The 115,343-nt window shown below is 37.6% G+C and carries 104 protein-coding genes, 16 pseudogenes and 1 riboswitch (2 of these 121 running past the window's edge); of the genes and pseudogenes, 19 read left to right on the forward strand and 101 right to left on the reverse strand.

Features of this window, described 5'->3' with window-relative positions; translation table 11 throughout:
- The 46 genes and pseudogenes from OEI98_RS10115 to OEI98_RS10335 all read right to left on the reverse strand — a co-directional run.
- Nucleotides 1-1,522 carry the 5' portion of a recombinase family protein gene (locus tag OEI98_RS10115; protein ID WP_266037655.1) on the reverse strand. 47 nt of this gene lie to the left of the window's left edge, so 1,522 of the gene's 1,569 nt are visible here — the first part of the coding sequence; the start codon lies at nucleotides 1,520-1,522; its stop codon lies off the left edge, out of view.
- The gene (locus tag OEI98_RS10120; protein ID WP_266037657.1) at nucleotides 1,485-1,976 is read right to left on the reverse strand and encodes a recombinase family protein; all 492 of its coding nucleotides are present in this window, start codon (nucleotides 1,974-1,976) and stop codon (nucleotides 1,485-1,487) included. The genes OEI98_RS10115 and OEI98_RS10120 overlap by 38 nt, the downstream gene beginning before the upstream one ends.
- Nucleotides 1,940-3,508, reverse strand: a complete 1,569-nt coding sequence (locus OEI98_RS10125; RefSeq protein WP_266037658.1) for a recombinase family protein — start codon at nucleotides 3,506-3,508, stop codon at nucleotides 1,940-1,942. The genes OEI98_RS10120 and OEI98_RS10125 overlap by 37 nt, the downstream gene beginning before the upstream one ends.
- A 61-nt stretch (nucleotides 3,509-3,569) precedes the next feature.
- Nucleotides 3,570-3,788 carry an SHOCT domain-containing protein gene (locus tag OEI98_RS10130; protein ID WP_012208274.1) on the reverse strand — a complete coding sequence of 73 codons (219 nt, stop codon included), beginning with the start codon at nucleotides 3,786-3,788 and terminating at the stop codon, nucleotides 3,570-3,572.
- 53 nt (nucleotides 3,789-3,841) lie between these two features.
- A complete protein-coding gene (locus tag OEI98_RS10135) occupies nucleotides 3,842-4,846 on the reverse strand; it encodes an N-acetylmuramoyl-L-alanine amidase (RefSeq protein ID WP_093751237.1) in 1,005 nt (334 codons plus the stop codon).
- Nucleotides 4,843-5,262, reverse strand: a complete 420-nt coding sequence (locus OEI98_RS10140) for a phage holin family protein (protein WP_094045273.1) — start codon at nucleotides 5,260-5,262, stop codon at nucleotides 4,843-4,845. The genes OEI98_RS10135 and OEI98_RS10140 overlap by 4 nt, the downstream gene beginning before the upstream one ends.
- Nucleotides 5,263-5,349: 87 nt before the next feature.
- Entirely contained in the window at nucleotides 5,350-7,818 is a 2,469-nt protein-coding gene (locus OEI98_RS10145; RefSeq protein WP_266037665.1) for a glycosyl hydrolase family 18 protein, read from the reverse strand.
- Complete coding sequence (locus tag OEI98_RS10150; RefSeq protein ID WP_266037667.1) at nucleotides 7,815-8,399, reverse strand: hypothetical protein; 585 nt, start codon at nucleotides 8,397-8,399, stop codon at nucleotides 7,815-7,817. Before OEI98_RS10150 ends, OEI98_RS10145 begins: the two co-directional genes overlap by 4 nt.
- A 79-nt stretch (nucleotides 8,400-8,478) precedes the next feature.
- Nucleotides 8,479-8,622, reverse strand: a complete 144-nt coding sequence (locus OEI98_RS10155) for a hypothetical protein (RefSeq protein ID WP_228378971.1) — start codon at nucleotides 8,620-8,622, stop codon at nucleotides 8,479-8,481.
- 193 nt (nucleotides 8,623-8,815) lie between these two features.
- On the reverse strand, nucleotides 8,816-9,010 hold the full coding sequence (locus OEI98_RS15135; protein WP_003520677.1) for a hypothetical protein: 195 nt from the start codon (nucleotides 9,008-9,010) through the stop codon (nucleotides 8,816-8,818).
- A gap of 10 nt (nucleotides 9,011-9,020) precedes the next feature.
- Complete coding sequence (locus tag OEI98_RS10160) at nucleotides 9,021-11,543, reverse strand: phage tail protein (protein WP_266037669.1); 2,523 nt, start codon at nucleotides 11,541-11,543, stop codon at nucleotides 9,021-9,023.
- Nucleotides 11,544-11,547: 4 nt separating this feature from the next.
- The gene (locus OEI98_RS10165; RefSeq protein WP_058258362.1) at nucleotides 11,548-12,321 is read right to left on the reverse strand and encodes a distal tail protein Dit; all 774 of its coding nucleotides are present in this window, start codon (nucleotides 12,319-12,321) and stop codon (nucleotides 11,548-11,550) included.
- 13 nt (nucleotides 12,322-12,334) lie between these two features.
- Nucleotides 12,335-14,520 (reverse strand): annotated as a pseudogene (locus tag OEI98_RS10170) (phage tail protein).
- A gap of 27 nt (nucleotides 14,521-14,547) precedes the next feature.
- Nucleotides 14,548-14,739, reverse strand: coding sequence for a hypothetical protein (locus OEI98_RS15140; protein ID WP_323053745.1), 192 nt, complete (start codon nucleotides 14,737-14,739; stop codon nucleotides 14,548-14,550).
- Entirely contained in the window at nucleotides 14,736-15,119 is a 384-nt protein-coding gene (locus OEI98_RS10175) for a hypothetical protein (RefSeq protein WP_003516030.1), read from the reverse strand. Before OEI98_RS10175 ends, OEI98_RS15140 begins: the two co-directional genes overlap by 4 nt.
- Nucleotides 15,119-15,718, reverse strand: a complete 600-nt coding sequence (locus OEI98_RS10180) for a major tail protein (RefSeq protein ID WP_003516029.1) — start codon at nucleotides 15,716-15,718, stop codon at nucleotides 15,119-15,121. The genes OEI98_RS10175 and OEI98_RS10180 overlap by 1 nt, the downstream gene beginning before the upstream one ends.
- A 5-nt stretch (nucleotides 15,719-15,723) precedes the next feature.
- Nucleotides 15,724-16,068 carry a hypothetical protein gene (locus OEI98_RS10185; protein WP_004400082.1) on the reverse strand — a complete coding sequence of 115 codons (345 nt, stop codon included), beginning with the start codon at nucleotides 16,066-16,068 and terminating at the stop codon, nucleotides 15,724-15,726.
- Nucleotides 16,065-16,496, reverse strand: coding sequence for an HK97-gp10 family putative phage morphogenesis protein (locus OEI98_RS10190; protein WP_003516027.1), 432 nt, complete (start codon nucleotides 16,494-16,496; stop codon nucleotides 16,065-16,067). The genes OEI98_RS10185 and OEI98_RS10190 overlap by 4 nt, the downstream gene beginning before the upstream one ends.
- Before the next feature lie 16 nt (nucleotides 16,497-16,512).
- Nucleotides 16,513-16,848, reverse strand: a complete 336-nt coding sequence (locus OEI98_RS10195; RefSeq protein WP_204614525.1) for a head-tail adaptor protein — start codon at nucleotides 16,846-16,848, stop codon at nucleotides 16,513-16,515.
- A gap of 2 nt (nucleotides 16,849-16,850) precedes the next feature.
- Entirely contained in the window at nucleotides 16,851-17,159 is a 309-nt protein-coding gene (locus OEI98_RS10200) for a head-tail connector protein (protein WP_004400079.1), read from the reverse strand.
- Nucleotides 17,160-17,180: 21 nt separating this feature from the next.
- A pseudogene (locus tag OEI98_RS10205) lies at nucleotides 17,181-18,382 on the reverse strand (phage major capsid protein).
- A 13-nt stretch (nucleotides 18,383-18,395) separates the two neighbouring features.
- Entirely contained in the window at nucleotides 18,396-19,121 is a 726-nt protein-coding gene (locus OEI98_RS10210) for a head maturation protease, ClpP-related (RefSeq protein ID WP_266037683.1), read from the reverse strand.
- Nucleotides 19,060-20,382, reverse strand: coding sequence for a phage portal protein (locus tag OEI98_RS10215; RefSeq protein WP_266037685.1), 1,323 nt, complete (start codon nucleotides 20,380-20,382; stop codon nucleotides 19,060-19,062). The genes OEI98_RS10210 and OEI98_RS10215 overlap by 62 nt, the downstream gene beginning before the upstream one ends.
- Nucleotides 20,379-22,029 (reverse strand): annotated as a pseudogene (locus OEI98_RS10220) (terminase large subunit). The gene OEI98_RS10215 and the pseudogene OEI98_RS10220 overlap by 4 nt, the downstream one beginning before the upstream one ends.
- A gap of 54 nt (nucleotides 22,030-22,083) precedes the next feature.
- Complete coding sequence (locus OEI98_RS10225; RefSeq protein ID WP_266037688.1) at nucleotides 22,084-22,278, reverse strand: DUF5049 domain-containing protein; 195 nt, start codon at nucleotides 22,276-22,278, stop codon at nucleotides 22,084-22,086.
- A 3-nt stretch (nucleotides 22,279-22,281) separates the two neighbouring features.
- Nucleotides 22,282-22,749 carry a gamma-glutamylcyclotransferase family protein gene (locus tag OEI98_RS10230; protein ID WP_013782360.1) on the reverse strand — a complete coding sequence of 156 codons (468 nt, stop codon included), beginning with the start codon at nucleotides 22,747-22,749 and terminating at the stop codon, nucleotides 22,282-22,284.
- Nucleotides 22,750-22,810: 61 nt separating this feature from the next.
- On the reverse strand, nucleotides 22,811-23,710 hold the full coding sequence (locus OEI98_RS10235; RefSeq protein ID WP_266037693.1) for an amidoligase family protein: 900 nt from the start codon (nucleotides 23,708-23,710) through the stop codon (nucleotides 22,811-22,813).
- A gap of 141 nt (nucleotides 23,711-23,851) precedes the next feature.
- Complete coding sequence (locus OEI98_RS10240) at nucleotides 23,852-24,082, reverse strand: DUF4314 domain-containing protein (RefSeq protein ID WP_013782362.1); 231 nt, start codon at nucleotides 24,080-24,082, stop codon at nucleotides 23,852-23,854.
- Nucleotides 24,079-24,414 (reverse strand): DUF6329 domain-containing protein, encoded by a 336-nt coding sequence (locus OEI98_RS10245; RefSeq protein ID WP_023062550.1) that lies wholly within the window; start codon nucleotides 24,412-24,414, stop codon nucleotides 24,079-24,081. Before OEI98_RS10245 ends, OEI98_RS10240 begins: the two co-directional genes overlap by 4 nt.
- The gene (locus OEI98_RS10250) at nucleotides 24,407-25,099 is read right to left on the reverse strand and encodes a virulence factor (protein ID WP_013782364.1); all 693 of its coding nucleotides are present in this window, start codon (nucleotides 25,097-25,099) and stop codon (nucleotides 24,407-24,409) included. Before OEI98_RS10250 ends, OEI98_RS10245 begins: the two co-directional genes overlap by 8 nt.
- 116 nt (nucleotides 25,100-25,215) lie before the next feature.
- Complete coding sequence (locus tag OEI98_RS10255; RefSeq protein ID WP_266037702.1) at nucleotides 25,216-26,469, reverse strand: site-specific DNA-methyltransferase; 1,254 nt, start codon at nucleotides 26,467-26,469, stop codon at nucleotides 25,216-25,218.
- 5 nt (nucleotides 26,470-26,474) lie between these two features.
- Nucleotides 26,475-27,773, reverse strand: a complete 1,299-nt coding sequence (locus OEI98_RS10260) for a site-specific DNA-methyltransferase (RefSeq protein WP_058258374.1) — start codon at nucleotides 27,771-27,773, stop codon at nucleotides 26,475-26,477.
- A gap of 156 nt (nucleotides 27,774-27,929) precedes the next feature.
- Nucleotides 27,930-28,481: a P27 family phage terminase small subunit gene (locus OEI98_RS10265; protein WP_003515999.1), complete on the reverse strand. Its 552-nt coding sequence runs from the start codon at nucleotides 28,479-28,481 to the stop codon at nucleotides 27,930-27,932.
- A gap of 119 nt (nucleotides 28,482-28,600) precedes the next feature.
- Nucleotides 28,601-28,960 carry an HNH endonuclease gene (locus tag OEI98_RS10270; RefSeq protein WP_004400055.1) on the reverse strand — a complete coding sequence of 120 codons (360 nt, stop codon included), beginning with the start codon at nucleotides 28,958-28,960 and terminating at the stop codon, nucleotides 28,601-28,603.
- Between the two features lie 131 nt (nucleotides 28,961-29,091).
- Nucleotides 29,092-29,322 (reverse strand): hypothetical protein, encoded by a 231-nt coding sequence (locus OEI98_RS10275; protein WP_004400054.1) that lies wholly within the window; start codon nucleotides 29,320-29,322, stop codon nucleotides 29,092-29,094.
- 126 nt (nucleotides 29,323-29,448) lie between these two features.
- On the reverse strand, nucleotides 29,449-29,904 hold the full coding sequence (locus tag OEI98_RS10280; RefSeq protein WP_004400053.1) for a hypothetical protein: 456 nt from the start codon (nucleotides 29,902-29,904) through the stop codon (nucleotides 29,449-29,451).
- Nucleotides 29,905-30,010: 106 nt separating this feature from the next.
- The gene (locus tag OEI98_RS10285) at nucleotides 30,011-30,298 is read right to left on the reverse strand and encodes a VRR-NUC domain-containing protein (protein WP_004400052.1); all 288 of its coding nucleotides are present in this window, start codon (nucleotides 30,296-30,298) and stop codon (nucleotides 30,011-30,013) included.
- Between the two features lie 299 nt (nucleotides 30,299-30,597).
- Nucleotides 30,598-31,365 (reverse strand): hypothetical protein, encoded by a 768-nt coding sequence (locus OEI98_RS10290; protein ID WP_266037708.1) that lies wholly within the window; start codon nucleotides 31,363-31,365, stop codon nucleotides 30,598-30,600.
- Nucleotides 31,347-33,152 carry a hypothetical protein gene (locus OEI98_RS10295; RefSeq protein WP_266037710.1) on the reverse strand — a complete coding sequence of 602 codons (1,806 nt, stop codon included), beginning with the start codon at nucleotides 33,150-33,152 and terminating at the stop codon, nucleotides 31,347-31,349. The genes OEI98_RS10290 and OEI98_RS10295 overlap by 19 nt, the downstream gene beginning before the upstream one ends.
- The gene (locus OEI98_RS10300; protein ID WP_004400050.1) at nucleotides 33,149-33,574 is read right to left on the reverse strand and encodes a DUF4406 domain-containing protein; all 426 of its coding nucleotides are present in this window, start codon (nucleotides 33,572-33,574) and stop codon (nucleotides 33,149-33,151) included. The genes OEI98_RS10295 and OEI98_RS10300 overlap by 4 nt, the downstream gene beginning before the upstream one ends.
- A 15-nt stretch (nucleotides 33,575-33,589) precedes the next feature.
- Nucleotides 33,590-34,387 carry a phage antirepressor gene (locus OEI98_RS10305; protein WP_004400049.1) on the reverse strand — a complete coding sequence of 266 codons (798 nt, stop codon included), beginning with the start codon at nucleotides 34,385-34,387 and terminating at the stop codon, nucleotides 33,590-33,592.
- A gap of 4 nt (nucleotides 34,388-34,391) precedes the next feature.
- Nucleotides 34,392-36,314 carry a bifunctional 3'-5' exonuclease/DNA polymerase gene (locus OEI98_RS10310; protein ID WP_004400048.1) on the reverse strand — a complete coding sequence of 641 codons (1,923 nt, stop codon included), beginning with the start codon at nucleotides 36,312-36,314 and terminating at the stop codon, nucleotides 34,392-34,394.
- Between the two features lie 57 nt (nucleotides 36,315-36,371).
- Entirely contained in the window at nucleotides 36,372-37,124 is a 753-nt protein-coding gene (locus OEI98_RS10315) for a hypothetical protein (RefSeq protein ID WP_004400047.1), read from the reverse strand.
- Nucleotides 37,125-37,245: 121 nt separating this feature from the next.
- The gene (locus tag OEI98_RS10320) at nucleotides 37,246-37,647 is read right to left on the reverse strand and encodes a hypothetical protein (RefSeq protein WP_180367002.1); all 402 of its coding nucleotides are present in this window, start codon (nucleotides 37,645-37,647) and stop codon (nucleotides 37,246-37,248) included.
- Between the two features lie 4 nt (nucleotides 37,648-37,651).
- A pseudogene (locus tag OEI98_RS10325) lies at nucleotides 37,652-39,114 on the reverse strand (DEAD/DEAH box helicase).
- Between the two features lie 267 nt (nucleotides 39,115-39,381).
- The gene (locus tag OEI98_RS10335; RefSeq protein WP_004400045.1) at nucleotides 39,382-41,301 is read right to left on the reverse strand and encodes an ImmA/IrrE family metallo-endopeptidase; all 1,920 of its coding nucleotides are present in this window, start codon (nucleotides 41,299-41,301) and stop codon (nucleotides 39,382-39,384) included.
- Between the two features lie 162 nt (nucleotides 41,302-41,463).
- Here OEI98_RS10335 and OEI98_RS10340 point away from each other — a divergent pair, with 162 nt between their 5' ends.
- From OEI98_RS10340 to OEI98_RS10350, 3 genes are all read left to right on the forward strand, one after another.
- Nucleotides 41,464-41,670, forward strand: a complete 207-nt coding sequence (locus tag OEI98_RS10340; RefSeq protein WP_004400044.1) for a helix-turn-helix domain-containing protein — start codon at nucleotides 41,464-41,466, stop codon at nucleotides 41,668-41,670.
- Nucleotides 41,671-41,770: 100 nt separating this feature from the next.
- Nucleotides 41,771-43,696: a DNA methyltransferase gene (locus OEI98_RS10345; RefSeq protein WP_004400043.1), complete on the forward strand. Its 1,926-nt coding sequence runs from the start codon at nucleotides 41,771-41,773 to the stop codon at nucleotides 43,694-43,696.
- A 2-nt stretch (nucleotides 43,697-43,698) separates the two neighbouring features.
- Nucleotides 43,699-46,281, forward strand: coding sequence for a DEAD/DEAH box helicase family protein (locus OEI98_RS10350; RefSeq protein ID WP_004400042.1), 2,583 nt, complete (start codon nucleotides 43,699-43,701; stop codon nucleotides 46,279-46,281).
- A gap of 242 nt (nucleotides 46,282-46,523) precedes the next feature.
- Here the strand turns inward: OEI98_RS10350 and rlmD (OEI98_RS10355) are convergent.
- A pseudogene (gene rlmD / locus OEI98_RS10355) lies at nucleotides 46,524-47,887 on the reverse strand (23S rRNA (uracil(1939)-C(5))-methyltransferase RlmD).
- Between the two features lie 173 nt (nucleotides 47,888-48,060).
- On the opposite strand from rlmD (OEI98_RS10355), the gene OEI98_RS10360 reads away from it, so the two are divergent.
- The 6 genes from OEI98_RS10360 to OEI98_RS10385 all read left to right on the forward strand — a co-directional run bounded on the left by OEI98_RS10360 (nucleotide 48,061) and on the right by OEI98_RS10385 (nucleotide 50,947).
- Nucleotides 48,061-48,477, forward strand: a complete 417-nt coding sequence (locus tag OEI98_RS10360; protein WP_003870937.1) for a HutP family protein — start codon at nucleotides 48,061-48,063, stop codon at nucleotides 48,475-48,477.
- A 71-nt stretch (nucleotides 48,478-48,548) separates the two neighbouring features.
- Nucleotides 48,549-48,695, forward strand: coding sequence for a hypothetical protein (locus tag OEI98_RS10365; RefSeq protein WP_004400040.1), 147 nt, complete (start codon nucleotides 48,549-48,551; stop codon nucleotides 48,693-48,695).
- 12 nt (nucleotides 48,696-48,707) lie between these two features.
- Nucleotides 48,708-49,835 carry a sodium ion-translocating decarboxylase subunit beta gene (locus tag OEI98_RS10370; RefSeq protein ID WP_004400039.1) on the forward strand — a complete coding sequence of 376 codons (1,128 nt, stop codon included), beginning with the start codon at nucleotides 48,708-48,710 and terminating at the stop codon, nucleotides 49,833-49,835.
- A gap of 90 nt (nucleotides 49,836-49,925) precedes the next feature.
- The gene (locus OEI98_RS10375; protein WP_003868343.1) at nucleotides 49,926-50,099 is read left to right on the forward strand and encodes a spore coat associated protein CotJA; all 174 of its coding nucleotides are present in this window, start codon (nucleotides 49,926-49,928) and stop codon (nucleotides 50,097-50,099) included.
- Nucleotides 50,100-50,103: 4 nt separating this feature from the next.
- On the forward strand, nucleotides 50,104-50,361 hold the full coding sequence (locus OEI98_RS10380) for a spore coat protein CotJB (protein WP_004400038.1): 258 nt from the start codon (nucleotides 50,104-50,106) through the stop codon (nucleotides 50,359-50,361).
- 13 nt (nucleotides 50,362-50,374) lie between these two features.
- Nucleotides 50,375-50,947 (forward strand): manganese catalase family protein, encoded by a 573-nt coding sequence (locus OEI98_RS10385; RefSeq protein ID WP_266037732.1) that lies wholly within the window; start codon nucleotides 50,375-50,377, stop codon nucleotides 50,945-50,947.
- Nucleotides 50,948-50,963: 16 nt separating this feature from the next.
- On the opposite strand, the gene OEI98_RS10390 is transcribed toward OEI98_RS10385, so the two are convergent.
- From OEI98_RS10390 to OEI98_RS10400, 3 genes are read right to left on the reverse strand one after another with little or no spacing between them, the layout of a single operon-like run.
- Nucleotides 50,964-51,464, reverse strand: coding sequence for a YbaK/EbsC family protein (locus OEI98_RS10390; protein ID WP_006569951.1), 501 nt, complete (start codon nucleotides 51,462-51,464; stop codon nucleotides 50,964-50,966).
- Nucleotides 51,433-53,856, reverse strand: a complete 2,424-nt coding sequence (locus OEI98_RS10395; protein ID WP_074592877.1) for a homocysteine S-methyltransferase family protein — start codon at nucleotides 53,854-53,856, stop codon at nucleotides 51,433-51,435. Before OEI98_RS10395 ends, OEI98_RS10390 begins: the two co-directional genes overlap by 32 nt.
- A gap of 13 nt (nucleotides 53,857-53,869) precedes the next feature.
- The gene (locus tag OEI98_RS10400; RefSeq protein WP_004400036.1) at nucleotides 53,870-54,781 is read right to left on the reverse strand and encodes a methylenetetrahydrofolate reductase; all 912 of its coding nucleotides are present in this window, start codon (nucleotides 54,779-54,781) and stop codon (nucleotides 53,870-53,872) included.
- 63 nt (nucleotides 54,782-54,844) lie between these two features.
- Nucleotides 54,845-54,949, reverse strand: a riboswitch (SAM riboswitch).
- Between the two features lie 499 nt (nucleotides 54,950-55,448).
- Between OEI98_RS10400 and glgP the strand changes: the two genes are divergently transcribed.
- Entirely contained in the window at nucleotides 55,449-57,074 is a 1,626-nt protein-coding gene (gene glgP, locus OEI98_RS10405; RefSeq protein WP_004400034.1) for an alpha-glucan family phosphorylase, read from the forward strand.
- Nucleotides 57,075-57,119: 45 nt separating this feature from the next.
- Here the strand turns inward: glgP and OEI98_RS10410 are convergent, their stop codons facing one another.
- A complete protein-coding gene (locus OEI98_RS10410; protein WP_004400033.1) occupies nucleotides 57,120-58,475 on the reverse strand; it encodes a glucose-6-phosphate isomerase in 1,356 nt (451 codons plus the stop codon).
- Nucleotides 58,476-58,566: 91 nt separating this feature from the next.
- Nucleotides 58,567-59,070: a hypothetical protein gene (locus OEI98_RS10415; protein ID WP_004401534.1), complete on the reverse strand. Its 504-nt coding sequence runs from the start codon at nucleotides 59,068-59,070 to the stop codon at nucleotides 58,567-58,569.
- Nucleotides 59,071-59,181: 111 nt separating this feature from the next.
- Between OEI98_RS10415 and OEI98_RS10420 the strand changes: the two genes are divergently transcribed.
- Nucleotides 59,182-59,679 carry a nitroreductase family protein gene (locus OEI98_RS10420; RefSeq protein WP_004401536.1) on the forward strand — a complete coding sequence of 166 codons (498 nt, stop codon included), beginning with the start codon at nucleotides 59,182-59,184 and terminating at the stop codon, nucleotides 59,677-59,679.
- Nucleotides 59,680-59,697: 18 nt separating this feature from the next.
- Complete coding sequence (gene pepT, locus OEI98_RS10425) at nucleotides 59,698-60,924, forward strand: peptidase T (RefSeq protein ID WP_004401542.1); 1,227 nt, start codon at nucleotides 59,698-59,700, stop codon at nucleotides 60,922-60,924.
- A 15-nt stretch (nucleotides 60,925-60,939) separates the two neighbouring features.
- On the opposite strand, the gene OEI98_RS10430 is transcribed toward pepT, so the two are convergent.
- The 9 genes from OEI98_RS10430 to OEI98_RS10470 all read right to left on the reverse strand — a co-directional run bounded on the left by OEI98_RS10430 (nucleotide 60,940) and on the right by OEI98_RS10470 (nucleotide 68,894).
- Complete coding sequence (locus OEI98_RS10430; protein ID WP_004401544.1) at nucleotides 60,940-61,719, reverse strand: alpha/beta hydrolase family protein; 780 nt, start codon at nucleotides 61,717-61,719, stop codon at nucleotides 60,940-60,942.
- A gap of 72 nt (nucleotides 61,720-61,791) precedes the next feature.
- Nucleotides 61,792-62,730: a DUF1848 domain-containing protein gene (locus OEI98_RS10435; protein ID WP_003871324.1), complete on the reverse strand. Its 939-nt coding sequence runs from the start codon at nucleotides 62,728-62,730 to the stop codon at nucleotides 61,792-61,794.
- Nucleotides 62,731-62,821: 91 nt separating this feature from the next.
- Nucleotides 62,822-64,384 carry a citramalate synthase gene (gene cimA / locus OEI98_RS10440; protein WP_004401546.1) on the reverse strand — a complete coding sequence of 521 codons (1,563 nt, stop codon included), beginning with the start codon at nucleotides 64,382-64,384 and terminating at the stop codon, nucleotides 62,822-62,824.
- A 77-nt stretch (nucleotides 64,385-64,461) separates the two neighbouring features.
- Nucleotides 64,462-65,898, reverse strand: a complete 1,437-nt coding sequence (locus tag OEI98_RS10445; RefSeq protein ID WP_266037752.1) for a sensor histidine kinase — start codon at nucleotides 65,896-65,898, stop codon at nucleotides 64,462-64,464.
- A 39-nt stretch (nucleotides 65,899-65,937) separates the two neighbouring features.
- A complete protein-coding gene (locus tag OEI98_RS10450; RefSeq protein ID WP_083331657.1) occupies nucleotides 65,938-66,633 on the reverse strand; it encodes a response regulator transcription factor in 696 nt (231 codons plus the stop codon).
- Nucleotides 66,634-66,656: 23 nt separating this feature from the next.
- Nucleotides 66,657-67,442 (reverse strand): lantibiotic immunity ABC transporter MutG family permease subunit, encoded by a 786-nt coding sequence (locus tag OEI98_RS10455; protein WP_074592949.1) that lies wholly within the window; start codon nucleotides 67,440-67,442, stop codon nucleotides 66,657-66,659.
- Nucleotides 67,442-67,942 (reverse strand): lantibiotic immunity ABC transporter MutE/EpiE family permease subunit, encoded by a 501-nt coding sequence (locus tag OEI98_RS10460; RefSeq protein WP_266037756.1) that lies wholly within the window; start codon nucleotides 67,940-67,942, stop codon nucleotides 67,442-67,444. Before OEI98_RS10460 ends, OEI98_RS10455 begins: the two co-directional genes overlap by 1 nt.
- The gene (locus tag OEI98_RS10465) at nucleotides 67,939-68,199 is read right to left on the reverse strand and encodes a hypothetical protein (protein ID WP_266037758.1); all 261 of its coding nucleotides are present in this window, start codon (nucleotides 68,197-68,199) and stop codon (nucleotides 67,939-67,941) included. The genes OEI98_RS10460 and OEI98_RS10465 overlap by 4 nt, the downstream gene beginning before the upstream one ends.
- Nucleotides 68,196-68,894 carry a lantibiotic protection ABC transporter ATP-binding protein gene (locus OEI98_RS10470; RefSeq protein WP_074592948.1) on the reverse strand — a complete coding sequence of 233 codons (699 nt, stop codon included), beginning with the start codon at nucleotides 68,892-68,894 and terminating at the stop codon, nucleotides 68,196-68,198. Before OEI98_RS10470 ends, OEI98_RS10465 begins: the two co-directional genes overlap by 4 nt.
- Nucleotides 68,895-69,154: 260 nt before the next feature.
- Here OEI98_RS10470 and OEI98_RS10475 point away from each other — a divergent pair.
- A pseudogene (locus OEI98_RS10475) lies at nucleotides 69,155-70,206 on the forward strand (MATE family efflux transporter); the annotation flags it as partial.
- Between the two features lie 92 nt (nucleotides 70,207-70,298).
- Nucleotides 70,299-70,421 carry a hypothetical protein gene (locus OEI98_RS10480; RefSeq protein ID WP_266040735.1) on the forward strand — a complete coding sequence of 41 codons (123 nt, stop codon included), beginning with the start codon at nucleotides 70,299-70,301 and terminating at the stop codon, nucleotides 70,419-70,421.
- Nucleotides 70,422-70,584: 163 nt separating this feature from the next.
- On the opposite strand, the gene OEI98_RS10485 is transcribed toward OEI98_RS10480, so the two are convergent.
- Nucleotides 70,585-71,628: an IS30 family transposase gene (locus OEI98_RS10485; protein ID WP_266037134.1), complete on the reverse strand. Its 1,044-nt coding sequence runs from the start codon at nucleotides 71,626-71,628 to the stop codon at nucleotides 70,585-70,587.
- 106 nt (nucleotides 71,629-71,734) lie between these two features.
- Here OEI98_RS10485 and OEI98_RS10490 point away from each other — a divergent pair.
- A pseudogene (locus OEI98_RS10490) lies at nucleotides 71,735-71,995 on the forward strand (transposase); the annotation flags it as partial.
- Here the strand turns inward: OEI98_RS10490 and OEI98_RS10495 are convergent.
- The 6 genes and pseudogenes from OEI98_RS10495 to OEI98_RS10525 all read right to left on the reverse strand — a co-directional run.
- Nucleotides 71,994-72,662 (reverse strand): annotated as a pseudogene (locus OEI98_RS10495) (ISLre2 family transposase); the annotation flags it as partial. The pseudogenes OEI98_RS10490 and OEI98_RS10495 overlap by 2 nt on opposite strands.
- A gap of 211 nt (nucleotides 72,663-72,873) precedes the next feature.
- Nucleotides 72,874-73,672: pseudogene (locus OEI98_RS10500) on the reverse strand (ExeA family protein).
- 17 nt (nucleotides 73,673-73,689) lie between these two features.
- Nucleotides 73,690-75,014 (reverse strand): annotated as a pseudogene (locus tag OEI98_RS15145) (DDE-type integrase/transposase/recombinase).
- 136 nt (nucleotides 75,015-75,150) lie between these two features.
- Nucleotides 75,151-75,732, reverse strand: coding sequence for a DUF6431 domain-containing protein (locus tag OEI98_RS10515; RefSeq protein ID WP_074592986.1), 582 nt, complete (start codon nucleotides 75,730-75,732; stop codon nucleotides 75,151-75,153).
- A 141-nt stretch (nucleotides 75,733-75,873) separates the two neighbouring features.
- Nucleotides 75,874-76,161: pseudogene (locus tag OEI98_RS10520) on the reverse strand (UPF0236 family transposase-like protein); the annotation flags it as partial.
- A gap of 116 nt (nucleotides 76,162-76,277) precedes the next feature.
- A complete protein-coding gene (locus tag OEI98_RS10525; protein ID WP_266037770.1) occupies nucleotides 76,278-76,730 on the reverse strand; it encodes a hypothetical protein in 453 nt (150 codons plus the stop codon).
- 81 nt (nucleotides 76,731-76,811) lie between these two features.
- Here OEI98_RS10525 and OEI98_RS10530 point away from each other — a divergent pair, with 81 nt between their 5' ends.
- Nucleotides 76,812-78,446 carry a transposase gene (locus tag OEI98_RS10530; protein WP_266037773.1) on the forward strand — a complete coding sequence of 545 codons (1,635 nt, stop codon included), beginning with the start codon at nucleotides 76,812-76,814 and terminating at the stop codon, nucleotides 78,444-78,446.
- 174 nt (nucleotides 78,447-78,620) lie between these two features.
- On the opposite strand, the gene OEI98_RS10535 is transcribed toward OEI98_RS10530, so the two are convergent.
- The 6 genes from OEI98_RS10535 to OEI98_RS10560 all read right to left on the reverse strand — a co-directional run bounded on the left by OEI98_RS10535 (nucleotide 78,621) and on the right by OEI98_RS10560 (nucleotide 82,654).
- Complete coding sequence (locus tag OEI98_RS10535; protein ID WP_266037774.1) at nucleotides 78,621-78,854, reverse strand: helix-turn-helix transcriptional regulator; 234 nt, start codon at nucleotides 78,852-78,854, stop codon at nucleotides 78,621-78,623.
- Between the two features lie 527 nt (nucleotides 78,855-79,381).
- A complete protein-coding gene (locus OEI98_RS10540; protein WP_266037775.1) occupies nucleotides 79,382-80,665 on the reverse strand; it encodes an IS110 family transposase in 1,284 nt (427 codons plus the stop codon).
- Between the two features lie 338 nt (nucleotides 80,666-81,003).
- Nucleotides 81,004-81,480: a hypothetical protein gene (locus OEI98_RS10545; RefSeq protein WP_074592971.1), complete on the reverse strand. Its 477-nt coding sequence runs from the start codon at nucleotides 81,478-81,480 to the stop codon at nucleotides 81,004-81,006.
- Between the two features lie 110 nt (nucleotides 81,481-81,590).
- A complete protein-coding gene (locus OEI98_RS10550; protein WP_209442476.1) occupies nucleotides 81,591-81,797 on the reverse strand; it encodes a hypothetical protein in 207 nt (68 codons plus the stop codon).
- Between the two features lie 107 nt (nucleotides 81,798-81,904).
- On the reverse strand, nucleotides 81,905-82,486 hold the full coding sequence (locus OEI98_RS10555; protein ID WP_074592972.1) for a histidine phosphatase family protein: 582 nt from the start codon (nucleotides 82,484-82,486) through the stop codon (nucleotides 81,905-81,907).
- 30 nt (nucleotides 82,487-82,516) lie between these two features.
- A complete protein-coding gene (locus OEI98_RS10560) occupies nucleotides 82,517-82,654 on the reverse strand; it encodes a hypothetical protein (RefSeq protein ID WP_167353657.1) in 138 nt (45 codons plus the stop codon).
- 281 nt (nucleotides 82,655-82,935) lie between these two features.
- Here OEI98_RS10560 and OEI98_RS10565 point away from each other — a divergent pair, with 281 nt between their 5' ends.
- The 3 genes from OEI98_RS10565 to OEI98_RS10575 all read left to right on the forward strand — a co-directional run bounded on the left by OEI98_RS10565 (nucleotide 82,936) and on the right by OEI98_RS10575 (nucleotide 85,311).
- Nucleotides 82,936-84,288, forward strand: a complete 1,353-nt coding sequence (locus tag OEI98_RS10565) for an MATE family efflux transporter (protein ID WP_004401556.1) — start codon at nucleotides 82,936-82,938, stop codon at nucleotides 84,286-84,288.
- A 63-nt stretch (nucleotides 84,289-84,351) separates the two neighbouring features.
- Nucleotides 84,352-85,038, forward strand: a complete 687-nt coding sequence (locus tag OEI98_RS10570) for a Crp/Fnr family transcriptional regulator (protein ID WP_004401564.1) — start codon at nucleotides 84,352-84,354, stop codon at nucleotides 85,036-85,038.
- A 78-nt stretch (nucleotides 85,039-85,116) separates the two neighbouring features.
- The gene (locus tag OEI98_RS10575; protein WP_004401566.1) at nucleotides 85,117-85,311 is read left to right on the forward strand and encodes a DUF2892 domain-containing protein; all 195 of its coding nucleotides are present in this window, start codon (nucleotides 85,117-85,119) and stop codon (nucleotides 85,309-85,311) included.
- A gap of 112 nt (nucleotides 85,312-85,423) precedes the next feature.
- Here OEI98_RS10575 and rlmD (OEI98_RS10580) read toward each other — a convergent pair whose 3' ends face one another.
- The 27 genes and pseudogenes from rlmD (OEI98_RS10580) to ubiB form a co-directional block, all read right to left on the reverse strand.
- Nucleotides 85,424-86,791 carry a 23S rRNA (uracil(1939)-C(5))-methyltransferase RlmD gene (rlmD, locus tag OEI98_RS10580; protein ID WP_074666188.1) on the reverse strand — a complete coding sequence of 456 codons (1,368 nt, stop codon included), beginning with the start codon at nucleotides 86,789-86,791 and terminating at the stop codon, nucleotides 85,424-85,426.
- A gap of 71 nt (nucleotides 86,792-86,862) precedes the next feature.
- A complete protein-coding gene (locus OEI98_RS10585) occupies nucleotides 86,863-88,977 on the reverse strand; it encodes a glucan 1,4-alpha-glucosidase (protein ID WP_266037788.1) in 2,115 nt (704 codons plus the stop codon).
- Between the two features lie 175 nt (nucleotides 88,978-89,152).
- The gene (locus OEI98_RS10590; RefSeq protein ID WP_003868327.1) at nucleotides 89,153-89,569 is read right to left on the reverse strand and encodes an acyl-CoA thioesterase; all 417 of its coding nucleotides are present in this window, start codon (nucleotides 89,567-89,569) and stop codon (nucleotides 89,153-89,155) included.
- 51 nt (nucleotides 89,570-89,620) lie between these two features.
- On the reverse strand, nucleotides 89,621-91,372 hold the full coding sequence (gene pyk, locus OEI98_RS10595) for a pyruvate kinase (RefSeq protein ID WP_003870519.1): 1,752 nt from the start codon (nucleotides 91,370-91,372) through the stop codon (nucleotides 89,621-89,623).
- Between the two features lie 22 nt (nucleotides 91,373-91,394).
- Entirely contained in the window at nucleotides 91,395-92,360 is a 966-nt protein-coding gene (pfkA, locus tag OEI98_RS10600) for a 6-phosphofructokinase (protein WP_003868325.1), read from the reverse strand.
- Nucleotides 92,361-92,436: 76 nt separating this feature from the next.
- Nucleotides 92,437-92,634 (reverse strand): hypothetical protein, encoded by a 198-nt coding sequence (locus OEI98_RS10605; RefSeq protein ID WP_003868324.1) that lies wholly within the window; start codon nucleotides 92,632-92,634, stop codon nucleotides 92,437-92,439.
- Nucleotides 92,635-92,717: 83 nt separating this feature from the next.
- Nucleotides 92,718-96,153: pseudogene (locus OEI98_RS10610) on the reverse strand (DNA polymerase III subunit alpha).
- A gap of 10 nt (nucleotides 96,154-96,163) precedes the next feature.
- Complete coding sequence (locus OEI98_RS10615) at nucleotides 96,164-97,471, reverse strand: DRTGG domain-containing protein (RefSeq protein WP_003870521.1); 1,308 nt, start codon at nucleotides 97,469-97,471, stop codon at nucleotides 96,164-96,166.
- Nucleotides 97,472-97,521: 50 nt separating this feature from the next.
- Nucleotides 97,522-97,788, reverse strand: coding sequence for an HPr family phosphocarrier protein (locus OEI98_RS10620; protein WP_003870522.1), 267 nt, complete (start codon nucleotides 97,786-97,788; stop codon nucleotides 97,522-97,524).
- A pseudogene (gene whiA / locus OEI98_RS10625) lies at nucleotides 97,788-98,742 on the reverse strand (DNA-binding protein WhiA). The gene OEI98_RS10620 and the pseudogene whiA overlap by 1 nt, the downstream one beginning before the upstream one ends.
- Nucleotides 98,743-98,847: 105 nt before the next feature.
- Nucleotides 98,848-99,081, reverse strand: coding sequence for a hypothetical protein (locus OEI98_RS10630; RefSeq protein WP_003868318.1), 234 nt, complete (start codon nucleotides 99,079-99,081; stop codon nucleotides 98,848-98,850).
- Between the two features lie 91 nt (nucleotides 99,082-99,172).
- Nucleotides 99,173-100,896 (reverse strand): annotated as a pseudogene (locus OEI98_RS10635) (glycoside hydrolase family 13 protein).
- Nucleotides 100,897-100,909: 13 nt separating this feature from the next.
- Entirely contained in the window at nucleotides 100,910-101,710 is an 801-nt protein-coding gene (locus OEI98_RS10640; RefSeq protein ID WP_266037799.1) for a helix-turn-helix domain-containing protein, read from the reverse strand.
- A 99-nt stretch (nucleotides 101,711-101,809) separates the two neighbouring features.
- Complete coding sequence (locus OEI98_RS10645; RefSeq protein WP_004401584.1) at nucleotides 101,810-102,886, reverse strand: 2-hydroxyacyl-CoA dehydratase; 1,077 nt, start codon at nucleotides 102,884-102,886, stop codon at nucleotides 101,810-101,812.
- Nucleotides 102,883-103,871: pseudogene (locus OEI98_RS10650) on the reverse strand (acyl-CoA dehydratase activase-related protein). Before OEI98_RS10650 ends, OEI98_RS10645 begins: the two are co-directional and overlap by 4 nt.
- 480 nt (nucleotides 103,872-104,351) lie before the next feature.
- Nucleotides 104,352-105,245 carry a sugar ABC transporter permease gene (locus OEI98_RS15150; RefSeq protein ID WP_006569393.1) on the reverse strand — a complete coding sequence of 298 codons (894 nt, stop codon included), beginning with the start codon at nucleotides 105,243-105,245 and terminating at the stop codon, nucleotides 104,352-104,354.
- A 1-nt stretch (nucleotide 105,246) separates the two neighbouring features.
- Nucleotides 105,247-106,167 carry a carbohydrate ABC transporter permease gene (locus tag OEI98_RS10660; protein ID WP_006569394.1) on the reverse strand — a complete coding sequence of 307 codons (921 nt, stop codon included), beginning with the start codon at nucleotides 106,165-106,167 and terminating at the stop codon, nucleotides 105,247-105,249.
- A 45-nt stretch (nucleotides 106,168-106,212) separates the two neighbouring features.
- A complete protein-coding gene (locus tag OEI98_RS10665; RefSeq protein ID WP_004401593.1) occupies nucleotides 106,213-107,457 on the reverse strand; it encodes a maltose ABC transporter substrate-binding protein in 1,245 nt (414 codons plus the stop codon).
- Nucleotides 107,458-107,513: 56 nt separating this feature from the next.
- Entirely contained in the window at nucleotides 107,514-109,094 is a 1,581-nt protein-coding gene (locus OEI98_RS10670) for an alpha-amylase family glycosyl hydrolase (RefSeq protein WP_004401594.1), read from the reverse strand.
- A gap of 184 nt (nucleotides 109,095-109,278) precedes the next feature.
- Complete coding sequence (locus OEI98_RS10675; RefSeq protein WP_074665985.1) at nucleotides 109,279-110,253, reverse strand: gluconeogenesis factor YvcK family protein; 975 nt, start codon at nucleotides 110,251-110,253, stop codon at nucleotides 109,279-109,281.
- Nucleotide 110,254: 1 nt separating this feature from the next.
- Nucleotides 110,255-111,108 (reverse strand): annotated as a pseudogene (rapZ, locus tag OEI98_RS10680) (RNase adapter RapZ).
- A 7-nt stretch (nucleotides 111,109-111,115) separates the two neighbouring features.
- On the reverse strand, nucleotides 111,116-111,847 hold the full coding sequence (locus OEI98_RS10685; RefSeq protein ID WP_004401596.1) for a PHP domain-containing protein: 732 nt from the start codon (nucleotides 111,845-111,847) through the stop codon (nucleotides 111,116-111,118).
- Between the two features lie 12 nt (nucleotides 111,848-111,859).
- Complete coding sequence (murB, locus tag OEI98_RS10690) at nucleotides 111,860-112,765, reverse strand: UDP-N-acetylmuramate dehydrogenase (RefSeq protein ID WP_003870536.1); 906 nt, start codon at nucleotides 112,763-112,765, stop codon at nucleotides 111,860-111,862.
- Nucleotides 112,766-113,218: 453 nt separating this feature from the next.
- Nucleotides 113,219-113,359: a hypothetical protein gene (locus OEI98_RS10695; RefSeq protein ID WP_208638255.1), complete on the reverse strand. Its 141-nt coding sequence runs from the start codon at nucleotides 113,357-113,359 to the stop codon at nucleotides 113,219-113,221.
- 129 nt (nucleotides 113,360-113,488) lie between these two features.
- Nucleotides 113,489-114,352, reverse strand: a complete 864-nt coding sequence (locus OEI98_RS10700; RefSeq protein WP_019907865.1) for a patatin family protein — start codon at nucleotides 114,350-114,352, stop codon at nucleotides 113,489-113,491.
- A 15-nt stretch (nucleotides 114,353-114,367) separates the two neighbouring features.
- Nucleotides 114,368-114,937, reverse strand: a complete 570-nt coding sequence (locus OEI98_RS10705) for a TetR/AcrR family transcriptional regulator (RefSeq protein ID WP_004401599.1) — start codon at nucleotides 114,935-114,937, stop codon at nucleotides 114,368-114,370.
- Nucleotides 114,938-114,966: 29 nt separating this feature from the next.
- Nucleotides 114,967-115,343 carry the end of a 2-polyprenylphenol 6-hydroxylase gene (gene ubiB, locus OEI98_RS10710; protein ID WP_266037823.1) on the reverse strand. The gene runs 1,300 nt beyond the window's last position, so 377 of the gene's 1,677 nt are visible here — the last part of the coding sequence; its start codon lies off the right edge, out of view; the stop codon is at nucleotides 114,967-114,969.

Below are 115,343 nucleotides of genomic sequence, written 5' to 3' on the forward strand. Positions count from 1 at the left end.
GATTATCATCGAAGACCGTTACTTTCTCAATAAGTTTCCTTACCAGCTGCTCATCATATACCTTCAGCCGGTTGGACTGCTCACTCAAGAATTCTGTCATCTCAGCAATCCTCTGCCTTCTTCCTTCACGCTCTGCATTTTCAACCAGTGCATTTTGCCTTAGTTCCCGTAAGCGATATATCTCATCAGCCACTTCGTTATAATCATTCTTGGATTTTGCTTGTTTAAGAAGCTCCTGCTGCAAGTCATTCAATTTTACATCAACGTCATCGGTAGCATTATCGCTTTCCGCATTAAGCACGGTAGCTATATTATCTTGCAACGACTGGAGGAAAGATTCTTTGTTGCCTAGAAGTTCATTGATAGCTTTTATAACCGCAGTCTGCAAAGTTTCTTCATTTATTGTAGGGGAAGTGCAGTCAGATTCCTTTTCTTCCAGGCGGCTGACACATCGCCATACGATAGACTTATAACCTCGATTGTTCCAATGTACCCTTCGAAATATTTCATGACAGTTGCCGCAGAAAACCATCTGTGATAAAGGATGCTTATTGCTATAGTTTCTCTTCTTTCCGTTCTTACTTATATGCACACATCTTCTTTTGACAAGTTGTTCTTGAACTTGCATAAAAATTTCACGCGGGATTATAGGCTCATGGCTGTTTTCTACATAGTATTGTGGAACTATACCGTTATTAGGTACCCTTTTCTTTGATAAAAAATCTACCGTATAGGTTTTCTGCAGCAGCGCATCACCGATATATTTTTCATTTCTCAAAATCTTATTGATGGTACTGGTATGCCATCTGGGATTGCCTGCACCCGTCAGAATTCCGTCAGCCTCCAAACCCCTAGCTATCTGTAGCATACTGGAACCTTCAAGATATTCTCTGTAAATGCGTTTGACGATCTCAGCTTCTTCAGGTACGATAACTAAATTGCCATCCTTATCCTTTGTATAGCCAAGAAACCGGTTGTGATTGATATGGATTTTTCCTTGCTGATATCGGTACTGAATACCCAGTTTTACATTCTGGCTTAACGATTGGCTTTCTTGCTGTGCCAAAGATGCCATAATGGTCAACAGGATTTCTCCTTTGGAATCCAATGTGTTTATATTTTCCTTTTCAAAGTAAACCGGAATATTTTTTTCTTTAAGCTGCCTTATGTACTTTAGGCAGTCCAGCGTATTTCTTGCAAACCGGCTGATAGATTTCGTAATTATCATATCGATTTTGCCCTGCATGCATTCTTCTATCATCCGGTTAAATTCTTCACGCTTTTTCGTGTTAGTTCCGGTAATACCTTCATCTGCAAATATACCAGCTAACTCCCATTCTGGATTGCTTTTAATGTAATTTGTATAATGCTCGATTTGCGCTTCATAACTGGTTGCCTGCTCCTCGCTGTCCGTAGAAACACGACAGTAAGCTGCTACCCGAAGCTTAGGTAATTCCTCTGCATTTGCACTATTCCCAATTCGCTTACGGGCAGGAATTACCGTAACATTCCTGGTTATCATCTAAAATCACCTCGCTCTTAATAAGACTATAAGCATACTCTGCCTGCTGAAATGGATCATCGTATAGATTATCCGGCATTGAAGCATGAAACTTATAATTCAGGCATTTCTTTTCATTTCCTTTATGTTCATAAATCCTGCCAAGCGCCTCAGCTCGCCTGCGTCTTTCCAGTTGTGCTTTTTCGAATGTGTCCTTGCTGATAATTGGCGGATAAAATTTGTCCTCAACATACCGTTTATCTGAAAGCATTCTTGTAACAGATGTGTGGTAACGCTTAATACCTGCTTTTAGTGCCGCTTCGCTTAAAGAAAGCCCTGAAAGATAAACCTTAAATAGCTTCTTAATTTTAACTGCTTCCTCTTCATTAATTACAGCCCTGCCGTTTTGAATGGTATATCCAAAAGGTATATGGCTCATCATTTCACCAACCTTTCCCTTAAGTTCAACCCGCATTTCATTTTGAAACCTATTTCTTCTTGTGAAAACACAATAATTTCTTCAATAAAATCCTCAAATATTTTGCTATCGAATGCATCAATCTGCTTTTCAGCTTTCGTTGCAAATTTAAGAAGCTTTTCTACCTCAACAAGGATAGTCTGACTCCCATCGATTGTGCGTTTTATGGCTTCTTTTTGTTCTTTTAATATGGCTGCTTCTTTGAGCAGCTCATTTTTCTGTGTATTAAAAAGAGCGGGTTCCAGGTATCCTTTGGCCATAAGTCCCATAATCACCTGAACTCGCTCTGTATTTTCTTTGATTTTTGCTTCCATCTCCTGAATCTTTGTTATGTTATCTGAGCAATTTGTTTTCTTTAAGCTTTGCAACAATGGTCTTAGAATGAACTTATGACCGAAAATAAGCTTATTAATCATAACAACGAAGGCCTGATGGATCGCATCCTCTCTGACAAACTTCATGGAGCAGCTTGATGCGTCCTTTATATGCTTTGTGCAGCACCATGCAATATATTTACGGTCACCGCTGCCATGAATTCGACGCTTAAAACTGCTGCCACATTCTGCGCATTTGATTTTCCCAGAGAAAGGGTAGCGTTTTTGATACTTGCTGCTTCCCTTAATTACACCTTTTTCTTTTCCTCTTTGCCTTAATATCTCTTGGGCAGCTTCAAACTCTTCATGGGATATGATGGCTTCATGATGAGCTTTTATCATGTATTGATCTTTTTCCCCACGATTATAATGCCGCTTAAAATTCTCATCTGTATAGGTTTTTTGCAGAAGGACATCCCCAGTATATTTTTCATTGCTTAAAATGCCGCGGATAGTTGTCGCTGTCCAGTGTGAACCTCTCTTTGTTGGGATTTTATCCGAATTTAGCCCATCTGCAATTATCTGTGTGCCTTTACCGTCCAAAGCCTCGGAAAAAATCCGCTTTACGATTTCAGCCTGTTCTTTATTGATAAATAGCTTTCCATCCACATAATCGTAACCATAGGGAGGATACGAAATTTTGTATGTTCCGTTTTGGAACCTACGTCTGATAGACCACTTACTATTTTCTGCAATGGATAATGACTCGTTTTCTGCAAGACTGCTCAAAATTGTCAGCACCAATTCGCCTTCCATGCGCTGCGTGTTTATATTCTCTTTCTCGAAATAGATGAAAACACCGAGATCGGTAAGTTTTCGCACCATTTCAATGCAGTCGGTTGTGTTTCTGGCAAATCTGCTGACTGACTTGGTTATAATAAAGTCAATTTTCTTGTTTTCGCAATCTGCAAGCAGTCTCAAAAGTCCAGTTCGGTTTTCCTTTTTTGTGCCTGATATGCCTTCATCATAGTAGATCCCTGCAAACTCCCAATCAGGATTTGCTTTTATATAGGATTCATAATGGTCTTTTTGTGCTTCCAGGCTTGCCATTTGTTCATCACTGTCTGTTGAAACCCTGCAATAAGCCGCTACCCTCACCTTTGGCTTGAAAGCTTGGAGAGCATTGTTTCCATCAATCCTTGTTACCTTTCTCACTGTTTTCACCTCCTTTGGGTATGTGACATGTTACCTCTGTGTGCCGCTAATAGCAAGCCAATTAGGCCATAAGCTGTGCATACATCGGCGAGAAAGTTTTGCGGTTCAATTTGTCGATTTTGTTGAATTCTTCTTCTGAAATCAGTCCCGCCTTAAGCATCCTCTGCAGAATTTTGTATGCCCGCCAGTAATCAACCTCTCTTTGAATTTCCTCCTGTGTTATCTTTGTATAGTTCGTTTCCTGCGGGTTATATGGTAAATGATTAGCCGCCTCTATCATTCAAGCACCTCCTATAAAGACTTAGGACAGCCGCGATTGGCTGTCCTTTATCGTTATTCCGGCAATTTGAGAACTTGTCCGGGGTAAATAGTATCTGAAGTCAGGCCATTGAGTTTCTTAATCTCCGGAAATCTTGTTCCTCTACCGAGTTCTTTTTCCGCTATTCTCCATAAGGTATCGCCTTTTTGCACTGTATAGGTTCTATTGCCCTTGTTATCAGGAATGCTGTTTACAATTACAAGGTTTTCTTTTGCTACCCAAGTGTTTATGCCTGCGATTTCTTGACCACCGGATTTCTTAACCTTTTTACCAAGCAATACACATTCTTTGCCGCCTTTTATGACCGGCTTGCCTTTGTATAAAGTCTGTGTGACCCTGTGGTAATAGTCATTTTTGACCCACGTTGGAACTTCCACACTGCCGGGGTAGTAATTCTTTACACTGACCTTAAACTCCACCATATCTCCAATTCCAATATCAGTATTGATATCTGTACTGTTCTCCAGCGCTTTTTTTACTGCTTTACGGAAAGTGTCCATATTCTCCCCATGCTTGGGAAACCAGTGCATCACATCAGCATGGTTGCTGGCAATACCGAGCTTATATCCTTCGGAGTGGCAGATGATGTCATTCTCATTAAGACCGTACTTCTTGCAGAGCATAACGCAGAGTTCAACAGCATTCTGCCACGCTTTACGGAAATAATCTTCCTGCTTTGCTGCATCATAACCCACCATTACCGACCCGGATTTATACGAAAACCCAGCAGGCTCACAGATTTCAAAGCCAATATGGGTATTGTTGGCTGCTCCTCCCGCATGCCACCCGCGATGATCCCAAGGCAGGTATTGCCAAACCTCTTTATCGTCTACAAAAGCGTGAACACATACCTGCCTGTTTATTTCACCGGCCTTGTAAGATTTGTTCCAACGGGAAAACCACTCAGCCGCCATTACACCCGGCACAGCCGTCGAATGTACCATGATTCCTTTAGGCGTGATTTTGCGGCCTGCTGTATAGCAATCGTTTCGCGTCATGTATTTTGTAAAAAGCTTCATTTCTTTTCATCCTCCTCATTTGAGCGGCCATGCAGTTGTTCCAATGCGTTCTTCAGCTTTTCAGGAATGGGCAGTCCTATATGTGCTGCATTCTCAAGAATTGAAACTCCTTCATTACTTAGGTAAAAGAAAATCACTGCTGTCCGAATTGCCCCGCCATTGCCGAGCACCTGGCTGTCGATTATGTGTCCCACACCCACAAGTACAAAAATAAGTACCTTCTTAAAGATGCCCTTGGCCCCGACTTCACTCGAAAGCTTTTTGTCTACAATGGCACACATCACGCCGGTCACATAGTCAATGGCCACAAAAGCGATGAGCGCATATAAAAATCCATCCAGCCCTCCAAGAAACCAGCCAAGAAATCCGCCAATAGCAGTAAAAACCGCCTGCACCCAGTTCCATACTGTTTTCATTGTCTTAACCCTCCGTTCAACTTGAATTTTGCATATAAAAAAGCGCCCTGCCTTAAAGCAAAGCGCTGAATATATAAAACTTCTAATCTATATTTGCTTCGGAAGCGCTTCCCACAGCCGCATATCCTCCTGCCCAAGCGACCAGATGGCTATACCTCGCAATTTCCATCGATAAGCCGCTTCGTTTACCCAGTAAACAAGGCTATCCACATCCTGGTAATACAGAATAGAAAAACCATCCGCATCTCCGAGAAAAAGTCGGGATATCCAGATATTGATGTCTTTTGGTATAACTTTTACTTCATAGTCATTACCGCAGGAAAGCGTCAAAAGCTGCGAGTGGAAAAAATCATAATCCATCGAAATGTCCTCATTGCGAGTTGCCGATTCCTCCACATCGCTATTTACTGAAAACACCTGAAATTCATCATCCCACGTGACACCAGTGCGAGCAAGCCTGCCAAAGCTGGTTATAGTTCCGTCCGGAAGCTCCACATCAAAACGCTCGTATGGTTCATATGCCCACGCATCGCCCAGCCGCAGCAGCTCGCATACCGTCCGGTTGTCCGAGCAGTACCCTGCATAACCACTTCCACCGTTTACATTCACTGTGAAGCGCAGGGTTGAAGCTGCACCGGAATATACTCTTACCTTATTGCCGCGTTTTCGCATCTCTATAGTATACATATTCGGATTAGCACGAAGATCGGCATCTGCAGTTTTTGAGAAACTGGCGGAGTAGCTGCCAAGCAAGGAAGTACCTTGATAAAGCTCGACTCTTTGCGTGTCATAATTTAAGCAGCAGAAAATATCACCAAGGAATACCCCAGCCCTTCCGCTGCTATTTTGAGGGAAGGCCAGCCTTGCCCGGATATGAATATCGGAAAACCCGTCGTATTTCCATGCAAGTTTGCCATATCCCTCAAGCTGGGAATATGGACGGTTTTCTGTGCTGTCTGGGTCTTGCCAAACATCCCATTCGCCATCCAGCACAGTCCAGTAGTTTTCAGGCAGGATGTTCCTGTCTCGAAAATCCTCATACCAAATAAGCGCCGAGTCGGGTTTTCTTCGCAACATTTCAAAGGTCAGTTTAAACCCTCGATCCGGCTCAACCATCACACCATTTACATCCTTGAACCGACGAGGAGAGAGCATAAAGCTGGCTTCACCGGCAAAGGGATACTCCGAAAATCCACTGCAAACCCTAAAACCGTAAAACTGGACTCCCGGCACACCACCACTTATGCTGACAGCATGCGTTCCCTCTTGGAGAAATACACCTTTTGCAAGTGTCAACCAGCAAACTCTTCTCCAGTATGGCCACCATAAACGGTTCTCGCTGAAAGTCTTTGATATACCATCAAGGGAAACGATAATCGCATTTTTGTCCCAGTAAGGAAAGCAAAGCTGTACTGCAATATCGTAATATCCCGCTTCTCTTATCTCAAAACGGTACTCTGCTGACGCCTGGTCATCTCCAAGTGAGGCCATCTCATCAGTAATAATGACATTTCCTTCGTATTCATCCGGAACTCCGTTCCTGTCAATATAAATGGTTCCGAACTCCGATTTCTGCTCCTTGCCATAGCTTGTCAAATATCTTCGCCTGTTGTAAACCCCTTTTAGCAGCGGATATTCCCAAGATACAGCATCCCATCCTTCCATATAGTCATATACATGAGGAAGAGCCCAAGGTACTTTGTTATAGTCATCCCAGTAAGCCACAATTGGAATAAACGGCTGGGGCGGTGCATCGCCTGTGAAATTGTAAACCCCAGTCATCCAGTATTTTGCCGCATAGTAGGTATTAGACACTCCTCGATAGGTTATTCCGAGGTTTTCAGGTGTATCATGAATCCTCCAGTTCCAGCCATAAGCAGGCAACCCCATGAATATCTTGTTGGGTGACATAACGGAAACAGCATAATCATATATGCCCTCAAGCCAGTCACGAGGAGATACCGGGCCGGGAGCAGAGCCCGCCCATGCCATGCCATAGCTCATGATAGCGGCGGTATCGCAATAGTCGTTAAGATCGGCATAAACACACCAGTTTTCACCGCCCACTGAGCCTTGAACGCCGGTCATACCCGGAAGGCAGATGTTGACAAGCTTTGTTGCATCATAAGACTTAACTGTATTGTATATATCCCTAAATAAAGCATTCGCCGCATCCTTGTTTTCATAACCTCCACCGCGCTCAAGGTCAATATCTACCCCAGCGCACCATGGATACTTGTTCATTATTCGGATGATTTCAGTGAGAAACTTATCCTTTGCACCGTTTTCGTTGTTGCGAAGTGTAGTAAAAATATTGGCTATTCCATGATTCATAATAGTGAGCAGCCACTTAATGTGCGGCCATTTCTGAATATACGGAAGCATGCTGCTGATGCTGGTACCGGTTTCAGTGATTGTACCTGTTGCGTCAACCTCAAAAGTAAAAATGCCTACCGTATCAAGGCGGTCGCCATAGTCTCTAAGCGCTTCATACATTCGGGCATTTCCCATAAAACTCCACACCATGCACCGTTTGCCTTTTAAGAAATCCCTCACAACCGATCACCGCCTTCCTGCATCTCCTGAAATTCAAAGAGCAACCGCGCCGATTTTCTCTCTTCCAGTTTCACTGTATGTTTGCTGTCCCATGCCGCAGAATATTGATAAAACCCATCCTTAGGAGTCTGACTTCCGTTTTTTAGGCATTGGCGGGTGGAAGCCTTGAGTGTCAGCTCATCGCCTGCGTTAACCGAGTCAAGAAACCTTACCTTATGCGCGCCCATACCTTGGGATATTTCAATACTTCCTGCGGCCATATCCTGTATAGGATAGATATAGCAGTCAAGACCAGCAGAAGTTTTACCCAGGTTGAATAAAATTACAGTCTCCGCTGTTCGCACCACACCGTTATAATGCCGGGGCGGAACTGGCTGCCCGTTTTCCTGCATTTTCGTTAGCATTTTGCTCGTGTGGACGGTATAGCCTGTCAACTGATCTCCATCCTGAAGCTGCAGGTCGGTGAAATATATAGTTCCGGTACAATCTGTGATCATCAGACGAACTGTGATACTGACCACGCGCATTTCTTTCTTAATCATTAACGTTTCTGCGAACCTGATAAAGCTGTTTTTTGCCATCGTCAACACTCCAGATAAAATAAAAAAGACCGCTGATGCGATCTCTTATAACAAAACTGAATTAATTTTTTACAATGCCTTATTCTTTAGGAGTTATATTATTTAAAGCTTCTATTAAATCTTCTCTCGTTACAATCATTTGACATATCTTTTTTGATGCTTTCCCATCTTCAGTAGGCGTCGCCATTACATCCAGAGTAATGAATTCGCCACCTTGTAACATCGATGTGTTTTTGTAAAACTTTAAATACCTCCCAGAGATTTGACATTCTACATGCAATGGTCCAAGGGAGTTTTTTCGGCGTTGTGAATATGTTATTGGAAACTGTTTAATTTTATTATTATCCAACTTCGGCACATCCTTTCAAAAATATAAATCAAACAAATTATACCATATTAATACCTCCTGCTCCTATTTATCCGTCCAATGTCCACTGAATTTCGCATACATGCCCGATCCATCCAGTGGAAACCGAACCGCCCTGAAGCAATAAGTCTGTAAAGTACACTGTGCCGGTGCAGTCAGTGACGCACAGCCTGATGGTGATAGATTTGACTCTGCTGATACTTTTGGGAGAAATACTGTGTGCAATCTGATTGAAATATGCCATATCATCACCCTCAAATCAGGTCTATAAATCTTGTTTCTGTTGTACCGTCCTCGTATTCAATGACTATCTCAACACCAACTTGGCCGTTTTCGCCCTTTTCAAGGTTTTCGGAAGCAATCTGCGCTGAAAATGTATAGCTTTTACGTGTTGCTGGGTATACCGTCTGTGACAGACTCTTTGTCATACCAGGTACACCAACAGCCTTGAAGGAAGCAGTTCCCGAAACACCATTCTCAGTATCCACTTCAAAGCCGGAATTGACCCAGTAGGCAAAACCATCATCCGCTCTGGAATTGCGCAGATGGTTGAATGGTACCATATCTTTAATTTCCTGACGGTTTATCAACTCTGCTGAGGACAGCGCATCCGCTGCCTTGTCCCACTGTGCTGAAGAATCGCCGAGTTCCCGCAGTTTAGTTGAAAGCTCAATCACTGTTTTCCATGGCTCCTGCAAGTTATACTGCCTTCTCACAACACGAGTCTTTACCAAAAGGCCTAGTTCCTTATCGTCTACCGTTACAATATCACCCAGTTTCCATGCTTCGTGCTCATAACCGGTTAGCGCAGATAAATCCATTGCAGACAGTACATAAGAAACGCGAGGCTTCGAATATTCTGCAAGCCGCATTTTTGCATATTCCAGCATCTGATACGGATTTGTAAACGACGAACAATCAAGCGTCGACACCCTCACTTCACTGGAAAAAGTGTAATCTTCCACGTATTCCTTACCTCCATTAATTGAAGCGAAGGTCAATCCGTCCTTTCCATAAGCATAGAGCCTTGTCACTAATTCACGTGTATCGACTACCCGCTGAATACTTTTCAAATTCTTTCTATATGAAAAAAGCGCTCCGCTATCAGTACCACTAAAAGTCAAAAGGTGTACCTGGCGGTTGGCGCTGTCAAACACCAGATCGCCGCCATAAATATTCTGTACGGTGCGAAGGATGGATAAGGCATTTTTTTCTGTACACTGCCATGTCCGTTTCGTAGTGACAGTAACATTTCCTACTGTCCAACCTGTACCCAAAAGTGCATATTGCATCGGAACATCTGCAGTATCTGCATTGAATTCTCTAGGTTCTTTTTCCGCACTGAAAGACAGATCGTAAAATACCGCTTCAGCATATACTTGCGTAATAACACGCCCATCTTCGCTTTTATTGTCCGTTAAGGTTCGGATCCGGTAAATGTCATTTACGATTTGCACTTGTTTTTCATTTTCCAGTGTGCTTCTTTTTGGATCATGGAACGGAAGCTTGAATTCCAGCGTATCCGCGCCGTTCACCTCACCAGTGACAATGATATCAAAGGCATTTTCAAGAACAGCTTCCCATGCTCCGTTTTTGTCCAAAATCACAGGACGGGCAAAGCCTAATTTCTCATAGGGCGCTTTCGGTATATCATGAAGCTGTATTTCCAGAAGTTTTGGCGTCCTCAACGGATCGCTGCTGGTAAGGGTAACACGGAACCTTATATATTGCCGATTTGGCGATTGAAGTTCACCGCTGGTTCCCACAGCCTGCCATGCAGACCATTCTTCAAGATCATCGCTTGTGCTGGTCTCTACTAGAGACACTGAAGTAACACCTGCAGTATATTCGCTTGTCACAGCTACACGACCGCTGCCCGATAATGCACATGGAACCGCCCTTGTATAAAGTACGCCACTTGCAGGATACTCGCCATCTGTTGCTTTAAGGGTGACTGCGCCAGGCTCTGCCAAAGCATCTACATCCGAAGACGCATCCCCACCGTTTGCATGTAAAGACGACTTAAAATATAACAGCAAATCATCAGCTGTAAGCTGTGAGTCCGTTTCCAGAAACCAGTCGTCGAAGCCTCCGGCATAGTAGTAGGTATTTGCATGCATCCCCATAATAATGTCTGCTATACATTCCCGATTCAGCTCTCCCGAAAAGGAACGCACAGGCGACACCCAGGTTGCCCCGTCGCTGCGATCGCATATGATGTTCTGTACCTTTTTGTTGCTTACTTCAATGATGGAGGCGATAAAATACCAGCCGCCGTTTTTCAAGGTAATGGTAGCTGTTTCACTCTGGTCGTAGATTAGTGTGCCGTAGGAGTTATACAACATAAGCCTAAGTCTCCCTTGATAAAGTGAAACATAAAAAATTGGCTGACCTGGTCCTTGGCGGGTATTGAATATGGGTATATATGTCTGGCCGACCGAATAGGTGGTAGGATTAATCCAACCGCCTACAACAATCTTTTCGCCCAGATTGCTAAAGAAACTCCCATCATTTTCTGCTATAAGATGGGTCTTTTCAGAAGTCGGATTAACAATATTTTGCCTGAAGTATCTTCCGAATCTTCCAGCAATAAGGTTTGCCGATGTCCCTGACCAGCCAGAGATGGTAAAATGTCTGCCATGTCCCGATGAGTCTATAAGCTGAAGATTTTCGTCTGGTGTTTTTTCATTAAATCGCCATAAAGCAGACGTCCTTGATGTTACAGGAAACTCACCGGTAAAATCCTCTTGGCTCGTTAGAATTGATTTTATCGCCATGTTATCACCTCCATCTGCTTTTTGCCTGTATTTTTAACTCAGTAAAGGTCGCGTTTTCTGCGGCAATCTCAATATGATTAACACCTTTCCTGAGAATTGGAAAATTCAGATCCTGCAGGCTGGGAAGGCCATTTCTCAAGGTTCCGCCTGTTTCATCAATAACCTTAGCTGTTACCATGCCGGAGTCGACAATCAGAGTTTCACCTTCAGATAATGAGCCAACAATTCTCAATTCCTCGTCGTTCGTAATAAGCGAAATATAGCTTGATGAAGACATTGATATTAAACCCTTCAATAGATAAACCGGATTGGAATCCGCATTTCCTTTAACCCTCTCCAGCTCATGAAGACCTGTTTCAGAAAGAACAAATACCTCATCTTCCAACGCATAAGCATATGGGTCGGGACAAACAAACCGAAGTTCAAAGCTGCCCGCTGTCCGCAGTAATCGCTCACAGTCAACCGCTTCTGATAAGCGAGCCATGAAATATCGGTCGGGCAAATCATCTATAACAAGTTGTTTAAGCCCGTTTTCCGGATTTAACCATTCAGCAACATTATCAAGAACCGATACAAGATCGGCAAAACTGCGCTGGGGAAGCACACTACAGCTAATTATTATGTTTCGTTCTGATATATCGCAGCCAAAATCTGCAATACCTGCTTTGCCCGGCACAGTTTCAAAGGAATTGCGCAGGGCAGGGGAGACCTGCCATTTAGTAAGTCTTGCTCGTATTTTCATACTTTGCGACGATATTCCATTGTAGATAAATCCCATATGCTTCCCTCCATTACGCTGTTATAAAACGTCCCTGCGCCCTTGAACCTGTCTGCATCAGGTTATATAACTCCTGTGAAATCCTACGTATGTCTTCTTCACCACGAACAATCATCTGCTGCACCACAACAAGCGGCCCGGAAGCTAAACCGCTAAATCCGCCTCGTCCACTTACATTAATGTCAGGAGAAACATTAAAGTCTGTCGGCACTGCATTTTGCATATCGTCCGCCACTCTGGCCATAGCTTTGTCAAATCCCTCACCAATACCCAGTGCCATATTGCCGCCAATGCCTTCAAAAACAGTGGACGGAGATCTGATTCCGAGGAAATTTTTTACTCCATCAACAATACCGGAAAAGAAACCGGAAACCTTATCCTTAATCCAGCTACCAAGGCTTTTAATACCTTCCCAGATGCCTTTTACAATGTTCTTACCAATCTCAACTACTGAAACAACCGCCTTGCCCAAACCTTCTATAATAGCCGCAACAATCTGAGGTAAAGACTTTACTAGTTCTGGAATGGCTTTCACAAGCCCGGCAGCAAGCTGTACGATAAGAGTAATTCCTAATTCTATGATCTTCGGCATATTGTTCGTCACAAAGTCAATGATTGTTGTAATTATCCTCGGCAGTGCTTCAATTAGTTCTGGCAATGCATTTAAAAGTCCCTGCGCCAGTCCCTGAATCAATGTAAAAGCAGCTTCAAGGATTTTGTCCATATTATCCAGCAGCCCTTGCACAATGGTGATCACTGCTTGAACCGCTGCTGGAATTAGCTCCGGTAATGCTTCTCCAAGCCCCATTACCAACGCTGTGATTAGCTGCACCGCTGCATCAATGAGTAAAGGCAGGTTATCAATGAGTGCTCCGACAATGGTCATGACCGCATCTACTGCTGCTGGAATCAGCTCCGGCAACAGGCTCAAGAGAGTTTGAAGCACCTGAGAGAACAATTCAGTTACAGTTTGCAACAGCACGGGAAGCAGATCTTTGACTGCTGAGATAATCGCACCGGTTGCCTCCGGCAGAGCAGCCACTATATTTTCCAAAACCGGTACGATATTTTTAACTACAGCCTGAAAGGCATCCACAAGATTTTGTGTTAGGTTCGTCATATCAGCGTTCGCATTGCCAAGTCCTGCTATAAACGAACTTAGAGAGGCTTGTAAAAGACCAATGGAACCGCTGATGGTCTGGGTAGACTCTCTTGCGAAGTTGCCAGCATACTGTTCGGTTTTTTCTAAAAACATCTGCATGGCAATCTCGGCCTTTTCGGCATTGGTTGCGCTATTCCATGCAAAGTCCAGTCCTTTTGCAAGAGCATAAGCTTCAATGGTAGTGGCGTTCATGGCGACACCCAGATTATCCATCATGGTAAAGTTACCCTTGGCTGCGCCAGCGATGGATTCCATGGCAGTCTGCATGTCAATACCCATAACCGAAGCCATATCTGCCGCCCGTTGCATGGCCTTCTCAGTAAGCTCCAGACTTTTTTGCTGATCGACACCAGCACCCTGAAACAATGCGCCCATTTTGTTGGCGGTGGCAAGATACTCGGATTGAGACAAGCCCAGATTCTTGTAGGCTTCTTCTCCCGTTTTTTGGATACGTGTAGCATATTCGCCAAACACAGCTTCAGAACCGCCAAGGTTCTGCTCAAGCTCACCAAACTGCTCCACGACCTCTTTTCCCAGCTTGATGGCAGCCGCGCCGCTGCGGCCGCTGCAGCACCCATAGCCGCGCCAACACCTTTAAGAACGCTGCCCAGCTTCTCAAATTTCAAGCTGGATTTTTCGGCGTTGTCTCCACTTTCCTTCAATTCGTCCCCAAGCTCGTCTGCACTTTCAGCAGACTGTTCGAGCTCGCGCTCCATTTTGTTCAGTTCGGCTTTTGCATTATTAAGCTGTATTTGCCACGACTGAGTACGTCTGTCGGTTTCTCCGAAAGATGAGGCGGCATTGGCAAGCGCTTTCTCCAAAGTAGCAATTTTTTCTTTCTGCAATTCGATCTCTTTGTTAAGCACCTTGTTTCTTGCAGTAACAGCTTCAACTGATTTATCTTGCTTATCAAACTGAGATGCGACCAGGTTCATTTCGCTACCCAGTACCTTAAAACTTTGGTTGATCTCGCGAATGGCGTTTTTAAATTCCTTTTCGCCTTCAATCCCGATCTTCAAGCCAAAATTGTCTGCCACATAACCGCCTCCTTTCCTGCAAAATTTTTAAATTCCATAAGGTATCACATCATCAATGGTCAGCATGCGCTTCGGTTTAGACAGTCCTAAAAACTGCTTATGGCACTCCCATAAATCAAGCAGGTACCCAATAGGCATTAGCCATACTTCATCCTCTGAACGGTTGAGCTGGACAGTACCGTAATATAGAAGCCGAGTGAACAATTCCTCATCGCTCACTCGGCCGGTGTGTTTTTTAAGTCATCCTCACTTTCAACGTTTCTTTTGGTACCCTTGAACATTGCTTCCATGATAGCGTCTTTATATGCTGCCAGTTCCAAAGGAGATGTGAGAAGTTCCACTGTCTCTTCAGTCAGGAGTTCACGCTTATCCTGATTTTTAAGGTTGTGTATCAAAATGCTCTGGTTAGCCAGCAGTGTAATCAGCCATACCACTTCGTCAAGAGCCATCTCGAAGTTCTCGGTTTTCATCAGTTTCGTGCCGAGGTTTTCAAGACCGCCGTACCTTTTTGCAATCTCCTTTGTCGCTTTAGTGGTTAGAATAAGCTGATATTCTTCATCGCCGATTTTGATAATCGCGCTTCTGTCATTATCCTGCATCATTCACTGCCTCCTCCCACAGCAAATACCGGCTCATAAACTTCCGTATACCAGCCGGTAATAGTTTCAGGCGATACACCGGGATCGTCTTCGCTGACCTCTGCCTTCCAAGGGTGCTTTCCCTGGCCATCTGGTTTGTTACGTCTCATGACTGTCCCTTCAATGGTGGGTGTCGAAAAGGTAATGCTATCACCTTTCGTTTGGAGATTTGTAGCCGGGATTCCGAATTTAACCCTGTAAAGCCAAAAATACCTGTACTTGCCGTTAGCTTTCTTGGCTCTAAAGCCGATTGCCACAGGCGCGCCTCCATCCTCGCTGGTGGAAATCAGCACCTTATTGTCATCAAGGGTGGCTCCCGTCAAAACCTCAGCAGCGTCTACTCCGATATCTGCAACACCAAGAGTCAGTGTGCCGCTTTGAAATTCCTTGACCACTTCTGCCGCCCCGTCATCGGCATAAAGTGTCGCCTCTGCCAGCTCCACAGAAAGCTCTGCCGTAATAGCCTTAGCCAGCGGAACAGGCGTGGCGTATGTCTCTTCTCCGTTTTCATTCTCAGTTATTTTGGCATAATATAACCTGTCCAGTCCGATTGTGGCCATGTTTTTCATTCCTCCTTTACTTCATATTCTTTTGCCACATCAATGGCATAGTGGTGATAGCCGGTATCGTCCTCATGGCCTATATACCGCCTGTCGGTAATGGTAAAGCCTGCTTGAAGCAATGTGTTCACTATTTCGTTTTTACGGGCAGTGTAGTTTCCCTTTATAAATAAAGACAACCTTACCTCCTGGGTTTCTACCTGAGGCTGGTTGTCTGCAAAAACTTCAAATGTATCTGTCATCGGAGTAATGACAAGGTACTCATCTGGCGGTACACCGCTAAATACCCCGGTTTCAATGGGGATACCCAAACCATCCAATAACGAGTTTAATTCTGACAATATGCTCATATACGACCCAGCTCCTGTTCCAGTCTTGACTTCATTACTTCGATGCAGGACTTCCTTGTAGCTGATTTTGCCGGTTTCAAAAAGGGCCTTGGAGGCTGCCCGGACTTACCATACTCAATAATATTAGCAATCTTCGCATTGCTTTCCCCATCCTTCCTTGGTTCAGTAAAGCCGATTTTTATGTTGTGGTTTCCATCCCTGTCCTGTTTGGCAGGAGAGAGTCCCAAAGCATTTACCAATTCACCGGTTGCTCTGGACGGATATTTAGTGCCACTCCCGATAACTGACTGAAGATTGGACTTCACTTTTGAAAGAACCACTTCCCCGCCTGCTTCCAGCACCTTAGGTATGATTTCGTCTGTTCTTTCTCCAAGTCTGGATAACTTGAGCAAGAACTCTTCCGGCATTTTAACTTCCACCTTAGCCACGTTGCAGCTCCCCCTTTTATGCTTTGCTTGATTTCACTTTTTCCGCAAGCACCTCAATATACATTCCGCGTCCCTTCACATCCTCTACACTGATAATGTTGTACCTGCCATCGCTGCAAACGAGTACAAGATCTGTGGTAACTTCCAGGTTAGGTATCTTACGGAAGCGGAACAGGGCAGACGCCTGCGAAAACGCCGCCCTGTTTGCCCATTTTTCACTGCCATGCCTATCTTCCTTGTATGCCCTTACCGAAGCAAGAATGACATCATCTTTTTCAGTAAAACCCTCACTATCCTTAACCGGCTTGACTGAGATAATGTCCACGAAAGTTTTCATTTTCCCAAAGCCCATATTTACACCTTCCAATCCCGGTCGAGCCGCAGCAATAGATTAACTGTATTCCATACCTGCTGTCCTGCCTGCACACTATCCCCAAAAAAGCCAGCCGTCGAGCCATCCCTGCTTTCATAAAAATGGCTCGACAGCATAATGACAGCCTGCTCAGTAGTAGGCGGCATGGGGTTTTCGGCATAATATCCTTCCGGCTTTTTCTGGTAACTTTCCGCATAGGCCACTGCGGCTTTGATATACTCTTGTAAAAGTGCGTCATCTTCGCTGTGCTGCAATATGAGGTTTGCTTTAACCTTCTCCAAAAGTTCCATGCCGCGGCACCTCCGTTTTCATTAAGCTGATTTCTGCTGCAGTATCTTGACTGCTTCAGACAGTACCAGCTTGCCATCTACACGTTGGGTTGCCATGAATCCAACTTGTCCGGTAGCAGCATACAACTCATTAAGCCGCTTAAAAACCCTGCCCTGACGGTCTGCCACCCAGTAATAAGAAAAATCGCCGAATACAATCGTTTTTGCTCCGGCGGCAATGGCTGGCATGAATGCAGAAGTTTTAACTGGACGATTGAGGATAGTATCCGGTGTTCCAGCAGTTACAGAAGGCTGCCAGAGATACTGACCGTTGTTGTCTTTGAGCTTCCTTATAGCTTTAATTGTCGAATCATTCATAATGAATACAGCGTTCCTGCGGTACGGAGACTTTAGGCTGTAGAACAAGTCCATGATCTCGTCAAGGGTAATGGCTGTTGCACTCGCCGCGGTTACTCCTATCTCGCCACCGCCGTTATCCGCCAAGATACCGGTTGGCTTGCCAGATCCGTCGCCGATAAAAAATGCTTCCTCCTCTTTTGCTCCGATTCGGCGGGCGAATTCTTTGGCTATATACTGTTCAAGGTTAAATACACTGTCGTTTAACAATTCCTCTGACACCTTGATCATAGTAGCCAGCTTATATGCGCCGATGGATACCTGTGCAAAGGAGTCATCGCTTTCGGGAATCTGGCCTTCCTCATCCACCCAGGATGCAGTACCCTTGCTTGCCACCACAGGAATTTTCTTGTCACCGCTGGACGTGGTAATAACATTGGCAATCTGCCTAAAGATATTCTCCTCCTCCAGTGCTTCCACAAGAGTACGCTCAAAGTCGTCGGGAACAAGATATCCACCTTCGGTGTCCTCTCCAATCTGCAGGCGTTGTGTACGTCATATTTGCGCCTGCCGCGCATCATGTTCCAGAAAGACTGCCTGTACTCATCGCTGGCAAGTCCGATTTTTTCACTGTTGCCAGATATGGAAGTGGGTTTGTCTGTAATAGGAATATTCAACGGTTTTGACAATTCCAAATCTATGGCAGCCTGACGTTCGAGACGTTCTATTTCTTTGCCCAGCGCAATAACGTCGGCTTCCATTTTTTCATAAGTCGCGGTGTCCTCCGGTGAAAGCAGTCCGTCGTTCCCGCGTTTGCTGTCGAGGAAAGCTTTAGCAGCTTCCCATACTTTAGCGCGTTTTTCACGCAGTTCCAGTATTTTGCTCATAATCAAATCCTCCTTAAGGTTTTAATAAAAAAAGCCGCTTTTCAAGCGACTCAATTGGTGTTCCTTTTGGTTTCTCTTTTGGTTTAAGCTTTTGCAGGATGGAATTTGTTACTGCCTGCCTGCTGAAGATCATTCCTCCTGATACTTCAAATTCGGATGGGAATGATTCATCCTCCATAAACAAGATTCCATCGGCAAAGCCAAGTTCCACCGCTTTTCTTGCGTTAAACCAGCTTTCTGCATCCATTAGGTGCGATATTTTTGCCCGGGAGAGTCCGGTTTTCAGTTCATAAGCGTTGATTATGGATTCCTTTATTTCTTCCAGCATTGCGATAGCTTTCTCCATTTCTTCTGTATCACCGATGGCTATCGTCATAGGGTTGTGAATCATCATCATGCTGACTGGTGACATAAAGACGTCACCTCCGGCCATGGCTATAACCGAAGCGGCGCTGGCTGCAATACCGTCAATCTTTACCGTCACTTTGCCTTTGTAATCCATAAGCATGTTGTAAATCTGGCTGGCCGCAAATACATCGCCGCCCGGGCTGTTGATCCAGATCGTTATGTCTCCCTCTCCGGACAACAGCTCCGATTTGAACTGTTTGGGGGTCACTTCGTCTCCCAGCCAGCTTTCCTCGGCTATGGGGCCGTCAATATATAATGTCCGGCTGCCATCATCGTTTTGTATCCAGTTCCAGAAGCGGCGAACCGGTTTTGGTTTTTGTGATTTGTTCAACTTTTGATCCCTCCGTTTCAGCATTGTTTTGGCCTGCAAATGCACCTGCATCGGCAAGCCTGGTCATGTTACCGTTAACAAGATACAGATCTCCGCTCAACTCCGCCGGAATCCGGTTCATGTCCTCAAGCTCGCGGATATCGTTAGCAGACATCCAGCCGTTCTGTCGAGCTACAGCATAACCATTCATGCGGCTTGCATAATCACCGCGCAGAAGGCCATCTACATTGAATTTGACAAAGTATGCCCGCTTCTCTGATGGTAAAAGCAGCGCTTTTTGGAGAGCCTGTTCCCAACGCACCACCCACGGGTCAAGCGTGTATTTAACAAATTCCAGAGATTGCTGTTCGATGTTTGAAAAGCTTGACTTTTCAAGATCTCCAACCATATGGGGAGGTACTCGGAATATCCGAGCAATTTCATTTATCTGAAACTTTCTTGTCTCTAAAAACTGTGCCTGTTCGGGTGGAATGCCGATTGGTTGAAACTTCATTCCCTCTTCCAGAACTGCAATGCGATGAGCATTGGCACTTCCTTGATAAACAGCGTTCCAGCTTTCCCGCACCTTTGCCGGATCCTTTAGTACACCGGGATGTTCCAGAACGCCACCCGGATTTGCTCCGTTGGCAAAAAAGGATGCACCATACTCCTCACAGGCAATAGCCATGCCTATGGCGTTCTTGGCCATAGCAATAGGGGAGTATCCGATCAGTCCGTCAAAACCGAGTCCCGGGATGTGAAGAACCTCATCACTTCGTAGGTATATAAGGCCTGCTTTTGGATTAACCCTACTCTCATCGCTGTCGCGCCGATAACTGTAAAACAGTTCTCCGTTTGGAGCCCTGTCTACCGTCATTTTGTTTGGCAAAAGTGGATAAAGCGCCAGCACTCGTCCAGAACCGTCCCTAATAATTTGAGCGTAAGCATTTCCCCATAAAAGAAGATGACTCATCAGTGTTTCCCGGAACACGAATGAAGTCATCTCAGGGTTTGGTTCGTCATGGAGCAGGTAATATAGCGGGTGAGTCAACGCTTTTTCTTTTCCACCGTCTTCCTTGTATCGGTATACATGAAGCGGAAGCCCGGCAATTGCTTCTGCAAGTATCCTTACACAGGCATACACCGCCGTTGTCTGCATGGCCGTCCGCTCATTGACAGCCTTTCCGCTGGATGTGCCGCCGAAGAAAAAGCTATATGCATTACCGAACAGGCTGTTTTTCGGCTTATCCCTTGCTTTGAACAAACGGGAAAATACACTCATATAATCAACAGCCCCCTTTCATCATAAATTGATCCGTTGCGTTCATCCCCGTCATGCCTTAACGCGGTCAAGCGCCATAATTAACGCTACCGCACCATCTATTCTCTCGGTGGACTTTTCTTTATCCGGCTTAATGTTTCCGGCGGGATCGGTTTTGACATAGATATTGTCCATCATCCACCGCAGTACTGGATTACCACCATGGGCGATGCGTTCTTCCAATGTCAGCTTCATCAACTCTTTTGTAGGCGGGGACATATCCTTGAAGCCTTGACCGAATGGAACAACCGTAAAACCCAAAGCCTCGAGGTTTTGCGTCATCTGAATTGCGCCCCAGCGGTCAAAGGCTATTTCCTTAATGTTATATTTCATTCCGAGTTCCTCAATAAAGGTTTCGATAAAGCCATAATGCACGACGTTACCCTCAGTGGTATATAAAAAGCCTTGCCTCTCCCAGACATCATAAGGCACATGATCTCTCCGCACACGCTGATCAATATTCTCCTCCGGTATCCAGAAAAAAGGTAGAATCTGATATTTATCAGATTCATCAAGCGGTGGAAACACCAGCACAAAGGCGGTAATATCGGTAGTAGATGACAGGTCAAGTCCTCCGTAACAGGTTCTGCCGCGCAATTTTTCTGCATCAACAGGAAACGCACACTTATCCCATTTATCCATTGGCATCCAGCGCACCGATTGTTTCACCCACTGATTTAAGCGGAGCTGACGGAATAAATTTTCCTCTGCAGGATTTTGCTTGGCATTTTCACAAGCCACCCTCAATTTTTCGATGTCGACTGTAATGCCCAGTGACGGGTTAACCTTTCTCCATACCTTTTCACTTGTCCAGTCATCGGTATCGGCTGCGCTGTAGATAACAGGGTAGAAAGTCGGATCTATCTTACGCCCTTGAAGAATATCCTCAGCCTTTTGGTGCACTTCCCAGCAGATGGAATTGCGGTCTGTGCCAGCAGTTGTGATCAGGAAAAACAGCGGTTGTTTTCTTGCATCACCAGATCCGTGAAGCATTACATCATAAAGATCCCTGTTTGGCTGAGCATGAAGTTCGTCAAATACCACACCATGGACGTTTAGGCCATGTTTTGTATATGCCTCCGCTGAAAGCACCTGATAAAAACTGCCTAACGGTTTATAAACCAGCCGCTTCTGTGACAACATTGGTTTAATTCGAGATTTTAATGCCGGACACTGTTCCACCATATCTACTGCAACGTCGAAAACAATGGATGCCTGCTGACGATCAGACGCACATCCGTAAACCTCGCCGCCATGCTCGAAATCACCGCAGGTAAGATATAAAGCAATTGCCGCTGCAAGTTCGCTCTTACCCTGCTTTTTTGGAATTTCTATATAGGCAGTGTTAAACTGCCTGTATCCGTTAGGTTTCAAGATTCCGAATATATCCCGGACAATCTGTTCCTGCCAGTCAATTAATTCAAAAGGCATTCCATACCATTCACCCTTGGTATGCTTCAGGCAGTTTATAAAAGTAACAGCGGCATCCGCCGCTTCCTTGTCATATCGAGAACCTTCCGCCATAAACTTGGTTGGTTTATACCGTTTTAACTTCCGCAGCTTTGCCGCCTCCTTTCCTAAAATTGAGCAAGAAAAAAGGAACCTCATGGATGAAGTTCCTCTCTAAAGTGGATTTCTATGAAACTTGTTACGTTATAACCGTTATCGTTTGCCTGTCAGGATAAACTCGGCATATTCTTTCTTGTGTTCATTAAGAAATACTACTAATTCATAAAACCCCATTTTATATGCCTCTTCCTGTACTCTTGGCAAGTCAAACATATTGCAGGCACCGCTGTCCCGTATGGCCATAATCTGCCGATAAATCTTACCAGTTATCAGATTCTCGTTACCCATGTCCTACACCTCTGACTTCTCTGCCGCTGAAATTGAATCTCTTACCGCTTTATTGAGAAACGAAATATCAAAACCCGCATCTATATAGCCCTGCCGAATCACCTCGTAATAGTAACGACCCGGTGCTCCCAAAGGTCTACCTTCATTCATGATATACACCATTGCGGGTACCCACTGCCCTTTGAAACGTACCTTAACCGTTTCTTTCCGGTATAGATGCGGATAACCTTCATATCTGTCCAGCGCCTTCTCATCATTAGGCATGATTCTCCAAAGCAGTACCGGTACACTTTCACCTTTTTGTTTTTCTATTGTCGCTACTGCGCCGCCATTCCCTCCTCTGAATAACAGCCGGTATCCTGTGAGTTTTGCACTCCCCAGCACTTTTGCCGTTGGGCAGCGGTATGCCATCTGCCTTAAGTTCAGATTGCTTCCGTATGCTAAATATATGGTTCCTTTTTCTTTGCTCATCGTATCATCCTCCTTGTATTTACCAAGGCAGAGGCGGAGATCCACCCCTGCGCTTGTCTATCTATGCTGCCCGAAACCGCCATGCTGCGTTACCATCAAGGTGTTTGCAAAGATGCTCCCGGCAGTTTTTGAACTCATCACCAATAAGTCCTATGCGGTTGAGATATGTCCGCATGGCAAACTTCTCATTTTCAACCTGTGGTTTCTTGCTGGAAGCACATTTTTGGGTTAATGCCTGATGGTTTAACGCAAGGGCAAGCACTATGTAGCTTCTAATTTTTCCCGCATGAAGTTCGCTGTTAAAGCCTCGAAGCTCAATTGTCCCATTGCCGTTAAAAAAGCTGTGCAGGTTCAAAAAGTGGTATCTGCTATTATGGTAATGGGTGCTTCGGCTTTCGCTGTAACCCTCGTACCAGATGCTCTCAATCGCCGCCATGGTTTTGGGCTTACGCCGATTCATCTTCTCAACCAGTGCCGCATCCATCTTTTTACAAAACCGCATCCTGTCCGGCTCAATCTGCAATGCTTTATAGAAAAGGTCATTCTTGCTGGCGATAATGTTGATAAAATTACGGATGCTTCGCGGAGTGTGGTCTGCACCGTCTATATGGATATGAATTCCACAGCTTGTGTTTGCAAAACCTCCAGCCTTGCGAAGCCTCCTTATCAATTCCTGCAGGGTTTCAATGTCTTCGCGGTATGTCAGTATCGGGCTTACCAACTCGACGCTATATTCCCGGCCAGCCGCCACAATCCTGCCGTTTTCCTTTTTCTGAGTCCGGATGCTCCCGTCGCTCATGAATTTCCATATCCGTCCATCCGGTGCAATAACCTTTTGGGTATCGTAATAATCTCCGCTGGATTCAACCCTCCCTCCAAGAAAAGCTGTTGCAGTTTTTGCCGCTTGTTTTCTTGTAATCCCCGTCAATTCTACCTCGATTCCAAATCTCGTTGTAAGCATTGCGCTTTTTCCTCGCTTTCTCTGTGTTTTTTGCCCTTTGGCAGTGTACATTAGGCCATTGAAAACACAGGATAGCAAGGCAATTCTGCGTGAGTTTTCACTGGATTTTGAACAATTTTACACATCTTGAATTGTGTACATTTACAGCTTTCTGATCACATCTATACCATAGGCTACACCCAAAGAAGAACCGCAGTCCCAGTTGATATGAACAGTTCCGATATCATCCACGAAAGATACTGTTCCTTGGTCTCCCGGTTTCAGCTTAGAATACGGATCATCCATGCAGATAAGCTCAACACGTGTTCCCGGCGGATACTGCTCTTTAATGCGAAGGACTGTTTCTTTTGAAGGGAAGCCTCTTGCACTCATAGTTCGTCCTCCTCTCCAGGATAATATGCGGCATACTTTGGGTAATCTCTACCATCCGGCATTACCAACACTCCATCAGACCGTCCCCGCTGCTTAACCAGCAGGCAACGCCACACTCCATCCTCATTAACGTGACAAAGCCCTTTATTTTCCTCAATGAAAATGCGATCAACACATAGGTCGGCAACGAAGTTATCATAATCAATCTTTGATAGCTCGATAGTTTTTACAACTACAAATCGTTTCCTCGTCTCATACCGATGCGGCACTTTTAAATCCTCTATTCTAAACGGATGCTTGACAAAGAAGGCGGTGCTATGAAAATCATTCATTTTCGTCCACCGCCTTTGCTCTGCCTTTCCGATACGCCCCGTTACCGGACAGCCTTGAAAGTAACACCTTGCGTTCAGTTTTGAAGTTATCACCTATAAACCCCAACCTAAGCAGGAAACAGCGAAAAGCATATTTTTCATTATCTGTTGGTTTTTCTTTTCGTAGTACTCGCTTCTGTAATTTTGCCTGTTCTGCCATCTGCTTTGCCAGCGTTATATAGGTCTGCACTTCATCAGCATTTAAAGTCGCGTTCCAGAAAGGGAAGGAAATCTCATCATTTTCAGCTAAGACTACAAGTTCCCCCTCAATCAACATCGCCTTCTTTATCAATGTCTCTTTGCTGGCCAGCATATTATTTAGGTTTTCAAGGCTAATCGCGCTAAAGCCCTCCAACGAAAGAGTAATTGTCATGGTTCCCTCTGCTGAAAAGCCCTCCACATTCAACGTGTCAATAACTGAACGGATGGTTTTTATTTCATTGAGACTGATTTTCGGTGAGTGAACCACACTGTCCCTGTCAATCGTCCAACTGCCAGCAGATTTTTCGTCTTTAATCTCATACAAAAACTCCGGTGCTCCGGCATAGCGCACCTGGCCTTCAAGGGCTTCAGCTATGACCGAGGCAATGGCTTTTCTCTCCTGACCGACAATCTTCTGTGAAAAGCGAAAGCTGTTATTGCTCATGCCATACACCTCCCCTCAAATAAGCTAAAACATTTTTGATTCCCATAAAAAATCCCACCTTTACTTTTTGGTGGGGTACATTAACGCTCTGTTTTGAGGGGAAAGCAAGGACATTTTTAATCAATCTGTGTTTCCGCGTAAGGTATTTTTTCACTACCTGTTACCAAAAATACTGAATCTGCGCCAAATTGTGAAACATAGCGCTTTACAATCACATCGCAGTATTTCGAGTCAAGCTCCATCATATAACAAACCCGCCCGGTCTGCTGTGCCGCAATCATTGTCGTACCAGAACCACCGAACAGGTCAAGAGTTAAATCTCCAATATGGGAACTATTGAGCATTGCCTTTGCTACAAGCGATACCGGCTTCATGGTAGGGTGCTCCTCCGATACTTTAGGACGGGGTATCTCCCAAACATCTGACTGTTTACGGTCTTTAAGCGGGCAAAGGCGTGTTCCTTCAAGCCAACCATACCAGATCGGCTCGTACTGGGTATGATAGTCCTTTCTTGATAGTACCAAGCTGTCTTTTTTCCATATAATTGTGCTCGACCAGTGATACCCTGCCTCCCGCATGACGTTCATCAAACTGCCCCATTCCTGAGCACTCATTACCACATAGGTCATGCATCCGGCTTCAGAAACCTCTTTCATGCATTTAAAAGCGCGCAATAAAAAAGCGCCGAATTCTTCGGTGCTCATATTGTCATTTAGAATTTGTCTTGGCTTCCAGCTTGGATGCCTGGTATCTGAACCGTAATCAACATTCCATGGTGGGTCGGTGAAAACAAATCTCGCCTTTTGTCCGTTCATCAGCTTTTGCACATCTGAAAGCATGGTGCTATCACCGCACATCAGACGGTGGCTGCCAAGTACCCATATGTCGCCCTTTTTGGTAACCGGAGTTTTAATCTCTGCAATTGCCTTTTCTGTATCGAAATTATCCTCTTTGACATTAGCGGCTGTTTTATCACGGAACAACTCATCAATTTCCGTAGCATCAAACCCGGTAAGAGAAACGTCAAAACCATCTTCATTTAAATCCATAAGCAGATCGGTCAAAAGCGGAATATCAAACTCACCACTGATTTTATTCAGCGCGACATTGAGCGCCTTTTCCCGCTGTTCATCCAAATCAACTACAACACAGTCGATCTCCTTATACCCCAAAGCTGTAAGTACTTTATAACGCTGATGTCCGCCGACAATATTCCCGGTGCGTTTATTCCATATGACCGGCTCTACATATCCAAACTCTTCAATAGACCGACGTAATTTTTCATATTCAGGGTCACCAGGCTTTAAATCTTTCCGCGGATTATATTTAGATGGTTTTAGTTTTTCTGTTGGTATTTTCAGTATATCCATAAATCTTAACCCTCCAGTTTGATGGCTTTTTCACCGGTGAATTCCTCCCAGCGCTTAACAGCTAAATCACAGTAAACAGGGGATAACTCCATTGCGTAGCATTTACGCTCGGTCTGTTCAGCCGCAATTATAGTAGTTCCGCTACCAGAGAACGGCTCAAGCACAATACCGCCTTTGTCGCTGTGCATTTTGATGCACCGCCATGGAAGCTCCACAGGGAACATTGCAGGATGCTCCTTGTTTGCCCGTACAGTGGTCATCTCCCATATCCCAGCATAACCCCATTTCTTGCGTTCTTCCTTTGTAAGCCGTTTCACAAATTTATAACTGTGTCCCGCAAAGGCTGAAAGCCATACATATTCCTGATCGTTATATTCCTCAACTTCTCCTTTATTGCTGAAGGCTGAAATATACTCATACTGCTGAACCGGCTTGTTTGAAACAAGATGATAGGGTCCTACGCCGAAATTTTGCCCTTGCTTCTTCCAAATGCGGATCCAGATAGGGCGGTAACCGTTTTCCAAAAACATGTTCACACTGTAAACACTGGTGGGTTCAATAAACTGAGAGCCGGTGGCATAGAGATCACCTAAGTTCCAGCAGACAATATCTGCATACCTGCACAGGTTTCTAATCACTGGGCGTACTGTCTCGAACCATGGTTCAATCCCTGCCTTTTCATATTCTTTGCCTACCCCATATGGAGGGGAAGTCACTGCCATCTGTGCGTGACACCCTTCCATCAACTTCTCAAAATCCTCATCCTTCGTAGAGTCGCCGCACATCAAACGGTGATTTCCAAGAAGCCAGATATCGCCCCGCTTCGTTACCGGCTCGCGCTGCACAATTTCCTCATGCGCTTTATCTATGTCAAAGCTGTCTTGTATCGCCTCTTTGGAGTACCATCGGTTAAGCAGTTCGTCTATTTCAGAAGCGTCAAACCCTGTAAGCGAAACATCAAATGCACCTGCGTCCAACTCAGCCATCAGTTCAGCCAGTTTATTCTCGTCCCACTCTCCCTGAATCTTATTAAGAGCAAGATTAAGCGCTTTTTCTCTCTGCAGGTCAAGATCCACTACAACGCAATCTATCTCTGTCTGTCCCAAGTCCAGCAAAACCTTTAAGCGTTGATGCCCGCCTACCACATTACCTGTTTTTTGGTTCCAGATAACAGGCTCCACATAGCCAAATTCCTCTATTGACCGTTTTAGCTTTTCATATTCCTTATCGCCAGGTTTTAAATCCTTGCGCGGGTTGTATGCTGCTGGATTAAGTTTTTCAACAGATATTTTTTGTATGTTCATGCTGCATTCTCCTGTTCAATATTTTCTTAAGACCCTTTTTTGCGCCCTCACAATCTCCGTTTATTACTTGTCCCCGCAGAGTCTTAAACTGCTGCTTCGTTAAATGGTCTTTATATTTTCTTAGTTCCCTAAGAAAGATTGAATTTGTTTTATGCATCAGCCACCCCTCCTGGCTGTCAGTAGTTTTTCCATAACATCATCGTGAGGAGTAGCCCCCTTGTATTCGGTAGCACAGTTTTCCCGCACGACTTGATAAATTTGATACCACAGGTTATTGGCCTGTTTCATAAAGCTTTGACTCATAGCCACATAAGGTGACGGGATGGCATTGCCAGTTGTCGGATGCTTAGCAAGAAAGCCAAATTCAGTGATACATTCCTCGCACTGGATCCACCGCGCCACACTCTGGGCATATTGCTCTATAAGCTGCGCAGGGATAAGGTGAACACACCTGCGTTCCTTAAGCCACTGCCATGTTTTTTCGTATATTTCCACCGCCAGTGTTGTTTTTCCATTCTTCTGCTTTGCAGCAAGATAATCCCTCGGTGGCGGCATGCTCTCTCCTTCCAGTTCCGCAGCATCCGTAAACTCCATTACCATGAGCTTTCGTCTGCCGGGGTTTCCTTCCAAAATCTTATCCGCCAGAGGCTTTTTCTTCTGTCCTGCACCGATACGTGCCCCGCCGCGGTTGGTACCGTCCTTTGCCATACACATCACCTCGATTCATGTAAAAATAAACAGGGGATATACCCCGTTTGAAACTGCGATTTTTCGCGCGTGACCCCCGCCCGTTGCACAAAACTGCTTCACCAGAGATTTTGACCCCCCTACCGTCTTGCCCATCGTTCTCCTTCGCGAGCAGTGATCGATGAGTGACATTGTTTGCACAGGCTCATAAGGTTATTGTCTGCATTGGTTCCGCCTTTGGATAAAGGGATAATATGATGTACCTCTTCGGCTGGTGTAAGCCTTCCGTACTTTTGGCACTCCTCGCAAAGCGGATGCTCTGAGATATATCTGTCCCTGATGCGTTTCCATCTCCGGTCATAGCGTTTTCTTGTTTGGGGATCTCGTTCGTATTTGTTGTAATAAGCATCCATTTGCCTTTGATGCATGTCACAGTACCTTCCGTCCGTCAGTTCAGGACAGCCGGGAAAGGAGCAAGGCCTTTTTGGTTTTCTTGGCATCTGGCCACCTCCTTTACGTATAAAAAAGCCCTCACAGGTTCATCCCATGAAGGCTTATCCATAACTTTTCACAATACCATTATATTTGGTTTTTTACTGAATTTCATCTCATAAAAATCTCATCTGGAATACTAAACAGAACATTTACTTTTTGCCCATGGCATCTTACCGTTATAATACTTATCTGAAATATATCTCTGCATATCGGGTGGTAAAGCTGCAAGCAAAAGATAAGCCTTTTTTCTATCTTCCTCTAACTCCTGGGTGCTTTTATAGAAGGAACATTTATCTTGCAAGCACTTGTGTACAGTCAGGATATTGCAGCCATTCCTTCCGATACTGCCAAAACAATTATCGTACATCTTTCTTCACTCCCGTTTTATGTCATAAGAAAAAGCCCCGAAGGGCTTATGCGTTTTAATGTCATTTTTTCACGATATCATTATATATTGGATACCTGTGTTTTACATCTCATAAAAATCTCATTACTACTTCCCGTATAAAAGCAGTGCCAGATGATTAAGTGCCTTGTCCTTCCTGCGGTACACCTGTGCTCTTTCAAGAAACAGCTTCTCTCCGATGTTTGCTACAGCTTCTGTCTTGCTCACATCATTAACAAAAAATTCTGTCAGTATAAACTGTTCTTCCTCCGACAGGGCTTCCCAAGCAGGCTTGAACCACTCCATATATTCTAATGCTCGTCTGTAACGTTCTTTCAACACATCAATCTCGTCAAGGCAAGCAGCAAGGCGTTCTTCGCCACTTTTGGGATTGTGTTTGCCCGGAACTCCGGTAATCTTTGCACTATGAGGGCTTGTCATACGGGTTTCAACTTCATATATATCCTCATCACTGTGTTCAATAATGTACTGCATGCTGCTGTAATCTTTCAAAGCTTCAACAGCAGCTGCTTTTTTATCTAAATACTGCCATGCAATCAGCATATCGCACCTCCAAAAAATCAAGATAAAAAACCTTGATCTTTGAAGCAGTGTGCTTATTTGCGTTGCTTTGCAGTGCTTGTTTCCTTGTTCGTTATGTCTTCGTTCTTTATAGAAGGCCATGCTTTTCCAGAATAGCCTTCACCTCATCTACCGAATGGACAACCGCTGCCACACCTCCGGCACTGAGGATTTTCCTTATAGTTGCTTCCTGCAGTTTTGTTGTCTTTCCCGATGGGGTTTTTACTTCAAAAGCTAAAAACCGTCCATTTACACAGGCAATAATGTCTGGTATTCCTGCTGTCCCGTACATACCGCCATGTTCCTTCCAACAGAAACACCCCGGTACTGTCTTTAAGTACCGCAGGATTTTAGTCACAATACTCTTTTCAGACATAACCGCTTATCCTCCAAAAATGTTACCTTTTCCCCTCTTGTTACCCCGGTATTTCTAAAAAGGTAACTTCTCAAACCCGCTTTACAAGCGCATTTGCGGATTTTGTTACCTTGTTACCTCTTTTTTGGGGTAGGTATAGACACAAATATTTATATTTTTTTATTTTTTATTTTTCAAAAAATAATTTCATCTCTCGCGTATATATAAAGTTGAGGTAACAAAGGTAACATAGGTAACAAGTGGCTATTCATCAGCGTTTCGGGTGTTACCTTTTTGTTACCTTGTTACCTTTTTTGAGGTTAAAGAGGCTCAATATCTGTGATCTCAAAGCCGCTCACATCGCATCGCTCTTTCAATATCGAAAAATCAAGAGCCCACGCTTTCTTAGTTTCGTTCCCGAAACGCATCGTTTTATTACTCTCTATAAAAAAGTCACTTTGCCTCAATTGCTTCAGAAACTGGTTATACGGAAGACATTCACCTGTGATTGCATAATCGCGTCTGTACTTGGTATAGCGGTCATATACATCACAGAAACGAATCCCGATAACCTTGCCATCTTTATCAAAAGTGTAGTCTTGATTCGGAGCCAGTTTCATCCGGGCCATGATTTCCAGGGTCTGTTCTACAATGGTCTTGTTATTGCTGCCGCCATCCAGCAAGTACTCCTGCACACCGTTTTGAAGATATCGAATACATGCCCCTTTGTTAATGGGAAATACTTCAGCCCACGTTACATTAAGGAATTCACACAGTTTGTTTACTAGGCTCAATCCGGCATAGCAACAGGCGAGATTATTGACGATACGAGATGGAAACTCATCAGATATCTCTGACTTTGCTTCCTCATACCACTTCTCTGCCTCAGCAACCGATACTCTGAGTGCTATATCCAGCAGGCTCCGACCGAAGCTGCCAAGCAGATCCGCTTTTGCACACAGCTTATAAAATGCTTGTCTATGGCTGGCTGGTTTTAAGTCCTTCTTGCTGAATAGCAATTCTATGCTCCGTTCTCTGATGGCCGCTTCATCCGGCGATTCCTCACCAGCTACAATAATAGGTGCCAACAGTTCATAAGTAACAGCACTTTGATCCGCCTACCGCGGACACCTTCATGGCCGTCATATGCATCTCGAAGATGGTTGTATAAGGCATTTAGCCTTAACTTATCTATCTTTGAAGGCTTGAACTCATCCATCAACTGCGGTATCAGATTCGATGATGCAGATTCCTTCATCAGTGTAAATGCAGTAACCTGTGTAGCCGCGCGGATTTTACTGCACGAAAATACCGGCAGAATAACCCGCTCCAATGTATTACTTTTTCCGCTGCCTTGTTCTCCGACAAGCAATAAATGAGGAAACTTGATGCCTGATTTTTTAAGATGCGGTTTAATAAAGCATCCGGCCACCCAGGCCATTACTGATACCGTTTTTATGGGTTCGTTATAGCTGAGGAGCCATTCACCAAGTATAATAAGCTGTTCCTTTGTCAATGGCTCAAAGATTAGGATATCGGTTGTTATGCTTTTATACTTATCAAGCTGCACGATATCTTCAACAATGTTGCCTCCGGCTTCAATGGCACCATCCGTTGAAACATATACCATCCGCCCGCCATGCTCATAAATCCCAAGAGCCTTGACCCCTGTTTTCCTTACCCACTCCATTTCGGATATATAACCTTTCAGCAGTTCCAAATCTCCTTCTGAGCCAAAATAGCCTAAGGATATTGTCCGGCGGTTCAAGATATTTTTAAACTTTTGGATGTTATTGAAGTCGGTAGTCATAAATGTCTGGCGGTATATTTCATCACGTATTGTAATAAGATCAGCAGTCATTTGCGTTTCATCTTCTGATACAATCATCTCCACCGGCTGAATGATAAAGTTTGTTATAGGATACACACTTTCGCCTCTGGTGCGGTAATACCTGCCCTCATGTTCAAAGATAACTGACTCGCTTTCGCGGCTGTATACGTTCTCTGTGACTTCAATGGCCTTATCCAGTGTCTCCTGCCCATATGTTGCTCCACTTGCATGATGTACCGTATCCCACTTTTCCCGGAATAACCCGGAATTTCTAAACAGCCTGTCCATCTGCTTTTTGTTTTTGCCTGACCAGAAAGCTAGCATACAGCAAAGAGCAAGGTCGGCTTCGGACTGGCTCGGATACCCTGCTTCCTGCCATTTTCCTTCCCATAGCAGATTAAATTCCTTATGGTTTTCGGCTGTCCGGGCTTTCTCCAGAATTTCTTCGTCTGTAAGCGGCTCTAGCTTAACCACCTTACGGTCTTTCTTGCTTTTTCCTCTCCGCTTTTTACTTTTGATATAATTCTCATGTATCCAGGCCAGTGCCCCGTTATCTTCAGCAATGTAATCAGGAGTCCCTGGCAGTCGCTCGCCAGTCATTGTGAAGTATCTGCTGTGGGCATACATTTCAACGCCGGTTTTAGTGTTTTTATTGCCCTTGGCGGGCATCTCCCCTTTATAGAAAATATGAAGCCCAGTTCCTGAAGGGCTGATTTCCGTATAGGACGGAAACCGCTCAAGGATATCCTTGGCGGTATCGCTTAATTCCCCAGTGTTTTTGTCGCGGCAGTGATCTATGTCTATCCCCACTAAACCTCCGCTTTTTGCGAATACAAAACCTAATCCGGTATAGAGATATTGTTCTTTTGCCGCAATCGCATCGTCAAGGGTCGACCAGTCGTTTGGGTTAGTGCTTGAGGCTTTTCTACCGGTTAAGGGATTGTAAGGGATTTTACTGTCTCTTCCGTCCTTTGTGTTTGGTTCCAGACGCCAGCAGATCCATTGCTTCCGGTTTGCCAATTCTTTAGGGAATGAGATGCTCACTTACACTGCACCTCCTCGCATCGTTCATTAAAATACCGAATCGGAATGCTGCGCTGCTTTGCCTTTTCAATCTCAATGGACATCCCTTTAGTAATTTTTCTGCCAAATACCCACACTTCTGAGCACTTTGACATCAATACCATGCCAAAGAACAATCCCAGATTTCGCATCTGTTCATCATCGTCATCCATAAACTGCGGAAACAAGAGGTGCGGAGCAATAGGTATGCAATTCCTGCTCACTGCAAATCGGCAGTACCCCTGAGCCTTACGGATATTACGTTCTATATCACCAGCATATGGGCTGCAGATAAATACCATCGGTCTGTAAGGCGCTTTCCTGGCCTCTCGCTCAATCCTAAGCAATGCTTCATAAGGTGTGGGGTCGTAATATCCTTCCGCGTTAAACTTGCTGATACTCATGGTATTACCCCCTGCCTATGCGCTTTTTTGTTCACGTTCGATTACAGGCAATATACCTTTCTTGTTTTTAAGAAGGTCATAGATAAATAGCCTTCCTTTTTGTGTCCAATATGTGTGCATTACGCTTCTTTCTGCATCAATAGCATGAGTCTTGGACTGCGTGTATCCTTGATCGGCGTACTCCTGATATAAAAGCCAGCAGTTTCCCATTTTGTACTGTACTCCGAGCTCATGAAGCAGCTTATTGAAAGCGCGGCCAGACATTCCGTAATCCTTGGCAATCTTGCTGATCGGCACAAGGCTTTTATTTTGCAATATGAGATCATAATAGCTCGCTTTGGGCTTCAACTCACTGATAATCTGTTTGTTCTTTGCATTCTCTATTTCTAATGCTTTCCGTCTGTCGCGTTCTGCCTTCAGTTCAGAGAAAATCCTGATACCATATTCAGGATTGGAAATCATCTCTTCGATAACTTTATCTGTAGCATAGACTCCATGTTTTCTTATCGTAGGCAGCACTTCATCAAAGACCCATCTCTCAAAGCGTTCGGCTGCAGGAAGTTGGGATTTAACTATCAGTCTGAACAAATCACCTTCAGGAATATAATTTATGTTGATGGTTTTTTCAGGATTTTGCGGATGAGGTACCTCACGTTTTGTTAGGTACTTACAATGATCTATTACTGCCTTGTGTGGGTTACTGTATCCCAGCATCCTTGCACAATCTGTTGCAGGGAAGTATTCCTTTCCATCAATAACGAGTACTTTAAGTTCGCCAAATTCTGTATTCTTAAAAACCTGTAAATTATTCATAACATCAATCCTCCATTTCTTTCATTTCTCCAAAATTTCTCCCTACCGAAGCCTCTGCCACAATAGGTACATCAAATTCAGGGAAGGGTTGTGTTTCCATACACTCTTTTATAAAAACAACTGCTTCGTCCGCCTTGTCTTCCGGTAATTCAAAAACCAGCTCGTCATGTATCTGCAGTATAGGTTTCAGCCAGAGCCTTTCGGGAAGTCCACTGATGATGCGCCCACAGGCAAGCTTTAGAATATCTGCCGCTGTACCTTGAATAGGTGTATTTAATGCGCACCGCTCGGCAAAGGACTTCTTGCCCCAATCTGATGACCGAATTCCTAGCAGGTATCTTCGCCTGCCCAGCCATGTTTCTGTATAGCAGCTTTCAGCTGTACGCTTTTTAACTTCATCTTGCCATCGGACAAGACCGGGGTATCCGGATTTCAAGTTTTGAATGATGGTCTCACATTCGGACAAAGTTGGGTTCAGCCCAGCTTTAAATTTAAGTGTTCTCTGTAAGCCAGTAGGAAACAGGCCATAGAACACACCGAAATTGCAGTTTTTTGCAATGGTCCTGCGCTCTTTATAATGTGGAGCATTTTTGTCTGCTGCCTCTTCAAAAGGAATGCGGTAAATAACAGAAGTGGTCTGAGCATGGATATCACCGCCAGTACGATAGGTTTCCAGCATACGTTTGTCCCTGCAATAAAACGCTCCGACGCGCAGTTCTATCTGTGAAAAGTCAAGGGATAAAATAGCCTTTCCTTCCGGTGCAATAATAAATTTCCGTACGCCTATTGGGTCATTGTCTTTCCGCGGGCAATTCTGCATATTCGGGTTTCTTGACGCAAATCTGCCTGTCTCTGTCCCCAATGGTATAAGGTCCGGATGAATCCTGCCGGTATCCTCATCAATAAATCGAAGATACCCGTCTATATAGGTGGATTTGAGTTTTCCCCACTTGCGGTATTCCTGCACCAGTTCAAATAAGCGAGCAAGTTCAGGCCTGTTGGATTCACACCATCCTTTTAATAGGATCATGGTTTCATCATCGGCAGCTTCCTGATGTTTTGCGGTCGTTTTCATTACCGGAAGACCGAGATCCACAAAAAGATATTTTTTAAATGCTGAAGTTGAAGCATTTGCCCCAATCTCTACATTGCCGATAATTCCGGTAATCTCTTTTCTGATACTGACAATCTTTTCTGCGGCTTCCGCTTGTTTCTTCAGCATGGCTGACTTATCCACCAATATGCCGTTATACTTCATTATCCCGACATATACTGATGTAGGCGATTCTACCTCTTCCACAATAGTTCTGTGTTTGGGTAAAAATCTATCAAACCACTGATTGAAAACATGATACAAGCGAAGAGTGTAGTCGCTGTCAGCACAAGCGTAGCGGACAGTCTTCTCATCCTGAGGGTTCAATTCATCGAAAAACCGACCTTCAGTAACCGTTGAGAATTCTGTCATTTCTGCTTTGCAGAGTGCAGGTGCAAGCGTTTTTAATCCGCTGTCAGCAAGACTTCTGAACTCCCACTTGCTTTTTAATGTAAGTTGTGATGCTGCAATCGTGTCATAGCAAGGCTTTTGAAGGACGATACCTCTTGCGTAAAGGAACATAGACTCAAAAGCCAGATTATGAGCAACTTTTATTACATCTTTTGATTCGAATAGTAATTTCAGATAATCCCATATTGCCGCCTGGTTCTCTGCATTTCGCCCGCTACGATGTTTAAGTGGAACATATATAGCAGTCCCTTCTGATACTGAAAAACTGATTCCTGTAATATCTGCTCTATGAGCATCCAGAGCCGCACTTTTATCGTTCCTCCATTTATCGCGGGGTGACGTTTCAAAGTCGAAAGCAAATAAGACAGTGTTTTTCAGATACTCTTTTATTTCAGACAGCATATAAACACATTTGTATCCCATGCGGTTCTCCTTTCTGCCCTATCGGAGATAGAAGTTACTCTCCGATAGGGCCTTTGATCACTTAAGCGGCTCAGTAATTTCACCTGATTCAGGGTCTACATTTATTACCTCTTCACCGGCAGGTTCAGTATCATGGCCGACTCGGGTACTGAATGCTTTGACCTGCTCGGATAGCTTGGATATCAACACATATTCGTCAGCGGTCAGATCCCGATCTACAGCAAACTGAGCCTGGGAATAGGTGATACCGCTTGAGTTAGTCGCCTTTTTCAATGAAAAGCGGGTAACAACGCTGTTTGATTTTTTGCCTTTTGAAAGCAGCCTTTTGATGTAGCGGGAAAACTCTTTCAACGATCCTGTTGGCAATGAGAGTATCAACGGGAAAATCTCCCCTTCACGCAGTACATATATCCTGCGGCGGTTCTTGCAGGCTTTGCTGCCGTTTTCCCCCGAACCGAACTGATTATATGGGCATTTGGCACAGCTTCCTCCGGGGTCTCCTTCGCCGGTTATACCATCAAAGCTTCCGCAATCCGGTGGGTTACTGCCTCCGGTATACTTGTCCTTGTAGTATGCATAAAGTGGATGATGATAAAGGATTACCGCTGAGAATTCCTTGACAGTATCAGGTTCTCCGGGATTTTCCCCGGGCACTTCGAATACTGTGCTGCCTGCGGACGGGATTTTTATGCGTTCAAAAGTCATGTCAAGACCGTCAAGTTCTGATGCCATTGCCTCGTCAAGATTGAAATTAGCGAGCTGAAGAAAACCTGTATTTTCGTTAATAGTTACGAGTTCATTGTTTTTCATGCTTTTATACCTCCGTAATTATGAATTTGGAATGTAATCTATATCATTGTTCTTTGAAGCATTGTTCTTCGAACAGTTATTCCTTGAACATTGATATTGGAGCATTGCTTTCTGAAGCTATTTACCTTGCTGCTTTCCGCACAGTTACTGTTGTCTTTTCGAAGACATTCACAAGGCCTTTCAGCCAGTCCGGAAGCTCGTCCCCATTCTCCGCAATCTGTTCTTTAACAAATGCTGACAGGGAATTTGCATTTACTGTTTCATAGATGAGTTCTCCAAAGCCTTTACTGCGTAGTGCGTCAAACAGTTCCTCCTTCATGCCTGCGGCAGCACTGGCTCTTGTTGTCGTTGAAAGGCAGAACATTGTTCCTGCTCTTGTGAAGTTTTGCGTCTCACTGCTGATCATCAGCTCAGACAGACGGTATTCGACCTCGTCAATCTCCGCATTTATGCTTTTCAGTTCCTCTTCAACAGCCTTCTTTGCCTCGCGCAGCTCCTTAAGACGGTCAGCAAGTTCAAACATCGCATTATTGCTCACAGCTTTCACCTCCCTCTGGGGCAAAAGGATTTGCTCCTTTGCGGTAGTCGTCTATCAGCATTTTTGCAAGATCTGCCTTATTGCGCAGAGCAGTCAGGATTTTTGAGTCTACAGTACCCTTGGCGATAAGGTAGATATATGTGCAACCGTTCTTTTGTCCAACTCTATGGATACGGGCTTTTGTCTGCTCGAAATTCGACATGGAATAATCAAGGGAGTAAAATACCATTGTGCTTGCAGCGGTTAGTGTAATGCCGAGTCCAGCGGTTGCAATCTGGCCTACAAACACCATGCAGTCAGGATCATATTGAAACCGGTGGACTTGCTCTTGGCGATCCTTAGTTGCACCATAAATACACGCATAACCGATGTTCTTCTTCTCCAGCAACCTGCATATGGCATGAATTTCAGGGATAAACCTTGCTATAACAACCAGCTTATGTCCTTCTTGAATACTGCTTTCAAGGATATCTTCAAGAGCTTTCAACTTGGCATCACTGACTTGCTCGATTTTCCCACCGTCATCGCTTCCGATGAAGCCGCCGGTTAATTGCGAAAGACGAAGCAAGCGTGTCAGTATGTTTGTAGCTGTTACTTCTCCTGCTGACAGCTCAGTATAGCTTTGTTTGACAAGCTCTTTATATTTCTTTAAAGTGACAGGCTCAAGCTCAATATGGCGAATAATATCGGTGGTTTCCGGCAAATCCAGACACTCCGCTTTGGTCGCCCGGAATGCAATGCTGTGAATCCTTTTCATCAAATCCTGTTCCATTGATTTTTTCAGCACTGGCGTATGGTTGCCATAGCCAACCATGTTGAAATACCGGTTTCGGAATGCATAGAAGCTATTTCCAAAGATACGAGGATCAAGAAACTTGTACTGGCTGAATACATCTATGGCTTTGTTGGTTATAACCGTTCCTGTCAGTAGGAGCCGATACTGGGCAAGCAAGCCCAATCGGTGCATTGCTTTTGAAACCGCTGTATTATGAGTTTTAATTTTATGTCCTTCATCGGCGATGATAATGTCAGGATGCCAGTTTGCCAGTTCCTTTTCCATTCTCCATGCAGATTCGTAGTTGACTACCACCACATAGACACCTTCGCCAGTTAAAAATCTTAGCTGTTGGATTTTCTTTTGAATCATGCCATTAAGGACTATAAGCTGATATGGGAAATCTGCGAACCGTTTAAACTCGTCTTCCCACACTCCCAGAATGGAAAGTGGCGCAACAATCAGCACACGTTTTATTCTTCCTGCAGCAAGCAATGCTCCTATAATGGCGATTGAGACAAGAGTTTTCCCGGTGCTTTTCAGCCCATTTCCATCAGGAGCGCTGCACCCCATCCGGAAATGGCAGAAACACCACCACCCTTCAAAAGCCCAAATAGACTGCAGATGAAATTGAAAGCACGAATCTGATGCTTGTATGGTCTGCCCTTTATGGGCATTGGAATTATTGACAGCGTTTTTGCATTGTTCATAGAGTCTTGCATCTTATATCCTCCATCCTTCAATTTTGAGGGTTGGCCAACTCTCTGACTTAATGCTACTTGAATTGTTAAAGCCTGTCTGGACATCTAAAGTCCATGTTTTGGGCAAAAAATAGCCATTATGCAGTAAGGTTTTTGCGCCTTTTTTGCATAATGGCTTAAAATCTCATTATAATAGCCGGTTTAAAATATAAAAAGTTGGACTTCAGAAGTCCAACAATTTTTTTAACTTATCATTTCTTTATATGCCTTTGCACAAAGAGGGGAAAGTCCCAAGGCTTCCAAAACTTCATTGCATTCATATATTGAATGCCCTCTATACGAATGGATAAGCTTTTTATACGCCAATTGCTGTGGAGTGTTATTGAGAGTATATCCGGCAAGCCTTAATATCTCTTCACTGTATGTAGGGCTAAGCTCCAATCCGATGCAGATTGCAACAACAGTTTCTAAAGTTGGATTGTTAAGTTCATTATTTTTTATTCTGTCATATGTTTTTCCTGAAAGCAAAGTCTTTTCTATAAAAACAACCTTATTGTAGCCTTTCCTTTTGATATGTCCGTATACCGCTTGGGAAAATGTCTGGGTTGTACGGCTCAAATGCTGACCTTCCTCGACGAATTCTTCGTGAAACTTCTTTAGCTCTTCTGAACGATTAAATACTTCCATATTATGCTTGTCCGGATTAAATGTCGGCACTCTGTTATAATCCGGTGTAGCTTTACGGAACATTATAGAATCGAGGTATACTACAATGTCCATTTTTGAGGCTTTATTTAATTTTAAATCAAACAGAAGACAGCATTCATCTACATGCAGTTTTGCATAGTCCGTAAGATCAATGCTTCCATTTTCTAACCTTTTAATGTATTTGGAGTCGTTAATAACGTAATGACCGTCAACATAAATAAAATTACCGCTGTCTATAATCTTTGCGAATTCCGGATTTGCATAGTATTCAAAAAAAGAATCACTTAGACTAATACTGTATGTTTGATTCTTATGTAACGAGTCTGCCTTGAATGAATAATTGCTGATAAAATGGTCATCTACGTAGGTATATACACCTTCAACTTCCTTATATCCAAGGTCAAGCATCCTTATTTTGGCTGCTATCCTTGACACCTGGAAGAAGTCAGCTAATTCATACACGACATTTTCCATTATATTTAGCCTGTCGTGAGTACCAAAAAGGAGCTCATTCTTTTTAATTAGCTCCTCAATCTTTTTAATGGTCATTGATTTAGGCATAAGGATGCGAGGTGCTATTCCGTTAGCATGCCATTCCATCCAGTCTTCTGGCGTCCATTGCTTTTTGTATTTAGTTGTTTCGTTTACTCTGCAGCTTATGAGTAAAGCATCGCTGTTATATGTCTTAACTAACTCATGGTATTTTCTATGCTTATACCAGTGAACACACTCATGAATAATGGTATTGTTCATGCACCCTATGTTTCGCATGAAATACACATTAGGATCCACGAGAATTGTTCCTCTTGAAACTTCCAAAGGCTTATATGCTCTTTCATTTCTGTCGTAATATTCTATCGTACAATCTCCAAAAACTATTTGACCGAATATAGTGAAATGCTTTGTTAACTGGATTTCCTTAACCTTAAGCCCCATTCTTTTCACTACTTCGTCTACCGGAATAGGTATAGGAGTACTTAATGCTTCCGGGCAAAATTCACTTAGAAAATCGGTAGCAACATCGTCAAACTGTTCCTTTTCTATAATTGGCACTAGATACTCAGACAGTCGGCCTAATTTGCTTTCTCTGTACTTGTTGTATATTGAAACAGAGTTGATTTGAAAATTCTGAATTCCGTCATCAAGGTCAGCTCTGCAGGAGATACGGAACCATTGTTCTATACCATCAGTCTCGCGATTCCTTCGTACTGTTTCTGCAATTTCAACTTCGGCAGAAACAATTACGTCAAATAAAATACTGTTACCTGGCGAGTCGGTTATGTCTAACGTTATGATGTCAAAATCGGATAATGCTGCTTCATCCGGTGATTGCACATGGTATGAATTGGATTCAAGCTTATCCGGGTTGTCCTCAATATACTCGGACAATTCGTCAAAGATTTCATTATAATACATGTTTGCAATAACATCTCTGAACGAGCTGACACTTGCCATACCGTACCTCCCTGATTACATATCATCATTCTAGACCAAATATTTCCTTATGTAAATTATAGCATGAATTTCGCAAAACACAATAATTAATTTGCGGACTCAAATTTTTATTGTGTTTTAGCTTACTTTATGATATTCTTTATAGCGAGCGAGGTGACAATTATGGCCGTAAGCTATAAAAAGCTATGGAAGCTTCTTATCGATAAAGATATGAAAAAGAAAGATTTAAGAGAAGCGGCTGGTATTAGTACATCTTCTATGGCAAAACTGGGTAAAAACGAAAATGTTACGACCGATGTGCTTGTGAAGATTTGCAAGGCATTAAAGTGTGATATTTCCGATATTATGGAGATTGAGCCAGATGAATAGGTAGCAACAGCTTTTACTTAATAGTTAAGCAACAATGACGCTAATTGAATTATTATGAAAAAACATAAATTAATAAAATTTTTAAAGTGAGGTTATAAAGATGTATAATCAATTTTTTAATACTGTTCTTGAAGTACTAAAACAGGATCAACGTTTTTTTACTGATAACGGGGAATTGCTTCGCAATTCCGTATACGAGGCAGCAATGCAAATGGATTCAAAACTCATTAAATTGCTTTTATCTAACGAAGAAACAAAAAAGCGCTTTTTTGCCGACGTTGAAGGTGTTCTCGTTTTTGATAAAGTCGGCTTCGGTTGGGTTATCAATAATAGGCAATTCTTGCCTGACTCATATACTCGTTATAAAAATAAAATTGGTCTTGTAAATAGCCGGGATGAGTACATATCTACCTCAAAGGATGTTGTACTCGTTTTCCCTTATAAAGATTGCGTTCTTGAAGGAGGACAAACGAAAGAAGATCAAAAGCGTGATGAGATATTCTATAATGAAACACTTGCACCGGATGAAGTGGACAGGCTTCTTTATCCTAAGGTGTTCACAAATGCAAAACGTTATACTGCTGACGGAGAAGAATCGATTACAGAGTTTAAAGATACCGATAACCTTATAATTAAAGGTAACAATCTTCTTGCTATTGCTTCATTATTGAAAAGATATGAAGGCAAAATACAGTGTATTTATATCGACCCACCTTACTATTTTAATGAACGCAAAGAAGATGACTCATTTAAATATAATACCAATTTCAGCTTTTCAACATGGTTAGTCTTTATGAAAAATCGTCTTGAAATTGCCAAAAGACTGCTCGCCAAGGGCGGAACTATTTGGATAAGTATAGGTGAAGATGGAATGCATTATTTGAAAGTGCTTGCAGACGATATTTTCGGAAAAGAACATTTTATTGGTACTATTCCCCGAAGAACCAGACATGGAAAGTCAGATGTTCCTTTTAACTTTTCACAAGATTTTGACTGGTTACTTTGTTACACCAATGTTGATGATAAAAATACCCCTGTTGGTAGAACTGTCGAGCGAAAGTATTATATTACTGATGATTACCCCGGTCAACCATGGCGACTTGCGGATTTAACCAAACAAACTACAGCAAGCGAGAGAGCAAATTCCTATTTTACCATTGTAAATCCAAAAACAGGAGAAGAATATCCGCCAAGTGAAAAAAGGACTTGGTGTATTACGAAAGATACCTTTGATTATTACTATCAAAAAGGGGCAATTGTTTTTCCGGGGGATTACGATTTCCTCAACATAACCAAACCATATATGCGTAAATTTAAAAGCGAAGATGATGCAGCAGGAAAACTATCCGCGGTAATTTCAGATTTTCAAATACAAGATTTTCTTAAAGTATTGTTTGGCGATGCAAAAAACAAAGATGGTAATAACGAAATTGACGCTATGTTCGGACGTGAAGAATTTAGTTACGCAAAACCTGAGAATTTAATAAAAGCTATTATTGAGGTATCAACAAAAGAAAATGATATAGTGCTCGATTTTCATTTAGGCTCCGGTACGACTGCTGCGGTCGCACACAAAATGGGCAGACGCTATATAGGTGTAGAACAAATGGACTACATAGATACTATTACAGTAGGAAGGCTAAAAAAAGTCATTGAAGGAGAACAAGGCGGAATATCCAAAGATGTTAACTGGCAAGGTGGAGGCTCTTTCGTGTATTGCGAGCTTGCAAAACTAAATCAAAAATATGTTGATCGCATACAAATCGCTGAAAATGATAAAGAGCTTGCTGATATTTGGCGTGAAATAAAAAAGACCGGTTTTATAAGCTGTTATGTAAATCCTAAAGACATTAATCCTGAAGCAGAGGATTTTAAATCTCTCTCATTTGAAGAAAAAAAGCGTTTATTTGTGGAGTTGCTAGATAAAAATCAACTTTACGTTAATTACTGTGATATTGATGATGAAGATTATAATATTTCAGACGCTGACAAGGCATTTACAAAAAGCTTTTACGAGGGGGTATAATAGTGTACCTATACGAGCAAATCGAACAAGCAAAGAATTTTGGAGCATACAAAGAATTACCAAAATACATTCCTGATAATCTGAATCCATCTTTTGAATTACGCCCGTATCAAAAAGATGCTTTTTGTAATTTTATAACATATTTTGAAAATGAAGCACTTTGTAGAAAGCCAACACAGACACTTTTTCATATGGCAACCGGTAGTGGAAAAACGCTAATTATGGCAGGACTTATGCTATATCTTTTTAAACAGGGATATAGAAATTTTCTATTTTTTGTAAATCTATCTAATATAGTACAAAAAACATTCTTAAATCGTACTTCATCGAAGTATCTTTTTGCTGATGAAATTAATATTGATGGAGAAAAAGTTAAAATTCGTGAAGTTAATAACTTCCAAGCAAGCGATCCGAATGCGATAAATATTTGCTTTACAACTATACAAGGGCTTCATTCAGATATATGGTTTGTCAAAGAAAACTCTGTTTCTATAGATGATTTTCGTGATAATAAAATAGTTCTTATATCGGACGAAGCCCACCATCTCAATGTTGATACTCGCCGCGGCAACAAAGAAGAAATTGAAAATTATAGGAGCTGGGAAAGTACAGTTAAGAGTATTTTTGAAATGAACAATCAAAATGTATTACTCGAATTTACTGCAACATGTGACCTTGCAAACGAAAATATAAAACGCGAGTATGAGAACAAAATAATATTCGATTATCCTCTAAAAAAATTTAGAGACGATGGATACTCAAAGGAAATACGTACTATGCGTTCTGACATATCAATTATGGAACGAGCATTACAGGCGATAGTATTAAGTCAATACCGCTTAAAAATATTCGAAGATTTTCGCATAAGATGTAAACCAGTCGTTCTATTTAAGGCTAAGACTATTGCTGAAAGCAAAGCGTTTATGAAAGAGTTTATTGATACCATAAAAAATCTGAATGGTTCAGTACTAGAACGACTGGCAGATATTACGGAAATAGATACTATGAAAAAGGTTTATTCGTATTTTGAAAAAAACGGAATAACCTTTGAGCAATTAGCACAAGAACTAAAAGAAGCTTTTGGGGAGGATAAGTGTCTTTCAGTTAACGAAGATGCTGAGGCCGAAAAGAATCAAATAATTGTCAATTCGCTTGAAGATGCTAATAATCCTTACCGAGCAATTTTTGAAGTAAGAAAACTAGATGAAGGTTGGGATGTACTAAATTTGTTTGACATTGTACGTCTTTATGAAACTCGAGATGCCAAGAATGGCATCCCCGGGAAAACGACAATAGCAGAAGCACAGCTTATAGGACGAGGAGCAAGGTATTATCCGTTTAAGTTGGAAGAATGGCAGAATAAATATCAGCGAAAATTCGATAAAGATTTGGATCACCCCCTTCGCATCTGTGAGGAACTATATTATCATTGTCAAAACGAATCTCGTTATATTGCCGAATTATATAGGGCGCTAAAAGAAATTGGTATCGATATGGAAAACACAGTCACTAGAACATATAAATTAAAGGATGAGTTTAAGGCAGATCCGCTTTATCAGCAAGGATATGTATTCTATAATGAAAGACTAATAAAAAGCAGATCAGAAGTTACCGGTCTTTCACCTACTATACGCAATCATACATATGATGTCACTATTGCAACTGGACGAGCAGCTGAGGATACATTAATGTTAGGCGAAGAAGGAACAAAAGAGAGTTCGGTAACAACATACACTAAACATACATCTTTTGCTGAAATAGCGAGGATTAATTATTCGATAGTACATCGAGCTCTTCGTAAGTATGATGTGTTTAAGTTTAATAGACTAAAAAGCTATTTCCCACAATTAAAATCTATTAACCAATTTATCTTTGACGATAAGTATCTTGGAAATGTAAAAATAGATATTACATCAAGATATGAGGATCCTTCACCTGCTATCCTTTATGTGGCTTGCGTCAATGTTTTGAAAAAAATAGCTACTTCAATCTCTAATATTGAAGAAACTTATGAAGGTTCTAAAACATTCATGGCAAAATATATCCGAGAGGTATTTAAAGATAAGCGGGTAAATTATACTAATCCTACCGATGGAGGCTTAGGTGTTTCACAAAACGATAATACTGTTCCTATGGCCTGGAAACTTGATTTATCTAAAGAAGATTGGTTTGTGTTTGAAGATAACTATGGAACATCGGAAGAAAAAGCATTTATTGCGTATTTTAAGCAGTATGTCGATAAACTAAAAGCTAAGTATGATAAAGTTTATCTAATACGAAATGAACGTCAATTAGCAATATATTCTTTTGATGGTGGTGAACGCTTCGAACCAGATTATCTATTATTTTTACATTCGCCTAAAGTTAATGGGTATGAGCAACTACAGATATTTATTGAGCCGAAAGGTACCCACCTTGTCAAAAATGATAGTTGGAAAGAAGATTTTTTATTGCAACTTGAGTCAAATGCGATTCCTATAGTTAAATTTGCAGACGACAATAATTACAGGATTTGGGGATTCCATTTCTTTAACAGGGATTTAAGACGTAAAGAGTTTGATGAAGATATGAACCGACTTTTATAATATATCGCATTGATATAAGTTATTGATAAGTTTTTATTTGATTTACATCCATCCTGTATCCTCAACCCCCTGTAAAAAAGGTGGTTATCTAATCTGGTAACTCAACTATTAATTTTCAGGGTGGTTGATATGTTCCCGCAAACAATAAAAATAAGGGTTTCCTGACATTGCCACATCCGGCAGATCGGCCTCGAGAAAAACTAAATGTCTGGAAGCCCTTTATTTACAAGCTTTTCAGTTTTTTATTTTTCAACTCTTGACATCAATGTCACGCACTCAACGTGATAGGTATGAGGAAACATGTCTACACATTTTACTTTTTTCACTTTATATACATCTTCACTGAGGGTTTTTAAATCCCTTACAAGAGATTCAGGATTACACGAAACATACACTATTTTTTCAGCGTTAAATTTCACAATGTCTTCAAGCGCTTTTGGATTGATTCCAGACCTTGGGGGGTCTACAATTACTACATCAGGTTTTTCTTTTATCTCCTTTAACTTTTGAGATACATCGCCAGCAATAAAAGTGCAATTTTCAAGGCCGTTTAGCTCAGCATTTTTTCTTGCTGACATAACTGCTTCTTCTACTAGTTCTATCCCAATTACCTTTTTAGCCATTGGAGCCATAATTATGCCTATGGTTCCTGTACCAGAGTACAAATCAAAAACTATTTTGTCAGATACATCTCCTGCAAATTCCCTCACTGTCTCATAAAGTTTTTCTGCTCCGTATGAATTAGTTTGAAAAAAAGAAAATGCACTTATTTTAAATTTTAAATCCAAAATCTCTTCTATGAGATAATCTCTTCCATATAACACTTCCAATCTTTCGCATACTACAGCATCTGACCAGGAATCGTTTTGAGTATGTAGTACACCTACAAGCCGACTTTCAAAATTCGCATTTTTATATCTTTCAATAAGCTCTGTAAAGTCATGTTGCAACTGTGTTGTCGTCACAATGTTTAACAAAATCTCTCCTGATTTTGATGCCTTTCTCACAACCAAATGTCTCAAAAAACCTTCATGAGTCTTTTTGTCATAAAAAGGAAGTCCTTTTTTATTGCATAATCAAAAGTAAGATTTAAAGCTTTGAGAAAATCATCTTCAACAATATTACATTTGTCTGTCATGATTACCTCATAAAATCGACCTTTTCTATGAAGTCCTAACGCCGCATTGCCTTCTTTATCTTTTCCAAAAGTGTATTCCATTTTATTCCTATAACCATGCTCTTTAGGACTTTTTACAATACCTAAAAATTCGTACTCTGTTATTCCTTCTTTTTCAAAAAGCTTTTTCAAAATATCTTCTTTTATCTTAAGTTGATCTTGATAGCTAACATTTTGATAAGTACAGCCGCCACAATCTCCAAAGTGAGGGCAAAGGCTTTGCTTCTCCAAAGTAGAATTCTCTATTACCTCTACTATTTCGCCTTCTACCATATCCTTTTTTACTTTTTTAACTTTTGCCTTTATTTTTTGCCCCAAAAGTGCTCCTTTTATTTTTACTTTTTTCCCCTCAAAATAGCCTATCCCAAATCCACCAAATTCCATCTCTTTTACGTCAACTGTGATAACATCGTTTTTTCTCACTGTCATTCCTCCTTTGCTATCTAGATTATACCTTATTTTGCTCAATAATTCTAATATTACTTATTAAAATGTTTTCATCAAAAAATAAAATAACCTTTACATAATTTTAATAACGTTGTATACTAATACTGGGTGAGAGAGTGAGAGAGTGAAAGAGTGAGAAAGGATGAAGAATTAAAGTGTTTATAAACAACCTAACAGTTGCAAAAGGAGCCATAGTATTGTCTCTTTCCTCAAATAGAGAGGAAGAAGAAGAAATCAAAAAACTTCTCTTAGAAAAAGGTTACAAATGCGCTGTAACAGAGCTGGGAGGTAAAAGTAGCGAATTCAATGAAAAAATAGTCTCTGCAGTGGTAGGAGCAGCTTTAAACAATAATGTAATTGAAAAAAATCCAACTTCTATGCACGCCCTCTTACATGCTACAATTGAAGCTGTAAAATCCTTATCCTTGACTTTGCCCTTAGACGTAAGCCTTATGATGAAAATTGCAGTTGTAGCAGATAATACTTGGATTGCAGTTTCAATGTTTGGAAAATCAGCTTTACATCCTCTCACAAATCATGAAAGGTTGGGTTTTGGAATAATGCACTTATAAAGTACATAAGGGGAGACAGAGGGAAAGAGTCATAATACTATGGCTCTTTTATTTTTTCAGGAGGTGAAATAATGGTACCAGATACAGTTTTAGGAGCTATTTATTTGTCAATCATAGACATGGTTTTGTTGTCAATGCTTCTGTTAGTAATTGGTGCTATATTATCAAAGATATTTCCGTTATTTAGTAAAATCGAAAAATTTATTAACAAAAAATAAGGAGTGACACAAATGGAGCTTCTGTTAAAACTATTTAATGATATGATACAAACTACCGGTCTTGTTCATTTAACTTGGGGTAATGTGTTTTTAATATTGGTAGGTATATTCCTCATATACTTAGCTATTGTAAAAAAATATGAGCCATTTTTACTCCTTCCAATAGGTTTTGGCAGTATTGTAGCAAACATACCAGCTACTGATTTATTGGAACCTGGGGGACTCATACACTTTTTTTACTTAGGGGTTGAAAAGGTTATCTATCCTCCCCTTATCTTCCTCGGCGTAGGTGCCATGACGGACTTTGGGCCTATGATTGCAAATCCTAGTTTAATGATTTTAGGTGCTTTTGCCCATATAGGAATATTTATAGCATTAATAGGCGCGAAACTTTTAGGTTTTAGTATATTTGAAGCGGGGGCTATAGGGATTATTGGCGGTGCAGATGGACCAATGGCAATTTACGTAACTCAAAAATTAGCTCCCCACCTTATGGCTCAAATATCTGTCGCTGCGTATTCTTATATGGCGTTAATGCCTTTAATACAACCTCCTATCATGAGGTTACTTACTACAAAAGAGGAAAGGCAAATAATGATGAAACAGATGAGACCCGTTTCAAAAACAGAAAAAATCGCCTTTCCTATTGTAATAACTGTTTTAATAGATTTACTACTTCCTCCAATTGCTCCTCTTATAACAATGTTGATGTTAGGAAATCTTTTAAAAGAGTCGGGAGTTGTAGATAGGCTTGCAAAAACAGTCAGTGGAGAATTTATGAACGTAATTACGATATTATTAGGAGTCTCCATAGGCTCCACCATGAAAGCAGACACTTTTTTGACCATTAAGACATTAGAGATAGTCACCTTAGGGCTTATCGCTTTTATGACAGGAACAGCTGGAGGTGTACTGGGAGCAAAATTTTTAAATAAACTTTCTGGTGGAAAAATAAATCCTCTTGTTGGCTCTGCAGGTATAGCTTCTGTTCCAATAGCTGCGAGAGTGTCCCACTCTGTAGCCATAAAAGAAAATCCTTACAACTTTTTAATAATGCACGCCATGGGGCCAAACCTTGCCGGAGTTTTTGGAACGGCAATAGCAGGTGGAATAATGCTTGTACTATTAGGAGTTCATTAAAACAGCCAAAATGGCTGTTTTTTTATTGTATCACAAAGATATATGCAAGAATATTATATTAGTAAATATATAGATTTGGGAGGTTTAAAAATGTACGACTATAATCCTTATGTACAAGATTATGCTTTTCCTCCTCTAAAGCTTGCACAGGCTTATGTGCCTTTACAGAAGTATGTATCTCTTTATCCTCCGGAAGAAGCCATTAAAAAAGGCACTGTCTTTCCTGAACTTGATATGCCTTATGTAGGCGAAAAAATGAGGTGATAAAATGGATGGCAATCAAATATCTATGCTTAAGAAAATCATGGAAATAGAGTTTACCTGCATAGATTTGAATCTATATTTAGACACTCATCCCGAGGACCAAAAAGCTCTTCAAGACTACAACTATTATTCTAATCAATTGTCTATGCTAAAACAGCAATATGAACAATTTTACGGGCCCTTGATGGTTTTTGGTCATTCACAAAGTCAATATCCTTGGAAATGGGTAGATGACCCATGGCCTTGGGAAATAGAATATTGAGGAGGACTTTGCTATGTGGGTTTATGAAAAGAAACTACAATATCCTGCTAAAGTATGCAAACCAGATGTAAAAATGGCAAAATACCTCATCGCCCAATATGGAGGCCCTGATGGAGAATTGGCAGCCGCTTTAAGATATCAAACTCAGCGATTCGTCATGCCTACAGGAAAAGCAAAAGCAGTTTTGACAGACATTGCTACAGAAGAATTAGCACACCTTGAAATAATAGCAACTCTTGTTTTCAAGCTTTTAAAGGGAGTACCAGTAGAAATATTAAAAAGAGAAGGATTAGGGGAATACTATACAGAACATGATAGAGGCCTATTCTATGCAGATACAACAGGAATATTATGGACCGCCGCCTATATCCAGGCTAAAGGAGATGCAATCGCTGATCTACACGAAGATATGGCAGCCGAAGAAAAAGCAAGAGCAACTTATGAACATTTAATAAATCTCACAGATGACCCTTGTGTAAAAGATACTCTAAGGTTTTTGAGAGAAAGGGAGATTGTACACTTTCAAAGATTTGGAGAAACTTTAGTACAGGTAAGAGAATATATGGAAAGTAAAAAATTCTTTTAAAAAAGTAGATGTATGTCTATTGGCATACATCTACCCATTTTCCTTCTACTATTTTATCAAGGTCTTCGACTTTTATGGTAGCAGCAGCATTTGTATCACCAGCTGCAGGATATACTACCTCATAATTTTTTAAAGACACATCATAATATACTTCAACCGGATTTTTCAGCCCATAAGGACAAACGCCACCAACAGGATGCCCTGTAACTTCTAACACTTCTTCCGGGGATGCCATTTTTGCTTTTGTTTTAAAAGTATCTTTAAATTTTTTATTGTCTATTTTCCTATCTCCTGCTGTTATAATCATAATATATTTATCTTTTAATCTAAAAAGCATAGACTTTGCTATTTCCCCAGGAGTTACCCCTAAAGATTTAGCTGCTTTTTCCACAGTGCTTGTATCTTCAAAAATTTTTATTTTAATATCATATCCTTTCTCTTTAAAAAACTCTTTCACCGCTTCTACTGACACCTCTACACCACCTTTAAATACCACAAGTTTTACATAAAAGAGCATTTTTTAAGAAAAACTTATCAGCAATTTTAACTGCATCTTGAGCCGTTTTTCCGTAATAATCTGCTCCAATCTTATAGGCATATTCCTCAGTCAAAACAGCCCCGCCTACCATTATTTTCACATCAGTATTTGCTTTAAGCAGTTTGATAATTTTCTCCATATTAAACAAAGTTGTCGTCATCAAAGCACTTAGACCTACTAACGGTGCCCCTGTTCGCTTTACTTCCTCTAATATCACTTCTCCTTTGACATCTTTTCCTAAGTCAATTACATCATATCCATAGTTTTCAAGCAAAACTTTTACTATATTTTTTCCTATATCATGTACATCTCCTTCAACTGTAGCAAGTATTATTTTGCCTTTAGATACTGAACCTTTTGGAAGCTTTTCTTTTATTATCTTAAAAGCGCTTTGCACCACTTCTGCAGAGCTCAAAAGTTGTGGCAAGAAATATATGCCTTTTTCATATCTATCTCCCACTTCTTTTAAGGCAGGAATTATTATGTTATCAACTATAGAAAGAGGCTGAACTTCCTCCTCTAAAATATTTTTTACTATATCTTCTACTCCTGACTTTTTGCCTTCTAAAATCTGGATATAGAGTTTTGATTTTAAATCTTCTTCTTGAATTTTTTGTTGTTCTTTCTCTTTGATCTCCTCTTTTTGCTTTTTCCCATATATATTCAGATAATTCACACTGCCTTTATCTTTATTTAGTAAAACCATTGATGCCCTCAAAGTGTCCATCATGGCTTCATCGCAGGGATTTATAATAGCAGTAGTAAGCCCATAAGATGCTGCCATTGCTAAAAAAGTAGAGTTTATCAACCTTCTTTCAGGTAAACCAAAGGAAACATTGCTAAGTCCCACAACAGTATTTGCTCCTAACTCTTCTTTAGCCAATTTTATCGCTTCTAAAGTCTCAATTGCGGCCTCCTGCTCAGAAGAAACCGTCAGCACAATACAATCTATCAATATGTCCTCTTTAGGTATGCCATACTCTTCCGCTTTTTTTATAATTTTTTTCGCATTTTCAATTCTTTCATGCCTATCTTTGGGAAGCCCTTTATCTCCTACAGTAAGTCCTACAACACAAGCTCCGTATTTTTTGACAATAGGAAGCACTTCTTTTAAACTTTCCTCTTTTGCACTTACAGAGTTGATTATGGGTCTACCTCTTAAAATTCTTATAGCTTTTTCTACAGCTTTAATATTAGTGCTATCTATTTGAAGAGGAATGTCTACCACATTTTGTATTTCAGAAACTACTTTAGGAAGTAATTCTTCTTCGTTTACCCCAGGAACTCCCACATTTACATCCAATATTTCCGCTCCGCATTTTTGCTGTTTTATAGCTTCCTCTACTGCTAAACTCACATTTCCCGCCAAAAAAGCCTCACTTAACTTCTTTTTTCCAGTAGGATTTATACGTTCCCCTATAACCCTTAAAAGATAATTTTCACCTATGAAAACTGTTTTTGTATTGGAAGCTACAGCTGTAAATTTGTTGACTTTGACTTTTGGCTTTAAATCTTTTACAGCTTTTTTAACAAGTTTTATATAGTGAGGAGTAGTACCGCAGCACCCTCCCACTATAGAAGCGCCTTTTTCAACAAGTAAAGGAAAGAAACTAGCAAATTCTTCTGGTTTTAAGTCGTAAACTGTTTTGCCGTCGCGAATGACAGGCATACCTGCATTAGGTTGTGCAATAATAGGTATGCGAGAAACTTGAGACATTTTTTCCACTACACTTACCATTTTATCGGGGCCTGTCGAGCAGTTAACGCCAATGGCATCTAATCCTAACCCTTGTAAACTAACTACTACAGTTATAGGGTCTGACCCCATGAGAGTCCTTCCATCTTCTTGAAAAGTCATTGTACATATAACTTTCATGTTTGAATTCTCTTTAGCAGCAAGAATGGCAGCTTTTGCCTCCAGCATATCTGACATTGTTTCAATTAAAACAATATCTGCTCCCGCTCTTTCTGCAGCTATAACTACTTCTTTAAAAACATCATAAGCTTCGTCAAAAGTCATGTCTCCATAAGGGGTCAAAAGTTCTCCAATAGGTCCTATAGAAAGTGCCACAGGTTTATCTTTGGAAGCTTCTTTGGCAATTTTGACAGCCTGAGTGACAATATTGAAAACCTCATTTTCCAGTCCATATTTTGCTAATTTTATCCTGTTAGCGCCAAAGGTATTTGTCTCAATCACATCCGCTCCTGCTTCTATATAGGACCTGTGGATATCAAATACTACTTCTGGATGGGTTATATTCATATATTCGGGACACTCTCCAGTTTTTAAACCCCTCTCTTGAAGTTGTGTCCCCATTGCTCCATCAAAAACAATCACTCTATTTGAAAGTTCTTTAAAAATGTCTAACATTTTTAACCTCCATTTAATTCATCTGTACGTTATTTTCTGCAAAATCACAGACTAAATCATCGACTCTTGAAATTATTTCTAACACAACATTTGTACTCCCTAAAGGCATAATGTGAATTCCTGCAACTTCACTGCGTATCCGCTTTATAAACTCTACAGCTATGTTTATTCCCTCTTCTCTTCCTCCATCCTTTAGCCTTTCTAAAACTTTTTCTGGAATATCTATACCTGGCACTTTTTCATTTAAATTGACTGCCATTTTATAGCTTTTAAGAGGTAATATGCCTATCAAAAGTGGTACATTGAAATTTTTAATCTTTTCAATAAACTTAAATAAAATTTCCTCATCATAAACCGGTTGTGTTTGAATAAATTCTGCCCCTGCCTCTATCTTAACTTTAAGCTTCTCTAGTGCTTCATCCCTTAAATCATTTGGATTTGCAGTCGTACCGGCGCAAAATTCTGTTGGGGAATCTAATTTATTTCCATTGTAATCATAACCTCTATTAAAAGCACTGATAATCTTTAAAAGCCCAACAGAATCTACATCATATACCCCTTTAGCCTGAGGAGTATCTCCACGGGAAGGTTCATCTCCTGTCAAGGCTAGTATGTTTCTCACACCTAACGCATAAGCTCCTAAGAGCTCTGACTGAAGGCCTATCAGATTTCTGTCTCTACAGGTCAAATGAAAAATAGCTTCAATGTTTAAGTGGTCTTGTAAAAGGTGAGCGACTGCTATAGGACTCATCCGCATATTCGCCATAGGACAGTCCGTTATATTTAAGGCATCTACAATGCCTTTTAATTTTCTCGCTTCTTCAATAGTTTTCGTTATATCTACCCCTTTTGGCGTAGAAATTTCTGCTGTCACAACAAACTTCCTTTTCTTAAGTTTAGTACACAAATTTTCATTTTTCAACATCTACATCGCCTCCATTTTTAAAAATAAAAAAGTCTCTTCGCCAAAAGAAGAGACACCAAAACTCTCTCATCTTTCAGCGAAACGCTGCTGGAATTGGCACCAAGACGCATATAAAATGCCGGTTGCCGGGTTTCATCGGGCCAGTCCCTCCACCACTCTCGATAAGAGATTTTAAAGTATTAAATTGTTAAACTATTTAAGCTATATGATACTATGGATTAACTCCTATGTCAATAGAAATTTTTTTGTCCCTCTCTAAAGATTTTGCAGGCTTTTAACTTTTTTAAAATAAATCTGTAAATTTTTTATGTTATTTGCTATACTATAATTGTAAAGAATATAAATTTTCGAGAAAGGAATGTTTTGAATGTTCTCATCTCTTATTTTTGGTATCCTTTCTATTGGATCAATTATACTTTACGGTTTAATCTGGTGGAAAATTTTTGATAAAACTGGTTATGGAGGAGCATATGGTCTTTTGATGTTTATACCTATTGTGAATTTTATAATGCTTTTAGTATTAGCATTCACTGAGTGGCCCGTACATAGATATAAAAATTATCGAGCAATAACACTGTTTTTATTTTTAATACTTGTGCAAACACTTGCATAATGATTTTTTTAATATTATAATATACTTAACACTTGGAAAATGAGGAGGTTTAATATGGGTAATGAAAAATTACCAAGAGTAGCCTATTTCTGCATGGAATATGGCTTACAGTCAGATTTCAAACTATATGCAGGTGGCTTAGGCATTTTAGCAGGAGACCATCTAAAAGCTGCAAAAGAGTTAGGTATGCCTTTAGTAGGAATAGGCATACTGTGGAAACAAGGTTATACAGAACAACATATCGGTGAAGACGGATACCCCTATGATGCCTATCGCAATTACACACGTAAGTACGACTTTTTAAAGGACACTGGAGTAAAGGTAAAAGTAAAAATAAGAAATAGAAATGTGTATTGCAAAGTATGGTTGATAGACAACTTTGACAATGCTCCTCTGTATTTGCTTGACACAGATATACCAGAAAATGGGGACAGATGGATAACAGGTCAACTTTATGGATGGTTTGGTGAAGAAAGAGTTGCACAGGAAATAGTATTAGGCATTGGCGGAGTAAGAGCTTTAAGAGCTTTGGGAATTGATGTTGATGTTTATCATTTTAACGAAGGGCATGCAGTATTAGCAGCCATTGAGCTTATAAGAGAGAAAATGGAAAATCAAAATATGAGTTTTGAAGAGGCGTGGAAAGCCACAAGGGAAGAAGTAGTATTTACAACCCATACCCCTGTTAAAGAAGGAAACGAATCTCACGATTTAGAACTTCTCATGTACATGGGTGCAAACAATGGCCTTTCAATTGAGCAAATGGCTCAAATTGGTGGTGTTCCTTTTAATATGACAGTCGCAGGTTTGAGACTTTCTCGTATTGCAAACGGTGTCTCAAAACTTCACGGTCAAACTGCAAACAAAATGTGGCAACATGTTGACAACAAGGCTCCTATAATTTCAATAACAAACGGAATTGACAGAAACACTTGGGTAGATAAAAGGATAATAGAAGCCTACAACAAAGGTGAAGGACTTTTAGAAACTCATAATATTTTAAAACAAGAATTAATTGATTTTGTATATCAAAGGACAGGAGTTAAATTAGACGCTGACAAGCTTTTGATAGGTTTTTCAAGGAGAGCTGCTCCTTACAAAAGAAGCGACCTTATATTTACAAATGACGAAGTCATAGGTGATTATCTAAGGTCTAAAAAAATTCAAATGGTGTTTTCAGGAAAAGGTCATCCATTAGATGACGTGGGTAAAAAAATTGTCGCAAAATTAATAGAGATGACAAAGAAATATCCTGAAAGCGTAGTATTCTTAGAAGATTACGATATGACAATAGGAAAAATGCTTACTCGAGGCACTGATGTGTGGTTAAACAATCCAAGAAGACCATTAGAGGCCAGTGGTACCTCCGGCATGAAAGCCGCCATGAACGGAGTGTTAAATTTAAGTATTTTAGATGGATGGTGGGCAGAAGCTTGTATAGACGGAGTAAATGGCTGGCAATTTGGGGATGGTTTTGAGTCTGACAATATAGAAGAATTAGACAAACACGACCTTGAAGCACTCTATGACGTCCTTTTAAATAAAGTAGTTCCAACCTACTACAATGATAAAGCGAAATGGGAAAACATGATGAGAGAAAGTATAAGGACGACTTATGAAGCTTTCTCAGCTAATAGAATGTTAAAAGAATACTACGATTTAATGTACACAAAAAAATAAGTCAACCCCTATTTAAAAAGGCCGCGCAATTGTCCGGCCTTTAATTTATTTTCCCAATCTTTTTTCTAACAATTCTTTTTCTTTTTCATATCCTGGTTTTCCTAAAAGTGCAAACATGTTTTTCTTGTAAGCCTCTACTCCTGGTTGGTCAAATGGATTAACCCCATTTATATATCCGCTTATAGCACAAGCCATTTCAAAGAAGTAGACCAGATTGCCAAAATAGTAAGCTGATATTTCAGGGATATTTACTACAAGGTTAGGAACATTCCCATCTGTATGAGCCAATAATGTACCTTCAAAAGCCTTTTTATTGACAAAATCTATAGTTTTTCCTGCTAAAAAGTTAAGCCCATCTATATTGTCCTTGTCTTCATTTATAACTATATCTTTAACAGGTTTTTCAACATTTAAAACTGTTTCAAAAATATTTCTGCTTCCCTCTTGTATAAACTGCCCCATTGAGTGTAAATCTGTCGTAAAATCTACTGAAGCAGGATAAATTCCCTTATTGTCTTTACCTTCACTTTCTCCAAAAAGCTGTTTCCACCATTCAGAGAAATAGTGAAGCTTTGGCTCATAATTTACAAGTATTTCTATAGCTTTGCCTTTTCTGTACAAAATATTTCTCAAAATTGCATACTGCATGCTGATATTTTCATTAAGGTTATCTTTGGTATAGACTGTTGAAGCATCAAAAGCTCCCTGCATCATATCGTCTATGCTAATGCCTGCTACTGCTATTGGTAGAAGGCCTACAGCTGTCAAAACTGAGTATCTTCCTCCAACATCGTCAGGAATCACAAATGTTTCATATCCTTCTTCATCAGCTAATTTTTTTAAAGCTCCTTTCGCTCTATCTGTTGTCACATATATTCTCGATTTAGCCCCTTCTTTTCCATATTTTCTCTCAAGAAAATCTCTAAAAACTCTAAAAGCTATTGCCGGTTCTGTGGTAGTACCAGATTTAGAAATCACATTTATTGATACATCTTTGTCCTCTATAAGTTCAAATAAATCACTTAAATATGTAGAGCTTATGCTGTTTCCAGCAAAATAAATCTCCGGCATATTCCTCTTGCCTTTTGGCAACAAATTATAGAAGGAATGAGAAAGCATTTCAATTGCCGCTCTTGCCCCTAAATAAGACCCACCTATACCTATTACTACAAGCACATCAGAATCTGATTGAATCTTCTCTGCTGCTTTTTTAATGCGTTCAAACTCTGCCTTATCATAGTTTTTGGGAAGACTCACCCATCCTAAAAAGTCATTTCCTTGAGCATTTTTACTAAGCACCATATCAAGAGATAATTTTGCATGCTTTTCCATATATTCAATTTCTTTTTGACTTACAAATTGTAGAGCTTTTGAATAATCAAAACCTATCAATTTCTTCATATGTAAACCTCCATTCCTTATTTACATACTTATTTTATACCATAAATCTATGTTGTTCAAGTTTTTCAAAAGTATGTATAAGTTTACTTAATTAATTTCCACTGCCGGATCCACCTTGTCCTCCTCTATGATTTACCTTATATATGTAGTAAGCTGTAGCAAATAAAAGTCCTGCCACAATAGGCTCAACATCTACATAGGTTCCTTCTACATCAAAGCCTATTACATCTCCTCCCATTCTCCCCGATATCTTTTCATTGTCAAAGGCCAATTTCACATCAAAACCTATGATCTCTCCACCACATCTTCCCAATATCTCATTGCCACTTATCCTCAAATTAAGGTCATTTCCATCAATAGCTCCTCCTAATCTCACAGATACAAAGTCTTTCCCAATAGTCCCAGAAATACTCCTTCCTATAATAACACCCCCTATCCTCCCTTCAATTGTCCCTATCTCAAAAGAATATTTTATATCAAGGTCTGCTCCCAAAAGTGTTCCTCCAATTCGACCAGCTATTCTCCCATTATCTATACTAGCATGAACATCATAACCGGATATAAAGCCTCCAATTCTTCCTTCAACCTTGCCCATACTTTTACCCTCCTTTTATTCAGCTTTATTTTTACATACCCATAAATTTTTGTCAATCTTTTTGGAATTTTTACTTTATGGGATATAATATAAAGAGGAGGTGCAAAAGTTATGGAGGCATTAGAGGCTTTAAAAAAGAGAAGAAGTATAAGGAAATACATAGATAAACCTATTCCAAAAGAAATATTAGAAGACATAATAGACTGCGCAAGGCTTGCTCCCAGTGGAAATAACGCACAGCCTTGGCATTTCGTCGTTATAACAGACAAAGAAAGACTTAAATTCATAGCAGAAAAAGCTACATATGGGAAATTTATTAAAGATGCAGGAGCTTGTGTCATCGTCTACTGCGATAAAAATAACAGACATCACTTAGAAGATGGTTCAGCAGCAACAGAAAATATATTACTCGCAGCTACTGCCTACGGCATAGGTTCCTGTTGGGTAGCTGGGTATAACAGAACCTATGAAAAAGAAATAAACGAATACCTCAACATTCCTGACAACTTAAGAATGATTTCTATTATATCATTAGGATATCCCGCAGAAGAGCCACAACCAAAATATAAAAAAGCTTTATCTGAAGTTTTACATTGGGAAAAATTTTAAATGAAAGAGGGTTATAATATGTCAAAAGTAGTGGAGAGATTTTTAAAATATGTAAAATATCATACAACATCGGATGAAAACTCAACAACTTATCCCAGCACTGAGGGACAAGTAATATTTGCAAAAGAATTAGCAAATGAGCTTGAAGAAATAGGCCTTAAAGAGGTAAATGTAGATGAAAACGGTTATGTTACGGCTTTACTTCCTTCAAATACTGACAAAAAACTCCCTACAATAGGATTTATAGCTCATATGGACACAAGTCCTGACATGTGCGGCAAAGACGTAAAGCCTCAGATAATAGAAAATTATGATGGCAAAGATATAATCTTAAACAAAGAAAAAAACATAGTATTATCTCCTACTGAATTTCCAGAGCTTAAAAATTACATAGGAAAAACTTTAATCACCACAGACGGAACAACTCTTTTGGGAGCTGATGATAAAGCAGGAATTGCAGAAATAATAACAGCTATGGAATATTTAATAAATCATCCTGAAATAAAGCATGGCAATATAAAAGTAGCCTTCACACCTGATGAAGAAATTGGTAGGGGTGTAGACAAATTTGATGTAAAAAAATTTAATTGTGATTTTGCTTATACTGTAGATGGCGGTGGAATTGGAGAAATAGAATACGAAAATTTCAATGCTGCCAGTGCTAAAATCAAAATTAATGGCAGAAATGTGCATCCTGGAACAGCAAAAGGCAAGATGAAAAACTCCATTTTGATTGGAATAGAACTCCAAAATATGTTACCTGAACATGAAACTCCTGCCCATACTGAAGGATATGAAGGTTTTTATCATTTGAACAATTTTGAAGGCAATGTAGAACAAACTAAAATGTATTATATTATCAGAGATTTTAATAAACAAACTTTTTTAGATAAAAAAGAATACCTAAAAAGCATTGTAGAAACATTAAATAAAAAATATGGTGAAGGCACACTAGAGCTTGAACTTAAAGACCAGTATTACAATATGAGAGAAATAATTGAAAAGCATATGCACATAGTCGATACAGCATTAGAAGCAATGAAATTAGTAGGAGTGGAACCTAAAATAGTGCCTATAAGAGGAGGCACTGATGGAGCAAGATTAAGCTATATGGGGCTTCCAACACCTAATTTATTCACAGGAGGGCATAATTTTCACGGTAAATATGAATTTATACCGACATATGCAATGGAAAAAGCAGTCGAAGTAATAATAAAAATAATTGAGCTTTACGCAGAAAAATAAGGGATAGCGATGGAGCTATCCCTTTAACAATTCCTTTTTGAAAAACTCTACTGACTCCTTAATCGCCTTTTTCTCCCATTCTAAACTCTTAAAAGTATGGTCTGCATTTTCGATTGTCACTCTTGTAGCGTTATCCCCATAAACCTCTTTTAAGATTCTATCAGAAACTTTATATTCAACCGCTTCATCATTTGTCCCATGAACTATAAGCACTTTTTTATCGTATCCTTTTGACAGCTCAAATATATTTAATTTTGAAATATCCTCAACAAAATCTTTACTCAGTTTATGTCCTCCTATGTCTACAAAGCCCAATTGTTCCATAATAGCTCCGTATTGCTTTACACTTTCGTTCATTATAAGCTCAGGCATATTAAAAGCTGGAGCCCATAGCACCAACGCCTTTATTTCATCTTTATATTCCCTTGCTACAATCCCTGCAATAGCTCCTCCCATACTCAAACCAAGTAGTCCTATTCTCTCAGGGTCAGTCGTAGGTTGCTCTTTCACAAACTTTAAAATTTGTCTTGCATCTTCCAATTCACTGCTAAATGTCATTTCACTAAAGTCCCCATCACTTTCTCCAGAACCATAAAAGTCAAACCTTACACTCCCAATACCTACTTTTTCTAAAGCTCTTGACATCTTCACAAAAATAAAGTGAGACTCTACTTTATTGCCTGTAAAACCGTGAAACATTATTACCATAGGCACTTTACCCTTAACATCATCAGGTAAATGCATCATTCCTCTTAAAGTTTTGCCGTTATATGTAATTTCAACAGCCTTTTGCATAATAACACCTCCAAATATTTCATAATTCAATTATACTACAGTCAAGAAAACTTTTCCACATAGACAGATTTTTTATCTATCAAAAATTGAAGTTTGCCAAACAGCACAAGATTTAACTTCCCTTTCTTTTATTACATCCTCTTCTGTCAATTTGCTACACAACAAAGGAGAATTTACATTGTACTGCTTTGTATTTCTTTTTATAGTACTGATACTACTGTTTGCGTAGCAATAAATACAGCCATGTAGACAAGTATCATAGGCACCAATATCTATACTTTCATCACAACCACAAAACTTCCTTTGATTCTTATCCTTTCCTATATTGAGTTTTTTACCAGAAAGCTCTTCTATTAAAGTTTTATCTATACATCTCGCATGCTCTATACCATATGGCGATAAATCCAATTCTTCTGCACAAGTCTCAAGTTTAATTGAGTGCTCTTTCGCTATTTCATAAAATCTATATGCAATTTCTAACTTCTGTTCCTTGTTTATCTCATAAGCCCCTATTTTTTCTAAAGTCTTGTAAACTTTAGGATAAAGAGTCACAAAACTGATTATACATTTTGATGTATATCCATAAAGTTCAGACATTATTTCCTTAAAGCTTTTTACATGGTATTCTATATCAAATTCGGGAATTAAAATAATAGGGTCATAACGCCAAATTACCCTCTCTTTCCCTATTTTGCTAGACAGCTTTTTAAAAACTTCAATTATATGTGATTTTTCTGGCACATTCCTCTCTATTCTTTTATCATAGGGATTTAAAGTAAATAAAAAATAATAAGCATAGTCCTCTATCAAATGCAATTTCGGTATCATTTTTTCTGGATTTTTTGTCCAAAACACAATGCCATCTACTGCATCTTTCTTTAAAGAAACTTTACTGACTTGATGAAAATTAAAAGGATTCCTCACCAAAACATAGCCTTCCTCAATTCTTTTAAAAAACCAATCGCTGTAAAAAGCCGGAATATCCGTTCTCCTGCTTGCACTTATTATCATTCAAATTTCTCCTTTCAAAAAAAGAGAAATTGACATGTTCATTTTTACTTTAACATCAATGACAATTCATGTCAATTTCTCCGCTTTTGAATTAACTTTCTTTGTTAAGTTTGTACTCTATTGAATCAACAAGGGCTCTCCAACTGGCCTCAATAATATCTGTAGAAACCCCAATTGTGCTCCATGAATCTTTTCCGTCTGTCGACTCTATTATAACTCTAACTTTAGCAGCAGTTGCAGAATTAGAATCCAAAACCCTCACTTTATAATCTGTCAACCTCATTTCTTTTATCTGTGGGTAAAATCTCTCCAGTACTCTTCTTACAGCATTATCAAGAGCATGTACTGGCCCATCTCCCTCAGCTGCAGCTATCTCCTCTATACTATCGACTTCCACTTTTATAAGTGCTGAAGAATTAACACTATTTACAGAAGGCTCATTTACAATAACTTTAAACTCTTTTAAATTAAATGCTGGTTTATATTTTCCAAGAACCTTTCTTATCAAAAGTTCTAAAGAACCTCCTGCATTTTCATATTGATACCCTAAATACTCCATTTCTTTTAATTTATCTAAAATTAACTTTGTTTCAGGAGAATCCTTTGTAATAGTTGGATCTATTTCATTTATGGCATTTAGCACTGTTCCTCTGCCTGCAACTTCAGAAATCAAAAATGTCCTACTATTTCCCACTAAAGAAGGGTCAATCAGTTCATAAGAATAAGTATTTTTATTTACAGCATCAGCATGCATCCCCGCTTTGTGGGAAAAAGCATTTTTCCCAACATAAGGCGCCCTTTCATCGTAAGTGACATTTGCAATTTCACTTACAAATCTGGCTAAATGAGTCAATTGTTTTAGATTTTCATCAGGCACACATTTATATCCCATAAGTAATTGCAAATTCGGTATCAAGGTACATAAATTCGCATTGCCACATCTTTCACCATAACCGTTTATTGTACCTTGTACTTGTATTGCCCCTGCTTGTACTGCCATTATAGAATCTGCGACAGCCATTCCGTTATCATTATGACAGTGTATTCCTACTTCTGTATTAAATTTATCCACAACAGTTTTTGTTATTTCATAAACCTCCATAGGAAAAGCTCCGCCTTTTGTATCACACAAGCATACACTGTCTGCGCCCGCCTCTAATGCTACTTCTAATGTCTTTAAAGCATACTCTGGATTTTGTTTGTAACCATCAAAAAAATGCTCTGCATCAAATATAACTGACTTACCTTTGTCTTTAAAAAACTTTACTGTATCATAAATCATTTTTAAGTTTTCTTCTAAAGTAGTTTTCAAAATTTCTGTAACTTGAAAGTCCCATGACTTGCCAAAAATAGTTACTACCTCTGTGTCAGCATTTAAAAGGGAAATCACATTAGCATCCTCTTCGGTAGTTGTATTCGCTCTTCTTGTGCTGCCAAAAGCGATTAATTTAGCATTTTTTAACTTAATATTTTTAACTCTTTCAAAAAATTCAATATCTTTAGGATTAGACCCAGGATTACCTGCCTCAATATAGGTTACACCAAACTCATCAAGAACTTTAACTATCTTTAATTTGTCTTCCACAGTAAAAGATATACCTTGTCCTTGAACCCCATCTCTTAATGTTGTGTCGTATATCCGTATACTCTTCACAATGCATCCCCCTTTATACCTTTTTTATGTATAGTACATATTTTATCAAATTGAACTGATAAAGTGAAGAGGCAAGATTATTCTTTAAAATAATTTGTAATATTAAAACTTATACATGCTCCACCTTTTTCAGAATTATAGGCTTTTATTGTTCCGCCATGAAGTTCTACTAATTTTTTAGCAGTATAAAGTCCCAATCCTATATGCCCTTCTTTTGTAGAACGTGCTTCATCTCCTTTGTAAAATTTGTTAAAGAGATTTGCTAAATCTTTATTGCTAAATCCCTTCCCAGTATCACAAATCGTAAAATTAATTTTTTCTTCTCTTATGTCTATATTAATGTTAATGACACCTTTATAAGGTGTATATCGTATGCTATTTAGTACAATATTATCCAGTATTCTTTCAAGCTTATTTTTATCGCAATAGCAAGTTTTTTTGTCAGGCATTACATCAAAAATTTTTACTTTGAAATCTATATTTTTACTTTTTGAAATAATTTTATAACTTTCTACTTTTTGTTGAATAAAAGAATTTATATCTATAGGTACTACTTCTAAACTCAAATTATAACTTTCAATTTCAGCTGTGTATAACATCTCTTTTATCATCTGCAAAGCTCTAAAGGTACTGTTTTTTATTACATTTAAATACCTTTCTAACTTTTCTTTGTCATTTAAATTACTTTCTAATAAAGATTCAGTATATCCTTGTATTATAGAAAGAGGAGTCTTGAGGTCATGTGCAAGTGCTTCTACCATATCATGCCTTTGCTGCTCCAATTTCCACTGTGAAATCAAAGACCTTTTAAGCTCGTTTTTCATATCATCAAAAGCTTCACACAGACTGCCGAATTCATTTTTTGCCTTATAATCTATATTAAAATCAAGGTTTTTTTGTTTTATTTTTTCTGAAGCTTCTATTAACATGTCTATTGGTTTTTTAATATCACGAACGAACTTTTTTGAAAAAAGAATTGTGAAAAATATTATATAGAGAAAAGGAGACAGCAATATCACCGTAAATATCAATTTTATAGTTGTACTTTGATAATAAGGAACCAACTTGTAATAAAGTAAAACTGCTCCAGCTATTTTCCCGTGTTTATCAATTATAGGTACTATGTGGACATATCTACCATTCAATCCTTGGTTTGTATTAATTTTTTTGTATAAATCCTCTTTATTATTTATAAACTTTTGAGACTCTGTTCCATATAAAATATCTCCATTCTGGTCTATTATTTGATATGTAATACCCTGAGAAGGAATTATTTTTTCTATGTTAGATTTTTCTTTAATATTTAAAAGACTTTCTCCCTTCCTCCTTATATAATTTTCTATATCAGGGATTTTCTTTTCATAATAGTTTGCAGGGTATATTTTTTTGTACTCAATACTTGTAAAAATTATAAAACCAACAAAGTATGTGACAATTGTTGCTATTATACTCGTTAGAATTATTGCAGTAAAAATTACAATAAATTGGGTCTTTATTGACTTTCGATTAAGCACATTAATTCCTCCACCAAACTAGCTTTTGTTATATTTGCCTTACACAAACTTTTCCCAACGATAGCCGATTCCCCATACTGTTGATATATACTCGACATTTGGATCCACCACTGCTAACTTTGCTCTGATATTTTTTATATGTTCTGTAACCGTAGAAGAATCTCCCTCTGCATCATAACCCCATACTTTTTCATATATCTGTTCTTTTGAGAAAACTTGCCCAGGATGCAAAGATAATAATTCAATTATATCAAATTCTCTTTTCGTAAAGCTAACAAGTTTACCATTTATATATACTTGCCTTGCTTTTAAATCAATAGATAGATTTTTAAAAATTAATAAAGTTCTTTTCTCTTTTTCATTAAGATAAATAGCTCTTCTTTCACGCCTCAGATGAGCATCAATTCTTGCAAGTAGCTCTTTAAGACTAAATGGTTTTATTATATAATCATCACCACCTAAAGCAAGCCCCTTTATTCTATCAGCTTCTGATTGTTTCGCACTTAAAAAAATTATAGGACAAAAAACTACATCTCTTATTTTTTTACAGACTTCATATCCATCAATTTCAGGCATCATTATATCAAGAATAATAAGGTCAGGATGCTCATAGGCTTTTTTAACACCGCTTTCACCATCATACGCAACAGATACAATGTGACCTTTATTTTCAAGGGAATCTTTTAAAAGAGCAACTAAATCTTTTTCGTCGTCGATTATTAAAATTCTACTCATAATCTCATACATTCCCTCCACATTTACCCATATATTTTCCTGCCTTCCCATTTATTAAACCACATTATACCGCCAATTAACATAATTACAAAAAATATAATAGCTGGAATAAGGCTATATATAATTTGTTTTATGGCCACACCAATTGAAATAGTCTCAGGTAGAAAATTCATACCTGATTTATACAGTAAATAGGCTCCCGGAATCATTGAAAGTCTCACTGGCCATGCCCAAGGCACAAATTGCCAGATTCTATCACCCAGACTTGTGACCATCAAAGCGGCTATAAGGACACCACCACCACCAATGCCAATTGATGCACCTATTCCCCATGCGAAGCTTATCCATAAATGGAATGCCAACAGTGGGATAGAACCTATTATAGCCATTAGCGCTGCTATAATAAAAATTAACCAAGATATGGGTATATTTAATACAAAACCTACTCCAACTAACAATACTAATGTAGCAATCAATGTACTTATCGATGCCAGCAAAATAACTGTTGCAAGTTTCCCAAGGTACAATTTCTGACGGGGCAATTTGTTTAGGAGAAGACCATTGAAATTTCCAGCAAGTTCCTCTTGATGTATCATAATTCCAGATATTAAACCCGCACCCAATGGAATAACAAATGCTGTACATACTTCAAAAAAAGCCTGAAATATTGAAATCTGAGTATCCATTTTTATTGGCCTTAGTGAAAAATACCAAATAATAAGCCCTGAAAAAATCATAGGTGCTAGAAATGTAAGCCAACGGATAGGTGTTCGTTTTGTCTTGATCCATTCTGATGCTAATATACTCATTATCTTACCTCTCTTCTATTAAACAATATTGATGTAATCATTGTAAAGATTATTAAAGCAGCAATTGCCATTATTACTCCCATAGGTATCACAGAAGGATTTCTAAGTGGGTCTGACAGTTCTAATGGCACTCCATTGGGGTGTACTCCTATTATTGGACACATAAGTCGTGTAGGCCAACTCCATGGTACATATATCCAGTATGATTTAGGTGCTGCTATAACACCCCCAATAAGTCCGATAAATCCAATAGCCATGCTAAAGAATGTTCCTTTCCATGTTGATGCCCATAATTGCAGCGGTATTAATGGGAGAGATGTAAACCATAAAATAAAACCTCCTGTAAAAATTTCTATCCATGGAATGTCTCCACCTGCTGTGATAAGCCCTGATATTATTACGGAAACAAAAAGAACCAGCGTTGCAAGCAGGGTATGATATGCCATTAATACTATTTTGCCTATCCAGATACCTGATGGTGAAATATTGCGAACTCTCAAATTGCGGTAATTTCCTGCTTTTTTTCCTGTAAATCTACCAATGTAGCAAACAAAGCAGTACCAAGTGGTATAAATATAACTGGCCACCAATTGTACACCTGGTCAATAAGAAGCTGCCACGGACGTAAATAATTTTCAGGTATAAAAAATCTTTGTGGCAATGCAATTATTACAAAAAACAGCGGTGCAAGTAGTATTAAACGTCTTGTAAATGTCCTTTTATATTTAATACTTTCTGACTTTATTATATTAATCATTGTTTATCCCCCTTTACAACTTGCATAAATAATGCTTCAAGGTCTTCATCATGACTCATTTCCCCTTGATATTTAAGCTCGCCATCACTTATAATTCCAATATTGTCAACAAGCTGTGAAACCTCAGATAATATATGACTAGATAATATTACTGTAATTCCTCTTTTTGGAAATGAACGAATTAATTCTCTCAGTTCCTGAATACCTATAGGATCAAGCCCGTTTGTAGGTTCATCAAGTATCAATAATTCAGGACGTCCAAGAAGTGCAATTGCAATGCCAAGCCTCTGCTTCATACCCGTGGAAAACTGTGATGTCAATTTTTTACCTGTATCTTTCAAATCTACTATTTCAAGAACTTCGTAAATCCTTTCTTTTGGAAGTCCCATCAAATTTGTGTGAACAAGAAGATTTTCAACTGCTGTCAGGTTACCATATAGTGCTGGCGATTCAATTAATGCCCCAATTCGCTCAAGGTGCTTTCTCTGCCATGGCTCACCAAAAACAATAATTTCACCACTCGATGGATGCAAAAGTCCTGTAAGCATCTTCAATGTCGTGGATTTTCCTGCACCATTCGGTCCAAGTAATCCATATATTGAGCCTTTTGGGATTTTGAGTGAAACATCATTTACTGCAAGCTGCTTCCCGTAATATTTTTTTAGATTTTTAGTCTCAAGTATATACTCGATCATTTTACCACCCTTTCGTTAATTGTTATTTACCATTTGATAATTTAGCATGTAATTATAAAGAATTTATAAAGTAAATAACGTTTTTGTCAGTACAACTCTATTACAATAATTTATCCCTTTTATGCTATAATACCTTTAGTAGCTACAAAAGACAAAATTTTATATAATCCATGAGTATTAACAATCAAAACTCAATGAATACAAAATAACTCTCTTTGTACTACAATATTGAAAACTAACTTCAATTTAGGAGGTAATCTATGACAATTAAAAATGAAATAAAAGAAATACTAAACTTGGCACTTCCCGCTGTAGGCGAAATGCTCCTATATATGATAGTATGGGTAATAGATACAATGATGGTAGGGCAGTTTGGTGGTAAAGACAGTGTCAGCGCTGTAGGTCTTGCCTCGGAAATTATATACACTTTCTCTAATATTTTTATTGCAATGGGAATTTCTATAGGTGTAACTTCTTATGTTGCTAGAAGTATTGGAGCAAAAGATTTTAAATCTACTAAAGAATACGCATCCCATGGAATTTTTTTAGGAATTATAGTTGCTACTTCAATTTCCATATTCCTTTTTATTTTTGCAGAAAATTTATTAAAAATAGCATCAATAGGCATTTTGTTTAGTATGGTTATGAATGTTTTAAATGCTATATTAAGAGCCCAAGGAAATACTAAAACTCCTATGATAGCTACAAGTATTGTTATATTTATTAACATCGTACTTGATTGGATTTTGATATTTGGTAGATTTGAACTACCTGCTTTAGGCGCAAAAGGTTCAGCAATAGCCACAATGACAGCTCAAATAATAGGATTTATTTTTATTATTTTATATTACAAAAGGTATATGGTACTTTCACTCAAATTTAATGTTCTTTTCAAAATAAATAAACAAAAAATTATAGAAATATTAAAACTCTCCTTCCCTGCATCACTCCAAGAAGCTGCTTTCGATATAAGCAGGCCTGTATCTATTTTTATGATAATGCATCTAGGAACAGTTGCCTTTGCAGCAAATCAAATAACAACAACAATTGAATCTATATCTTTTATGCCTGGATGGGGCTTTGCAATCGCTGCAACTACAATGGCAGGTCAAGTGGTAGGCGTCAAAAACTATGACAGTGCAAAAAGATATACAAGAATTTCTGCCTCCTTTGCTGTTGGAATTATGTCTACAATGTCAATATTATTCTTGACAATACCCCACTTTTTATTAGAGCATTTATAAATGACAGTGAAGTAATTGCAGTAGGAATTCTGTGTCTTATGGTGGCTTCAATTGAACAGCCTTTTATGGGAGACTGTAAAAAATTTTGTGTAAACTGATTAAAAACCTCTTTCTTGGTAAGAATTAGAATATAAACTAAACCAAGAAGGAGGTTTTAAAAATGTCACTATTGACAAAAGAACAATTAAGAAATTTCATTAGTGAAAACAATATTCAATCTATTCCAGACCTTTATACATCATTAAAAAACCTTATAAATTGCAATATTAAATGCAACACCTAATGAAAATCATGTAGATATAGGATTTGGAACAAATCATATATAACCTTAAGCCCATCTTAGTTAACAAATTGAGCGGAGGTCGTGATTTGTCAAGGGTTTAAGTCAGGCGAAGCCTGCCCCTTGACAAATCACGAGCGAGCTCTATACTTTATAAGGGATGGGCTTAACAGATTTTTGCCAGCTCTTCATAAAAGCATTCTTTAGGTGTTTTATAATTTAACAATTTTCGAGGAAGGTTATTAAGCCAGTTTTCTACTCTCTTTATCGTATCTATAGATAAATGTTTAATACTTTTACCTTTAGGGATGAAACGTCGTATAAGACCGTTATGTCGTTCATTTGTACCTCTTTCCCAAGATGAATATGGATGTGTATAATATACTTCTACGCCATATTCTAAAAGAGCACTTTCTAAATCACTAAACTCTGTACCATTATCAGATGTTATTGTTTTAAAGACCTTGCTTAAATTGTCACCAAACATATCTTTTAATTTTGATAGTGCATCTTTAACAGATTTACTGTCTTTTGTATCCAATAGTAATATTATTTCATGGCGAGTCTTACGCTCTATTAATGTTAAAAGCACCTTGTCATTAGACTTCTTGCCAATTAACGTATCTATTTCCCAATGCCCAAAAACTTCACGGCTTTCAACTTCTTTAGGTCTAAAATCAATACTTTTACCCATAATACGTTTATTTTTACGGTTTTGTTTCTTCCTTGGTTTTAAACGTAGTTTTAAAGGTAAATCAATGTTTTTAACTTTTAATAATCCTCTATCTATATAGTTGTACAGTGTTTTAGTACAAACAATGGTTTTATTATTCCAGCTTGGGTCTTTTTTACAATAGCCTACAACTGCATCTGGTGACCATTTTTCATTTAATATTTTATTTTCAGCATATTTCAAGAAATCTTCTGCTTTAGCTACTTTAAATTTAGCTCCGCAATTTGAACGATTTTTTTCGTAGATAGCTTGACCGGTTTCAGGAAAATAGCTTGTATAAGAAGATAAATCACTTCTAAGTTGTGTAGTAGTTCCACGTTTAATTTCACGGCTTATAGTGCTTGGAGATCGATTAAGTTTTTTAGCAATATACCGAATACTTCTTCCTTCTTTGAGTAATGCATAGATCTCTCCTCGTTCATAGCTACTTAAGTGTTTAAAAGAACGATTTTTTGTGGTATCATTATTATGAACCATAGTGAAAATCCTCCTTGTATGATGTTGAGTTGACACCTATATCATACACGATTTTCACTATGGTTTCTATTTTTTTATCTGTTGCATTTAATTATACAACTAACCATCATTAAAAAACCTTTTTAAAGATACTATTCAAGAAATGCTTGAAGCAGAACTTTCAGCAGAACTTGGCTATGAAAGATATGACAAAAAAGACAAAGATACTCAAAATTCAAGAAATGGCTATACTCAAAAGACGGTAAAAACTCAATTTGGTGAGATGGAAATTGATATTCCAAGAGACAGACAAGGAGAATTTGAACCTAAAATAGTTCCAAAATACAAAAGAGACATATCAGGAATTGAAGAAAAAGTAATAGCTCTATCTTCTTCACTCCCTCTTTATCTCCTTCATTTATTGCTCTCCATATCTTATCCCTGTATTTTGGCTTTTTCGATGTGGCTTTTAATATATATTTGTTTAAATGATATCTGTCTAACACAAACCTTGATTTTACTATCCATTTTAATCCCTCTTTTATCCACGGTGCTCCATCTCCTGCTATGTATATCTTCTCTATCTTCTCTTCTTTGTAATTTTCTTCTATATAATTTGCTACATCTATCCATATGTCTTCAGGTTTCTCTCCTACATATGCTTTGTAATAGACATTCTTCAGTACGTTCCTTCCGTTTTTCTCTTCTCTACCTTCATGTATGTATACTAATCGTGGAGTTTCATCTCTCCCGTCCTGTAAAGGTACATGGTCCTCGTATGCCTCTATGTATAAAACCCTTACTTCTTTCTTTTCTTTTATTTCTCTCTTTACTTCTACTTCCCCTATTTCCCTTATTGCATTTAATACCGTCTGTTTACTTAACTCCTCTGGACATGCTTTTTTACTACTTCTCTCATATGATTCTTCTATTGCGTTTTCTACTAACTTTATCTTTACTCCCTTTTCTATCCTATCGTGCCGTCCTATCTCTAATGCATCATCCACCAAATATGTATATCTCCCATCCTCTTTAGATTTGTAATATGTCCTCTTGTCAATTCTCAAATTAAATCTCCAAAGATTTTCAAATTATAATGGCATTTTTTAAGTGCATAAAAGTATTTTTTCTCAAATTATTACAGCCTGATTAAAAATTTTTTTCACTTTTTAAGAGCATTACCGCCAAAATATGTTAATATCTGTTATTGACAATTTGAATTAATTGATGTATAATAAAAAATGAGAGTAGCGAAAGCTACTACTCTCATAAACTGATTTCATTTTGTGCCTGGTATATTACTTCTTCATCTATCTCTCTTAGCCTTTTAGAATACGCATAGAGAAGAGAAGTTGTTACCAGGTTATTTATTATCCTTGGCAGCCCTTTTGTTAGAGAATATATTGCTTCATATGCTGATGGTGTAAATATATCATCCACCACTCCGGCTATTTTCATTCTTGTTTTTATATAATCTTGAATTTCTTCTTTTTTTAGCCCTTGCATCACATACTTTATAGAAATTCTTTGCCTTAGTGCACTGTTTACATTCAAGGCTAGTTTGTTTCTTATGTGTGGTTGTCCTGAAAGTATCAATATATACGGGTTTTGAGAATCCATATTAAAGTTAAATATTATTCTCAAGTCTTCAAGAACATCGTTAGAAACCAGTTGTATTTCATCTAATATTATGACAGGAGTTATCTTCTGGCTATAGTAAAGTTCTGTTATCGCTCTTTGTATCTGGTGAAAGAGCGTTACTTTTGTATGAGGGGGTTTCGCCTAAAATCATAGCCAATGCTTGATAGAATTCTCTCACTGTGAGCGTAGACAGAGCAAAGTAACATGGTTTAAATGTAGAACGATTGAGGCTTTCAGCATATCTTCTTAATGCGGTAGATTTGCCTGAACCGGCCTCCCCAACGATAAGTCCTATACCCCTTGTTTCTTGCAAATATTTTAGCCTGGCATTTAATTCAGCAATGTCTTCACTTATGTAAAGGTCATTTACACTTATCTCTTTAGAAAATGGATTAAATTTCATTCCAAAATATTGGGTAAACATTGTAAACACCTCTTTTTTTAATCAACGATATCATTAAAGGATATTACTGGGGGATTAGGTTTTGCCGCAAAATCCACAGTATCTTCATTTTCGATTACAACTTTTCGGCCTTCGATATATTCTACAGGAATTTTAGCATTATCATGAAAATTTACCTTATATGCTTCCCCTACTTTTTTGCCTTCATGAAAAAGTAGAAGAGGTGTATTATCCTTAAGCCACTGCGTGTCATATCTGACTTCTAAGCGCATACCTTTAAACTTTTCTTCTGTTTCATAAAGTATATTTTCCACTTTAAGCGTAGCATCTTTGTTTACTTTACGATTTACTCTTATGAGAAAACATTCATTCAACATATCTATGTCTTTACACATATTTACCCTTGATATTTGAGACATGAAAAAATCTAAAGGACTCATGCCAATACTGCTGTGCTCTTTTCGGTTGTAATCCTCCTCCAGCCATTTAAAAAACATCATATTGAGTTCATCTATACTCTTTATGGATGTAGGATCTATTGTGCTTAAAAATCTCATTCTCACCGTATGAAAGAATCTTTCTATTTTCCCTTTTGAATGAGGTGAAAAGGGCTCAGCGTGAATAAGAGATGTACCTAGTGAAGCACAGATATACTCCAATTGAGTGCTTCTATATATCTTTCCATTGTCAGTGTAGAGCATTTTGGGTATCCCCCTTCTTAGCACTGCTTCTTTAAATGAGTCTCTTAAAGCTAAAAAATTCTGGGTATAGTAAAGTGAGCATAGGTACACAGCCTTGAAGCATCATCTATATATGCAATAAGATACGTTTGTCTCTTTGTTTTACCTTCTTTAATATATGGCCCATACATGACATCAGTTTGCCACAGTTCATTGATGTATTCATGGGAAAACCTCTTTGTTTTACCCTCTTTTTCTTTATCTAAAGATTTTACAGGAATGTTTTTCAAAAACCTATAGAATGTCGAAAGGGATACTTTATCCGGTGATATTATTCCCTCTCCTATCAATGTCTCATAAAGAAGTTTGTTTGGCATTTCAGGATGTTCAAGCTTCTTTTGCTTTATTCTCTCTGAAAGTTCAAAGTCTATCTTTCTGTATTTGCCTCTGTCACTTCGATACCCTGGCTTTAACGCTTCTATACCGCCTCTTAAATACTGATATAGCCACCCTCTAAGTGTCTTGGGAGTATATCTTCTCATTCCAATATAAGGTATCTCAATAGGTTTATCAGAAAGAGCATCAAAATATTCTTTCTGATTTTTTACCTGTCCGTTTAACACCGGACTTATCAGTGAAAATCTCTTTAATGCTATAGCTTCTCTCGCTTTTTCATCAAGCATTTGTATGTTCCCCCTTCACTTTTTTGATTTCTTAATCGTAATTTTAGCTCATACCTGGGGGATGTTAAAGGAAAAAGTTATGTTGCTAAGAAAAAATCAAAATTTTTATTTAAATCTTTCGGGTTTAATGCTAAAATTATGTGAGAGAGGCCAGAAATGATTTTTGGCAATAGGCATAAAACCGTTGGGAGAAGAGTGGTACAATGCTTATTATGTCCAAAATCTCTCTGGCCCTCTCTCTTTGTGAGTCAGTCTCAGATAACTTTATGTAAGGGTTTATTTGCCTTAATCCGTATATGATAAAACTTAAATTATTCATTATCCTTTTGGTGTAAAAATATATATGCTGTCTTGAAAATAGTATGGTAGGGAAGTTTCTTTTTAAGTCACTTATGAAAGAACTGACAGTTCTTTCTCTGAGGAGTGTTTCTTTTAAAGACTTTACAATCATATTGAAAGAATACTGAAAATGAGGAATACAGAAATCAGGAAGGTAGGATAGAGTCCTTTTACACACAGGGCATATATATCTTCTTATGGTTATTTTTATACAGTTAAGTCCGTCTAAATAGTAACGGTAATAAAACCCGTGCTTTTTTAGTTTTACTCTACACTTGCAATCGGGATAAGGACATCTATCTGGCGGGGCAGGGAAATTGTAATCTTTACCTTTATGTAAATATTCTTCAATGTTATCAACATGGAAAACTATTTGCATAAGTAACCTCTCCAATTAAAATTAATGCTAAAGGAATCTGAAAAAAATTTATCAAATTCCTTTAGCATTAATTTTATCACAAGATTATTTAATCTGAGAAATTTTTTCGATTTTAAGCTAAATTAATTTGAGAAATGACATCCTCTCATATTCAATATCCCCAAGGACTGTCGTTAATCTCTTTTTATCTTTCCTCTCTACTACCCATTTGTCTTTCCTTCTCTTGTCTTCTTTTATTATCCTATCTAACTCTTCAATAATTGCTTCTATTGCCTCTCTACCTAGTTTGTCCGTGAGTTCCTTTATCCTTGCTACAAGCTCTGTAATATTCATTCCTTTGTTTAACAAATCACCAAAAATTTCTACTACTTCCTCAGTGAAATTTAAAGCATTTTGTAGTATAATATCCTCAAAGATATGTTTTTTCACAAGAGACACCCCTTTCTGTGATGTTTTGTTTCCAAGTTCTATTTTATCACAGGGGTTGTCTCTTGTTTTTTTCACTCAAAAAATCCTACGATAATTTTACACTATGTAAAATAATTTTAGTAATTTTTCTCATAATAACTTTGTGTAATTAATAATGTTATAAACATAATCACTATTAACGCAAATAGCGTTAATCCCATAACCATAAAAATAAAATTGTTTGTAACACCATACAATATCAAAAAGGAAAATACAAAAACTAAACAAATATCATTTATAAACTTTAAAGTACTCTGAGCACTTTTCATAGCAATATATAAATCACGCTCATCTGCATTTTCAAATGAAATATTTTTAAAACCCACATTTTTTGTAGCTAAAAATATATTTATTGCCACAAGCCCAAAAGCAAGTATAATAGAAATTAAATATTTTATTTCATATCCTTTTGCTATATAAACATAAGAACTTGCAATTAATAAAATAATACTTAAAATTGATTCTAGTGTAAAAAGCCTTCTTTCTTTATCAAGAAGTATAAATATAAAATAGATTGAATAAATAAACATACAAAATATAGGTAGTACAAATTTTCATAGAATTATGTTAAAATTAGGGAAGCAAAAATTACAACAAATGGGGTGTTGCACTTGTTTAGAGAAAACAGCGACCATCTCCAACAATCTTTATTTGAAAGCATTAACTTCATGGATTCAAGGATAAAGGCTAAACTAGAAAAATCATGGGCCCCCATATTCTATAAATACGTGTTCTGCAACATCGATGAAAAACCCTTTTCAGTCTTATACAGTGATACAGGAAGGCCTAATTTCCCGGTTAACATACTCCTTTCCCTGGAATACATAAAACACCTTAAAAACTACTCTGATGATGAACTTATTGAAAACTTCAACTTTAATTACCTGATAAATTACGCCGTAGGAATAAGGACATTAGGAGGCATGAATCTTTCAGAGAAAACCCTGTATGACTTTAGAGCAAGGATATACCAATACCTCATAAAACATCCTGAACAAGAAGACTTAATATTCGGGCAGTTTTTAAATCTTACTAGGATTTTTGCTAAAGAAGCAGGCATATCCATGAAAGAACAGCGCATGGACTCTACCATGTTCATGTCAAACATCAAAAAAGCAGGAAGAATTGCTCTTGCCTTTGATGTACTTTACAGGGCAGTAAAAACCATCCCTGAGGATAGACTTTCAGAGAACCTGAAAGAAGTCCTTAACCCTGAATTCAAGACAGAAGTGATACATAAAACCAAGCCTTCAGAAAGCGAAAGCAGGCTCGAAATGCTCTTGAATCTGTGCCAGGAAGCAAAGGAAACAATCGAAAACATTCCCGGACTTGAAAAATCCGATGCATATAGAATCCTCACAAGATTCCTGTCAGAACAGGCATACTACGACGAAAAAACCAGGAAGCTCAATGCCAAAGACAGCAAAAGCATACCCAGCGACTCCCTTCAGTCAGCATACGATGAGGATGCTACCTATCGCAAGAAAGGGAACAAAGCTGAAAGCGGATACGTTTTAAACCTCAGCGAAACCTGTTCAAAAGAAAATCCCTTCCAGCTCATAACAGACTATACGGTAGAAAAAAACATAAAAAGCGATGTAGAACTTTTTAAAGAAAGACTACCTATTGTAAAACAAAATACCGAATGCCAAGAAGTCTATGTAGATGGTGGTTATTACTCCGAAGAAGCAGTGCAAATTGCAAAAGAAAACGGGGTGGAGCTTCACTTTACCGACTTAAGCGGCAGGAAGCCCATCTCTAGGATATCAGTGACCGAATATGAAATAGATGAAGAAACGAAAGTGATAACGAAGTGCCCAAAGGGAATAATACCCATCCATGCCGGTGTTAAGAACGGGCAGACGGTGGCCCATTTTCCAAAAGAAGCCTGTGCGATGTGTAAATTGAAAAATCAATGTTACTGTAAAGAACAGAAAAAAGATTACGTGGTAAGGATAAATCTAAAATCGATAGAAGCAGCCAAACAGCGGGAAAAGATAGAATGTAGGCGTGAGGAAGACAAGAGCAAAAGAGCTGCAATAGAAGGTACCAATTCAGCCTTGAAGAGGGGTCACGGTCTTTCGAAGCTTCGAGTAAGGGGACTTGTAAAATGTAGAGTAAACGTAGGCTTAAAGGTATTGGCCCAGAACTTTAAGCGTTTTGCAAGATACATGCTGGAGCGAGCTAAAAAAGCTATTCCAAAGATGGAGGGGGAAGTGTGCCCATATTGGTCCAATAAATGGTAATAACGTATTATAAAGGTAAAACATAAGCTTTTCTCGGCAGACTTTACACTGGTTTTTGTTATCATAGGTGCAAATTACCATAATTTACCTAAATAAATTTGTCAAAGTACAGAAAAGTAGATTCTAAAATTGAGTTTCTACACTAGAATCAAAATTATATTTATCAAATTTCTTTTATTTTTTGTTTTCATACCTCTTATCCTCCTCTTTTTTATTTTCTTCCAAACAATACAAATCTTCAATTGTTGTCCCAAATTCCACAGCCAAACGGTATGCTAACATAATTGAGGGATTATATTTTCCTTGCTCTAATGAAATAATAGTTCTTGTTGAAACATGTACAGCATCAGCCAATTGCTGTTGAGTCATGCCTTTTTTTAATCTATATTCTCGTACTTTATTTTTCAAATGCACACCTCCCTCCCTCCCTCTATTATCTTTTATTTTCTCTTAATATCTTAGTTTTTCTTTAATTTTCTCATCACAACAAGAGCATCTCATGGCTTATATTATCATTTCTTACTTATCTAACCATTAAATAGGTAAGTTTAATAAACCTCATATCCTATTTCCATATTATGGCGGGATAGCTCCACTTATCTCATGGGGTTTACCCTCCCATGTCTCACTGGATCTCCGTCCTTAATTCCTTCGTTCTACCTGCCATGAGGTGGATGTCATTTCTGCTCCATTGCAGGGTCTTTGCCCGTATGGTGATTATTTTTTATGACAATTCCCGCTCTTGTTGTCAATATACCATCTTGACTAGTTGTTTTTGTTTTATTCCTTACTTTACCTTTTATGTCACGTCGTTCACACTTTCGTTTTCCCTAAAAATTAATTCTTCTTAAGGATCAGCTTTTTAGATGTGAGTAAGTTAAAGCTGAAGAGAAGATAATTAACCCTTAATTGATTTTATAGTATGTTGGCACTTTTTATGCAGCTTCCTGTAAGGCTGGCCTCTTTATATCCTTCATCATCTTGATTGGGTCATATTTTACTCCTTTCTTTAATATGACATAAAATATCCTTATCAGTTTGTTGCACAATACTATTAGTGATTGCTTCTTTTTTAACGGGTTTTGCGCTCTGGTAGTGTAATATTTGTGAAGTTCACGAAACTCTTCGTTTTTTGCAACCAAGGCCATTACTGCAGTAAATAGTACTCTCCTCAATCGTTTCCTCCCTCTTTTACTTATTGTTGTTTCTCCTTTATACTTACCAGAGCTATTCTCTACTAGGTTTAATCCTCCTAGTTTTTGTATCTGTTTTGGATGTTCATATTTCTCAATGTCTCCTACTTCTGCAATAAACCCTGCTACTGTATTCATCCCTATCCCTTTGATTTCTAGTAGTTCTTTAACCCCTGGTATCTCAACTATTAATTCTTCCATCTTCTTCTCTATTTCTTCAATTTGTTTTTTGAGAAATTCGTATTGTTCAATGAGAGTCTTTATCTCGTATTCCGCCATCTTTATGCCCTGCTTCTTCCCTATGCTCTCCTTAGCAGTTTCTATCAGCTTTATAGCCCTTTTTTCTCCTACCCCTCTTTGTACTTCTTTCTTCCATATCGATATTATTTCTTCAGCACTCTTTTTTGCTATCTTCTCAGGCGTTGGAAATTCTCTTAATGTGATAAGTGCTGCTTTCCCTTCCCAGTCTGAAAATACGGTGTTAAACTCCGGAAAGTATATGTCCATCCATCTTGTTATTTGATTTTTTGTCATCCCTATTTGTTTGTTCAACCTGTCTTTTATGTCCATCGCTACCCTTAATTCTGCATATACTCCTTCAGGTATTGTCGGTTCTACATATCTCCCGTCTTTTACTAGCATTGCTATTGTTTTTGAGTCTTTTTTATCGCTTTTTGTGGGAGAATTGTCATCTAATTCTTTGCTCCTCTTTACATGGAATGGATTAACCAATACTACCTTTATGTTATTGTCTTTAAGGTATTGGGCAAAACATAGCCAATATTGCCCTGTCGGTTCTATCCCTACTATTAGTTTGTTTTTCTTATGTCTCTCCATCAAGTCTTTTGCCCATCTAAGAAATTTTGTTATACCTTCTCTATTGTTCTCAAATCTTAGGTATTTTCCATATTCTACTCCTCTGTAGTCAAATGCTCTGGCATAATGGCTTTCTTTTGCTATGTCTACTCCCGCAATTAATGTGTCTTCTGTTACTTGCAAAATCTTTTCATTTTGTGTATACTTCATTTTAGGTACCTCCTGTTTATTTTGATAATTCGAGGTAAGTTCTAGAACTTACACTCTGTATTTTATCAGGAGGTACTTATTTTTTCAAAGTTCATTCTCCCTTATTTTTTATTCATTACAGGAATGCTCCATTAATTAATATGAAGTAAACTTCACATGAAGTTTACTTCATTATATATTATAATTCCTTTTTTGTCAATATAAAAAGAAAAAACACCTATATAATTTAAACTTTAAAGTACCTCGAAATAGAAACAACGGGACATAGGGACAAAAAACCTGTTCCCTTGTCCCGTGTCTCAGTATCACCTTATAATAAAAATAGGCATAAAATTTTACTAATTTATTTTCTTTAACACAGCATCCCCGGAAGTCTCAATATTTATTTCAATCTGACCTTTTGCATTATTACCTACAATTTTTATCCTGCTTTTACCTTTTTCAGTTTGTATAGTTTTTTCACCTTTTCCGCTTTGTTCAAAAACATTTATTACTTTATTTTCACGTGTAATAAATACCAATTTGAATTTCCCTTTATCTACTTTTGAATCAAATTTAATCGTTACTGTCCCATTCCCCTCAGATTCTACTTCCCAAATAGTCTCCATTCCATAAAAACCACTGTATACTATTTTTAAGTTGTTATCTTTTATATCTCCTACCCTATTTAAAAATGTATAACTATCTCCTTCATTTATTATTTTAGCATTGTCATTGTATATTTCTTTCTGATAACTACTAATATTGCCACATCCGCAAAAAATAAACATTACCAAAAACAAAAGTATGAATTGCTGTAAAAATTTATTCATCATGGAATTATACCTCCAAAAAATTTTTATACCAATATTATATTTTTAAAAGTTAATTTATCAAACAGTCCTTTCAAACATTTTTTTAGATTTTGTGATAAATATAAAAATGCCTATTTTACTTCTATAGCTTCAAGTGGGTGATTTTCTAAAATCTTCTCCACTTCCTGATATCCTTCAGGATATGCATAATTATATCTTGCCGGTAAAGCAAATACATAGCGGTCATTGTGTTCAAGTTCTGTTGGTCCGATGGGCGCAGCTCCAATAAAAAACTTTCCATCCTCAAGCTCTTTCCACTGTGCTGTCGTAAAAATCATGATCGGTATGTCCTGCCAAACAACAACTCCTTTATTAATTTCTAATATATGAGGTAAACCATAGTGTATTTATCTATTTATATATTTTTATATTTAAAAATAAGTTTCTATTTCTCTTTTAAATCTTTAAAAATATTAATTTTTTCGATCTCTATACATTTGTCGCCATCAAACTCAAACTTTACAATCCACGGCATAACATGTTTGATTTCATTAAATTCATTATATCCAAATGATTTATCATAAAAATTGATAATAGTACTCAATATAGTACCATGAGTCCCTATTGCAATATTTTGGTTTTTATAATTCTCTAAAACTTTTTTCAGTGCTGCAATGCCTCGTTGCTGTACCTCTGATAAACTTTCTCCATCTGATAATTTAAAATTAAAATCTTGCCATTGCTGTCTCGCAAAAGAATCAAAATCATCAATCCATTCACTATCAACCTTGCGTTCTCTAAAATCCGGAACAGTAATTACTGGTAGGTTAACTTTATTGGCAAAGTCTACTAAAGTATCAACTGCTCGTTTATATAGACTTGATAAAATAATTTTAATATCTTTATCCATCAAATAAGCTGTGACAAGTTGTCTATCGATTAAGCCTTTATCTGTAAGAGGTCTTAACTCATCATTGTGCTCTGTATAGTCTGATTCTGCATGACGAATAAAATAAATTGTTGTCAATTAACCCACCTCCACCATATTATTTCAACATTATTCCTTAACTGTTGTATTATGTTTATAAATTTTAATATAATCATCGTCACTTTGAAATATGGTTTCGTGATTAATTCCTCTTAGCATGATGTGGTAAATTCCCGTTTTGCTCTTTTCTCGTGCTTTCCTTGGCATTTACTACCTCCTATCGTAAATTATATATATATTATATCATATTGTTAAACAAGTCCCTGTTACAATATTTTTTTCATTTTCTTATTTTTCAGACAGGCCCTGTCCCCTTCTCCTTGAGTATAAGTCTTAGTTACTGTAAATTTTCCCTTTTGTGCTATAATACTATTAGCAATTAAAAAGTGGAATTTTTGAAGAATACAATATATAAATTTAAAAAGGAATTAATGTAAAATAATGGATGTATAAACTCCGCCAATTCCTCAACAAACAGGAGGTGTTATATGGCAACTAAAAAAGAAATAAAAGAAATACTTAATTTAGCACTACCTGCAGTTGGAGAAATGCTACTATACATGGTAGTGTGGGTAGTAGATACGATGATGGTGGGACAATTTGGCGGTAAAGACAGTGTCAGCGCTGTAGGCCTTGCATCAGAAATTATATATACCTTCTCTAATATTTTTATAGCAATGGGAATCTCCATAGGAGTAACTTCTTATGTCGCCCGTAGTATTGGAGCGAAAGATTTTGAAGTTGCTAAAAAATACGCATCTCAAGGAATTTTTTTAGGATTTATTTTTGCTATTTTCATTTCTTTAATACTTTTTACCTTTGCAGGAAATTTTTTAATAATAGCTGGCGCTACTGGTAATGTGCTTGTCTTAGGAAGGATATTTATAAAAATTGCATCAATAGGTATTTTCTTTAATATGCTTATGAATATATTAAACGCAATTTTAAGAGCTCAAGGAAATACAAAACCGCCTATGATAGGAGCAAGTATAGTCATATTTATTAATATTTTATTGGACTGGATTTTGATATTTGGAAAATTCGGATTGCCTGCTTTAGGTGCAAAAGGGTCTGCAATTGCTACTACTATAGCACAAATTACTGGCTTTATATTTATAATGTTATATTACTTCAACCAAAAAATATTAAATATCGAGCTTCGTGATATAGTGGACTTTGACAGGCAAATAATTGTAGATATACTGAAACTTGCCTTCCCTGCTTCTCTTCAAGAAGCTGCCTTTGACATAAGTCGACTTATTTCAATATTCATGATAATGCACCTTGGGACAGTAGCTTTTGCAGCAAATCAAATTGCAACTACGATTGAATCTATATCTTTTATGCCAGGATGGGGTTTTGCAGTCGCTGCAACCACAATGGCAGGTCAAATGGTAGGAGCTAAAAAATATGACAGTGCAAAAAGGTATACAAATATTTCGGCATTATTTGCTGTAGCAATTATGGGTACAATGTCTATACTATTTCTGACAATACCCCATCTCTTTATAAGAGCTTTTATAAAAGATGCTGACGTAATAGCTGTCGGCATCCTTTGCCTTATGGTAGCCTCCATTGAACAGCCTTTTATGGCAGTTGGTATGGTTTATGGAGGAGGCCTTAAAGGAAGTGGAAATACAAAGACTCCCTTTATTATCTCTACAATATCCAGCTGGTTTATAAGACTTCCTCTTATGTACGTAGTCATTTACATCTTAAAATTAGGAGTTGTATATGTATGGTTTGTAACAGCTATCCAATGGGCTTTTGAAGGAACTACAATGTATTTATACTTTAGAAAAGAAATAAATAAATTGAAAGGTGCAGTAAAAGATTTTTAATACGCTTTACTGCACCTTTTTATCACTATTTAAGCATTATAAAATTAACTGGGAGGTAAGAAAATGATTGACGATGGCTTAATCCATGAAATCAAAAATAAATTCCCTTTTATTAAAAACCTAAAGGATAAAAATAAGTTAGACAATTTTATGAGAATCATCAAAATTATCAAGTTGAAAAATGGAGAAAAACTTTTAGAAGAAGGAGATTACTGTACCGACATAGTTTTTGTTATAAATGGAGTAGTAAGAGTATATAAACTTTCTCCTGAAGGAAAGGAAATAACTCTCTACAGACTTTACGGTGGCGAAACCTGTGTCTTAAATGTAGCGTCTATTATGAGTAATACACCTTATCCTGCAACTGCTGAAGCTGAACAAGAAGTTTTAGTTGGTCTTATTCCAGTTTCATTTTATAATGATTTATTTTTTACAGAGCCATCATTCCAACAATTCATTTTTAATACTGTATCTACAAGATTTCAAGAAGTTATATTGTTAATTGATGAAATTGTATTTAAAAATGTAAACTTAAGATTGGCTAAATTTATATTAAAAAAATCAGCTGAAAATGGGCAAAAAGGAAGCTTGGAAATTACCCATGAAAAAATCGCCGCAGAATTGGGTACCGCAAGAGAAGTAATCAGTAGAATACTTAAAGACTTCGAAAAAGAAAATATTGTTACACTTTTACGAGGAAAAATTATCATAAAAAATGAAGAAAAATTAAAAAGAATTGCAGAAATGTGACTTTGTCACTGAATTAAATTTTATAGTTTTGTATAATAGATATCAAGATAGGAAAAATAAATTGAGGAGGTTATAAAAATGAAAAATGTTGGAAAAATTGATAAAATAATCAGATATATAATAGGAATAGCTTTGTTGAGTCTGTTGTTTTTAGTTCATAGTAACCTAAGATTTTTGGGATTAATAGGACTTGTACCAATATTAACAGCTGCTTTTGGTTTCTGCCCATTATATGCCTTATTTGGCATTAATACATGTTCAACAAAAAAATAAAAATTTTCTTTATGTAATATCTTAGTTTTAAATTTTAAATCAGTTAATGATGTAATAATTTTTTATCAAATTAATGTGAGGGAGCCATACCCTCCATTAATTTGATAGGTCTTTAAAAAATTGAAGGCAACACCAATGCCACACTTTCCACATGATACGTATAAGGGAACATATCAACAGGCTGAACTTCTATCGTTTTGTATCCATTGTCTTCAAGATATCTTAAATCTCGTGCTAATGTAGAAGGATTACAAGAGACGTATACAATTTTTTTCGGATTCATTTTTATAACTGCTTCTAAAACAGATGTATCACAGCCCTTTCTTGGAGGATCCATTATAACTACATCTGCTTTGACTCCTTTATCAGCCAACTCAGGCATTACTTTTTCCGCATCCCCTGAAATAAATTCCACGTTTTTAATGCCATTTATGTAAGCATTTCTCTTTGCGTCTTCCACTGCTTGGTGGACAGCCTCAATACCATAGACAAAGGCTGCCTTTTGTGCTGCAAACAAAGATATAGTCCCTATACCACAATACACATCTATTACAGTCTCCTCACCTTTTAAATCAGCATATTCAAGGGCTTTTCCGTATAAGACTTCTGTTTGAACAGGATTTACCTGAAAAAATGACAAAGGGGATATTTCAAATTTTATGTCTTTTATATAGTCAATAATGTTATCGCTTCCGTAAATAGTTATATTTTCCTCACCCATAATCACATTAGTTTTTTTGGTATTAATATTTATTACTATACTTTTAAGCCCCCTTATCTCTTCTTTTAAAGCATCAATCAGTTGTTTTTTATATGGTATGTCCTTTCCATTAATCACAATAACAGCCATAACTTCCCCAGTTTTAAAAGCAACTCTTGTGGCAATATGCCTTATCAGACCTTTTCCTGTTTTTTCGTCATATACAGATATGTTGTATTTTCTAATCCAATTCCTTACAATCCTAGCAATCTCATCACTAATCTCATGCTGTATCATACAACTTTCCACAGGCACAATGTCATGAGAGCGAGGAGCGTAAAAACCTGTAACAGCAGCTTTCCCTTCAACCATTCCAACTGGAAATTGTGCTTTATTTCTATACCGCTGAGGCTTTTCCATACCTATGGTATCGTGGACTCTAGTATACACTTTGCCTATTCTCTCTAAATTGTCTTTGACTTTTTGTGTTTTATATTTTAACTGCCCTTCGTAGCTTAAATGCTGTAAAGAACAGCCACCGCACTTATCTGCATAAGGACATAAAGGTTCTACTCTATCGCGAGACTTTTCTAATATTTCTACTACATGACCTATAACGTAATTTTTGGAAATTTTATCTATTTGTGCAACGACCCTCTCTCCTGTCAATGCTCCTTCTACAAAGACAGCCACTCCTTCAATTCTTCCAACTCCTTGGCCTTCATGGGCCATATTGTCAATATATACCTCGTATTTTTCCCCTACTTTTATGTCGTGCAATTCAAAAACGCCTCCTTCACAATTATTATACCTTTATATAGCAAAAAAATATAGAGGATAATACATCCCCGCTATTTTTTCCCTAACACATATCTATCATAAACTGTTTGAGGCATATCTACAACTTTATGCTCTATATTTGAAACGAACAATACTACATACTCTGCATGGGCCCAGTTAAGAGGCGATGCAGAATCTGTAGGAAGTCCTGTATCTTCCCAAACTTGCTCAGACAACACATAGCCTTGATTTGCAAAATTCTCCATTGCCTTAAGGTATTCATCAGCACTTTTACCTGCCGCTATTTCATACATACCTCTTTCACCAGTAAGAAGAGGCCATAATCTTCCTTTACCTGTGCCATGATATGGTTCTGTTTTAGAGGGCTCTCCATAGCCATCATGATTATACCTATACCAACAAGGACCTTTTGGAGTATTAACTTTTATGAGGTTGTCTACTACATAAATAGTGCTTAATATTTTAGGGTCATTGGCAGGTTTTACTCCCAACCGCACCAATTCAAGAAAACTTGGGTCTACAATTTCCTTTTGGTCATAGACTCCACCGCCGTTAGCGATGCTTATTAAAAAGTCTGAATTTGGATCCGGTAGTCCTGCTATTCTTATATAATACTGCCCGTTTCCATAAGGTCCTTTTGTTGTATAAGTCAGCTCATCAATTAATTTTTGCCATTTATCAGCCTTATCCAAATATTTTTGTGCACTTTCCATATCTTTATTTTGTTTTGCTATGTCCGCAGCACATACAAGTCCCGCAACTTCAGCTGCCATTGTTGCAGGTGAATATCCCCCTGCTTCTTCCCATCTTTCTTGCCCTGTTTTGGGGCCAATTTTTGTAATAAAGTCCGCAAGAGGTTTTACCAATTTTTCGTACAAATCATACCGCTTTAGCTGATATGCCAGTATTATAGGGTCTGCTTGCTCATCCATTTGAATGCCATTCCAATAAGGCCCCCAATTTATCCAGGTATTTTGTGGAATAAACCCATTTTTCTCTACTACCATAGTTAAAAAGTCTAAAGCTCTATTAGCAGAATCTTTGTCTCCAGCTGCAATAAAAGCATTCGCAATGTGATATAAGTCCCTTGCCCAAACTAAGTGGTATCCCCCTTTATTTTCATCTCCTTGACCTTCACCCCATGGAATTGAAAGAGAAGCAATGTAGGCACCTTTATTAGTCTTATCTTCACTAGCTTTTAAAATCATCATACTCGTGTAGTATAACTCATTAGCTTTTCCTTTAAAATCTTTAAGCCCATCACAGTATTTATTCCACTCAGCAATGTATATGCCAAGCATTTTATCATAATTGTCCTTTAATGTACTCAAAGCAGTTTTTGCTGCCTCCTCTTCACTTTCTCCAAAAGAAAGCACTGTTTTAAACTCTGTCTTATCGCTTAAATCTATCTCTATTCCTTCAATAATATTCCCTCTTGCCTTGTCAAAATGTTGTGTCATAGTTTTGTTTTTTTCTAAATCTGATATCGGGTCATTCACCTGATTATATCCTATAGAATACCCTTTCCATTTTACATCAGTTGTCAAAGCTGAATATATTTTTTCTCTATGTACTATAAGAATTTCCTTATCATTTGCCTTTATAACATACCCCTCATTGTATTTACCTTGATTAGCAATATGAGGGTCATAAGCAAGATAAAGTTTATAATCTTTTACATTCCCTTTCAATGCTTCAAATGTTGTTTTCATAATAACAGAATTCCTTCTAGGATCAGTGAATATCTCTTTTGTAATCCTATATCTTCCTTGTTTGTCAGTATTTATTAGTTTAAATGCTAAAGACCTAGTGTTGAGTTTCTCCACTTTGCTCACTGTATCCTTTGTCTCATCAGAAACAAAACTTTTTCCGTCAGTTACTAAAAATTTTAAAAATTTGCTATTAGCCATATCAATCGTGGGATAGTAAACTTCTGATATTGCACCATGAGTCAAAGTAAACCATACCTTTGAAACATCATTATTTGCAGTTCCAATGCCTTGTTTTTGAGCAGATGCCCAAGTGTCCTCTTTGCCAGGTGCCTGTGGTGCTTCATTAGCAGTTAAGTGCTGAATTTTTACATAAGAAACATCAGAAGAACATCCTGAAAAAATAGTTATTGAAAAAATTATTAAAAATAATATCGCTACAATTTTTCTATTCATCTAATAACACCTCCGTCTTATATCTCTATTTTATCTCAAATCATAACTTTGTGCAAACGTTTGTTATGAATAAAAAAGAAAAAATACACTTAGAAAGTGTATTGAGAAAAAATCGGTTACCCTATTATTTATTATAACTCATTTTAATAGTATTTTATACCATTTTTTATAAATTTTAATCACAGCATTTTGCAAGCATTTCATAAACTTCTGGCATTACTTTTTTTAAATTGATAGGCTTTTTTTCAAGATTTGTAAAGGGATGCTCTGTATAACCTTGTGCTAAAAGTTTGTTATCCTCTTTGCGTATTATATCATATAAAAATTTAAGACGAGTTCCTTTCACAAATTCTAATCGTGTTCGTATTATTATGAGGTCATCGTACAAAGCAGAAGAAAAATATTTACACTGAGCGTCAATTACAGGTAGCATTACATTTTTTTCTTCTAAGCTTCTGTAGGACATCCCCAAAGAGCGAAAAAACTCCGTCCTGCCAATTTCAAACCAATTAAAATAATTGGAATAGTAAACTATACCCATTTTGTCCGTTTCTCCGTATCGAACCCTTACCTCGGCATCCCATACATGCATAATTTAAATCACTCCTTAAAAAAACAAAGACAAGAGAAAATCTTGTCTTATTTATTTAATATTTACAATTCCTTTATACACAAATCCTCTAACTGTGTCAACCGTTACAGTCATGCCATCTTTTAATTTAGAAGTCGCTCCTTCACAACCTACAACTACAGGAATTCCTAAGTTTAATCCCACAATAGCTGCGTGAGAAGTAAGCCCTCCTTCTTCTGTGATTATAGCAGAAGCTTTCTCTATAAGAGGCATAAAATCTCTTTCTGTCTTTGCAGTTACTATTATATCGCCTTCTCTAAATTTATCTTTGTCTTTGCTGATATCATTAATAACACATACAACACCTGTAGTAGCCTTAGAACCTATACCTATTCCTCTCAACAAAACATCTCCTACTATATGTACCTTCAACATGTTGGTGGTACCTGTCATAGCTACAGGAATTCCTGCAGAAATTACTACGATATCGCCATTTCTTATAAGTCCAGCAGTTAAAGCACTTTGTATTGCAACATCTATCATTTCATCTGTAGTAGAAACCTCTTCTGTAACTAAAGGATATACTCCCCAGACTATAGAGAGCTTCCTCGCAACACTTTCGCTTGGAGTAGTAGCAATAATTGGAGCTTGAGGTCTGTACCTCGATACCATTCTCGCTGTATAACCAGATTTAGTACAAGTTATTATAGCAGCTGCTCCTATATCTCTTGCAGTAGTACAAGTTGCATGGCTTATAGCGTTTGTAATAGAAACATTTGTATCAATATTTCTATCAATGATATCTCTATATCCCACATAAGCCTCTGTCTTTTCTGCAATCTTTGCCATTGTCTCAAAGGCCTCTATTGGGTATTTACCTTGAGCTGTCTCCCCTGATAGCATTATAGCATCTGTTCCATCAAGAATAGCATTTGCTACATCTGTAACTTCTGCTCTTGTAGGCCTTGGATTTCTCATCATAGAGTCTAACATTTGAGTTGCAGTAATTACCGGTTTCCCTGCTTTATTACATTTTTGTATAATCATTTTTTGAACGATTGGTATTTCTTCAAGAGGAATCTCAACCCCTAAATCTCCTCTGGCTACCATTATTCCATCTGAAACCTTTATAATTTCGTCTATATTTTCTACTCCTTCGCGATTTTCTATTTTAGCAATAATTAAAATATGCTCTGCCTTATTTTCTTCTAAAAGTCTTCTTATTGCCAAAACATCAGCTGCTTTTCTAACAAAAGAAGCCGCAATTATATCAATGCCCTTTTGAATTCCAAACTCTATATCATCTACGTCTTTTTGAGTCAAAGCAGGAAGATTGAGTTTTACTCCTGGAACATTTACTCCTTTATGGTCTTTTACAGGACCAGAATTTTCTACAATACAAACTATATCTTCTCCTTTAACATCAGTAACCTTTAGAGAAATTAACCCATCGTCAATTAGTATGCGGCTACCTCTTTCCACATCTTGAGGCAACCCTTTATAGGATACACTGCATATAGTTTCGTCTCCTAATACATCTCTTGTCGTAATGACAAAAGTTTGTCCTTCTTTTAATTCCACTCCGCCATTTTTAAACTTTCCTGTCCTTATCTCTGGACCTTTAGTATCCAACAAAATAGCAACAGGTAACCCTAATTCTTCTCTTATCTTTTTAATATTGTCAATTCTTGCCCCATGCTCTTCAAAATCTCCATGAGAAAAATTCAATCGAGCAACGTTCATGCCTTTCTCAATTAATTTTCTCAGTATATTATAGTCTTCGCTGGCAGGTCCTATTGTACACACTATTTTTGTTCTGCGCATACCTTCACTCCCTAAAATTTATTTATATAGACAATATCTTGCTGAGCTCATAAAGTTTTCTGTTAAACTCCTTTTTCATGGAAAGGGCTTCATCTATATCATCGTCTACAATTTGATTGTTTCGTATACTTATTATCCTCTTAGTTTTATTTTCCAAAAGCAACTCCACTGCTCTTGCTCCCATTTGGCTTGCCAATACCCTATCCATCACTGTAGGAGCTCCACCTCTTTGAATGTGCCCCAAAATAGTATACCTTAAGTCTAATTTTGGTAGCCTTTCTTTAATCATTTTCGCTAGTTCTGGAGCGCTCATAACTCCTTCTGCAAGGACAATTATATGATGAAGCTTTCCTCTCTTTATCCCGTAAGTAATTTTATCGCAAAGTTCATCGATGCTCCATTCCACTTCAGGAAGTATAATCATCTCCGCTCCACCAGCTAGACCAGCATACAAAGCAATGTAACCCGCATTTCTTCCCATCACTTCTATTATATTTGCTCTCTCATGGGAAGTAGCAGTATCCCTTATTTTATTTATTGCATCAATAACAGTATTACAAGCTGTATCAAAACCTATTGTATAATCTGTACAAGGTATGTCATTGTCAATTGTACCTGGAATTCCAATTGTATTTACATTCCATTCTTCACTCAAAAGCTGTGCTCCTCTAAAAGAGCCATCTCCTCCAATTACAACGAGACCTTCTATTCCATGTTTTTGAAGGGTTTCGTAAGCTTTTTTGCGCACCTCTTTTTTCTTAAATTCTTCACATCTAGCAGTTCTCAAAATAGTACCGCCTTTTTGCAATATATCTCCTACTGAAGAAAGATTTAAGTCAATAACTTCGTCCTCTACTAAGCCTGCATATCCCCTCATAATACCTTTTACTTTAAGCCCATAATAAATTCCTGTCCTCACCACAGCCCTTATAGCTGCGTTCATCCCTGGTGCATCTCCACCACTCGTAAGTATACCAATTGTTTTCATACTTTACCTCCTCATTTTATCCCACATGGACTTTACTTGTCCCATTTTCGTTAAAGCAGCCCTTTCGGGCAAAAAATTATAAGCCATACTCAATAATAATGCTTTGCGCATCTTGAGCTTCTGCTTTTGGAACTAAAACCTCACAATAAGAACCTTTTTTGTCTATTTTTTTATTAAGTGGACGCAATTTTACCAAAAAACCTTCTTTTGTTAAAACGTCTTTGACCTTTTCTGCTGTCTCCATATCTTGTGCCATGTATATTACCGTCCACATAAAACGGCCTCCTTAGTATTTCTAAATTATATTTTAATCTATTTTTTTGCAGTTATCAACTCAAAAATTTGCAAATGCTTATTTCAAATTACTTTGACATTTTCCTCTCCTAAAACAACATACAGTTGTTTAATTAATTCCTTACTTCCATTTACCCACAAGTCTCTATTAGCCGCCAATAATTTTTTACTATTAAGCTTTAAAACTACTGGCATATTACCAGGATTTTTACGTAATATTTGTTTAACAATCTCAATCTTTGTAGAATCCTGCAAATTAAGATAAAGTTTTTTCACTATCGCTTGTGACAACAGCTTAATTTCATCGCATAAAATCTTAGGCTCTTCCTCTTCCTTTAAACTAACCTTTCCTCTCACTACAACCGGGTTGTCTTCTTTTATTATACTGGAATACTTTTCATATACAGTTGGAAATACTATTACTTCTACAGTACCATATAAGTCCTCAATTGTGACAAAAGCCATCATATTGTTATTTTTGGTAAATTTAATTTTTTTTGTAGCTATAACTCCTGCTATCACTACTTCTTGGTTATCTTGCAATTTAGGCTGAAACATTTCCTCTTCGCTAACTTTAAAATCCAAAGTAGTGGCATTAGTAATTTTAGGAATATCCTCCATGTATTCTTCTAGAGGATGCCCACTTATATAAAGGCCTAAAGTTTCTTTTTCCATGGATAACAATCTGTTTTTAGGAAATTCTTCTAAATCAGGAAATTCAAATTCCACCCCATGACTTTGTTCTACTTCTCCAAATAAAGAAATCTGCCCATTTAAATTATTATTTCTATTTTTCTTTATATTTTCCATTAATTTGTCATATACTGATAGAAGTTGAGAACGCCGCACTCCAAAAGAACTAAAAGCTCCTGCTTTAATTAAGCTTTCCACTGCTTTTTTATTTAATTGACTGTCCTGCATCCTCTCAAAAAAGTCGACTACAGATTTAAATTTCCCATTTCTTTCTCTTTCACTTACGATTTCCATTGTCATATTTAAACCAACATTTTTTACTGCACTAAGGCCAAACCTTATTTTATCCTCTACCACTGTAAAATATGAATCACTTTCATTTATATCTGGCGGTAGCACTTTTATACCCATTTTTTTACACACCTGAACATAAAAAGCAATCTTGTCCAAGTTATCTACAAAACTGTTTAAAAGAGCTGCCATAAATTCTACAGGATAATACCTTTTCAAATATGCAGTCTGATAAGCTATAACAGCATAAGCCGCAGCATGAGATTTATTAAAAGCATAGTTTGCAAAATCTAGCATTTCGTCAAAAAGTTTATTAGCAGTTGCCTCGTCTAATCCATTTCTTAAAGCCCCTGGAACTATCACATTTCCCTCTTCATCAACTATCCCATAGATAAAATTCTTTCTTTCTTGTTCCATTACATCCATTTTCTTTTTAGCCATAGCTCGTCTTACCAAGTCAGACCTGCCTAAAGAGTAACCAGCGACATCTCTTACAATTTGCATAACTTGCTCCTGATACACCATGCAGCCATAAGTTACGTCTAAAATTGGCTTTAAAAGAGGATGGTCATAGACTATACTCTCTGGGTGATTTCTATTTGCAAGATATCTTGGAATTTGGTCCATAGGTCCGGGGCGATAGAGAGAAATTCCTGCTATTATATCCTCAAGGTTTTTAGGCTTTAATTCTGTCATAAACTGTTTCATTCCTGGAGACTCTAATTGAAAAACTCCTTCTGTTTCCCCTTTTGATATAAGTTCATAAACTTTAAGGTCATCGTACTCCATAGAATCAAAGTCTATAATCACACCCTTGTTCTTTTTTACCATTTCAATTGTATCCCTTATAACCGTCAAAGTTCTCAGTCCCAAAAAGTCCATCTTCAAAAGTCCTAACTCTTCAAGGGTGGTCATCGGAAATTGGGTCACTATGGAATCCTCATTTTTTTGCAGTGGCACGTAGTTGACAAGGGGTTCTTTTGATATTACTACTCCCGCAGCATGAGTAGAGGCATGTCTAGGAAGGCCTTCTAAAGACCTGGAAATATCAATAAGCTGTTTTACTTTTTCTTCATTCTCGTATCGCGCTTTAAGTTCAGGGTTTAAAGATAAAGCTTTATCAATAGTCATTCCCAATTCAAAAGGAATCATTTTTGCAATTACATCTACCTCTGCATAGGGATAATTTAAAGCCCTTCCTACATCCCTTATAACCGCTCTCGCCGCCATTGTACCAAAAGTTATAATTTGAGCCACATTGTCCTTGCCATATTTTTTTACAACGTAATCAATTACTTCTTGTCTTCTCTCATAACAAAAGTCTGAATCAATATCAGGCATGCTGACCCTCTCAGGGTTTAAAAACCTCTCAAAAAGAAGGTTGTATTTTATAGGATCTATGTTGGTTATTCCCAACGTATAGGCTACCAAACTACCTGCCGCAGAACCTCTTCCTGGTCCCGTCATAATCCTGTTGTCTTTTGCAAACTTTATAAAGTCCCACACTATGAGGAAATAATCCACATATCCCATTTGCTTTATTACAGAAAGTTCGTAATCTAATCTTTCAATCACTTCTTTGCTTGGATTTTTGTACCTCTTGTACAATCCTTCATAACATAAATTTCTCAAATATTCATAGGAATCAACGCCTTCTGGCAAATCGTATTTGGGCAATTTCGTCTTATTAAACTCAAATTCTACATTGCACATGTCTGCAATCTTCTCAGTATTTTCAATGGCCTCTTTACAACAAGAAAAAAGATTCTCCATCTCTTCTGGAGATTTTAAATAAAATTCATCAGTTGGAAAAGACATGCGATCTTCATCATCAATTGTCTTCCCTGTTTGAATGCACAAAAGCACTTCATGAGCTTTTGCGTCTTTTTTCAAGATAGTGTACATCATTAGTAGCAACTAAAGGTATTCCTGTCTCTTTGGATAGTCTTATAAGCTCTTTATTTACCTTTTGCTGTTCTAAAATTCCATGGTCCTGCAGTTCTAAATAAAAATTCCCTCGTCCAAAAATAGAGTCGTAAAAAAGTGCTGCCTCTTTCGCTTTTTCATACTCACCTCTTAAGATATAAGAAGGAACTTCTCCTGCAAGGCAAGCACTTAAAGCGATTAGCCCCTCACTGTGCTCTTTTAAAAACTCTCTGTCAACTCGCGGTTTATAATAAAAGCCCTCAATTGAAGCCACAGTCACTATCTTCATTAAATTTTTATACCCTGTCATATCTTTTGCCAGTAACACCAAGTGATAATTTTCATTATCAATCCCATATTCTCTATCCTGCATGCTTCGAGGGGCTACATAAATTTCACAGCCTATAATAGGTTTTATTCCTTGTGCTACTGCTTCTTTATAAAAATCTATTACGCCATACATCACTCCATGGTCTGTAATAGCTATGGCTTTCATGTTTAACTCTTTAGTTTTAGCAATTAAATCCTTGATTCTGCAAGAACCGTCAAGTAAACTGTATTCAGAATGAACGTGTAAATGGACAAACATAATATATCACCTAAGCCATCTTTATTCTTTTAGAAAGCCTGACAGACATCAACGCCTTTGCAATTTCTTCTTTTTCATGAATGATTTGAATTTCCAACTTACTAAAATTATTACTAACCTCTATTATTTTTGCGAAAACTTCTATTACTTCTTCTGTGCGCATGGGTTTTATAAAATAAATTGAGAAATTATCCAAAACTGCATCATATCTTTTATTCTGCGTTATAGCAAAAATACCAGATTCACACATTAACATCATCAAGGCACTGCTACTTACTGTACCAAATTGGTTAATCATCATCGAAGGAATCTTACCTTTAAATTTTACTCCATTTTCTATTTTTTCCATATCAAAATCTTTAAAAATTGTATCTTGAATAGCTTCACTAATCTGGGGCTGTTTTGTCGTATAATGTAGGGCCTTAATTACATCTTCCCTGCTTATGAGTCCTATCAATTCTCTGCCACGAGTCACAGGTAGTATCTCTACATTCCACCATATCATCAGATGGGCTGCATAAGAGAGCGTAGTAGTATCCGTTACAAATACAGGGTTAGGAGTCATAATACTCCCAATTTTATCATCATCCGATGCAGTGGCAACATCTCTTGAAGTTACCATACCGACTAACATCCCTTTAGAATCAACAACGGGATATCTGGTATGTTTAGTCTCTGTATATAATTTTTTCCAATCTTTTACTGTTTGTTGAGGCGTCATATAGATTGGATTATATGTCATTACGTCGCTGACGTACAAAATCTTTTTTCGTGTCATACTTTCATTGATCGCCTTGTTTATAAGAGTCGCTACAGTAAAAGTGTCATAAGAAGTAGATATAAGCGGCAATGAAAGCTTATCCGCCAGTTCTTTTATGTGAGGTAACGTATCAAAACCTCCTGTAATCATCACTGCTGCCCCTGCTTTCAAAGCCGCTTCCTGCGCATCTTCTCTATTTCCCAAAATTACAAGGTCCCCTGGAGTTATATACTTCACCATTTCATCAATGGTCATGGCTCCAATTAGAAACTTGTGAAGTTCCATCCCCATTCCACCATGGCCACCTAATACTGTCCCTTCTACTACATCTGTAATAACCTCATAAGTAAGACGGTCAAAAAATGGATCTTTTTGTTTCCTTCTTATAGTTCCCACTCTTGGAATCGTAGTCACAAGCATTAAATTTTCTGCATCCTTTATAGCTTTGTAAGCAGTACCTTCACTTATATGTAAAGCCTGTGCAAGACCTCTTACTGAAATTTTTGTACCTTCAGGTAAATTTTTTATATATTCCAATACAATTTCATTTTTTTTCATACCTATCATCCTTTATACAAAAAAGGTTTCTAAAAAGAAACCTTTTTTGTTTACTCCTCACCGAATTTTGATTCAATGAGGTCGACCAATGCTTTTATAGCAGCCTCTTCGTCGTCTCCTTCGGCACTCAATTTGACAACATTGCCTTGTGAAACTCCAAGAGACATAATTCCCATTATACTTTTGGCATTTACTTTTTTGTTATCCTTCTCTACCCATATTTGTGAGGAAAATTTGCTAGCAGTTTGTACAAATAATGCTGCAGGTCTTGCATGAAGCCCCGTCTTATTTTTAATTTCAATCGTAACTTCTTTCATTATTGAACTCTCCTCTCTTTCAATTTCTTTGAAATTTCTTCAATTTTCCTAAGTCTATGATTCACTCCTGACTTACCGACAGGAGGAACTAGCATTTGTCCTAATTCTTTTAAGCTCAGATCAGGATAATTAATCCTGAGTTCCGCCACCTCTTTCAAATTAGGCGGCAAATAATCAAGTCCTACTGTCTCTTTAATGTAATTTATACTCTCTATTTGCCTTAAAGATGCATTAATAGTTTTTGTCAAATTTGCAGTTTCACAATTTACAATTCTATTTACATTGTTTCTCATTTCTTTGTATACTCGTATATTTTCCAAGTTCAAAAGAGCACTGTGGGCCCCCATTATATTTAAAACATCAACAATTTGCTCTCCTTCTTTTAAGTATACTACATAATTATTTTTTCTTGCAATAACCTTTGAATTTAAATCAAAAGAATTTATCAATTTGCTTAAATCTTTTCCGTGTTCTAAATTATGAGTAATAAACTCCATATGATAAGCTTTTTCAGGATCGCTTATTGAACCACCCCTAAAAAGCTCCTCTTAAATAAGCTTTTTTTGCTTTGCTGTTTTTTAGAATCTTTTGGTCTATCCCATAATTTAATTTTATATGACCTTTTTCATAATTCAATATCTTAACTTTACCCAAAATTTCTTCTACAATTTTTGTATCAGGTACAAATATGAGATAGGTTAAGGTTTTTTTAAGATACTTACCTCTTCTTACCATTGTCTCAGGAATTATCCCAAATAAATCTTTTATTAACTTAAAAACTAATCTCGCCACAGAGGCATTTTCTGTAGTAAAGGTTAAAGAAATTTTCCTATTGCCATATATCGAAATGCTGCCTATCGTCCTAATCAAAGCAGCTAACTCTGCTATTTTACTTTCTTCATCTTCAGGATAAATCCTTGCTAATTCGTCTTTTGTATCTGAAGAAAATGACATAAAGCATCACCTCAACAGGCTTATCTTTATTATACTACATTATTTCAAAAAAAAAACCCCTTTCAAAAACAAATGAATAAAAGGGGTTTATAGGTTTATAGCAGACTACAATAATTTTTTCTTTTCCCATTCAATATATTTAGGTGAATTTTTCCAATTATGTCTTTCTTCAGAATTGCACCATTCCTTGAACTCTTTGTAATCTTTCCACTCTTCATATTCACTTGCTTCAACTAATTTTTTTAATGTGATAAGCTTTGTAATGTCGTAACTTCCATACAATCTCTCATAATCCTTATAGTATTGATAATCTCTGCCATAGCGGGATGTATCTTTCATACCATCACCCCTGTTTTTTTAAAAAATATAGGGGAATTTTCATTCCCCTTTATTTTTCTATCTTCATATTATTCACTTAAACTCAGATTGGTTACTTTAAAATATAGGCAGAGTTAGGTTGCAAATAAAGGAGATTTCTACTTCTTTTTAATTCCTTCATCTTTAAAATATCTTCTTTCCCTTCTGCTTCATTCAAAAATATCACTTCCTGCTTGCTACTGTTATTTAGTACAACAATTATTGATTTACCTTTGTATTCCCTCTTAAAAGCAAACACTCTTCCTATAGCATATAAAGTACAGAAACTTCCGTATTTGAGCTCCTCATTTTCTCTCCTTATAGAAATCAACTTTTTATAGAAATTAAAAATACTTTTATTTTGCTTTTCCTCCTCCCATATCATGCATCTTCTGCAATCAGGGTCATAATCTCCCACCATTCCTACCTCGTCCCCATAGTAAATATATGGGATTCCAACAAAGGTAAATTGAAACACTAATGCTAACTTCATTCTCGCAACCATGCCATTAGCTAAAGTCAAAAACCTCTCAGTATCATGACTTCCTATTAAATTAAACATAACCCTATTTACACTATCCATATGCCTCATAAGTTGCTCTGTAATCATTGTATTAAAGCGAGAAGCACTTATTTTCCTTTTTGCAAAAAAGTCCACAACCGCATTTCTAAAAGGATAGTTCATTACACTGTCAAACTGATCCCCTCTAAGCCAAGGAGAAGCATCATGCCAAACCTCTCCTACAATTATGGCCTCCGGTTTAGCTGCCTTTACAACTTCTCTAAACTTTCTCCAAAAATGGTGGTCTATCTCATTAGCAACATCCAGCCTCCAGCCGTCTATGTCCACTTCTTTAATCCAATATTCCGCTACTTCCAATAAATACTTCTGTACTTCTGGATTTTTTGTCATAAGTTTTGGCATTCTCCATACAGTATCTGCAAAAGCTTCATAGGAAGGTTTTGGATGAGTTTTAATTGGCCATTCGTATATATTAAACCAATCCCAGTATTTTGATTTTTTACCATTTTTAATAACATCCTGAAATGCAAAAAAGTCATATCCGCAGTGATTAAAAACGGCATCAAATATAACTTTTATGCCATTGTCATGACATTTTTGCACAAGTTCTCTCGCTTTTTGCGTATCACCAAAGTGGGGGTCAATTGTATAATAATCAGTAGTATCATATTTGTGGGTGGAATGCGATAAAAATATGGGGGTTAAATAAATGGCATTTATACCCAAATCCTTTAAATAATCTATTTTATCTATTATTCCTTGCAAATCTCCTCCAAAGAAAGAATCTGCAGTAGGTTTTTCACCCCAGGGCTTTACATTTTCAGGGTCATTTGATTTATCACCGTTATTAAACCTTTCAGGAAATATCTGATACACCATGCAATCGCTTGTCCACTCTGGAGCAAAAAAAACATCCTTTTCTCCTATATACGGGTAATGGAAAAATCCCCAAAACTGATTTTCTGGCCTTTTTTTGTAAAATCCTGCTTCTGTATAATATAACTTCTCGCCCCCTCAGCTACCAAATAGAAAAAATACACAAATTTTTTATTAAGCTCTAAAGTAGTCTCATAATAATCAAATAACTCGTTGGTATGAGTTAATACCATTGGTTTTATTTTGAATTTTCCCAGCCAATCGTATCTGTCTTTGTATAAAACATACACCCTATCTACATCAAATACAGCAGTCCTTAGTACTATCTTTAATTGATTTTCATTCAGTGGATATGCGAAAGGTATATCACTTTTATGAAATATAGCTTCTTTTATCATCTCTTTCCCCTTTCTATGTATGTATATTTATTGTAACTGGTGACGGTGTTTGCACTGTTGGTAGCTCCTCACCATCTACAGTTATTTTAACAGCTGGCGGATAACCCATCAAGATAGTAATACTATCTTTTACATCAAAAATTTTAGACATATCCTTTGTCATAAGGCCTTCATAAACGACATTTCCATCTACTTTTACACTAAACCAACATTTTTCACCAGGTACGCTTATTTCTACTTTATAACTTTCTCCAAAGGGAACAACTTTATATTCTATTTTTTTAGAAGTCTCTGCTATTTTTTCAATCGACGTCTTTGCTGTAGATTGAAAAACATTGCTTTCCTGTGAAGGATTTGTTTTGTCTTCCGAAATTGTTGAAGCTTCACTTTGATTTTGTTGTGGAATTGGTGCAAGTCCTTTTTTAACTTGATTTAGAAAATAGTAAAAACCGTATCCTATAATACCTATTATTAAAACAATAATTATTGCTTTTTTTAAAGTCAAAAAAAATTGTGAAAAATCTCTCCTCTCTTTTTTGTAAGATGTGGTCTCTATATTAGGTATGGCTTCCTCCTCTTTCTCCTGAAACAAATATTCATACTTTTTCACTAACTCATTGCCATCTAACCCTAAAGCCTCAGCGTAACTTTTCACAAAGCCCTTGGCATATACAATGGCAGGCATTACGCTAAAATCTCCATCTTCAATAGCTTTCAAATAGCGTGTCCGTATTTTAGTTATTTCTTGAATTTCTTCAAGAGTCAATCCCTTCTTAATTCTTTCACTTTTTAAAAATTCTCCCAATTCATTCATACCTATCACCCCTTACTAACCATCCACTTATTATATATTCCACACAAAATACATTTTTCCTTCATTATTTTCGGAAAAATAAAAATTAAAAGGATGATTTCAGCAAATTACCTCCATCCTTTTTCTATACAAAAGATCCACAAAAGCTTCCAAACGGGTTTGGTAACCTGCTTGCCCAGTGTTTTCATCATATACTAAAGACATTACTGGAATATTGTAATCTCGGCTAATTTTTGCAATTATTCCTTGAGCTACTATTTCAGGGGTGCAGGTAAAGGGAAGTATGTGAATCACACCATCATAATTTAGTTTAGCATATTTTACGGTATTTGCAACAGTGTTGAGACCATGTCCTCCTATATCTCTTTCTAAATATCCTCTTGCGTTTTTCTTAAACTCCATCCTTTGAGGCAATTTAAAAGCGCTGTTAATTAGATAGTCTGAAAGATATTCTGTTTTTGTAACTTCCACTCCCAATTCATTTAAAGATTTGCTAATATCCATATTAGTAAAGGGTTCTAATAGCATATAAATTTCTCCCACTAGTGCTACTTTAAGCTGTATTTTCCTCCGTACATTTGCATTTTCCTTTATTTTTTTCATAGCCTCTGATACTATTTTGTCCACTTCTTTGCCATTTTGAGCTTTTTCTAGCTTTTTCATATATTCTTCATATATTTTTGTAGTTACACCTGGTTTATCTTCATGGGCTCTGTATTTTAATAAAAACTTTTCTAATTTATCAGCCGCTATCATTTTTTTCACTGCAAATACAAAAGATTTTAAAGCCGTTTTTCCATCTACATTAGGAAAATATGAAGCTAATTCTTTTAAAAAGTCTATTAACCTGCCATGGGGTGGATCAACAATTATCATTTTAAAGTCATAGCCCAAATCTTTTAATATCTCTCTTTGCACCTGACCGTAATACCCAAATCTGCAGGGCCCAATTCCACCTAACATTATAATCGTATCTGCTCCCCTATCAAGAGCCTCAATAAAATTTCCGACATTGATTTTAAAGGGTAAACATGCAAATTCATGAGAATTTCTAACTCCTAATGTCAAGGTTTTATTAGTAGAAGGTGGTGGGTCTATCACTTCTACCCCGATTCCTTCAAACATCGTTTTTAAAATCATATTTAAAGAACCCATGTGGGGATAAGTAATTTTCATACCATCACCGCCTTTTTATTAAATCTTAAAAGGTCTGTAAAGGCCTCCAACCTCGTCATAATGCCAGCCTCTCCAGAATGTTCATCAATTGTAATCAACATAAAGGGTACCTCCTTCTCTCTTTTAAAAATCCTCTCCAACAGTTCTTCTGTCATAGAATTAGGTCCACATCCAAAAGCAGAAACCATAATTACCCCATCTACATTCTTTTGTTTTAAAAAATACAATCCCGCTCCCAAAATATCTCTTTCATAGTTCCAAAACATTTCTTTTGAAAGCATTGATGCTCCTTCTAATATTAGATCTTTCTGTAGCATTTCCATGGTATAAACTTGTGCTCCCATGTTTTTTAGCTTCTCAATAATCCCCATACTTATGTATTCATCCATAATATCATAAGGATGAGCAATGACGGCTATTTTAAGGTCATAATTACTTTCTTCTTTTACCAAATTCTTTCCTTCCCAAACTTTTAAAGCTTCTAAATTGGTAAGACCTTCTTTCAACAAGCTCTCGAACTTTTTTTGTTGGTGGGTAGCCTCAAAATAGGCTTTTAAAGATTGGTCTTTAGTCTTCCCAAACATCCTACCAACTTTTATAAATTCATTTTGAGTAAATTCATCGTTATTTTTATAATAATTAATCTCAACATCTATAATAGGTGGTAAATCACCAATTAAGCTTTTTATAAAATCTGGCAGTCCTAAAAACTTTGAACAAAGGTATTTTTTTCTTTCTACACTTACAATCCTCGGAATAAATATATAATCAACATCTTTTTCTTTTAAATTTATCACATGTCCTACATAAGTTTTAACAGGAAGACAAGCATCTTCAACACAGTTTTTTACTCCTTCATCAAGAATTTTTTTATTTGTATCCTGGGAAACCACTACTTTTGCTCCCACACCTTCAAAAAAGTCTTCCACATTGGATAAAAATCGTAATATAAAAGTCCTTTAGGTATTCCTACAGTCTTGCTCATTTTTAACCTCCTTTAAAAGCAAATACATATTTATTTTTGCCATAAGTTTTTATTTATATACAAAAATAAAAATACCGGAAATAATCCGGTATTTCAGTTTGTTGACAAAGTTAAAAAATATTCAAAGGAGATATTTTGCATCGTCGCTCCGATGTTCCAAAGCGACAAAACTAAAGCTCGACCTTCAGGCTCCGGCAGGGTACCTACGTCAGGTGGCATCCATGCCTTAATGTGCCCGCCTCCGCCATCCCTGGCTTCGGCCCTGCCTCCACCCTCGGTCTTGCTAAGTTTCCCGGCACTCAAGTAAGCATGCTTGTTTTTTTCTATTTTTGCTTATATCAAACTCTCTTACTTGAGTGCCGGGTCGCTTTGTAACAAGTCGCTCCTTATGCAAAATATCTCCTTTACGAAAGTTTGTCTACAGTCTTAAATACCGGAAATAATACGGTATTTACAAATTGTTCCATGTGTAACAATTTTTTATCCTTTTACTGCACCTGCTGCAAGACCAGCTTGCAAATACCTCTGCAATACCATAAAGAGTATTACAAGAGGCAAAGATGCCATAACAGAGGCTGCCGCAAATTGAGTCCAGTGGGCCGAAAATTGGTTTTGAATAAACCTTTGAAGCCCTAACGCTATTGTGTAATTTTCAGGTGACTTTAGTACCGCACTGGACAAAATAAATTCACTGTATACTCCCATAAAGCTAAATAAGAATATAACTACAAGCATGGGAGTCGCCAAAGGAAGAATTATTTTCGTGAAAATTTGCCAATGAGTAGCTCCATCAACTAAAGCAGCTTCGTCCAACTCTTTTGGAAGACTATCAATATAGCCTTTTAAAAGCCATATACTAAAAGCGCTGCTACCTGCCATGACCAGCATAAGGGCATAGAGATTATCCAGAAGGTTTAATTTTGCCATTATACCAAATATAGCAGGTAATGCCATAAACGTAGGAAACATCTGAAGTATTAAGAGAGTCTTTAAGCCATTTTTTCTTCCAGCAAACTTCATTCTACTGAAAGCATAAGCTGACGTAGCAGTCAAAAATAATTGAATAATTGCTACACCAACGCTTAAAATCATACTATTTTTTACCCAAAGTAAAAAATTAGTCTTAACAAGCACATCCTTATAATTTTGAAATGTCATATGTTGTGGAAAAATTGAACCGGAGAAAAAGGCATCTCCAGGCGCCATAGACGCTCCTACTACCCAAGCTACAGGAAACATCATTATTGCAATTACAGCCCATATAATAAGTCGGCTAATCCATAGAGATACTTTTTCATGAGGTTTTAATTTTTCCCTATAATAAATCTTTTTAGTCGTTTTTTTGTCACCAATTTTAACACTTGCATATTCCACCTTAATCCACCTCCTCGAAAGCACGAGTCATCTTCATATTGACAAGGCTCAATGTGCCAATTATCAAGAATATAATTATAGACAAAGCTGCCGCCAAGTCATACCTATTAAACTGCATTGTCATTTTATAAGCTGAACTTACAAGCAAATCAGTATGACCTGCAAAAGAAGTATCTGTCCTTGGAGGTCCTCCTCCTGTAATTAAAAACGCTGCGCCAAAATTGTTGAAATTATAAGCAAAAGATGAAATAATAAGTGGCAAAGTAGAAGATGTCAACATTGGTACTGTTATCATTCTAAACTTTTGAAACCATGTAGCACCATCAATATCTGCAACTTCATAAAGTTCAGGTGGAATAGCCTGCAAAGCTCCTAATGAGGCATTCATCATAAAAGGATAACCCATCCACACACTGACAATTATAATCGCAACTCTTGCCCAAAAAGGATCAAGAAGCCATGGTATCATGGGAAGGTGCAACTTTTGCAGTATCAGATTTATACCCCCATACTGCTGATTTAAAAGTCCTGTCCAGGTAAGTGCGGCAATTGTGCCAGGAAGTCCCCATGGAATAATCAATATTGCTCTATATAAATTTGTTTCCCACATATTTTTGTTATTCAAAATAACTGCTAAAAGAAGACCGATAATATAACTCAATAATGTAGCTGAGAGAGCAAAAATAACTGTCCACACAAATACAGGAGCAAAAACTACTTTGAAAGGGCCGGCAAGTATATCAACAAAATTTTTAAATCCAACAAATTGATAATTTTTAAAATGATATAAATTAAAGTTTGTAAAAGCAATATAAATAGTATACAAAATAGGGGCAAAACTTAATACAGTCATAGATAGTATAGCAGGAGACAAATAAGCATAAGGTCTTAATTTATCCCGCATAGTTTTGTTTGTTTTCATCTAGCAACCTCCTTCTCTAAAAAAGGGGCTAAAAGCCCCTTTTTGTTATTGCTGTGTTGCAATGCCTTGCTTGATTTGATTCACCATATCGTCAGCAGCTTTGTCAACCGGAACTTTTCCAGATGTAATAAGCTGTAACGCATTGCCTGCAGGAGTCCAGACTGCTGCCATTTGCGGTATATTAGGCATTGGAATAGCATGTGTAGCTTGCTCAGCAAATGCATTCAAAATCTCATTATTCTTAACTTCTGGATTGTCTAAGAGGGATTTAAGAGCTGGTATCCTGTTACCTGTTTCAAATAATGGCAATCCTGTATTTTCAGCAAGATACTTCATTAAATCCCATGCTTCTTGTTGATGTTTTGAATTTGCACTTACAAAAGCAGCTTGCACACCTGCAAAGGAAGGCATTGGTTTACCATCAACCTGTGGTAGTGGAGCAACTTTGAATGGAACATTAGCTTTCTTGAAGCCATCCACATCCCATGGACCACTTATATACAAACTAGTCTTTCCACTTTGGAAGTTACCTTTTGCCATATCTCCATTTATATCTGCAGGCATGAATTTATACTTTGTCACAAAGTCTTTTATAAGTTCTAAGCCTTTCTTTGCACCATCGTTATTCAATCCTATATCGTTTGGATCAAGTCCACCGCCTGTATCCTTGAACACATAACCGCCATAAGCAGATATAAAGGCAAAGCTAAAATAGAAGTTATTTACATCGTATTGGAATCCTACTTCTTTGCCCAGCTTAATTAAATCATCAAGTGTTGCTGGTGGTGTTGGAACTTTATCTGTATTGTAGAAAAGTGCATAAGTCTCCATTGAAATTGGTACAGCATACATTTTTCCATCGTAAGATACAGCACTTATGCTCATTGGAACATAGTCGTCTTTGTTTATAACTCCGTCTGGTACTTCAGCTAAAAGTCCTGCCTTTTGGAAAGTACCCAAGTTATCGTGTGGTAAACCAAACATGATGTCTGGGCCTTTACCACTTTGAGCAGCTGTTGAGAAAGCTTGGAAGTCACTCTGGTCTGCCAAAACTTTTACTTTGTTGCCAGTTTGCTCTGCCCACTTATTTGCAATCTCTTGAACCTTTGCTATTTCAGGATCTGTTAAGTGTGACCATACTACAAGTTCTACAGGCTCTTTCTTTTGTTCTGTCTGACCTTGTGATGAAGTATTGTCACTTGTCTTGCTGCCGCCACAACCTGTTAAAGCAGCTGACAAAACGAATACCATCACAGTCAGCAATGCAATTATTTTTGTGTACTTCTTCATACAAATCCTCCTCTTAATTTTTAATTTTATTATAATTTTGGGAAAAACCCAAAATCTTATTTCGCTTTTACATTTGTCCATATGCTTACACTGTCTTTAGGTAAAGTTATACTTAAAATGTTGTTTTCACTATTTCCTCTTTCAACTTTTAAATTAACTCCTTCTAATAAACCCTTTAAATAATCACTGTATTTGCCTTTTCGAAGAGAAGTCTCTATATTTTTTATAGTAGTCTCTTCTCCTTTATTTATTGCAACTGCAACTATATCTTTACCATATTGCCTCTCATAGATATAAACATCATTACTAACATATCTTGCTATTGTCTTACCATACTGTAATGCCGGTGTAACCTTACGCAAATTTGACAGTTCTTTAATTAAAACATAAGCCTTAGTATTCTCATCAAACTTTTCCATCAATGGCCTATTGTAAGGGTCATTTCCACCATTTGTGTCATTGTGTAGATACTGCTCTGTGCCATAATATATTGCAGGTATTCCTCGTGATGTCATTATAAAAGCAATAGCCTCATGCAATTTGTCCTTATCGTCATTGACTGATAAAAACCTCGGCATATCGTGATTGTCCACAAAAGTAACCAACTTATAAGGGTTGTTATAATCTTTATTTGTCTCTTCAATAGTATCATTCAATCTGTCAAAGCCATAACCTTTTTCAAAAACATCTTTTATCGCACTGTTAAGCATAAAATCTAATACAGAAAAACCACTTGTATTAGCAAATTGAATATTATAACCGTACAAAGGATCAGTGGGACCGTTTAACATCCACTCGCCGAAAAGAATAGCATCTTTTTTAACACCGTATATGGTATCAGCAAAACTTTTTACCCATTCCATAGGCATATGCTTTGCTGCATCTAGCCTTACCCCATCAACTCCATGACTAAACCATAACTTGATAGAATCCTTTAAATACTTGTCAACAATAGGATTGCTTTGGTCAAGGTCTGCAAGGTCAAACAAATTTTTGTCCTGCAAGTCCTTTAAATTATTCCAGTTGGTAATTCCACCATTATGATGAAAAAGTTTATTGACATCATTGCTATAAGTTCCCAATAATTTCCCATTGTCATAAAGTGCACCGTTTTCAGCAAAGTCAGGATTGTTTTCATCTGCCGGACTTGTATGGTTGGGAGCAAAATCTAGTATAACTTTTATCCCATTAGCATGAGCAGCCTCTACAAAATTGTCAAAGTCCTCCCATGAGCCAAAATGTTCTTCTACTCTTTTAAAGTCCCTTGCCCAATATCCGTGATAAGGTGCATTTATTTCGCCATTATATATTGCTGGTTTGTTGATGTTGTCTACAACAGGAGAAATCCAAATAGCTGTTACTCCCATCCCTTTTATATAAGGAATTTTTTCTGTCAAACCTTTTAAATCTCCACCCCAATACATCCTCCAATTGGTATAGGTTGGATCAAACATACCTTTACTTATTTTTGGATCATCATTAGACTTATCCCCATTGTAAAACTTATCTATCATAACCTGATATATCACATCTGACTTAGAAGTAATATTAGAACTGGTATCTTTACTACCACAACTGGTCAGCAATAAAGAAAAGAATAAAATTATTGCCGCAAATAGTTTTACATTCTTTCTCATCACTTTCCCCCTTACAAATAATTGCTAATATATTACAGCAATCGCTTTCTTGAAATGTATTTTTTAAAAGCGCCCAATTGCAACAGTGTTGCAATCGCTTGCGCTTGCTTTTAATATTATTGTATATCTTAATTTAACAAATGTCAATATGTTTTTTTGTACAACATAGACTAAAATTCCTCGTTTACTTAAGCAGGCTTACAATTACTTCTGCAAGCTTTTGCTCATCGTGCCTTATAAATTCCTTTTTTAAAGCTACTAAATTTTCCTCTACCACTTTAATTCCCATACTTTCTAACTGATTTTTATCGTATTCAACAGGTTGTGACATGTCTTTTATATAGCGCTTCATATAATCATGGGGAATTTCGCCATTGTTGACAATAATGTAATCTAGAGATTTAAGCCCATGTTCAAAAAGAGCCTTCACATGGTCACAAGCAGTATAGCCCAAAGTCTCTCCTGGCTGTGTCATGATATTGCAAACATAAACTTTAACCGCTTTGGAAGCTTCAATGGCGTCACACACTCCATCTACCAAAAGATTAGGAATTACACTCGTATATAAACTTCCAGGACCTAATACAATGGCATCAGCATTTAATATATCCACTAACACTTCTTCAAAAGGCTCTGCATGAGAAGGTTCAATATATATTCTCTTTATCTTACTGTTTTCTTTTTGCTGTACAACAGGAATTTGCGATTCCCCTTTAATGATAGTTCCGTTTTCAAGCTCTGCTACAAGCCTTACATCATCAAGAGTTACAGGAATAACTTTTCCTGATACAGCAAGCACATCACTCATCTTTTTTACAGCTTCTTCAAAATTTTTAGAAATACCTATCATGGCTGCCAAAAACAAATTCCCAAAATTTTGGCCTTTTAACATTCCCTCAGTAAACCTGTACTGCAAAAGTTGTTCCATTGTAGGCTCTGTATTTGCTAAAGCCAGTATACAATTTCTTATATCTCCAGGCGGCAGTATCCCTAAATCCTGTCTTAGGATTCCCGAGCCGCCGCCATCATCTGCTACTGTAACTACCGCAGTAATATTGGTTGTATAAAGTTTTAATCCTCTTAGCATAGTAGAAAGCCCTGTACCTCCACCAATAGCAACAATATGAAGTCCCCCTTTAGAATTATTTTCCATAATCATATTACTCCTCTCCTATATCTCTATGGTGCAAAATAACAGAATAATCTTCTTTTTTAGAAACTCATAAAGGGCATTTGCAATAGTAACAGACCTATGCTTTCCTCCTGTGCATCCAATAGCTATAACGAGTTGAGATTTACCTTCTCTTATATAATACGGGATTAAAAATTTAATCATGTCCCCTAATTTCTTTAAAAACTCCTTTGCTTCCTCCCACTTCATCACGTACTCTTTTACCTTATCATCATTTCCTGTTAAAGGTCTTAATTCTTCAATATAAAAAGGATTAGGCAAAAACCTCACATCAAATACAAGGTCAGCATCAAGAGGTATTCCATATTTATATCCAAAAGACATAATATCTATTATGATTCCTTTAAACTTTTTCCCTTTTAAAAAGATATTAGACAATTCCTCTTTTAACTGAGAAGAAGTTAAATTAGAAGTATCTATTATGCTATTGGCAATTTTCCTTATTTCTGCAAGTCTCTTTCTTTCCTCATTTATTCCATCAACTATTCTACCTTCCTCAGAGAGAGGATGTTTTCTTCTGGTTTCTTTAAACCTCTTTATCAAAACCTCGTCAGAAGCTTCCAAAAAAACTATTTCGTAATCGTAGTTATTTTTTTTCAAAAATTCAAGGCTAGAATAGATGTCCTCAAAAAACTGACCACCTCTTAAATCCATACCAAGGGCTACCTTATCAACATTTTTTGAGTGATAAAAAAGGTCAGCAAGTTTTGGAAGAAGAGCAGGTGGAAAATTGTCTATACAAAAAAAGCCCATATCCTCCATAGCCTTCAATGCCTGTGTTTTTCCAGCACCAGAAAGCCCTGTTATTATTACAAACCTCATAAAAATATCACCCCTTTGCGTTTATTATATCTTCTTCTGTTAGTCCCGCCTCTTTTGCAATTTCTATTCCTCTTTCAAAGTCTCCTACTTTATGAGGCGTATGGGCATCGCTGTTTATTACAAATTTGCACCTCTCTTTTTTAGCTATCTTTACATATTCAACTGTCATATAACCGTGACTAGAATTAATTTCAAGAGCCGTTCCTTTCTCTTTTGCTGCCTTTGCAAGCTTTTGTGTATCAATGTCTACTTTAGCCCCTGGGTGTGTTATTATGTCAATTTTGTACTTTTTTATAGCATTAATCATCGCTTGAGTATTTTTTTCTCTCATCTCTTCCCGCAAGGAAATAAAATATTTACTTGCCATGTTCTTACCAAAAAGCTGTAAAGCACTTCTAAAGTCTTTAGGCATAACTCCTTCATGATATCCCATAAGCAAAATATCTAAATATTTCATAAGTTCATCTGGAACATCAATATCCCCTTCTAAGCTGATTAAATTAGCTTCTACTCCCATCAGCACTTTAATTTGGGGATATTTTTCATTAATCTTATCTATTTCTTCTCTCATTTTTTTGAAATCCCCTTTTCTTAAGCCATAAAATACATGAGCTGGTCCATGGTCAGTGATTGCAATCTCCTCAAGCCCAATTTCTATCGCCCTTTTTACATTATCTTCTATTGTGCCTTTCCCATGACTGTATACCGTATGGGTATGATAATCAGCAAAAATTTTCATTTGTCAAATCACCTATTTCTCTCCTATTATTCTTATTTCTGGTACAAGTTCCACTCCAAACTTTTCTTTTACTACTTTTTGTATATGCTCAATCAAATTTAAAACATCGTAAAAAGTTGCATTGCCAGTATTTATAATAAATCCCGAATGCTTTTCAGAAACTTTAGCTCCTCCAATTGAATAACCTTTAAGTCCTGCTTCCTCAATCAATTTTCCAGCATAATATCCAGGTGGCCTTTTAAAAGTACTTCCGGCACTGGGATACTCTAAAGGTTGTTTTTCCTTCCTTTTTGCATTTAGTTCTTCCATTTTGCTTTTTATCTCTTCGTATTTCCCTTTTGTTAAACTAAGCCACGCTCTTAAAACAATCCAATCCTTTTCTTGAATAATGCTATGTCTATAGGAAAAATTCATTTCTTCATTTGATAAAATCAATATATTGCCTTCTCCATCTAAAACCTCTACTTTTTCTACCACGTCCTTCATTTCAGGCCCATAAGCTCCTGCGTTCATCACTATTGCTCCACCTAAAGTGCCAGGAATCCCGCTAGCAAATTCAAATCCCGCAAGTTCATGTACAAGTGCCACATTGGCAATATAGGAAAGAGGCGCTCCTGCTTCAGCGATTATCCTATTACCCTCTACAATTACATTTCTCAAAGAGGATAATTTTATTACAACTCCTCTTATACCTTTTTCACTTACTAATAGATTAGTGCCATTTCCTAGTATAAAAAAAGGTATGTTTTCTCGTTTCAACAAAGATATGGCTTCCAATAATTCTTTTCGATTATTTGGCACAACTAACACATCTGCAGGTCCACCTATTTTAAAAGAAGTGTGTCTTTTCATGGGCTCGTTTAAATACAATTTCCCTTCTCTAAGGATATCCTTCAATTTGTCAACTATCTCAATCACTGTACCACTCCTTAAAATTTAAAGTTAATTAATTATTCCATCTATAGTCTATCAATAATATATTGTTTTCATTCCAAAATGAAACTTTATATGCAATTTTATAATATCACTTTTTTTCACAAAATAAATAGAGGGGACTACCCCTCCTTTATGCATTGTAACAAACTTTAAATCTCTTGCTTATGCAACCCTCCGAATCATACATGCTCACAACAGCTGTACACTTTTTTATCTTTATCTCGCAATTGCAATCCCTGCAAAAATACAGGTTATTCCCTATTTTGCCCACATTCGTACTTTTGCAATTTGGGCATTCCACGGCAATCACCTCTTCATTAGCTGCTTACACTCTAAAACTATCAAAAGGAAACATTACACCTCCTGTAATTAGTTTTATTCCAGTCTAAGCAGCTTTTGATTTGTGCATTAAATAATCTCAAAATTTTGAATATTTTATGTACCCGTCAAGATTTTTTCTATTCCAATTTTTATTATACCACAAGGAAAGAAATCGGATATAGCTTGAAATTCCCTTATATCTTCTAATATTTTGAATTTTTCCTTATATTTATTCAATATTTCTCCCTTTATCAAAAAAAATATCCGTTTTTCTATGTTTTTTGCTAAAACTTAGAGCATAATTATATGAGATGTTCAATATGATTTTTAAAGCTATAAAAGTATTTTCCGTTCCTTTTTTCACATCAATGGGGGTTGTTTATTCTATACTTCCAGTTCTCTCTTTATTCTCCAAACAATAGAATCGGCAGCTTCAAATCCCATATTTATGCATTTTCCCGCCTGGTCAAACCTATACCAGCGAATATTATTAACATTAGGTTTTATTGTATAGACTCTTTTACCCCTCTCTGTTTTTTCGGAATTTTTGTTAGAGCTGTCTTTTAATAACTTCATAGTTGTAGCTGTAATGGATATAATTTCAGGCGCTGTCCTTTTTAAATTGAAATACTTTTTTATTGGCAGCACTTTCTCACTATTAGCTAAAGAATAAAAAAACCTTTCGAAAAAGCCCATATCAATGCTTGAGCTTACATCGCAATTTATAATTATGTCTGCTCCCAAGCTAGCTGCTAATTCTATTGCCTCAGAATCAATGATTGATCCATCAACTAACTTGGTTCCATTGTACTCCACAGGTTCAAAAAAGACGGGGATAGAAATGCTTGCCCTTATAGCTTTTATCAAGTCTCCCTCTGAAAATACTACTCCCTTTCCTGTTTGAATATCAGTAGCCACAATATACAGAGGGACATTAAGTTCCTCAAAACGTTCTTTTACATAACCCCGCAAATATTTCTCTATTTTTTCACCCTTTACTAAGCCGGTTCTAGATGCTTTAAAATCCAATAGACTTATAAATTTTAACATATTAATCTTTTTTGCATCACTTATAAGTTTGTCTACATTATGTCCTGAAGCATAGATTGCTCCTATTATCGCTCCCATACTTATGCCTATTATAAAATCAATAGGAATATTTTCTTCTTCAAATCTTTTTAGTATACCTAAGTGCGCATATCCTCTTGCTGCTCCACCACCTAGTATAAGTCCTATTTTGGGTCTCATTTTTCATCACCATTTCTATTCAAAAATAATTTGTATGGCATTTAACGCATCCAAAATTTCATTTTCATTAGAATCTAAAATCACTTGAATTCCCGTACCAAACATTGCACCAAGTATCATCCTCGCTACTGCTCGTGGAGAATAATTTCTAAAATTCTCTCCTAAAGCACTGTTACTTAAAATTTTTTCCTCAATCATTTTAGATAAGTCATTAAATAAATCTTTTAATAAACTGTTAAAAGAAGAGGACCACATAGCTAAACCTGTAAAATCGTACAACAGTTTAAAAAGTCCTGGATTATTTTTTAAAAGGTCTTTAAAAAAATTCACTAAGGATAGCATCTTATCTTTTGCAGTTTCTCCCATACTCAAAGCTTCATTTATTTCTTTTAAATATTTATCTATCATCATCTTTATTACCTCTGTAAAAAGCCCTTCCTTACTGCCAAAATAATAATGCAATTGGCTTAATACAACACCAGCTTCCTCTGCAATGTCTCTTAAGGAAACATTAGCATATCCTTTAGTTGAAATACACTTATATGCAGCATTTAATATTCTTTGCGATTGGTTTCTTCCTTCCATCTTGGATTTCCCCTTTTGAAGTTTATTTATTAAAGCCGCCCAGATCGGAAAATAGAAATTGCTAAACCTAAAACTATGACAAAAGCTATCGCTAAACCAATCTTTAAAATTATCCCATTAAGCTTATACATTTCTGCACCAGCATTAGCACTCATTCCTGACCCTATTAAAATCCCTGCAATGACAATACTTAAAGCCAAAAGTATAATACTGGTGGAAAGTCGATTAAATACCTTATCAACCCGTTTCTCTAAATTTTCAAGGTCTCTTATTTTCAATTCTATAGCATAATTTTCTTCTTCTGTTTTCCTTAAAAAATTCAATAAAAATGATGGCAACTCTTTTATCAATCTGCTATAATCCATTGTGGCATTTATTATCTCTTCTTTCATATGTTGAGTAGAAA

The sequence above is a fragment of the Thermoanaerobacter sp. RKWS2 genome (assembly GCF_026240795.1).
Taxonomy (GTDB): Bacteria; Bacillota; Thermoanaerobacteria; order Thermoanaerobacterales; family Thermoanaerobacteraceae; genus Thermoanaerobacter; species Thermoanaerobacter ethanolicus.

Excerpts from the sequence above, each read along its gene's own strand:
- OEI98_RS10450 (WP_083331657.1), bottom strand. The coding sequence starts at position 66,633 with ATGAGTAGAATTTTAATAATCGACGACGAAAAAGATTTAGTTGCTCTT.
- OEI98_RS10285 (WP_004400052.1), bottom strand. The coding sequence starts at position 30,298 with ATGTCTGAAAAGAGTATTGTGACTAAAATCCTGCGGTACTTAAAGACA.
- OEI98_RS10230 (WP_013782360.1), bottom strand. The coding sequence starts at position 22,749 with ATGAGCAAAGAAAAAGGAACCATATATTTAGCATACGGAAGCAATCTG.
- OEI98_RS10310 (WP_004400048.1), bottom strand. The coding sequence starts at position 36,314 with ATGGGATACAAATGTGTTTATATGCTGTCTGAAATAAAAGAGTATCTG.
- OEI98_RS10525 (WP_266037770.1), bottom strand. The coding sequence starts at position 76,730 with ATGTTTATTTATTCAATCTATTTTATATTTATACTTCTTGATAAAGAA.
- OEI98_RS10430 (WP_004401544.1), bottom strand. The coding sequence starts at position 61,719 with ATGCAAAAGGCTGTTGAAATTACATATAACGGCAAAACTTTAAGAGGA.
- OEI98_RS10135 (WP_093751237.1), bottom strand. The coding sequence starts at position 4,846 with ATGAAGCTTTTTACAAAATACATGACGCGAAACGATTGCTATACAGCA.
- pepT (WP_004401542.1), top strand. The coding sequence starts at position 59,698 with ATGTCAAAAGTAGTGGAGAGATTTTTAAAATATGTAAAATATCATACA.
- OEI98_RS10585 (WP_266037788.1), bottom strand. The coding sequence starts at position 88,977 with ATGAATAGAAAAATTGTAGCGATATTATTTTTAATAATTTTTTCAATA.
- OEI98_RS10370 (WP_004400039.1), top strand. The coding sequence starts at position 48,708 with ATGGAGCTTCTGTTAAAACTATTTAATGATATGATACAAACTACCGGT.
- OEI98_RS10185 (WP_004400082.1), bottom strand. The coding sequence starts at position 16,068 with ATGAGCATATTGTCAGAATTAAACTCGTTATTGGATGGTTTGGGTATC.
- OEI98_RS10150 (WP_266037667.1), bottom strand. The coding sequence starts at position 8,399 with ATGGCAAAAAACAGCTTTATCAGGTTCGCAGAAACGTTAATGATTAAG.
- OEI98_RS10570 (WP_004401564.1), top strand. The coding sequence starts at position 84,352 with ATGATTGACGATGGCTTAATCCATGAAATCAAAAATAAATTCCCTTTT.
- OEI98_RS10410 (WP_004400033.1), bottom strand. The coding sequence starts at position 58,475 with ATGAAGAAATTGATAGGTTTTGATTATTCAAAAGCTCTACAATTTGTA.
- OEI98_RS10575 (WP_004401566.1), top strand. The coding sequence starts at position 85,117 with ATGAAAAATGTTGGAAAAATTGATAAAATAATCAGATATATAATAGGA.
- OEI98_RS10235 (WP_266037693.1), bottom strand. The coding sequence starts at position 23,710 with ATGCTTACAACGAGATTTGGAATCGAGGTAGAATTGACGGGGATTACA.
- OEI98_RS10645 (WP_004401584.1), bottom strand. The coding sequence starts at position 102,886 with ATGAAAATTACTTATCCCCACATGGGTTCTTTAAATATGATTTTAAAA.
- OEI98_RS10365 (WP_004400040.1), top strand. The coding sequence starts at position 48,549 with ATGGTACCAGATACAGTTTTAGGAGCTATTTATTTGTCAATCATAGAC.
- glgP (WP_004400034.1), top strand. The coding sequence starts at position 55,449 with ATGGGTAATGAAAAATTACCAAGAGTAGCCTATTTCTGCATGGAATAT.
- OEI98_RS10560 (WP_167353657.1), bottom strand. The coding sequence starts at position 82,654 with ATGCCAAGGAAAGCACGAGAAAAGAGCAAAACGGGAATTTACCACATC.
- OEI98_RS10140 (WP_094045273.1), bottom strand. The coding sequence starts at position 5,262 with ATGAAAACAGTATGGAACTGGGTGCAGGCGGTTTTTACTGCTATTGGC.
- OEI98_RS10630 (WP_003868318.1), bottom strand. The coding sequence starts at position 99,081 with ATGAAAGATACATCCCGCTATGGCAGAGATTATCAATACTATAAGGAT.
- OEI98_RS10215 (WP_266037685.1), bottom strand. The coding sequence starts at position 20,382 with ATGAGTGTATTTTCCCGTTTGTTCAAAGCAAGGGATAAGCCGAAAAAC.
- OEI98_RS15135 (WP_003520677.1), bottom strand. The coding sequence starts at position 9,010 with ATGGCATATTTCAATCAGATTGCACACAGTATTTCTCCCAAAAGTATC.
- OEI98_RS10385 (WP_266037732.1), top strand. The coding sequence starts at position 50,375 with ATGTGGGTTTATGAAAAGAAACTACAATATCCTGCTAAAGTATGCAAA.
- OEI98_RS10420 (WP_004401536.1), top strand. The coding sequence starts at position 59,182 with ATGGAGGCATTAGAGGCTTTAAAAAAGAGAAGAAGTATAAGGAAATAC.
- OEI98_RS10255 (WP_266037702.1), bottom strand. The coding sequence starts at position 26,469 with ATGGATATACTGAAAATACCAACAGAAAAACTAAAACCATCTAAATAT.
- OEI98_RS10270 (WP_004400055.1), bottom strand. The coding sequence starts at position 28,960 with ATGCCAAGAAAACCAAAAAGGCCTTGCTCCTTTCCCGGCTGTCCTGAA.
- OEI98_RS10435 (WP_003871324.1), bottom strand. The coding sequence starts at position 62,730 with ATGATAATAAGTGCAAGCAGGAGAACGGATATTCCGGCTTTTTACAGC.
- OEI98_RS10675 (WP_074665985.1), bottom strand. The coding sequence starts at position 110,253 with ATGATTATGGAAAATAATTCTAAAGGGGGACTTCATATTGTTGCTATT.
- OEI98_RS10340 (WP_004400044.1), top strand. The coding sequence starts at position 41,464 with ATGGCCGTAAGCTATAAAAAGCTATGGAAGCTTCTTATCGATAAAGAT.
- OEI98_RS10390 (WP_006569951.1), bottom strand. The coding sequence starts at position 51,464 with ATGCTCTTTTATGTAAAACTTGTGGTATTTAAAGGTGGTGTAGAGGTG.
- OEI98_RS10265 (WP_003515999.1), bottom strand. The coding sequence starts at position 28,481 with ATGGCAAAGGACGGTACCAACCGCGGCGGGGCACGTATCGGTGCAGGA.
- OEI98_RS10180 (WP_003516029.1), bottom strand. The coding sequence starts at position 15,718 with ATGGCCACAATCGGACTGGACAGGTTATATTATGCCAAAATAACTGAG.
- OEI98_RS10345 (WP_004400043.1), top strand. The coding sequence starts at position 41,771 with ATGTATAATCAATTTTTTAATACTGTTCTTGAAGTACTAAAACAGGAT.
- OEI98_RS10605 (WP_003868324.1), bottom strand. The coding sequence starts at position 92,634 with ATGTGGACGGTAATATACATGGCACAAGATATGGAGACAGCAGAAAAG.
- OEI98_RS10620 (WP_003870522.1), bottom strand. The coding sequence starts at position 97,788 with ATGAAAGAAGTTACGATTGAAATTAAAAATAAGACGGGGCTTCATGCA.
- OEI98_RS10705 (WP_004401599.1), bottom strand. The coding sequence starts at position 114,937 with ATGGAAGGAAGAAACCAATCGCAAAGAATATTAAATGCTGCATATAAG.
- OEI98_RS10395 (WP_074592877.1), bottom strand. The coding sequence starts at position 53,856 with ATGTTAGACATTTTTAAAGAACTTTCAAATAGAGTGATTGTTTTTGAT.
- OEI98_RS10465 (WP_266037758.1), bottom strand. The coding sequence starts at position 68,199 with ATGATTAATATAATAAAGTCAGAAAGTATTAAATATAAAAGGACATTT.
- OEI98_RS10550 (WP_209442476.1), bottom strand. The coding sequence starts at position 81,797 with ATGATTTTTACGACAGCACAGTGGAAAGAGCTTGAGGATGGAAAGTTT.
- OEI98_RS10130 (WP_012208274.1), bottom strand. The coding sequence starts at position 3,788 with ATGATAGAGGCGGCTAATCATTTACCATATAACCCGCAGGAAACGAAC.
- OEI98_RS10200 (WP_004400079.1), bottom strand. The coding sequence starts at position 17,159 with ATGGAACTTTTGGAGAAGGTTAAAGCAAACCTCATATTGCAGCACAGC.
- OEI98_RS10590 (WP_003868327.1), bottom strand. The coding sequence starts at position 89,569 with ATGCATGTATGGGATGCCGAGGTAAGGGTTCGATACGGAGAAACGGAC.
- OEI98_RS10300 (WP_004400050.1), bottom strand. The coding sequence starts at position 33,574 with ATGAGTATCAGCAAGTTTAACGCGGAAGGATATTACGACCCCACACCT.
- OEI98_RS10470 (WP_074592948.1), bottom strand. The coding sequence starts at position 68,894 with ATGATCGAGTATATACTTGAGACTAAAAATCTAAAAAAATATTACGGG.
- OEI98_RS10280 (WP_004400053.1), bottom strand. The coding sequence starts at position 29,904 with ATGCTGATTGCATGGCAGTATTTAGATAAAAAAGCAGCTGCTGTTGAA.
- OEI98_RS10660 (WP_006569394.1), bottom strand. The coding sequence starts at position 106,167 with ATGAAAACAAACAAAACTATGCGGGATAAATTAAGACCTTATGCTTAT.
- OEI98_RS10540 (WP_266037775.1), bottom strand. The coding sequence starts at position 80,665 with ATGAAGTATACACAAAATGAAAAGATTTTGCAAGTAACAGAAGACACA.
- pfkA (WP_003868325.1), bottom strand. The coding sequence starts at position 92,360 with ATGAAAACAATTGGTATACTTACGAGTGGTGGAGATGCACCAGGGATG.
- OEI98_RS10120 (WP_266037657.1), bottom strand. The coding sequence starts at position 1,976 with ATGCGGGTTGAACTTAAGGGAAAGGTTGGTGAAATGATGAGCCATATA.
- OEI98_RS10160 (WP_266037669.1), bottom strand. The coding sequence starts at position 11,543 with ATGGCGATAAAATCAATTCTAACGAGCCAAGAGGATTTTACCGGTGAG.
- OEI98_RS10565 (WP_004401556.1), top strand. The coding sequence starts at position 82,936 with ATGGCAACTAAAAAAGAAATAAAAGAAATACTTAATTTAGCACTACCT.
- OEI98_RS10335 (WP_004400045.1), bottom strand. The coding sequence starts at position 41,301 with ATGGCAAGTGTCAGCTCGTTCAGAGATGTTATTGCAAACATGTATTAT.
- OEI98_RS10615 (WP_003870521.1), bottom strand. The coding sequence starts at position 97,471 with ATGAAAAAAAATGAAATTGTATTGGAATATATAAAAAATTTACCTGAA.
- OEI98_RS10545 (WP_074592971.1), bottom strand. The coding sequence starts at position 81,480 with ATGATGAATAAATTTTTACAGCAATTCATACTTTTGTTTTTGGTAATG.
- OEI98_RS10195 (WP_204614525.1), bottom strand. The coding sequence starts at position 16,848 with ATGGGCTTTGGGAAAATGAAAACTTTCGTGGACATTATCTCAGTCAAG.
- OEI98_RS10175 (WP_003516030.1), bottom strand. The coding sequence starts at position 15,119 with ATGCAGGATAATGACAGAAGCGCGATTATCAAAATCGGCGATGAAGAA.
- OEI98_RS10245 (WP_023062550.1), bottom strand. The coding sequence starts at position 24,414 with ATGAATGATTTTCATAGCACCGCCTTCTTTGTCAAGCATCCGTTTAGA.
- OEI98_RS10305 (WP_004400049.1), bottom strand. The coding sequence starts at position 34,387 with ATGAATAATTTACAGGTTTTTAAGAATACAGAATTTGGCGAACTTAAA.
- OEI98_RS10380 (WP_004400038.1), top strand. The coding sequence starts at position 50,104 with ATGGATGGCAATCAAATATCTATGCTTAAGAAAATCATGGAAATAGAG.
- OEI98_RS10400 (WP_004400036.1), bottom strand. The coding sequence starts at position 54,781 with ATGTTGAAAAATGAAAATTTGTGTACTAAACTTAAGAAAAGGAAGTTT.
- OEI98_RS10165 (WP_058258362.1), bottom strand. The coding sequence starts at position 12,321 with ATGGGATTTATCTACAATGGAATATCGTCGCAAAGTATGAAAATACGA.
- pyk (WP_003870519.1), bottom strand. The coding sequence starts at position 91,372 with ATGCGCAGAACAAAAATAGTGTGTACAATAGGACCTGCCAGCGAAGAC.
- OEI98_RS10700 (WP_019907865.1), bottom strand. The coding sequence starts at position 114,352 with ATGAGACCCAAAATAGGACTTATACTAGGTGGTGGAGCAGCAAGAGGA.
- OEI98_RS10670 (WP_004401594.1), bottom strand. The coding sequence starts at position 109,094 with ATGAGAAAGAATGTAAAACTATTTGCGGCAATAATTTTATTCTTTTCT.
- OEI98_RS10415 (WP_004401534.1), bottom strand. The coding sequence starts at position 59,070 with ATGGGCAAGGTTGAAGGAAGAATTGGAGGCTTTATATCCGGTTATGAT.
- OEI98_RS10515 (WP_074592986.1), bottom strand. The coding sequence starts at position 75,732 with ATGCAAATAGTTTTCCATGTTGATAACATTGAAGAATATTTACATAAA.
- OEI98_RS10225 (WP_266037688.1), bottom strand. The coding sequence starts at position 22,278 with ATGGGTAACGAGAATCTGATAACTGGTAAGATTTATCGGCAGATTATG.
- OEI98_RS10155 (WP_228378971.1), bottom strand. The coding sequence starts at position 8,622 with ATGTTACAAGGTGGCGAATTCATTACTCTGGATGTAATGGCGACGCCT.
- OEI98_RS10455 (WP_074592949.1), bottom strand. The coding sequence starts at position 67,442 with ATGAGTATATTAGCATCAGAATGGATCAAGACAAAACGAACACCTATC.
- OEI98_RS10665 (WP_004401593.1), bottom strand. The coding sequence starts at position 107,457 with ATGAAGAAGTACACAAAAATAATTGCATTGCTGACTGTGATGGTATTC.
- OEI98_RS10240 (WP_013782362.1), bottom strand. The coding sequence starts at position 24,082 with ATGAGTGCAAGAGGCTTCCCTTCAAAAGAAACAGTCCTTCGCATTAAA.
- OEI98_RS10260 (WP_058258374.1), bottom strand. The coding sequence starts at position 27,773 with ATGAACATACAAAAAATATCTGTTGAAAAACTTAATCCAGCAGCATAC.
- OEI98_RS10375 (WP_003868343.1), top strand. The coding sequence starts at position 49,926 with ATGTACGACTATAATCCTTATGTACAAGATTATGCTTTTCCTCCTCTA.
- OEI98_RS10640 (WP_266037799.1), bottom strand. The coding sequence starts at position 101,710 with ATGAATGAATTGGGAGAATTTTTAAAAAGTGAAAGAATTAAGAAGGGA.
- OEI98_RS10250 (WP_013782364.1), bottom strand. The coding sequence starts at position 25,099 with ATGAGCAATAACAGCTTTCGCTTTTCACAGAAGATTGTCGGTCAGGAG.
- OEI98_RS10480 (WP_266040735.1), top strand. The coding sequence starts at position 70,299 with ATGTCACTATTGACAAAAGAACAATTAAGAAATTTCATTAGTGAAAAC.
- OEI98_RS10485 (WP_266037134.1), bottom strand. The coding sequence starts at position 71,628 with ATGGTTCATAATAATGATACCACAAAAAATCGTTCTTTTAAACACTTA.
- OEI98_RS10315 (WP_004400047.1), bottom strand. The coding sequence starts at position 37,124 with ATGAAAAACAATGAACTCGTAACTATTAACGAAAATACAGGTTTTCTT.
- OEI98_RS10275 (WP_004400054.1), bottom strand. The coding sequence starts at position 29,322 with ATGTACGATAATTGTTTTGGCAGTATCGGAAGGAATGGCTGCAATATC.
- OEI98_RS10320 (WP_180367002.1), bottom strand. The coding sequence starts at position 37,647 with ATGTTTGAACTTGCTGACCGTCTTAAGGAGCTGCGCGAGGCAAAGAAG.
- OEI98_RS10685 (WP_004401596.1), bottom strand. The coding sequence starts at position 111,847 with ATGAAAATTTTTGCTGATTATCATACCCATACGGTATACAGTCATGGG.